Source organism: Pandoraea sp. SD6-2 (assembly GCF_000389825.1).
Lineage (GTDB): Bacteria > Pseudomonadota > Gammaproteobacteria > Burkholderiales > Burkholderiaceae > Pandoraea > Pandoraea communis.
Genome location: NZ_KB944452.1, coordinates 1 through 114,628, shown reverse-complemented (window position 1 = coordinate 114,628; position 114,628 = coordinate 1). Strand labels below are relative to the sequence as shown.

The 114,628-nt window shown below is 63.3% G+C and carries 102 protein-coding genes, 2 tRNA genes and 1 rRNA gene (1 of these 105 cut by a window edge); 49 read left to right on the top strand and 56 right to left on the bottom strand.

Annotation, left to right across the window (positions count from 1 at the left end):
- Window positions 1-512 carry the 5' portion of a tRNA glutamyl-Q(34) synthetase GluQRS gene (gene gluQRS, locus C266_RS15540; protein ID WP_036663227.1) on the bottom strand. 427 nt of this gene lie to the left of the window's left edge, so only the first 512 of its 939 coding nucleotides appear in the window; its start codon is at window positions 510-512; the stop codon falls past the left edge of the window.
- A gap of 8 nt (window positions 513-520) precedes the next feature.
- Entirely contained in the window at window positions 521-1,402 is an 882-nt protein-coding gene (locus tag C266_RS15535; RefSeq protein ID WP_051126361.1) for a sulfurtransferase, read from the bottom strand.
- Between the two features lie 217 nt (window positions 1,403-1,619).
- On the opposite strand from C266_RS15535, the gene dnaE reads away from it, so the two are divergent.
- Window positions 1,620-5,213, top strand: a complete 3,594-nt coding sequence (dnaE, locus tag C266_RS15530) for a DNA polymerase III subunit alpha (protein ID WP_036663278.1) — start codon at window positions 1,620-1,622, stop codon at window positions 5,211-5,213.
- A 76-nt stretch (window positions 5,214-5,289) separates the two neighbouring features.
- Window positions 5,290-6,141 carry a glycosyltransferase family 2 protein gene (locus tag C266_RS15525; RefSeq protein ID WP_010807027.1) on the top strand — a complete coding sequence of 284 codons (852 nt, stop codon included), beginning with the start codon at window positions 5,290-5,292 and terminating at the stop codon, window positions 6,139-6,141.
- Between the two features lie 80 nt (window positions 6,142-6,221).
- Here the strand turns inward: C266_RS15525 and C266_RS15520 are convergent, their stop codons facing one another.
- Window positions 6,222-7,004: a glycosyltransferase family 2 protein gene (locus C266_RS15520; RefSeq protein ID WP_010807026.1), complete on the bottom strand. Its 783-nt coding sequence runs from the start codon at window positions 7,002-7,004 to the stop codon at window positions 6,222-6,224.
- Between the two features lie 62 nt (window positions 7,005-7,066).
- The gene (gene recQ / locus C266_RS15515) at window positions 7,067-8,875 is read right to left on the bottom strand and encodes a DNA helicase RecQ (protein ID WP_010807025.1); all 1,809 of its coding nucleotides are present in this window, start codon (window positions 8,873-8,875) and stop codon (window positions 7,067-7,069) included.
- A 163-nt stretch (window positions 8,876-9,038) separates the two neighbouring features.
- On the opposite strand from recQ, the gene msbA reads away from it, so the two are divergent.
- From msbA to rfbC, 5 genes are all read left to right on the top strand, one after another.
- Entirely contained in the window at window positions 9,039-10,787 is a 1,749-nt protein-coding gene (gene msbA / locus C266_RS15510) for a lipid A export permease/ATP-binding protein MsbA (protein ID WP_010807024.1), read from the top strand.
- Between the two features lie 75 nt (window positions 10,788-10,862).
- Window positions 10,863-11,444 (top strand): peroxidase-related enzyme, encoded by a 582-nt coding sequence (locus tag C266_RS15505; RefSeq protein ID WP_010807023.1) that lies wholly within the window; start codon window positions 10,863-10,865, stop codon window positions 11,442-11,444.
- A 32-nt stretch (window positions 11,445-11,476) separates the two neighbouring features.
- On the top strand, window positions 11,477-12,541 hold the full coding sequence (rfbB, locus tag C266_RS15500) for a dTDP-glucose 4,6-dehydratase (protein ID WP_010807022.1): 1,065 nt from the start codon (window positions 11,477-11,479) through the stop codon (window positions 12,539-12,541).
- 7 nt (window positions 12,542-12,548) lie between these two features.
- Window positions 12,549-13,436 (top strand): glucose-1-phosphate thymidylyltransferase RfbA, encoded by an 888-nt coding sequence (rfbA, locus tag C266_RS15495; protein WP_010807021.1) that lies wholly within the window; start codon window positions 12,549-12,551, stop codon window positions 13,434-13,436.
- 26 nt (window positions 13,437-13,462) lie between these two features.
- Window positions 13,463-14,011 (top strand): dTDP-4-dehydrorhamnose 3,5-epimerase, encoded by a 549-nt coding sequence (gene rfbC, locus C266_RS15490; RefSeq protein WP_010807020.1) that lies wholly within the window; start codon window positions 13,463-13,465, stop codon window positions 14,009-14,011.
- 57 nt (window positions 14,012-14,068) lie between these two features.
- On the opposite strand, the gene C266_RS15485 is transcribed toward rfbC, so the two are convergent.
- From C266_RS15485 to C266_RS15415, 15 genes are all read right to left on the bottom strand, one after another.
- Entirely contained in the window at window positions 14,069-15,352 is a 1,284-nt protein-coding gene (locus C266_RS15485; RefSeq protein WP_010807019.1) for a cation diffusion facilitator family transporter, read from the bottom strand.
- Window positions 15,353-15,380: 28 nt separating this feature from the next.
- Window positions 15,381-16,850 carry a ribonuclease G gene (rng, locus tag C266_RS15480; RefSeq protein ID WP_010807018.1) on the bottom strand — a complete coding sequence of 490 codons (1,470 nt, stop codon included), beginning with the start codon at window positions 16,848-16,850 and terminating at the stop codon, window positions 15,381-15,383.
- A 42-nt stretch (window positions 16,851-16,892) separates the two neighbouring features.
- Window positions 16,893-17,492: a nucleoside triphosphate pyrophosphatase gene (locus C266_RS15475; RefSeq protein WP_010807017.1), complete on the bottom strand. Its 600-nt coding sequence runs from the start codon at window positions 17,490-17,492 to the stop codon at window positions 16,893-16,895.
- A gap of 192 nt (window positions 17,493-17,684) precedes the next feature.
- Window positions 17,685-18,464, bottom strand: coding sequence for a glycerophosphodiester phosphodiesterase (gene ugpQ / locus C266_RS15470; RefSeq protein WP_010807016.1), 780 nt, complete (start codon window positions 18,462-18,464; stop codon window positions 17,685-17,687).
- Complete coding sequence (locus C266_RS15465; protein ID WP_010807015.1) at window positions 18,461-19,558, bottom strand: sn-glycerol-3-phosphate import ATP-binding protein UgpC; 1,098 nt, start codon at window positions 19,556-19,558, stop codon at window positions 18,461-18,463. The genes ugpQ and C266_RS15465 overlap by 4 nt, the downstream gene beginning before the upstream one ends.
- A 2-nt stretch (window positions 19,559-19,560) precedes the next feature.
- Window positions 19,561-20,406 carry a sn-glycerol-3-phosphate ABC transporter permease UgpE gene (gene ugpE, locus C266_RS15460; RefSeq protein ID WP_010807014.1) on the bottom strand — a complete coding sequence of 282 codons (846 nt, stop codon included), beginning with the start codon at window positions 20,404-20,406 and terminating at the stop codon, window positions 19,561-19,563.
- A complete protein-coding gene (gene ugpA / locus C266_RS15455; protein ID WP_010807013.1) occupies window positions 20,403-21,299 on the bottom strand; it encodes a sn-glycerol-3-phosphate ABC transporter permease UgpA in 897 nt (298 codons plus the stop codon). The genes ugpE and ugpA overlap by 4 nt, the downstream gene beginning before the upstream one ends.
- A 137-nt stretch (window positions 21,300-21,436) precedes the next feature.
- The gene (ugpB, locus tag C266_RS15450; protein WP_010807012.1) at window positions 21,437-22,768 is read right to left on the bottom strand and encodes a sn-glycerol-3-phosphate ABC transporter substrate-binding protein UgpB; all 1,332 of its coding nucleotides are present in this window, start codon (window positions 22,766-22,768) and stop codon (window positions 21,437-21,439) included.
- Window positions 22,769-23,038: 270 nt separating this feature from the next.
- Window positions 23,039-23,509, bottom strand: coding sequence for a 23S rRNA (pseudouridine(1915)-N(3))-methyltransferase RlmH (rlmH, locus tag C266_RS15445; RefSeq protein ID WP_010807011.1), 471 nt, complete (start codon window positions 23,507-23,509; stop codon window positions 23,039-23,041).
- 24 nt (window positions 23,510-23,533) lie between these two features.
- Window positions 23,534-23,974 (bottom strand): ribosome silencing factor, encoded by a 441-nt coding sequence (rsfS, locus tag C266_RS15440; protein ID WP_010807010.1) that lies wholly within the window; start codon window positions 23,972-23,974, stop codon window positions 23,534-23,536.
- A gap of 55 nt (window positions 23,975-24,029) precedes the next feature.
- The gene (locus C266_RS15435; RefSeq protein ID WP_036663224.1) at window positions 24,030-24,761 is read right to left on the bottom strand and encodes a nicotinate-nucleotide adenylyltransferase; all 732 of its coding nucleotides are present in this window, start codon (window positions 24,759-24,761) and stop codon (window positions 24,030-24,032) included.
- Between the two features lie 13 nt (window positions 24,762-24,774).
- A complete protein-coding gene (gene hemF, locus C266_RS15430) occupies window positions 24,775-25,710 on the bottom strand; it encodes an oxygen-dependent coproporphyrinogen oxidase (protein ID WP_010807008.1) in 936 nt (311 codons plus the stop codon).
- Between the two features lie 125 nt (window positions 25,711-25,835).
- Window positions 25,836-26,726 (bottom strand): mechanosensitive ion channel family protein, encoded by an 891-nt coding sequence (locus C266_RS15425; RefSeq protein WP_010807007.1) that lies wholly within the window; start codon window positions 26,724-26,726, stop codon window positions 25,836-25,838.
- Window positions 26,727-27,004: 278 nt separating this feature from the next.
- Window positions 27,005-28,282: a phosphoribosylamine--glycine ligase gene (gene purD / locus C266_RS15420; RefSeq protein WP_010807006.1), complete on the bottom strand. Its 1,278-nt coding sequence runs from the start codon at window positions 28,280-28,282 to the stop codon at window positions 27,005-27,007.
- A 1-nt stretch (window position 28,283) separates the two neighbouring features.
- The gene (locus tag C266_RS15415) at window positions 28,284-29,009 is read right to left on the bottom strand and encodes a YebC/PmpR family DNA-binding transcriptional regulator (RefSeq protein WP_010807005.1); all 726 of its coding nucleotides are present in this window, start codon (window positions 29,007-29,009) and stop codon (window positions 28,284-28,286) included.
- Window positions 29,010-29,468: 459 nt separating this feature from the next.
- Between C266_RS15415 and C266_RS15410 the strand changes: the two genes are divergently transcribed.
- Both C266_RS15410 and C266_RS15405 read left to right on the top strand, forming a co-directional pair.
- Window positions 29,469-30,926 carry a helicase HerA-like domain-containing protein gene (locus C266_RS15410; RefSeq protein ID WP_051126359.1) on the top strand — a complete coding sequence of 486 codons (1,458 nt, stop codon included), beginning with the start codon at window positions 29,469-29,471 and terminating at the stop codon, window positions 30,924-30,926.
- A gap of 118 nt (window positions 30,927-31,044) precedes the next feature.
- Window positions 31,045-31,965: a DMT family transporter gene (locus C266_RS15405; protein ID WP_010807003.1), complete on the top strand. Its 921-nt coding sequence runs from the start codon at window positions 31,045-31,047 to the stop codon at window positions 31,963-31,965.
- Between the two features lie 62 nt (window positions 31,966-32,027).
- On the opposite strand, the gene upp is transcribed toward C266_RS15405, so the two are convergent.
- Window positions 32,028-32,678: a uracil phosphoribosyltransferase gene (gene upp, locus C266_RS15400; RefSeq protein ID WP_010807002.1), complete on the bottom strand. Its 651-nt coding sequence runs from the start codon at window positions 32,676-32,678 to the stop codon at window positions 32,028-32,030.
- 217 nt (window positions 32,679-32,895) lie between these two features.
- Between upp and C266_RS15395 the strand changes: the two genes are divergently transcribed.
- From C266_RS15395 to C266_RS15385, 3 genes are read left to right on the top strand one after another with little or no spacing between them, the layout of a single operon-like run.
- A complete protein-coding gene (locus tag C266_RS15395) occupies window positions 32,896-33,675 on the top strand; it encodes an SDR family oxidoreductase (RefSeq protein WP_010807001.1) in 780 nt (259 codons plus the stop codon).
- A gap of 19 nt (window positions 33,676-33,694) precedes the next feature.
- The gene (locus C266_RS15390) at window positions 33,695-34,108 is read left to right on the top strand and encodes a methylglyoxal synthase (RefSeq protein WP_010807000.1); all 414 of its coding nucleotides are present in this window, start codon (window positions 33,695-33,697) and stop codon (window positions 34,106-34,108) included.
- 40 nt (window positions 34,109-34,148) lie between these two features.
- Entirely contained in the window at window positions 34,149-35,123 is a 975-nt protein-coding gene (locus tag C266_RS15385; protein ID WP_010806999.1) for a quinone oxidoreductase, read from the top strand.
- Window positions 35,124-35,205: 82 nt separating this feature from the next.
- Here C266_RS15385 and C266_RS15380 read toward each other — a convergent pair whose 3' ends face one another.
- The gene (locus C266_RS15380; RefSeq protein WP_010806998.1) at window positions 35,206-35,487 is read right to left on the bottom strand and encodes a YkvA family protein; all 282 of its coding nucleotides are present in this window, start codon (window positions 35,485-35,487) and stop codon (window positions 35,206-35,208) included.
- 340 nt (window positions 35,488-35,827) lie between these two features.
- Here C266_RS15380 and C266_RS15375 point away from each other — a divergent pair, with 340 nt between their 5' ends.
- Window positions 35,828-37,204, top strand: a complete 1,377-nt coding sequence (locus tag C266_RS15375) for a gamma-glutamyl-gamma-aminobutyrate hydrolase family protein (RefSeq protein ID WP_010806997.1) — start codon at window positions 35,828-35,830, stop codon at window positions 37,202-37,204.
- A 107-nt stretch (window positions 37,205-37,311) separates the two neighbouring features.
- Here C266_RS15375 and C266_RS15370 read toward each other — a convergent pair whose 3' ends face one another.
- Entirely contained in the window at window positions 37,312-38,475 is a 1,164-nt protein-coding gene (locus C266_RS15370) for a porin (RefSeq protein WP_010806996.1), read from the bottom strand.
- A gap of 819 nt (window positions 38,476-39,294) precedes the next feature.
- Window positions 39,295-40,533 (bottom strand): sigma-54-dependent Fis family transcriptional regulator, encoded by a 1,239-nt coding sequence (locus tag C266_RS15365; protein ID WP_010806995.1) that lies wholly within the window; start codon window positions 40,531-40,533, stop codon window positions 39,295-39,297.
- Window positions 40,534-40,715: 182 nt separating this feature from the next.
- Between C266_RS15365 and C266_RS15360 the strand changes: the two genes are divergently transcribed.
- Window positions 40,716-41,660: a LysR family transcriptional regulator gene (locus C266_RS15360; protein ID WP_010806994.1), complete on the top strand. Its 945-nt coding sequence runs from the start codon at window positions 40,716-40,718 to the stop codon at window positions 41,658-41,660.
- A 104-nt stretch (window positions 41,661-41,764) separates the two neighbouring features.
- Here C266_RS15360 and C266_RS15355 read toward each other — a convergent pair whose 3' ends face one another.
- Window positions 41,765-42,487, bottom strand: coding sequence for a GntR family transcriptional regulator (locus C266_RS15355; RefSeq protein WP_036663219.1), 723 nt, complete (start codon window positions 42,485-42,487; stop codon window positions 41,765-41,767).
- 186 nt (window positions 42,488-42,673) lie between these two features.
- Here C266_RS15355 and C266_RS15350 point away from each other — a divergent pair, with 186 nt between their 5' ends.
- The 4 genes from C266_RS15350 (at window position 42,674) to C266_RS15335 (ending at window position 47,303) form a co-directional block, all read left to right on the top strand.
- The gene (locus C266_RS15350) at window positions 42,674-43,435 is read left to right on the top strand and encodes an alpha/beta fold hydrolase (RefSeq protein ID WP_010806992.1); all 762 of its coding nucleotides are present in this window, start codon (window positions 42,674-42,676) and stop codon (window positions 43,433-43,435) included.
- Window positions 43,432-44,697: an iron-containing alcohol dehydrogenase gene (locus C266_RS15345; RefSeq protein ID WP_010806991.1), complete on the top strand. Its 1,266-nt coding sequence runs from the start codon at window positions 43,432-43,434 to the stop codon at window positions 44,695-44,697. The genes C266_RS15350 and C266_RS15345 overlap by 4 nt, the downstream gene beginning before the upstream one ends.
- A gap of 146 nt (window positions 44,698-44,843) precedes the next feature.
- Window positions 44,844-46,226, top strand: coding sequence for an MFS transporter (locus tag C266_RS15340; protein ID WP_010806990.1), 1,383 nt, complete (start codon window positions 44,844-44,846; stop codon window positions 46,224-46,226).
- A gap of 267 nt (window positions 46,227-46,493) precedes the next feature.
- A complete protein-coding gene (locus C266_RS15335) occupies window positions 46,494-47,303 on the top strand; it encodes a hypothetical protein (protein ID WP_010806989.1) in 810 nt (269 codons plus the stop codon).
- A gap of 109 nt (window positions 47,304-47,412) precedes the next feature.
- On the opposite strand, the gene C266_RS15330 is transcribed toward C266_RS15335, so the two are convergent.
- From C266_RS15330 to C266_RS15320, 3 genes are all read right to left on the bottom strand, one after another.
- The gene (locus C266_RS15330; RefSeq protein WP_010806988.1) at window positions 47,413-48,168 is read right to left on the bottom strand and encodes an SDR family NAD(P)-dependent oxidoreductase; all 756 of its coding nucleotides are present in this window, start codon (window positions 48,166-48,168) and stop codon (window positions 47,413-47,415) included.
- A 102-nt stretch (window positions 48,169-48,270) separates the two neighbouring features.
- Window positions 48,271-50,133, bottom strand: coding sequence for a TRAP transporter large permease subunit (locus C266_RS15325; RefSeq protein ID WP_051126357.1), 1,863 nt, complete (start codon window positions 50,131-50,133; stop codon window positions 48,271-48,273).
- 15 nt (window positions 50,134-50,148) lie between these two features.
- A complete protein-coding gene (locus C266_RS15320) occupies window positions 50,149-51,168 on the bottom strand; it encodes a TRAP transporter substrate-binding protein (RefSeq protein ID WP_010806986.1) in 1,020 nt (339 codons plus the stop codon).
- A gap of 663 nt (window positions 51,169-51,831) precedes the next feature.
- Here C266_RS15320 and C266_RS15310 point away from each other — a divergent pair.
- The 4 genes from C266_RS15310 (at window position 51,832) to C266_RS15295 (ending at window position 55,611) form a co-directional block, all read left to right on the top strand.
- Complete coding sequence (locus C266_RS15310; RefSeq protein WP_010806984.1) at window positions 51,832-52,998, top strand: acetyl-CoA acetyltransferase; 1,167 nt, start codon at window positions 51,832-51,834, stop codon at window positions 52,996-52,998.
- Between the two features lie 62 nt (window positions 52,999-53,060).
- Complete coding sequence (locus tag C266_RS15305; RefSeq protein ID WP_256380706.1) at window positions 53,061-54,668, top strand: acyl-CoA synthetase; 1,608 nt, start codon at window positions 53,061-53,063, stop codon at window positions 54,666-54,668.
- Window positions 54,665-55,201: a hypothetical protein gene (locus tag C266_RS15300; protein WP_010806982.1), complete on the top strand. Its 537-nt coding sequence runs from the start codon at window positions 54,665-54,667 to the stop codon at window positions 55,199-55,201. Before C266_RS15305 ends, C266_RS15300 begins: the two co-directional genes overlap by 4 nt.
- Window positions 55,198-55,611 (top strand): PPC domain-containing DNA-binding protein, encoded by a 414-nt coding sequence (locus tag C266_RS15295; protein ID WP_010806981.1) that lies wholly within the window; start codon window positions 55,198-55,200, stop codon window positions 55,609-55,611. The genes C266_RS15300 and C266_RS15295 overlap by 4 nt, the downstream gene beginning before the upstream one ends.
- A gap of 57 nt (window positions 55,612-55,668) precedes the next feature.
- Here C266_RS15295 and C266_RS15290 read toward each other — a convergent pair whose 3' ends face one another.
- On the bottom strand, window positions 55,669-56,448 hold the full coding sequence (locus C266_RS15290; protein ID WP_010806980.1) for an alpha/beta fold hydrolase: 780 nt from the start codon (window positions 56,446-56,448) through the stop codon (window positions 55,669-55,671).
- A gap of 127 nt (window positions 56,449-56,575) precedes the next feature.
- Between C266_RS15290 and C266_RS15285 the strand changes: the two genes are divergently transcribed.
- The gene (locus C266_RS15285; RefSeq protein ID WP_010806979.1) at window positions 56,576-57,355 is read left to right on the top strand and encodes a helix-turn-helix domain-containing protein; all 780 of its coding nucleotides are present in this window, start codon (window positions 56,576-56,578) and stop codon (window positions 57,353-57,355) included.
- 84 nt (window positions 57,356-57,439) lie between these two features.
- Here the strand turns inward: C266_RS15285 and alaC are convergent, their stop codons facing one another.
- The gene (gene alaC, locus C266_RS15280) at window positions 57,440-58,657 is read right to left on the bottom strand and encodes an alanine transaminase (protein ID WP_010806978.1); all 1,218 of its coding nucleotides are present in this window, start codon (window positions 58,655-58,657) and stop codon (window positions 57,440-57,442) included.
- A 179-nt stretch (window positions 58,658-58,836) separates the two neighbouring features.
- Here alaC and C266_RS15275 point away from each other — a divergent pair, with 179 nt between their 5' ends.
- Entirely contained in the window at window positions 58,837-59,166 is a 330-nt protein-coding gene (locus tag C266_RS15275; protein WP_010806977.1) for a multidrug efflux SMR transporter, read from the top strand.
- A gap of 12 nt (window positions 59,167-59,178) precedes the next feature.
- Here C266_RS15275 and rocD read toward each other — a convergent pair whose 3' ends face one another.
- Entirely contained in the window at window positions 59,179-60,384 is a 1,206-nt protein-coding gene (rocD, locus tag C266_RS15270; RefSeq protein WP_010806976.1) for an ornithine--oxo-acid transaminase, read from the bottom strand.
- 111 nt (window positions 60,385-60,495) lie between these two features.
- Entirely contained in the window at window positions 60,496-60,636 is a 141-nt protein-coding gene (locus C266_RS27785) for a hypothetical protein (protein WP_168162925.1), read from the bottom strand.
- On the opposite strand from C266_RS27785, the gene C266_RS15265 reads away from it, so the two are divergent.
- Window positions 60,609-60,685: transfer RNA gene (locus C266_RS15265), tRNA-Arg, on the top strand. The two genes, C266_RS27785 and C266_RS15265, sit on opposite strands and share 28 nt — an antisense overlap.
- Window positions 60,686-60,849: 164 nt before the next feature.
- Here C266_RS15265 and C266_RS15260 read toward each other — a convergent pair.
- The 7 genes from C266_RS15260 to C266_RS15230 all read right to left on the bottom strand — a co-directional run bounded on the left by C266_RS15260 (window position 60,850) and on the right by C266_RS15230 (window position 68,063).
- Window positions 60,850-62,613: a ClcB-like voltage-gated chloride channel protein gene (locus C266_RS15260; protein WP_010806975.1), complete on the bottom strand. Its 1,764-nt coding sequence runs from the start codon at window positions 62,611-62,613 to the stop codon at window positions 60,850-60,852.
- Window positions 62,614-62,805: 192 nt separating this feature from the next.
- Window positions 62,806-63,939, bottom strand: a complete 1,134-nt coding sequence (locus C266_RS15255; RefSeq protein WP_010806974.1) for a mandelate racemase/muconate lactonizing enzyme family protein — start codon at window positions 63,937-63,939, stop codon at window positions 62,806-62,808.
- 32 nt (window positions 63,940-63,971) lie between these two features.
- Window positions 63,972-64,901, bottom strand: coding sequence for a bifunctional Delta(1)-pyrroline-2-carboxylate/Delta(1)-piperideine-2-carboxylate reductase (gene lhpI, locus C266_RS15250; RefSeq protein ID WP_036663218.1), 930 nt, complete (start codon window positions 64,899-64,901; stop codon window positions 63,972-63,974).
- 103 nt (window positions 64,902-65,004) lie between these two features.
- Window positions 65,005-65,733, bottom strand: a complete 729-nt coding sequence (locus tag C266_RS15245) for an amino acid ABC transporter ATP-binding protein (RefSeq protein WP_010806972.1) — start codon at window positions 65,731-65,733, stop codon at window positions 65,005-65,007.
- Entirely contained in the window at window positions 65,730-66,479 is a 750-nt protein-coding gene (locus C266_RS15240; protein ID WP_010806971.1) for an amino acid ABC transporter permease, read from the bottom strand. The genes C266_RS15245 and C266_RS15240 overlap by 4 nt, the downstream gene beginning before the upstream one ends.
- Before the next feature lie 3 nt (window positions 66,480-66,482).
- Window positions 66,483-67,181 (bottom strand): amino acid ABC transporter permease, encoded by a 699-nt coding sequence (locus tag C266_RS15235; protein ID WP_010806970.1) that lies wholly within the window; start codon window positions 67,179-67,181, stop codon window positions 66,483-66,485.
- Between the two features lie 54 nt (window positions 67,182-67,235).
- The gene (locus C266_RS15230) at window positions 67,236-68,063 is read right to left on the bottom strand and encodes a transporter substrate-binding domain-containing protein (protein ID WP_010806969.1); all 828 of its coding nucleotides are present in this window, start codon (window positions 68,061-68,063) and stop codon (window positions 67,236-67,238) included.
- A 444-nt stretch (window positions 68,064-68,507) separates the two neighbouring features.
- On the opposite strand from C266_RS15230, the gene C266_RS15225 reads away from it, so the two are divergent.
- Complete coding sequence (locus tag C266_RS15225; RefSeq protein ID WP_010806968.1) at window positions 68,508-69,248, top strand: FadR/GntR family transcriptional regulator; 741 nt, start codon at window positions 68,508-68,510, stop codon at window positions 69,246-69,248.
- Window positions 69,249-69,514: 266 nt separating this feature from the next.
- Here the strand turns inward: C266_RS15225 and C266_RS15215 are convergent, their stop codons facing one another.
- Window positions 69,515-71,140, bottom strand: coding sequence for a methyl-accepting chemotaxis protein (locus C266_RS15215; RefSeq protein WP_081636303.1), 1,626 nt, complete (start codon window positions 71,138-71,140; stop codon window positions 69,515-69,517).
- A 520-nt stretch (window positions 71,141-71,660) separates the two neighbouring features.
- Here C266_RS15215 and C266_RS15210 point away from each other — a divergent pair.
- Complete coding sequence (locus C266_RS15210) at window positions 71,661-72,143, top strand: YaiI/YqxD family protein (RefSeq protein WP_010806964.1); 483 nt, start codon at window positions 71,661-71,663, stop codon at window positions 72,141-72,143.
- Here C266_RS15210 and C266_RS26285 read toward each other — a convergent pair.
- The 3 genes from C266_RS26285 to C266_RS15195 form a co-directional block, all read right to left on the bottom strand.
- Window positions 72,121-74,370 carry a hypothetical protein gene (locus tag C266_RS26285; RefSeq protein ID WP_010806963.1) on the bottom strand — a complete coding sequence of 750 codons (2,250 nt, stop codon included), beginning with the start codon at window positions 74,368-74,370 and terminating at the stop codon, window positions 72,121-72,123. The two genes, C266_RS15210 and C266_RS26285, sit on opposite strands and share 23 nt — an antisense overlap.
- Before the next feature lie 116 nt (window positions 74,371-74,486).
- Entirely contained in the window at window positions 74,487-75,554 is a 1,068-nt protein-coding gene (locus C266_RS15200; protein ID WP_010806962.1) for a helix-turn-helix domain-containing protein, read from the bottom strand.
- A 4-nt stretch (window positions 75,555-75,558) separates the two neighbouring features.
- Complete coding sequence (locus C266_RS15195) at window positions 75,559-76,431, bottom strand: LysR family transcriptional regulator (protein WP_010806961.1); 873 nt, start codon at window positions 76,429-76,431, stop codon at window positions 75,559-75,561.
- A gap of 338 nt (window positions 76,432-76,769) precedes the next feature.
- Between C266_RS15195 and C266_RS15190 the strand changes: the two genes are divergently transcribed.
- From C266_RS15190 to C266_RS15180, 3 genes are read left to right on the top strand one after another with little or no spacing between them, the layout of a single operon-like run.
- Window positions 76,770-78,002 carry an efflux RND transporter periplasmic adaptor subunit gene (locus C266_RS15190; protein ID WP_051126352.1) on the top strand — a complete coding sequence of 411 codons (1,233 nt, stop codon included), beginning with the start codon at window positions 76,770-76,772 and terminating at the stop codon, window positions 78,000-78,002.
- 2 nt (window positions 78,003-78,004) lie between these two features.
- Window positions 78,005-81,151 carry a multidrug efflux RND transporter permease subunit gene (locus C266_RS15185; protein WP_010806959.1) on the top strand — a complete coding sequence of 1,049 codons (3,147 nt, stop codon included), beginning with the start codon at window positions 78,005-78,007 and terminating at the stop codon, window positions 81,149-81,151.
- Complete coding sequence (locus C266_RS15180; protein WP_010806958.1) at window positions 81,148-82,611, top strand: efflux transporter outer membrane subunit; 1,464 nt, start codon at window positions 81,148-81,150, stop codon at window positions 82,609-82,611. Before C266_RS15185 ends, C266_RS15180 begins: the two co-directional genes overlap by 4 nt.
- A 112-nt stretch (window positions 82,612-82,723) precedes the next feature.
- Here the strand turns inward: C266_RS15180 and C266_RS15175 are convergent, their stop codons facing one another.
- Complete coding sequence (locus C266_RS15175) at window positions 82,724-83,899, bottom strand: MFS transporter (protein WP_010806957.1); 1,176 nt, start codon at window positions 83,897-83,899, stop codon at window positions 82,724-82,726.
- A 127-nt stretch (window positions 83,900-84,026) separates the two neighbouring features.
- Here C266_RS15175 and C266_RS15170 point away from each other — a divergent pair, with 127 nt between their 5' ends.
- From C266_RS15170 to C266_RS15160, 3 genes are all read left to right on the top strand, one after another.
- Window positions 84,027-84,920, top strand: coding sequence for a LysR family transcriptional regulator (locus C266_RS15170; protein WP_010806956.1), 894 nt, complete (start codon window positions 84,027-84,029; stop codon window positions 84,918-84,920).
- A gap of 147 nt (window positions 84,921-85,067) precedes the next feature.
- Complete coding sequence (locus C266_RS15165; protein WP_010806955.1) at window positions 85,068-85,835, top strand: LuxR family transcriptional regulator; 768 nt, start codon at window positions 85,068-85,070, stop codon at window positions 85,833-85,835.
- A gap of 326 nt (window positions 85,836-86,161) precedes the next feature.
- Window positions 86,162-86,431, top strand: coding sequence for a DUF4148 domain-containing protein (locus C266_RS15160; RefSeq protein ID WP_010806954.1), 270 nt, complete (start codon window positions 86,162-86,164; stop codon window positions 86,429-86,431).
- Window positions 86,432-86,654: 223 nt separating this feature from the next.
- Here C266_RS15160 and C266_RS15155 read toward each other — a convergent pair whose 3' ends face one another.
- The 6 genes from C266_RS15155 to C266_RS15130 form a co-directional block, all read right to left on the bottom strand.
- Window positions 86,655-88,154, bottom strand: a complete 1,500-nt coding sequence (locus C266_RS15155; RefSeq protein ID WP_010806953.1) for an efflux transporter outer membrane subunit — start codon at window positions 88,152-88,154, stop codon at window positions 86,655-86,657.
- Window positions 88,155-88,171: 17 nt separating this feature from the next.
- Window positions 88,172-89,134, bottom strand: coding sequence for an HlyD family secretion protein (locus C266_RS15150; protein ID WP_010806952.1), 963 nt, complete (start codon window positions 89,132-89,134; stop codon window positions 88,172-88,174).
- The gene (locus tag C266_RS15145; RefSeq protein ID WP_010806951.1) at window positions 89,131-89,340 is read right to left on the bottom strand and encodes a DUF1656 domain-containing protein; all 210 of its coding nucleotides are present in this window, start codon (window positions 89,338-89,340) and stop codon (window positions 89,131-89,133) included. The genes C266_RS15150 and C266_RS15145 overlap by 4 nt, the downstream gene beginning before the upstream one ends.
- The gene (locus C266_RS15140; protein WP_010806950.1) at window positions 89,337-91,346 is read right to left on the bottom strand and encodes an FUSC family protein; all 2,010 of its coding nucleotides are present in this window, start codon (window positions 91,344-91,346) and stop codon (window positions 89,337-89,339) included. Before C266_RS15140 ends, C266_RS15145 begins: the two co-directional genes overlap by 4 nt.
- 3 nt (window positions 91,347-91,349) lie before the next feature.
- On the bottom strand, window positions 91,350-91,823 hold the full coding sequence (locus C266_RS15135) for a MarR family winged helix-turn-helix transcriptional regulator (protein ID WP_010806949.1): 474 nt from the start codon (window positions 91,821-91,823) through the stop codon (window positions 91,350-91,352).
- Window positions 91,824-92,018: 195 nt separating this feature from the next.
- The gene (locus C266_RS15130; RefSeq protein ID WP_036663215.1) at window positions 92,019-92,555 is read right to left on the bottom strand and encodes a MarR family transcriptional regulator; all 537 of its coding nucleotides are present in this window, start codon (window positions 92,553-92,555) and stop codon (window positions 92,019-92,021) included.
- 145 nt (window positions 92,556-92,700) lie between these two features.
- On the opposite strand from C266_RS15130, the gene badH reads away from it, so the two are divergent.
- The 11 genes from badH (at window position 92,701) to C266_RS15075 (ending at window position 107,142) form a co-directional block, all read left to right on the top strand.
- Window positions 92,701-93,468 carry a 2-hydroxycyclohexanecarboxyl-CoA dehydrogenase gene (gene badH / locus C266_RS15125; RefSeq protein WP_010806947.1) on the top strand — a complete coding sequence of 256 codons (768 nt, stop codon included), beginning with the start codon at window positions 92,701-92,703 and terminating at the stop codon, window positions 93,466-93,468.
- A gap of 67 nt (window positions 93,469-93,535) precedes the next feature.
- A complete protein-coding gene (badI, locus tag C266_RS15120; RefSeq protein ID WP_010806946.1) occupies window positions 93,536-94,318 on the top strand; it encodes a 2-ketocyclohexanecarboxyl-CoA hydrolase in 783 nt (260 codons plus the stop codon).
- A 15-nt stretch (window positions 94,319-94,333) separates the two neighbouring features.
- Entirely contained in the window at window positions 94,334-95,488 is a 1,155-nt protein-coding gene (gene aliB / locus C266_RS15115; protein ID WP_010806945.1) for a cyclohexanecarboxyl-CoA dehydrogenase, read from the top strand.
- A gap of 74 nt (window positions 95,489-95,562) precedes the next feature.
- Window positions 95,563-97,233 (top strand): cyclohexanecarboxylate-CoA ligase, encoded by a 1,671-nt coding sequence (gene aliA / locus C266_RS15110; RefSeq protein WP_010806944.1) that lies wholly within the window; start codon window positions 95,563-95,565, stop codon window positions 97,231-97,233.
- A gap of 13 nt (window positions 97,234-97,246) precedes the next feature.
- Window positions 97,247-98,416, top strand: a complete 1,170-nt coding sequence (locus C266_RS15105) for an acyl-CoA dehydrogenase family protein (protein ID WP_010806943.1) — start codon at window positions 97,247-97,249, stop codon at window positions 98,414-98,416.
- A 393-nt stretch (window positions 98,417-98,809) separates the two neighbouring features.
- The gene (nirB, locus tag C266_RS15100) at window positions 98,810-101,260 is read left to right on the top strand and encodes a nitrite reductase large subunit NirB (protein ID WP_010806942.1); all 2,451 of its coding nucleotides are present in this window, start codon (window positions 98,810-98,812) and stop codon (window positions 101,258-101,260) included.
- Between the two features lie 10 nt (window positions 101,261-101,270).
- On the top strand, window positions 101,271-101,636 hold the full coding sequence (gene nirD, locus C266_RS15095) for a nitrite reductase small subunit NirD (RefSeq protein WP_010806941.1): 366 nt from the start codon (window positions 101,271-101,273) through the stop codon (window positions 101,634-101,636).
- 25 nt (window positions 101,637-101,661) lie between these two features.
- Window positions 101,662-104,376: a nitrate reductase gene (locus C266_RS15090; protein ID WP_010806940.1), complete on the top strand. Its 2,715-nt coding sequence runs from the start codon at window positions 101,662-101,664 to the stop codon at window positions 104,374-104,376.
- Window positions 104,377-104,466: 90 nt separating this feature from the next.
- Window positions 104,467-105,270: a uroporphyrinogen-III C-methyltransferase gene (cobA, locus tag C266_RS15085; protein ID WP_010806939.1), complete on the top strand. Its 804-nt coding sequence runs from the start codon at window positions 104,467-104,469 to the stop codon at window positions 105,268-105,270.
- Window positions 105,271-105,366: 96 nt separating this feature from the next.
- Window positions 105,367-105,942 carry an ANTAR domain-containing response regulator gene (locus tag C266_RS15080; RefSeq protein ID WP_036663257.1) on the top strand — a complete coding sequence of 192 codons (576 nt, stop codon included), beginning with the start codon at window positions 105,367-105,369 and terminating at the stop codon, window positions 105,940-105,942.
- A 9-nt stretch (window positions 105,943-105,951) separates the two neighbouring features.
- A complete protein-coding gene (locus C266_RS15075; RefSeq protein ID WP_246831195.1) occupies window positions 105,952-107,142 on the top strand; it encodes a CmpA/NrtA family ABC transporter substrate-binding protein in 1,191 nt (396 codons plus the stop codon).
- 102 nt (window positions 107,143-107,244) lie between these two features.
- On the opposite strand, the gene C266_RS15070 is transcribed toward C266_RS15075, so the two are convergent.
- Complete coding sequence (locus C266_RS15070; protein WP_010806936.1) at window positions 107,245-107,586, bottom strand: zinc ribbon domain-containing protein YjdM; 342 nt, start codon at window positions 107,584-107,586, stop codon at window positions 107,245-107,247.
- A 247-nt stretch (window positions 107,587-107,833) separates the two neighbouring features.
- On the opposite strand from C266_RS15070, the gene C266_RS15065 reads away from it, so the two are divergent.
- Complete coding sequence (locus C266_RS15065; protein WP_371257088.1) at window positions 107,834-108,172, top strand: hypothetical protein; 339 nt, start codon at window positions 107,834-107,836, stop codon at window positions 108,170-108,172.
- On the opposite strand, the gene C266_RS27490 is transcribed toward C266_RS15065, so the two are convergent.
- Window positions 108,166-108,408 carry a hypothetical protein gene (locus C266_RS27490; protein WP_144265839.1) on the bottom strand — a complete coding sequence of 81 codons (243 nt, stop codon included), beginning with the start codon at window positions 108,406-108,408 and terminating at the stop codon, window positions 108,166-108,168. The genes C266_RS15065 and C266_RS27490 overlap by 7 nt on opposite strands.
- A 122-nt stretch (window positions 108,409-108,530) precedes the next feature.
- Between C266_RS27490 and C266_RS15055 the strand changes: the two genes are divergently transcribed.
- A complete protein-coding gene (locus tag C266_RS15055) occupies window positions 108,531-109,499 on the top strand; it encodes a helix-turn-helix domain-containing GNAT family N-acetyltransferase (protein ID WP_010806932.1) in 969 nt (322 codons plus the stop codon).
- A gap of 17 nt (window positions 109,500-109,516) precedes the next feature.
- On the opposite strand, the gene C266_RS15050 is transcribed toward C266_RS15055, so the two are convergent.
- From C266_RS15050 to C266_RS15040, 3 genes are all read right to left on the bottom strand, one after another.
- A complete protein-coding gene (locus tag C266_RS15050) occupies window positions 109,517-110,077 on the bottom strand; it encodes an isochorismatase family cysteine hydrolase (RefSeq protein WP_246189888.1) in 561 nt (186 codons plus the stop codon).
- A gap of 202 nt (window positions 110,078-110,279) precedes the next feature.
- The gene (locus C266_RS15045) at window positions 110,280-110,621 is read right to left on the bottom strand and encodes a DHCW motif cupin fold protein (RefSeq protein ID WP_010806930.1); all 342 of its coding nucleotides are present in this window, start codon (window positions 110,619-110,621) and stop codon (window positions 110,280-110,282) included.
- Between the two features lie 361 nt (window positions 110,622-110,982).
- A tRNA-Met gene (locus C266_RS15040) sits at window positions 110,983-111,059 on the bottom strand.
- A 91-nt stretch (window positions 111,060-111,150) separates the two neighbouring features.
- Between C266_RS15040 and C266_RS15035 the strand changes: the two genes are divergently transcribed.
- A complete protein-coding gene (locus C266_RS15035) occupies window positions 111,151-111,387 on the top strand; it encodes a hypothetical protein (protein WP_010806929.1) in 237 nt (78 codons plus the stop codon).
- Window positions 111,388-111,454: 67 nt separating this feature from the next.
- On the opposite strand, the gene C266_RS15030 is transcribed toward C266_RS15035, so the two are convergent.
- Entirely contained in the window at window positions 111,455-112,183 is a 729-nt protein-coding gene (locus C266_RS15030; protein ID WP_010806928.1) for a transporter, read from the bottom strand.
- Window positions 112,184-112,453: 270 nt separating this feature from the next.
- Between C266_RS15030 and C266_RS15025 the strand changes: the two genes are divergently transcribed.
- Window positions 112,454-112,912 carry a metal-dependent hydrolase gene (locus tag C266_RS15025; protein ID WP_051126350.1) on the top strand — a complete coding sequence of 153 codons (459 nt, stop codon included), beginning with the start codon at window positions 112,454-112,456 and terminating at the stop codon, window positions 112,910-112,912.
- 15 nt (window positions 112,913-112,927) lie between these two features.
- On the opposite strand, the gene C266_RS15020 is transcribed toward C266_RS15025, so the two are convergent.
- On the bottom strand, window positions 112,928-113,947 hold the full coding sequence (locus tag C266_RS15020) for a serine/threonine protein kinase (RefSeq protein WP_010806926.1): 1,020 nt from the start codon (window positions 113,945-113,947) through the stop codon (window positions 112,928-112,930).
- Between the two features lie 605 nt (window positions 113,948-114,552).
- On the opposite strand from C266_RS15020, the gene C266_RS15015 reads away from it, so the two are divergent.
- Window positions 114,553-114,628 (top strand): 16S ribosomal RNA (locus C266_RS15015); the annotation flags it as partial.

Below are 114,628 nucleotides of genomic sequence, written 5' to 3'. Positions count from 1 at the left end.
CGATCTTCGAAGCGCATGCGGGCCGCGTCGCCGTCCGGCACCCGCAGACGCCACGCGCGTGCCGTCTTGCCGTGCAGGCCGTCGCGGCAGGTGCCAGGATAGGCGAGCGTGCTGTGACGGGCATGCACGCGCGTGAGCGAGTCGGCGATTTCGCGTCGCGTGCAACCGCAGGGATATACCAGTCCGAGAGCCGTGAGCGAGGCGAGCGCCTGTTCATACAGGCCGTGCCGCTGGCTTTGCCAGACGACGGGCTCATCCGAATGCAGGCCCAGGCGCGTCAGGGTGGCGAGAATGTCTTCGGCCGCGCCTGGCACACATCTCGGTTCGTCCAGGTCTTCCATGCGGACGATCCAGACACCGTCATGCGCTCGGGCGTCCAGCCAACTGGCCAGCGCGGTAACGAGCGAGCCGCGATGCAGCGGCCCGGTCGGCGAGGGCGCGAAACGCCCTCGATAACGGGGGGCAGGGTCGGCGGCGGGCGGCGTGGCGTCGTGCGCCGAAGCGTGGGCCACCGGCGTGCTCAGGCGGACGTGGTGGCGGTGACGGTGCTTTCCGGCGCGTTGGCGGCGGGCCGGCTGCCGACGCACGCGGGGCAATGCTCGCCTTCGACGTAATCGGGGCTTTGCTGATCCGCAGCTGTCACCACGGCACGGCAGGCGAAGCACTGCTTGGTCGTCGATGGTGCGAGGTCGGGGGTGAGTGCCGTGCGATAGTCAAACACGAAGCAGTCGCCCTGATAGTGCGCACCGCCCACGTCCTCGAAGTACTTGAGAATGCCGCCGTCGAGCTGATACGTGTGTTCAAGCCCGATATCGCGCATGTAGATCGCCGCCTTCTCGCAACGAATGCCGCCGGTGCAGAAAGACACGATCGTCTTGCCCTCGAAGTCTTCACGGTGTGCGGCGATGACGTCGGGGAATTCCGAGAACTTCGTCAGGCGATAGTCGATGGCATCGTCGAACGTGCCGACATCGATCTCGAAGTCATTACGCGTGTCGAGCATCACGACCGGGCGGCCTTCGTCGTCCTGGCCGGCATCTAGCCAGCGTTTGAGCGTGGCAGGGTCGACACCGGGCGCACGGCCGTCTGCCGGCTTGATGACCGGCATCTTCATCGTGATGATCTCTTTCTTCTGGCGCACCAGCATCCGGCGGAACGGCTGTGTCTCCGAGAGGCTTTCCTTGACCGTGAGATCGGCAAACCGGGCGTCGGCGCGCAAACCGGCGAGGAAGGCGTCGATCGCCTCGCGCGAACCCGCCAGAAACAGGTTGATGCCCTCCGGTGCGAGGAGGATGGTGCCCTTCAGGTCGAGCGCCTGACAGCGTTCGAGCAGGGCCGGACGCAGGGTCGCGATGTCGTCGAGCGTGACGAACTTGTACGCAGCGATATTGACGATAGACATGGCAACAAGATTTCGCAAAAGCGTGAAGCAATAAACCGCCATTATCGCCGATTCGGCCCCGAAGCACTTTGATTTGACACCGGATTTCGCCAAATCGGACGGCATCTCAGGTCCGATACGGAAAAATTCCTAGTGCCTGCCCGGAGGTATCCGAAATGCGGGGAAACGCCGGACGTTTCGTGAAGCGAAGCCCGCTATGCGGGGGCGGCGCGTTACAATACCGCCCATGTCAGAACCTCGCTTCGTCCACCTCCGTCTCCATTCCGAATACTCGATCGCCGATGGCATCGTGCGGCTCGACGACGTCGTCAAGGCCGCCGCCAAGGACGGTCAGGGCGCGCTCGCGCTGACCGACCTCGCGAACATGTTCGGCGCCATCCGTTTCTACAAGGAAGCCCGCGGCAAGGGCGTCAAGCCGATCATCGGCTGCGACGCCTGGATCACGAATCCGGCCGATCGCGACAAGCCGTCGCGACTGTTGCTCCTTGCGCGCGACAAGGAAGGCTATCTGAACCTGTGTCAGTTGCTGTCCAAGGCGTGGCTCGGCAATCAGTGGCGCGGTCGGGCGGAGATCGAGCCGTCGTGGCTTCAGGCCGACGGGCTCGCGCGCGGTCTGCTGGCGCTCTCCGGCGCGCAGATGGGCGATATCGGCGCCGCGCTGGCGGCAGGCAATCCCGAGCTGGCGCTGCAATGCGCGAAGCACTGGGCGAGGGTGTTCCCGGGCGGGTTTTATATCGAGTTGCAGCGCACTGGTCAGGCGGGTATGGAGACCTACGTGCAACAGGCGGTGCAGTTGGCGGCGAAAGCCGGGCTGCCCGTCGTTGCCACGCATCCGATCCAGTTCATGACGGCCGACGATTTCACCGCGCACGAAGCACGCGTGTGTATTTCGGAAGGTGAGATGCTGGGCAACGCACGCCGTGTGCGCCGTTTCACGCAGGACCAGAGTTTTCGGACGCAGGACGACATGCTCGCCGCGTTCGAGGATGTGCCCTCCGCGCTGGCCAATACCGTCGAGATCGCCAAGCGCTGCAACCTGACGCTTGAACTCGGCAAGCCGAAGCTGCCGCTCTTTCCCACGCCGGACGGCATGTCGCTCGACGACTACCTCGTGCATCTGTCCAAGGAGGGGCTCGAGACACGTCTCGCGCAGTTGTTCCCCGACGAGGCGGAGCGCGACAAGCAGCGTCCCGATTATTACAAGCGGCTCGACTTCGAGACCGGCACGATCATCAAGATGGGCTTCCCCGGCTACTTCCTGATCGTGGCCGACTTTATTCAGTGGGCGAAGAACAACGGCGTGCCCGTTGGCCCGGGCCGCGGTTCGGGCGCCGGTTCGCTGGTCGCTTACGCGTTGCGCATCACCGACCTCGATCCACTCAAGTACAACCTGCTGTTCGAGCGCTTCCTGAATCCGGAACGCGTCTCGATGCCTGACTTCGATATCGACTTCTGTCAGGATGGGCGCGATCGCGTCATTCAGTACGTTAAGGAAAAGTACGGGGCGGACGCTGTCTCCCAGATCGCGACTTTCGGCTCGATGGCCGCCAAGGCGGCGGTGCGTGACGTCGGTCGTGTGCTCGATCTGGGCTATAACTTCGTCGACGGCATCTCCAAGCTGATTCCGTTCAAACCGGGCAAGCACGTCACCATCGACGATGCCCTCAAGGAGGAGCCGCAACTCGCCGAGCGCTTTCAGACCGAAGACGAAGTCAAGCAATTGATCGAGTTGGCGCAACGCGTCGAGGGTCTCACGCGTAACGTCGGTATGCACGCGGGTGGTGTGTTGATCGCGCCGGGCAAGCTGACGGATTTCTGCCCGCTGTACACCCAGGGCAGCGGCGAAGATGCCAGCGGCGTGGTGAGCCAGTACGACAAGGACGATGTGGAAGCCGTCGGCCTTGTGAAGTTCGACTTCTTGGGGCTGACAACGCTCACGATCCTGAACTGGGCCGAGCGCTACATCAAACGCCTGCACCCGGAGATGGCTGACTGGTCGCTCGATCAGGTCTCGCTCACCGACCCTGCAGCGTTCAGCATCCTCAAGAAAGCCAACACGGTGGCCGTGTTCCAGTTGGAAAGCCGCGGCATGCAGGGCATGTTGAAGGATGCCCAGCCTGACCGGTTCGAGGACATTATTGCGCTGGTGGCGTTGTATCGACCCGGCCCGATGGACCTGATCCCGAGCTTCTGCGCCCGTAAGCACGGCCGCGAGAAGGTGGAATACCCGGATCCGCGCGTCGAGCCGGTGCTCCAGGAGACCTACGGCATCATGGTCTATCAGGAGCAGGTGATGCAGATGGCGCAGATCATCGGCGGTTACTCGCTCGGCGGCGCTGACTTGTTGCGTCGCGCGATGGGTAAGAAGAAGGCCGAGGAGATGGCCGAGCACCGCGAGATTTTCGCGAAGGGGGCGGCCGAAAATGGACTCACCCGTGAAAAGTCGGACGAAATCTTCGACTTGATGGAGAAGTTCGCAGGCTACGGCTTCAACAAGTCGCACGCGGCCGCGTACGCACTGCTCGCGTACTACACCGCCTGGCTCAAGGCGCACCATCCTGCCGAATTCATGGCCGCCAATATGAGCTTGGCCATGGACGACACGGACAAGGTCAAGATTCTCTACGAAGACTGTCTGTCCAGCGTCAACGGGCTGGGCGTATTGCCGCCGGACGTCAACGTTTCCGCTTATCGCTTCGAGCCGGCCGATTCGAAAACCGTGCGCTATGGCCTGGGCGCCATCAAGGGGAGCGGTCAGTCGGCGATCGAAGAAATTCTGCGTGCCCGCGAAGGCAAGCCGTTCACCGATCTGTTCGACTTCTGCGCTCGGATCGACCGCCGCGTGGTGAATCGCCGCACGATCGAGGCGCTGATTCGCGCCGGTGCCTTCGACAGCATTCACGAGAATCGTGCGCAGTTGATGGCCTCGGTGCCGATGGCGATGGAAGCCGCCGAACAAGCGAGTGCTGCGGCCAATCAGGTGAGCCTGTTCGATCTCGGTGATGAAAGTCTGCAAGCGCCGCTGGAGTTGGCCGATGAGCCGGCGTGGACCGACAAGCGCAAGCTGCAGGAAGAGAAGCAGGCGCTCGGCTTCTATCTGTCGGGCCACATGTTCGATTCGTACTCGGACGAAGTGCGCCGCTTCGTGCGCACGCGTATCCGTGATCTCTCCGAGGGGCGCGACAGGCTTGTCGCCGGGGTGATTTCCAGCCTGCGCACGATGATGACCCAGCGCGGCAAGATGCTGATCGTACAACTCGACGATGGCACGGGCACGCTCGAAGTGACGATCTTCAACGAGCAGTTCGAGGCGAACAAGCACCTCTTCAAGGAGGACGAACTGCTGATCGTGCAGGGCAATGCACGGCCCGACAGCTTTACGGGCGGCTTGCGTTTCACCACCGAAAGTCTGATGGACCTCGGCCGTGCGCGTGCGCGCTTCGCTCGCGCACTCAAGCTGTCGTTCAACGGTAATGCAGACTGGACGCGCCTGCGTGCCACCCTGCAACCGCATTGCACGATGTACCGCGTGGCGGCTACCGCGAGTTCGGGGGGGGGCGGCTTCAATGGCGGAGGTGGCTTCAACGGTGGCGGAGGAGGGGGCGGAGGCTTCGGTCGCCGTAATGGCAACGGCAATGGCAGCGGCGACGATGACAAGCAAAGCGGCTTGCCGGTGCACATCGTGTACCGCCGACCGGACGCCGAATGTGAGTCACGCTTGGGCGACGACTGGAAAGTACAGCCGGGCGACGAATTGCTTGGCGAACTTCGCCAGTGGCTGACACCCGACTCGGTACAGATCATCTATTGATAGCGAGCGAAGTGGCCCGGCGTCGCATGACACCGCCCCGATGCTGTCTGCTATTCGGTACAACAAGGAAACCCGGATGTTCTCCATCATCGTTCCGACGTGGAACAACCTCGCGTTGCTGCAGCTATGCGTGCGCAGCATTCGCCAGAATTCGCGCCATCAGCATCAGATCATCGTCCACGTGAACGATGGGTCGGACGGCTCGCTCGAGTGGGTGCGGGCCGAGGGGATCGAGCATACGGCGTCGCCGGACAATATCGGTATTTGCTACGCCGTGAATCAGGCGGCAGCGCTCGCACGCGAGAAGTACATCGTGTATCTGAACGACGACATGTACTGTTGCCCCGGTTGGGACAGTGCGCTGATAGCGCGCGCCGAAGCCATGCCCGACAAGGCTTTCATGCTCTCGGGCACCATGATCGAGCCGGTCGACACCCACAATCCGTGTGTGCTCGTGCACGATTTCGGTCGTGACGTCGATACCTTCGACGAAGCGGGGTTACTTGCTGCGGTGCCGACCTACGCCAAGCCCGACTGGTTGGGCGCTACCTGGCCGCCGACGCTCGTGCATCGCGATTGGTGGTTCCTCGTCGGTGGTTACAGCACTGAGCTGAGCCCCGGCATGAGCAGCGACAACGATTTCTCGATGAAGATGTGGGCCGCAGGGGCACGCCGATTTGTTGGCGTAGGCGCGAGCCTTGTCTACCACTTCCAGTGCAAGAGCACAGGCAAGGTCGTGAAGAACGACGGCCGCACGCAATTCCTGCGCAAGTGGGGCATGACGCAGTCCATCTTTGACCGCTACTACCTGCGTCGCGGCAAGCCGGTGCCGGCAGGCAGCGATGGACGCCTGCCCGAGCCCGTCGATGACGGCAAGCTGCGTTGGGAGCTGTTCCGATCGCGCGTGAAGCGCGCGCTCGCGAAGTAACGTCGAAAGTCGACGTCGAAAAAAACGGACGCCATGTGCGTCCGTTTTGCTTGAAGGGCGTTGCGGCGTTGCTGCCAGCGTCAGACGTCTCCGCGCAGCAGCAGGGCGTACTTGAGGAACGCGCTGCGCGCATTCATTCGCGCAATCGCGGCGCCGGTGGCGCCATCGAGAAACCCACGGCGCAACACGTAGGTACGCACGAACGCCCATCCGCCATTGATCCATGGCTTGAGCGCAGAGACTCGCTTGCCGCGCAATGCCATCTCTTTCGCGCCCGCGCGTGCATAGCGTTGCACCTTGTCCTCGACCTGACGGGTTTCGGTATAGCTGTAGTGCAGCAGATGATGGGCAAGTGTGCCGATCTCGCCGTCGACAATCACGCGCTCGTGCACGAGATTGTCTGAGAAGCGGCCGGCCTCGCGCCGAAACAGCCGCACCACGTAGTCGGGGTACCAGCCGCAGTGCCGCACCCAGTGCCCGAGGAATTGCGACAGGCGGGGCATGCGATACCCCGTGTGAGTGCCTTGTCCAATCGCCGTCGCAATGTCGGCGGCCAACTCGGGCGTGATGCGCTCATCGGCATCGAGCGAAAGCACCCACGGCTGGGTGGCGTGCGACAAGGCACGATTCTTTTGCGGACCGAAGCCGGGCCAATCGGGCGTGACGTGGACTTCGGCACCTGCGGCGCGCGCGATGTCTGCGGTGCCATCCGTGCTGGCGTTATCGACCACGACGATCTGGGAGGCTAACGACTGCACCGACGCGATGCACTCGGCGATGTTGTGGCGCTCGTTGCGTGTGAGGATCGTCACCGTGAGGGGCAGACGCGGCAACGAGGAGGCGAGCGGTGTAGCTTCGATCATGAGCGTTCACGAAATGGCGGCATCGGACCCGCAGGTCGTGGGAGTCGTCTCGCGTCGTCGACTCAGGCGTTGAGCAACTCGACGAGCGCTTCGCCGTAGCGTTCGATCTTGGCTTCACCGAGTCCGGTGATGTCGACGAGACCTTCGCGATGGCGCGGGCGGCGTTGGGCAAGCTCACGCAGCGTCCGGTCGTGCAGGATAACGTATGCGGGCACCTGCTGCGTCTTGGCCATGTCCTGCCGCCAAGCGCGCAGCTTGTCGAACAGTTGCTGATCGGCGGGGTCCAGTTCGACGGCCGGCGACGACGCGTAGCCGGCAAAGCGGCTCTTCTTGCCGACGGCGGGACGCTGGCGCCGCAGCGAGAGCGTGGTTTCCCCCTTGAGCACCGGGCGTGCGGCTGCGTTCAGCGTCAGTGCACCGTACTGGCTGCTGTCAGGCTCGATGATGCCGTGAGCGATCAACTGACGGAACACGGCGCGCCAGCCCTGATCGTCGAGTTCGCCGCCGACACCGAACGTCGGCAGGGCTTCGTGCCCGAATTGTCGAATCTTGTCGGTGCTGCGCCCGCGCAGCAGATCGACCAGATGCCCGGCACCAAAGCGCTGACCCGTGCGCAGAATGGCCGAGAGCGCCTTCTGGGCGGCGATGGTGCCGTCGAAGACTTCCGGCGGATTCAGGCAGACGTCGCAATTGCCACAAGGCTCGCTCGTCTCGCCGAAATACGACAGCAACACGGTACGGCGGCAGCGCGGCGCCTCGCAATAACCGAGCAGGGCGTCGAGCTTCTGGCGTTCGATGCGCTTTTGCAGTTCCGGAGCGTTCGACTCGTCGATGCGGCTGCGATGCACCACGACGTCGTTCAGCCCGTAGGTCATCCAGGCTTCTGCGGGTTCACCGTCACGCCCGGCACGCCCCGTCTCCTGGTAATAGGCTTCGAGGCTCTTGGGCAGATCCAGGTGCGCGACGAAACGCACATCCGGCTTGTCGATGCCCATGCCGAAAGCCACGGTTGCCGACATGACCAGCCCTTCCTCACGCAGAAACCGCTGCTGGTGCGTGCGACGCACCTCAGCATCGAGCCCGGCGTGATAGGGCAGGGCCGGAATACCTTGCGTTTCGAGCCACGCAGCGGTTTCTTCCACTTTTTTGCGCGACAGGCAATAGACGATACCGGCCTCGCCGCGATGCCGTGCGAGAAAGGCCAGCAACTGTTTGCGGGGATTGTCGCGGTCGACGATCTCGTAACGAATGTTCGGCCGGTCGAAGCTCGAGACGAACAAGCGCGCTTCGGTCAGGCCGAGGCGCGTCTGGATCTCGTCGCGTGTCGCGTTGTCCGCCGTGGCGGTCAGCGCGATGCGCGGCACGCGCGGATAGCGTTCGTGCAGCGCCGAGAGCTGAATGTATTCGGGACGGAAGTCATGCCCCCATTGAGAAACGCAATGCGCTTCGTCAATGGCGAACAGCGCCAGTTGTCCGCGTTCGTCGAGCCGGTCGAGCAGATCGAGAAACCGCTCCGTCAGCAGGCGCTCGGGCGCGACGTAGAGCAGATCGAGTTCACCCCGCGCAGCGCGGCGCTCGGTATCGAGTGCTTCATCGAAATTGAGACTGGAATTCAGATAGGCGGCACGCACCCCCGCTTGCAGCAAGGCGTCGACCTGATCCTGCATGAGCGCGATGAGCGGCGAGACGACAATGCCGATGCCGTCGCGCAGTAGCGCCGGGATCTGATAACAAAGAGATTTGCCACCGCCGGTCGGCATCAGGACGAGCGCATCGCCCCCGTCGGCCACATGGTCGACGATGGCGGCTTGATCGCCGCGGAATGCGTTATAGCCGAATACGGTACGGAGGACTTCGAGTGCGCTTGCCATGGGCGGGAGTATACCGGTTCCACCCGGGCTTCGGCGTGCCGGACGCCCCGGATTGCGGGCATCGTAGCGAATTTTGAGGCGGCGTCCGAGTCCGCTCAGGACGTGTCCCGGCGAGACTGGCCGGTACGATAGAATAGCGGTTTTTCCGCCGTCCCCAACCTACATGAGCGCACCCCACAAGCCCACCGGACCGATTTTGCGGCGTCTGCTGGGCTATCTCCAGCCGTATTGGCATATGGGCCTGCTAGCCGTTCTCGCGATGGCGCTCGTAGCCGGGACGGAAGCGGCGATTCCGGCGGTCCTCAAGCCGGTGCTCGACAAGGGCTTCTCGGGGGGCGATCCGTGGACGCTTTGGTACGTACCCGCTGCCGTGATCGGTCTGGCCGTCATCCGCGGGCTGGCGCAGTATTCAGCCAACTACATGCTCTCGTGGGTGTCGAACCGCGTGCTGCTCGACTTGCGCGTGCGCATGTTTGAGCGTTTGCTGCATGCGCCGGCCGCCTTTTACCAGCGCGAGACGACCAGCACGCTCATCAACGCCCTCGTCTACGAAGTCAATCAGGTGCTCGGCGTGCTCACCACGGTGCTCATCACGCTCGTGCGCGATTCGCTGACCGTTGTCGGCCTGCTGGGCTATTTGTTCTACCTGAACTGGCGCCTCACGCTCGTCGTGGCGGTGATTCTGCCGTTCATCGGCTGGCTCGTCGGCAAGATCAATCGGCGTCTGCGCCGCCTGAACCGCGAGCAGCAGACGTTGACCAACGCGCTGTCGTACGTGGTCGAGGAAGCCGTGGGCGGCTACAAGGTGGTGAAGATCCACAACGGCGAAGCGTATGAAAAGTCGCGCTTCGACAAGATGACCAGCACGCTGCGCGGCTACGCCATGCGGGTGACCGTCTCGGGTGGCCTGGCGCAGCCGGTCACGCAGGCCCTGGCCTCTCTGGCGCTGGCCATTGTCATCACGGTGGCCATGATCGAGTCGTCCTCGGGCGAGATGACCGTCGGCGGCTTCACGGCATTCGTCACGGCATTGTTGCTCGTCGTCTCCCCGCTCAAGCATCTGATGGACGTCAATCAGCCGTTGCAGCGCGGCGTGACGGCTGCCGAGCTGATTTTCGAAGTCATGGACGTCGAAGTCGAGCCGCTTGGCGGCGAGCGCAGGCTCGAGCGCGCCAAGGGGCGTGTGACGTTCGATCAGGTGAGCTTCAATTACGGCGCCAGCGAGCGTCCGACACTCGACCGGATCTCGCTCGATGTCGCGCCCGGCGAGATGGTGGCGCTGGTGGGGCCGTCCGGCAGCGGCAAGACGACGCTGGTCAATCTGGTGCCGCGGTTCTTCGACCCGACCGGCGGGCGGATTCTGCTCGACGATATTGCGTTGACCGACCTGCGACTGGCCGATTTGCGTCGCCAGATCGCGTTCGTGAGTCAGGACGTCGTGCTTTTCAACGACACCGTTGCGGCGAACGTGGCCTACGGTCAGGAGATCGATGCCGAACGCGTGCAGGCGGCATTGCGCGCGGCCAATCTGGCCGAAGCGGTGGCGGCCATGCCCGAGGGTGTCGAAACGCTGGTGGGCGACAACGGCATGCGCCTGTCGGGCGGTCAGCGTCAGCGTCTGGCCATCGCGCGGGCGATCTACAAAGACGCGCCGATCCTGATTCTCGACGAAGCGACATCGGCACTCGATTCGGAGTCGGAGCGTTATGTGCAAGCTGCGCTGGAAGTGTTGATGGAGGGGCGTACCACGCTGGTGATCGCGCACCGCCTCTCGACCATCGAGCGCGCGGATCGCATTGTCGTGCTTGAGCACGGCCGTATCGTGGAGCAGGGCTCGCACCAGGCACTGGTGGCGCATAATGGCCTTTACGCGCATCTGCACCGCATTCAATACACGCAGCAGGAAGCCTGACGTCGCGTCGCAATGCGAACGTCGGACCTTATTCGCCCTTATTCGCCCTTATTCGCCCGATTTGAGGAGATCACGATGAGCCAGCCGCCGATCAGTCGTTTCCCAGTGCCCGATCTCGCCGCGCTGCCGGCCGATATCCGGGCGCGTATCGACGAAGTGCAGGAAAAGGCGGGCTTCATCCCGAACGTGTTCCTCACATTGGCGCATCGCCCCGACGAGTTTCGCGCGTTTTTCGCCTATCACGATGCGCTGATGCTCAAAGACGGCAATCTGAGCAAAGGCGAACGCGAAATGATCGTGGTCGCCACGAGCGCCGTGAATCAGTGTCTTTACTGCGTGGTCGCCCATGGTGCGCTGGTGCGCATCTATGAAAAGCAGCCGCTGCTGGCCGATCAGGTGGCCGTCAACTATCTCAAGGCGGACCTCACGCCGCGTCAGAAAGCGATTCTCGCGTTCGCGATGAAGGTTTGCGAGCGCTCCCACGAGGTGGGCGACGACGATTACGCAACGCTGCGCGAACACGGTCTCGACGACGAGGATATTTGGGACATTGCCGCGATCACCGCTTTTTTCGGCATGTCCAACCGCATCGCAAATGCGATTTCGATGCGGCCCAACGACGAATTCTTCTTGATGGGACGCGTGCCGCGCAAATGAGGCCGCGCCTGTAATCCTTTATCTGCAAACCCATGATTTTTGTGACAGGTGGCGCCGGATTCATCGGCGCAAATTTCGTTCTGGACTGGCTCGCGCAGCATGACGAGCCGGTACTGACTATCGACAAGCTCACGTATGCGGGCAATCTGGCCAATCTTGCCAGTCTCGAGCACGACCCGCGACATCGCTTTGCCCAAGTGGACATCTGCGATCGCGCGGCCCTCGATCGCTTGTATGCGGAGCACCGTCCACGCGCCGTGCTGCACTTCGCGGCGGAGAGTCATGTCGATCGCTCGATCCATGGTCCCGCAGACTTTGTGCAGACGAATATCGTCGGCACGTTCACGATGCTCGAAGCGGCCCGTGCTTATTGGGGAACGCTCGATGGCGAAGCTCACGATGCCTTTCGCTTTCTGCACGTCTCGACGGACGAAGTCTACGGCTCGCTGAGCCCGGCCGATCCGGCGTTCACGGAGACCACCCCTTACGCGCCCAACAGCCCGTACTCGGCGTCGAAAGCGGGCTCCGATCATCTCGTACGCGCCTACCATCACACGTACGGCTTGCCGACACTGACGACCAACTGCTCGAACAACTACGGCCCGTACCAATTCCCCGAAAAGCTCATTCCGCTGGTGATCGCGAATGCGCTGGCCGGCAAGCCGCTGCCGATCTATGGCGATGGCAGCAACGTGCGCGACTGGTTGTACGTTGGCGACCACTGTTCCGCGATTCGCGAAGTGCTCGCCAGGGGCGCTTTGGGCGAGGTGTACAACGTCGGCGGGTGGAATGAGCAGAACAACCTGTCCGTGGTGAAGCATCTGTGTATGCTGCTCGACGAACTGTCGCCGCGTAACGATGGCAAGTCGTATGCGGATCAGATCACGTTTGTCACCGACCGTCCCGGACACGATCGGCGCTATGCTATCGACGCGCGCAAGCTTGAGCGCGAACTGGGCTGGCGTCCCGCCGAGACGTTCGAGACCGGCATGCGCAAGACGGTGCAGTGGTATCTCGCCAACGGCGAGTGGGTGCGCCAGGTGCAGTCGGGCGAGTACCAGCGCTGGATCGAAACGCACTATCAAAAGAACGACTGAGGCACGCATGAGCACCAAGCGTAAGGGCATCATTCTCGCCGGCGGCTCCGGCACGCGACTGTATCCGGCGACACTCGCCGTCTCCAAGCAGTTGCTGCCGGTGTACGACAAGCCGATGATCTATTACCCGCTGACCACGCTGATGCTGGCAGGTATCCGGGACATTCTGATCATCTCGACACCGCAGGACACGCCGCGTTTCGAGCAATTGCTTGGCGATGGCAGTCAATGGGGCCTGAGCCTGCAATACGCCGTGCAGCCGTCACCCGACGGTCTGGCGCAAGCGTTCCTGATCGGAGCGGATTTCCTCGGCAACGATCGCTGCGCGCTCGTGCTGGGCGACAACCTGTTCTACGGTCACGACTTCGCGGCATTGTTGGGGGCCGCGAGCGCGCAGACCGATGGGGCGACAGTCTTTGCCTATCCGGTCAACGATCCTGAGCGCTACGGTGTGGTGACGTTCGATGACTCGGGCCGTGCCATCGAGCTGATCGAGAAGCCCACGGCACCGAAGTCCCGATATGCCGTGACCGGCCTCTACTTCTGCGACAACGACGTGGTCGAGATTGCGCGTTCGATCAAACCGTCGGCACGTGGCGAACTGGAAATTACCGACGTCAACAATGAGTATCTGAAGCGCGGCAAGCTTAACGTGCAGATCATGGGGCGCGGTTACGCATGGCTCGATACCGGAACGCATGAGTCGATGCTCGAAGCGAGTACCTTCATCCAGACGATTGAGAGCCGTCAGGGTCTGAAGGTGGCGTGTCCCGAGGAAATCGCATACCGGTGCGGCTGGATCGATGCCGCCGCTATCGAGGCGCTGGCGCAACCTCTTGCCAAAACAGGGTACGGTCAGTATCTGTTGGCGATGCTGCGCGAACGCGTATTCTGATCGACCCGACTACCGGCACCTCCGTCATGCAATTGATTTCTACCGCTATCCCGGCCATCAAGGTCATCGAACCCAAAGTGTTCGGCGATTCGCGAGGCTACTTCTTCGAGAGCTTCAATCAGCGCAACTTCAACGATGCGCTGGGCGAGACGCTCACGTTCGTACAGGACAACCAGTCGCGTTCTGCTCGCGGCGTGCTGCGAGGTCTGCACTATCAGATCAAGCAACCGCAAGGCAAACTTGTACGCGTGCTGCACGGCGAAATCTACGATGTCGCGGTCGATATTCGTGAAGGCTCGCCGACATTCGGCAAGTGGGTTACGGAAGTGCTGAGCGCGGAGAACAAGAAGCAGTTGTGGATTCCGGCCGGCTTCGCGCATGGGTTCGTCGTGACCTCGGAGACGGCTGAAGTGCTGTACAAGACCACAGACTATTGGGCGCCGCAGTTCGAGCGCTGCATCCGCTGGGACGACCCCACGCTGGCCATTCCCTGGCCGCTGGACGGCATTACCCCCGTCGTTTCGGACAAGGATCGGCAAGGCATGTCGTTCTCGGACTACAAGCACGAAGACTAGTCTCGCGCACGGCGCGCGGCGCCGTGCGGATCGTCACCGGCCGCCGTGGCTTTGTCGTCACTCGATGGCAGGACCGGCGGCCGTTGCATTTGCGCGTGCGGCCTCACGATAGGCAGTGCCGGCCTCCCCCGACACTGCCGACGTCTCCCCCGTCACTCGCAGCACCCGGACATATCGCAACGCAAAGCGTGCTGCGAGCGCATCGGCGACGGCCTGCGGTGCGGGCTCCATGCCGTCATCTCCTTCCACGGCCTGAGTGTCTGCGCATGCAGGTTCACGCAGACTTTCGACGATGACGTCGGCCTCCAACCCATTGTTCAGGTAGTGCAGATTGACCTCGTGCAGCGCTAGCCCATTGGCACGGCACAGCGCGTTTGCGGCGCCGACGACCGCTGCGCGCGCAGGCCACTGCTGTAGCGCAGTGCCCTTGGTGTCGCTCTCCGGATCGACGTGCACCAGTACGTCGAGAATTTGCGGCTCGCGCATAACGGCGGTGCGGGCCTGCTCGGCGATGTAGTGCCCCTCGGAGACCGATAGACGTGCGTCGACGAGGATGTGCACGTCGACGACGATCTCGTCGCCCATGCGCCGTGTGCGCAGCATGTCGATGGCGTGCACGCCGGGAGTGGCCAGCAGGTGCTCGCGAATGGTGACGGTCGTGGCGTCGTCAACGCCGCGATCGATGAGGTCCTGCAACGCATTCCAGCCGAACTTCCACCCGGTGCGGCCGATCATCAGGCCCACGAGCGCGGCGGCCAGCGGATCGAGTATGCGATACCCTGCCAGGTTACCCAGAATGCCGCACGCCACGACGAGCGACGACAGTGCGTCGGAGCGCGCATGCCAGGCGTTGGCCACGAGCATGGCGGAGCGTGCGCGTTGGGCCGCACGCAACATGTAGCGGAAGAGCCCTTCCTTGCTGACCAGAACGATCACGGCGACCACGAGCGCCACGATGTGGACTTCCGGAATCTCTTCCGGATGCAGCAGCCGCTCGATGCCGCGCCACAACATTCCCGCGCCAACCACGAGGAGAATGACGCCCAGAAACAGCGATGCCGCGTTTTCATAGCGGCTGTGACCGTAGGGGTGATCGGCATCCGGCGCGCGGGCACTGCTGCGGGCGGCAGCCAGCACGACGAAATCGGAAACGATGTCCGAGAGCGAGTGAATGCCGTCGGCAATCAATGCCTGCGAGCGGGCAAAAATGCCGATGACGATCTGCGCCGCCGTGAGCACGATGTTGACCCAGATACTGACCCAGGTCGAATGGCGTGCGACGGCATGTTTGTCCAGCGCCTCACTCGACGCCGCCAGATTGTCGTAGTTCGTGTAGGGCATGAAGTGGGGCCCGCGTGTTAGGACGGCGTCACATCAGAATGATGTCGTACTGCTCTTGATGGAACGACGATTCGACCTGAAGTGAAATCGGCTTCCCGATGAAGTCGATCAGCATCGCGAGATGTTGCGACTCTTCTTCGAGGAACAGATCGACGACTTCCAGCGAGGCGATCAGGCGGAACTCGCGCGGATTGAACTGGCGCGATTCGCGCAGAATCTCGCGCAGGATGTCGTAGCACAGCGTACGTGGCGTCTTCACCTGTCCCTTGCCCTGACAGACGGCGCACGGCTCGCACAGCACGTGGGCGAGCGATTCGCGCGTGCGTTTGCGAGTCATCTCCACCAGCCCGAGTTGCGAAAAGCCGTTCACGGTGATGCGTGTCCGGTCGCGCGCGAGCGCCTTCTTCAGTTCGGCCAGCACCGAGTCACGGTGCTCGGCGCTTTCCATGTCGATGAAGTCGATGATGATGATCCCGCCCAGATTGCGCAGCCGCAACTGGCGAGCGATCATCAGCGCCGCCTCGAGGTTCGTTTTGAAGATCGTGTCGTCGAAATTGCGCGCACCGACATAGCCGCCGGTGTTCACGTCGATGGTCGTCATTGCTTCGGTCTGATCGATCATCAGATACCCGCCGGACTTCAGATCGACGCGACGCGACAACGCTCGCTCGATTTCCGTCTCCACGTTGTACAGATCGAACAGCGGACGCTCGCCGGTGTAATGCGTGAGCTTGCCGAGCACCGCCGGCGTATACGTCGCGGCAAATTCGGCAAGCTTCTGGAACGTCTCGCGCGAATCGACGAGAATCTTGCCGGTCTCTTCGTGCACGAAGTCGCGCAGCACACGTTGCGCGAGATTCAAATCCTGATACAGCAGCGCGGGAGCGGGCAGGCGCGTGCTTTGCTCGCCGATGGTCTGCCGCGACTTTCGCAAATAGGCGATGTCGTTCGCCAACTCCGCATCGTCCGCATCCTCCGCAATAGTGCGCACGATGAAGCCGCCTTTCTCGTCGGCCGGCACGAGCGCCTGAATCCTGCTGCGCAACGCCTCGCGTTCCGCTTCGCTCTCGATACGCTGCGAGATGCCGATATGCGGCTCTTGCGGCAGATAGACGAGTGTGCGCCCGGCAATGCTGATCTGCGTCGACAGACGTGCGCCCTTGGTGCCGATCGGGTCCTTGATGACCTGGACCATGAGCGTCTGCCCCTCGAAAACGGTCTTCTCGATGGGCGGCTGCGGGTGCGGCGTGGAGGTGTCGTTGTTCGTGCGCGGATGCCAGATATCGGCCACGTGCAGGAATGCCGCGCGCTCCAGTCCGATGTCGATGAAGGCCGATTGCATGCCCGGGAGCACGCGCACGACCTTGCCCAGATAGATGTTGCCGACCAGGCCGCGCGAGAGCGTGCGCTCGATGTGCAATTCCTGCACGGCACCGAGCTGCATGAGCGCCACACGGGTTTCCTGTGGCGTGATGTTGACCAGAATGTCTTCGTTCATATAGTGTCGACCAGACTCGAAATGCTTGGGCATCGGTACGCGTCAGAAGTCGACGCCCGCCTGACGCAATAGCGCGGCAGTCTCGCATAGCGGCAGCCCCATGATGCCTGAGTAGCTGCCATCGATGCGCATGACAAATTCAGCGGCCCTGCCCTGGATGCCGTAAGCGCCCGCTTTACCCCTCGGTTCTCCCGAATCGACGTAGCGCTCGATTTCCTCCCTGCGCAGCGGCCGGAACCAGACATGCGAGATGTTGACCGCCTGATGCATCTGCCCATCCGCGCACACGGCCACGGCCGTCAGCACGCGATGGCGGGTGCCCGACAGGCGGGCGAGCACGGCGCACGCGTCGGCGTCGTCGAAGGGCTTGCCGAGGATGGTGCCGTCCAGACAGACGGTCGTGTCGGCAGCCAGAATGGGGGCGCCGGGCAGACCGGCGCGTGCCAGACGCGTGAGGGCCGCCTCGGCCTTGGCGCGGGTCACGCGCTGCACGTAATCGTCAGGCGGTTCTCCAGGCAGCACGGCTTCGAGCGCTTCGGCGTCTTCGTCGGCCCCTGGCAACAGCAGTTCGAAACGAACACCGAGCTGTTGCAGCAATTCCTGACGGCGGGGGCTTTGCGAAGCGAGATAGATGTACGGCATGGCGGCTTGGCTTGAATTCGTCCAGCCCGGCGCACGGCGTTGCAGGGATTTGCAGCGCGTGTACCGGGCCGCTGGGTGGGCTGGGCGAGGGAACGCCCTATTATGCCGCCTTGCGTCCACGCCCGCCAGCACAGGCGGGGGGCGGGGCGAATCGGGCGGGCGCCGGGTGCGAGGTGCGCCGCAGTGCCGCGCTCAAGCGTCGGCGAGGAAGTCGGCGCCGATCAGGTCGATACGGTCGGTGCAGATGGCGTCCACACCCCACGCGGCCAACTCGCGCGCACGGGCCGGCTCGTTGACCGTGTAGACGAGCATCTGCAAGCCTGCTGCCTTGATCTCGGAAACCTGCGGGCCGTCGAGATGCTTATGGCTCGCGTGCAGCGAGACGGTGCCGAGCTTGCGGGCATCGTCGCGCCAATGTGCCGGTATGGCGTCGTACAGCATCCCGCGCGGCAATTCGGGCGCGGCAGCGGCGGCCGCCTCGAGGGCTTCGTACGAGAACGACGAAAGTAGCGGGGGCTGGGGATGCCCGGCCCACAGCGTCCGGACGGCCTCGGCAACGCGCTTGCCCGTCTCGACCTCGCGGCCCGGACACGGCTTGATCTCGACGTTAGCGGCCAGCCCCAGCGCCAGACAGCGCTCGGCAACCTGAGCGAGGGTCGGCATCACCTGACCGATGAAGCGCTCGTCGAACCAACTGCCGGCGTCGAGCCTGGCGATCTCGTCGTAAGTCATCTGCGCGGCCGCACCATGACCGTTGCTCGTACGATCGACGGTGTCGTCGTGCAGCAAAAAGACGACGTTATCCGCCGAGAGCTTGGCGTCGAACTCGACCATGCGCAGGCCGAGCGAGGCACCCATCTCGAAGGCGGCCAACGTGTTCTCCGGCGCCAGCTTGCCGCCACCGCGATGCGAGACGATGCGCGGATAAGGCCAGTGGCGCCATAGATGGGCAGATGTGGAGGTATCGCTCATGCTTCGACTCGCTTGCCGGACGCCCGATCGAACAGGTGCAGCGTCTTCGCCGAGATGGCCAGCGGTACCACCGTGCCCGCTGCCGGGCGTATCTCGTGAGGCAGACGCACCGTGACGGGCTGATCGCCCCAACGGCCATGCGCCAGATTGTCGGCACCCAGCAGCTCGAGCTGATCGACGAGGAGGCTGGTCTGTGCCGCGAAGGCGCCCAGGCCGTTATGTTGTTCGGCGGGCACCAGATGCTCGGGGCGCACGCCAAGCACCAGTTCGCGGTTGGCATACGCCATGCTGGTGGGCGGCAGACGCAGCGACGGGCCACCGCCGTCCACCTGGAACGTGCGGCCTTCCGAGTCGACACGTCCCTTGAGCAGGTTCATCGCGGGCGAGCCCATGAAGCTCGCGACGAACAGCGACGCGGGGCGCTCGTACACATCGGTCGGCGTGCCGATCTGTTCGGCGTAGCCCTTGTTCATGACGACCACGCGATCGGCCAGGGTCATGGCTTCGACCTGATCGTGCGTGACGTACAGGCTCGTCGTCTTCAGGCGTGCGTGCAGGCGCTGAATTTCCAGGCGCATCTGTACGCGCAGCTTGGCGTCGAGGTTGGAGAGCGGTTCGTCGAACAGGAATACCGCCGGCTCGCGCACGATGGCACGGCCCATGGCCACGCGCTGACGCTGGCCGCCGGAGAGTTCGCGGGGCTTGCGTGCGAGCAGGGGTTCGAGTTCCAGAATGCGCGCGGCGGTGAGCACGCGCTCGTTGATGGTCTTCTTGTCGATACCGCGAATCTTCAGGCCATACGACATGTTCTGACGCACATCCATGTGCGGATAGAGCGCGTAGTTCTGGAAGACCATCGCAATGTTGCGATCCTTGGGTTCCAGTTGATTGACGACCTGCGAGCCGATCAGGATGCTGCCTTCGCTCACCGACTCAAGGCCGGCCACCATGCGAAGCAGCGTCGACTTGCCGCAGCCCGACGGGCCGACGATGACCACGAATTCGCCATCCTGGATGTCGATGTCGACACCATGCAGGATGTAGTTGGTCTGGTCGTAGGTTTTCTTGACGCTATGGAGTTTGAGATTTGCCATGATTACTTTTCCGAATCAACCAGACCGCGCACGAACCAGCGCTGCATGAGCAGGACCACCGCGAGCGGCGGCAGCATGGCGAGCAGCGTGGCACTCATGACGAGTTGCCACTGGGTGGCGGTGTCACCACTGCCGATCATGCTCTTGATGCCCACCACGGCCGTCGTCATCGACGGGGCGTTGGTCACCAGAATCGGCCAAAGGTACTGATTCCAGCCATAGATGAAGGTGATGACGAACAGCGCGGCGATGTTCGTCTTCGACAGCGGCAGCACCACGTCGAAGAAGAATCGCATCGGACCGGCGCCGTCGATGCGCGCGGCTTCGACGAGTTCGTCGGGCAGCGTCATGAAGAACTGCCGGAACAGGAACGTGGCCGTGGCCGAGGCGATGAGCGGCACGGTCAGACCCATATAGCTGTTGATGAGCCCGAGGTTCGAGATCACCTGCACCGTCGGGAAAATCCGCACTTCGACCGGCAGCATCAGCGTGACGAAGATTAGCCAGAAGAACAGATTACGCAACGGGAACCGGAAATACACGATGGCGAAGGCCGACAGAATCGACACCGAGATCTTGCCGATCGTGATGACCAGCGCCATGAACAGGCTGTTGCCGAGCATCAGCCCGAATGGCATGGCCGTATCGCCCGTGCCCTGACCCCACACCGTGGAGAGGTTCTGGAGCAGGTGCGTGCTCGGGACGAGCGACAGAGGGACGGAGAAGATTTCCTGCTCGTTCATGGTGGCGGCGACGAACGCCACGTAGAGCGGGAAAACCACCAGCAACACGCCGACGATCAGCATGACGTGGCAGAAGATATCCAGGCCGCGACGGTTCTCGATCATGCGTATTGCACCTTGCGTTCGATGAATCGGAACTGCACGACCGTGAGCACGATGACGATCGCCATCAGTACCACCGACTGGGCAGCCGAGCTGCCGAGGTCGAGCCCCTTGAAGCCTTCCGAGTAGATCTTGTAGATCAGTGTCATGGTCGACTGGCCCGGACCGCCGCCGGTCGCGGCATCGATCACCGGGAACGTGTCGAAGAACGAGTACACGAGGTTGACCACGAGCAGGAAGAACGTCGTCGGCGAAATCAGCGGCAATACCAGCCCAAAGAAGCGCCGGACCGGACCTGCGCCGTCAATGGCGGCGGCTTCCACGAGTGAGCGCGGAATCGCTTGCAACCCGGCGTAGAAGAACAGGAAGTTGTAGCTGATCTGCTTCCAGATGGAGGCGAGCACGACGAGGAACATGGCCTGACCGCCGTTGAGCGCGTGATTCCACTGGATGCCGAGCTTTGCCAGCCCGTAGGTGACGAGACCGATACTCGGGTTGAACAGGAATGCCCACAGCACGGCCGCAATGGCAGGCGCAACTGCGTAGGGCCAGATGAGTAACGTCTGATAGGCGCGCTTGCCGCGCGTGACGCGGTCGGCCATCGCGGCGAGCAGCAGCGAGATGACCAGCCCGCAGACCGTTACCAGGCCACTGAAGATCATCGTGGTGCGGAACGACGCGAGGTAAAGCGGATCGCGCCACAGCGCACTGAAATTATCGAGTCCGACGAACTCGCTGGACAGCCCGAAGGCGTCTTGTGCCGAAGTCGATTGCCACAGGGCTTCGCCTGCGGGCCATAGGAAGAACACGGCGGTGATGAGGAGCTGCGGCGCGACGAGCGCGTAGGGCAGCCAACTGGTTCCGAAGCGGGGGCGTTCTCTGGAGTTTTGCGCCATAAACGTAGTGACCAAAAAAAAACCAACCCGGCCCGCGTTGACGGCGGGCCGGGTGGTGTCATTGTAACGTCACGATTCGCACTGCGAACACAGGCGATTGGCCCGCGTTGCGCGCGTCACCGTACGTTGGGGGCCGCTTAGCTGCCCTGCTTCTGGAAGCGGCGCAGCAGATCGTCGCCACGGGATGCCGCCTTGTCCAGCGCCGCTTTAGGCGTTTGCTTGCCGCTCCACACGCCTTCGAGTTCCTCGTCGATCACCGTGCGGATCTGCGGCATGTTGCCCAGACGCAGGCCACGCGTGAACGGCAGAGGCGGCTTGTTGAGCATCTGCTTGATGGCCATGTCGGCGCCCGGATTCTTCGCGTAGAAGCCTTGCTTCTCGGTCAGTTCGTAGGCGGCCTTCGTGACCGGCAGGTAGCCGGTGTCCTGATGCCACTTGGCAGCCACGGCCGGCGAAGCGAGGTACTTCAGGAACTTGGCCACGCCCTTGTACTCGGCCGGCGACTTGCCTGCGAGCACCCACAGGCTGGCGCCACCGATGATGGCGTTCTGCGGCGCACCCTTCACGTCGGCGTCGTACGGCATCATGCCCACGCCATAGCTGAACTTGGCGTACTTGGCGATGTTGGCGAGGGCACCCGAGGTGGTCATCGCGATACCGCAGTCGCCGCTGTAGAACTTCGAGGTCACTTCATCCTTACGGCCCACGTACGTGAACGTGCCGTCCTTGGCCATGTCGGCCAGGAACTGGATGTGCTTGATCTGCTGCGGGCCGTTGAAGCTCAGCTTGGCGTCAAGACCGTCGAAGCCGTTGTTCTTCGTGGCGAACGGCAGGGCATGCCATGCGCTGTAGTTCTCGAGCTGCGTCCAGCTTTGCCAGCCCATGGTGAAGCCGCACGACAGACCGGCCGCCTTGAGCTTCTGGGCGTCCGACTTCACGTCGGCCCAGGTCTTCGGCGGGGTGTTCGGATCGAGGCCGGCCTTCTTGAAGGCATCCTTGTTGTAGTACAGCACCGGCGTCGAGCTGTTGAACGGCATCGACACGAGGTGATTGGTTTTGCTGTCGGCGTAGTAGCTCGCCACAGTCGGCACGAAGGCCGACTCCTCGAACGGCTCGCCAGCGTCCTTCATGACTTGCCACACCGGCTTCACGGCCTTCTGGGCCTGCATCATCGTGGCCGTACCGACTTCGTACACCTGAAGAATGGCCGGCGCGTTGCCCGCGCGGAAGGCGGCAATACCCGCCGCCAGACCCTGCTCGTAGTTGCCCTTGTAGATCGGGACAATCTTGTAGTCGCTCTGCGACGCGTTGAAATCGTTGGCGATCTGGTTGACGCGCTCGCCGAGGGCCGATTCCATCGAGTGCCAGAACTGAATCTCGGTAGCGGCCAGGGCCGAGGTGCTCGTGCCGAGCGCCATGACAGCGCCAACGCCGGCCAGGGCGATACTGCGCAGGGAAGGTTGCTTCATGCCAATCTCCGATGGTTCACGAGAAGTCCAGTTGTTCGCGGTGCGAACCGTGTAGCGCCGGGTAGACTATCACGCTGCCATGTTTTTTCCACTCGCGGCGCACAATGCGTGTTGCACGGGAACGTCTGGGGGGATTGACAGCCCTCGGAGATGGACTGTCCGACAAGGCGATACGGGCCATTGCCCGCCGGATACAACGCGGCATTGCACCGCACAAGATGCCTTGACTTACGGATGACTTATTTTCCCGTCACGCGCGCCCGGACGTGCTCAGACGCGGTGATAGGGATGATTGGCGTTGATACTCCACGCGCGGTAGAGCTGCTCGGCAAGCAGCACGCGCACCATGCCGTGGGGCATCGTCAGGCTCGACAAGCGAATGAGGGTATCGGCGCGCGCTTTGAGGGCAGGGTCGAGCCCGTCGGCGCCGCCGATCACGAAGGCCACATCGCGCCCGTCCTGTTGCCAGGCGGTGAGCGATTGGGCCAGGCGCATCGTGGTGAGGTCCTGCCCGCGCTCGTCGAGGCATACCAGGCGACAGCCACGCGGCAGGGCCGCATCGATACGCTGCGCCTCGGCGGCCATCACCGTCTCGGCCGTGCGGGAGTTGGAGCGTTGCTCCGGCTTGATTTCCTTGAGTTCGATGCGCAGCTCGGGCGGCATGCGCTTGGCGTACTCGGCGAAGGCGGTCTCGATCCAACCGGGCATCTTGTGCCCGACGGCAAGAATGAACAGACGCATGACGGCTGAATCGCGTGCTGGGCCTTACTTGGCCTTGCGGCGAGCGGGTGCCGGGGACTCGAGCGTGTCGTCCTCGTCCTCTTCGTCGTCTTGCGCGCTGGCTTTGGCGCCGGCCTTGGTCCCGGCGGCCTTCAGGCGTACCGGCTTCTCGCCCCAGATCTCTTCGAGGTTGTAATACTGGCGCAGGGCCGGTTGCATGATGTGCACGATGGCATCGCCCGTGTCGACGAGCACCCATTCGCCCACATCTTCGCCTTCCATGCTAACGATATCGCCGCCGGCTTCCTTGACCTTGTCGCGTACGCTCGCGGCAAGTGCCTTGGTCTGACGGTTGGAGGTGCCGCTCGCGATGACCACACGGTCGAACAGGGCGGTCAGGTGCGAGGTGTTGAACACCTTGATGTCTTGGGCCTTGACGTCTTCGAGGGCGTCGACGATCAGGCGCTGCAGTTTACGAATATCCATAGTGCGTCTTTTGGGTGAAACAGGGAGTGCGAAGTAGCGGCCCGCGAAGGGGCCGTCAAGCGCGATACAGGTGTTGCGCGCGGATGTACTGCCACACGGGTTCGGGCAGGTTCGCCGGGGGCGTGGCCGTGTCTGGCGCGTGCGCCAGTGTGGCGCGCAACTCGGTGGCGGATATATCGACAGCGAGTGAGTCGTCGATCAGGATACCGCCGCATGGCGTGGATTGTACCCCGAGCGCGGATCTTTCCCGTTCGACGAAGACTTGACGCAGTTCCGGCGAGGCCGTATCGCGGTTGAAACCGGGCCGCGCCGCTGCGCACACGTGGGCGTATTCGAACAACTCGCGCCAGGCGTGCCATGTGTCCAGACGCACCAGTTGATCGGAGCCGATGAGCAGCGACAGCGACGCCTGCGCACCGGCATCGTGGCGAATCTCGCGCAGCGTATCGACGGTGTAGCTCGGCCCCGCGCGCTCGATCTCGCGCGTGCTGACGATCAGTTGCGTGGACGGTTGCGTGCGCGCCAGTTCGGCGGCGAGCGACTCGGCGGCCAGACGCGTCATCGCCAGCCGGTGCCCGGCCGGGGTACTGCCTTGCTTTTGCGGTTGCTGGCCCGCTGGCATCAGGATCAGTTCGTCCAGGGCGAGCGTGCGGGCGAAAAGCGCGCCCAGCGCGAGATGGCCGGTGTGAATGGGATCGAATGTGCCGCCCAGCACGCCAATGCGCCGGATCGAGCCAGAGGGCGGCATATGGGGCGTTCGCGGTGCTGCCGGAGAAGAGTGAGTCATGCGTGGCTGGCCTTCACACCCACTCGCGGCGCACGAGGAAGTCGGTATAGAGCTTCGCTTCCGGCGTGTCCGGCGCGGGCTTCCAGTCGTAGTGCCATTTCACGATCGGCGGCATCGACATCAGGATGGATTCGGTGCGTCCGCCCGATTGCAGGCCGAAGTGCGTGCCGCGATCCCAGACCAGATTGAATTCGACGTAACGGCCGCGGCGGTGTGCCTGAAAATCTCGCTCGCGCTCGCCGTACGGCATGCCGCGGCGGCGCTCGATGATCGGCACATAAGCATCGAGGAAGGCGTCGCCCACGCTTTGCATGACCGCGAAGCCGGTATCGAAGCCGCCCCCGGAGAAGTCGTCGAAGAAGATGCCGCCGATGCCACGCGGCTCCTGGCGGTGCTTCAGATAGAAGTACTCGTCGCACCACGCCTTGAAGCGCGGATACCACGATGTGTCGAACGGATCCAGCGCGTCCTTGCAGGTCTGATGGAAGTGCTGGCAGTCCTCTTCGAACGGATAGTACGGCGTGAGATCCATGCCGCCGCCGAACCAGAACGCAGGCAACTCACCGGGCTTGGTGGCGATCAGGATGCGCACGTTGAAGTGAACGGTCGGGCAGTACGGGTTGCGGGGATGCAGCACCAGCGAGACGCCGAGGGCTTCGAAGCCGCGTCCGGCCAGTTCGGGGCGTGACGCGCTGGCCGAGCCCGGCAGCTTGTCGCCGACCACGTGGGAGAAGTTCACACCGCCGCGCTCGAAGAAGTTGCCGTCGTCGAGCACGCGCGTACGGCCGTTACCGCGCAGAGGGCTGTCGGCCGGGCGCTGCCAGTCGTCGGCAAGGAAACGTTTGCCGTCGAGGCGCTCAAGCGTCTCGACAATGCGGTCCTGAAGCCCGAGCAGATAAGTGCGAACCGCGCCGGTATCCGGCGCCGGTGCGGCGTCTTGCGCTGTCATTCTGTGACATCCCCATGCGTGGTAATAACCGCGATTGTACCGGCAGCCACGCGTTCGGGGGCAGGCCGGGGCGGCAAACGGTGTTGCCGGATGCCGCCCGAATGACCTGTATCAAGCCCCGGCGATCAGGGCGTCGGCGCGTTGGGCAGGGGGCTGGCCGGTGCCGCCCCGCCTGCGGCGGACGGGACAGGCATCGCTGCCTTGCCGGCGTCGCCGGGCGGCGGCATGAAGATCTGGCGCGGTGCCGGTACCGGCCAGTGGGCCGTGCCACCCACCTCGGCAATGGCCCGGTTGGTATCGAAATACACCTGCCAGTAATCGCGGTTGTGGCAATACGGACGCACCGCGAGCACCGGCCCGGCCGGTGTGAATTCCAGAATCGCGACGTCGACGGCCGGCGTGCTCATCACATTCGGAATCTGTGCGATGCGCGCCCTCAGGCGTGCAATCGCGTCCTGCACGTCCACCGTGTGGGCAAGCTGCGCGCTCAGATCGACGCGCCGGAACGCGTTGGCGTCGTACACCGTGATGTTGTCGCCGAAGACCTTCGTATTGCCGACGTATACGCGCAGATTGTCGGCCGTCGTGAGCGTGGTGACGAACAGGCCGATCTCGTCGACCACGCCGGTAACACCGCCCGCGCTGATCATGTCGCCCGTCTTGAACGGGCGCAGCACGATGAGGAAAATGCCCGAGGCGAAATTCGACAGCAGTCCGGACCATGCGGCGCCGATGGCGATGCCGGCGGCGGCGAGCAGTGCGGCGAACGATGTCGTCTCGATACCGCAGACGCTGAGGATGGAAATGATGATCGCGATGCGCAAGGCGATGCGCAGCGTCGATTCGGTGTAGCGCACGAGGGTGGGGTCGATGGCCCGGCGGGTCATGGCGCCGCGCACAAGCCGGGCAACCACATTGATGATGATGCCGCCGACAATCCATATGACGATGGCCATCGCGATTTTCAGGCCGAACGGCACCAGATAATCGTTGACCAGTTTGTCGAGATCAAACATGTAAGTCTCCGTCGAGCGAGGGTCTGTCGGGAAAACTGAATGAATTCCGCCAGGGCTGGCCGGATGCTCGTGCCGCATGTGTGGCGCGGCTACGCGGTGCCAGCGTGCCAACTTGCTTCGCGCTTGTCAATCGCGGCGGTGTAGCTCTAGGAGGTGGAGGTAAACCGCACGGCCATCGCTGCGGTGTCCAAACGACAACGGCCCGGGGAACTTGACGTCCCCCGGGCCGTGGCAGATCGGGTTGGCGCTTCAGGGCAAGCCTTCAGGCGCCGCCGGCCTTACTCCGGTTTGCGCGCCAGTGCGCGGTTGCCGATGTCGTGGCGATACTGCATGCCGTCGAAACTGATCTGATTGACGGTCTGATACGCCACGCTTTGCGCACCGCGCACGGTGTCGGACAGGCCGACCACGCACAATACGCGCCCGCCGGTGACCGTGAGCACGCCGTTCTCGAGCTGGGTGCCTGCGTGGAAAGTCACGCAATCGCCGGTCTCGGCCGGCACCTGGGAGATCCGGTCGCCCTTGCGCGGGGTGTCCGGATAACCATGGGCGGCGAGTACCACGCCCAGGGCGTAACGGCGGTCCCAGTCGAGTTCGACCTTGTCGAGCGTGCCGGCAATCGCGTGCTCGACTACCACCGAAAAGTCGCCCTTCAGACGCGCCATGATCGGCTGCGTCTCGGGGTCGCCCATGCGGCAGTTGAACTCGAGCGTCTTGACGTTGCCTTGCGCGTCGATCATCAGACCGGCGTACAGGAAGCCCGTGAAGCGAATGCCGTCGGTTTCCATGCCACGCACGGTCGGCAGAATGATCTCGCGCATCACGCGGGCGTGAATCTGCGGTGTGACGATCGGCGCGGGCGAATAGGCGCCCATGCCGCCCGTATTCGGGCCCTGATCGTTATCGAGCAGACGCTTGTGATCTTGCGACGTGGCGAGCGGCAGCACGTTCTTGCCATCGACCATCACGATGAAGCTCGCTTCCTCGCCTTGCAGGAACTCCTCGATCACGACGCGGGCACCGGCATCGCCGAGCTTGTTGTCCGCGAGCATCATGTCCACGGCCTTGTGCGCCTCTTCGAGCGACATCGCCACGACCACACCCTTGCCTGCGGCGAGACCGTCTGCCTTGATGACGATCGGTGCGCCCTTGGCGTCGATATAGGCGTGGGCGAGTGCGGTGTCGGAGAACGTTTCGTAATCGGCGGTGGGAATGCCGTGGCGCTTCATGAACGCTTTGGCGAAGTCCTTCGACGATTCGAGCTGCGCGGCTTCCTTCGTTGGGCCGAAGATCTTCAGACCACGTGCGCGGAAGATATTGACGATACCGGCGGCAAGCGGCGTTTCCGGGCCGACCACCGTGAGCGCGATGCTTTCGCGCACGGCGAACTCGGCGAGCACGTTCGGATCGCTGATCGGCACATTGCGCAGGCGCTCGTCGAGCGCCGTGCCACCGTTACCCGGTGCGACATAGACCAACTGAATGCGCGGCGATTGGGCAAGCTTCCACGCCAGCGCGTGTTCGCGGCCGCCCGATCCGACAACCAGAATTTTCATCTTATTCCTCGATGACGGCGTTGGTGAACACTTCCTGCACGTCGTCGAGGTTTTCGAGCGCGTCGAGCAGCTTTTGCATTTTCACGGCGTCTTCGCCGGTGAAGACCACTTCCGTTTGCGGCTTCATCGTGACTTCCGCGACTTCGGCCTTCAGACCTGCCGCTTCGAGCTTTTCCTTCACGGCCTGGAGGTCGTTCGGCGGGCACACGACTTCGAAGCTGCCGTCGTCATTGGTGATGACGTCGTCGGCACCGGCGTCGAGCGCCACTTCCATCAGCTTGTCTTCCGGGGTGTCCGGCGAGAACAGGAACTGGCCGCAATGCGTGAAGAGGAAGGCCACCGAACCGTCGGTGCCCATGTTGCCGCCGAACTTCGAGAAGGCGTGACGCACTTCCGCGACGGTGCGCACGCGGTTGTCCGTCATGGTGTCGACGATCACGGCTGCGCCGTTGATGCCATAGCCTTCGTAGCGGATTTCTTCGTAGTTGGCGCCGTCCAGACCGCCAACGCCGCGATCGATCGCGCGCTTGACGTTGTCTTTGGGCATGTTGGCGTCGGCCGCCTTTTCCACGGCCAGACGCAGGCGCGGGTTGCTGTCGGCGTCACCGCCGCCCAGACGTGCGGCCACCGTGATTTCCTTGATCAGGCGTGTCCAGACTTTACCGCGCTTGGCATCTGCCGCAGCTTTCTTGTGTTTGATGTTGGCCCATTTGGAATGACCCGCCATGAATTTCTCCGTCGTGCCGCGCTGTGCGGCGAAGTATGCTCTGCCGGCCCGCGCAGTGCGGCGCGGCCAACCGTTGAAACGGGAGCGCCCGCCACCACCGGGGTCGCGGGCGCCAATTGCCCAATCGCCCCGTGGGTTCCCATGGATCGTGTCGATTCCATCGGTCCCGTCAATCATTTCGGGCCGGGGCAGTCCGAGCGGCAACCTGCCGCTATAATCGGAGGCAATTTTATCATGCCGCCGCACCGTGCCACGGGTGTTTGCTGCGCCGTGTCACGAGCCCCGCCGCGTCCACCGCCGAGGTCTCTCATGCCCCAGAAGCCCGTGCTGCCGCAAGCGTCGCCATCCGCGACCCTTTCCGCCCCCTCTACCGCATCCCCCGCGGGTTCTGCTCACGAACCCGGCGAACGGCTCGTCATCGCGCGCAACGACCAGCATGTTCTCGGCCTGCTGCCGGCGATGGGTAACCGCCACGGCCTGATCACCGGTGCCACGGGCACCGGCAAGACCGTCACGCTGCAAGTCATGGCGCAAGCCTTCTCCGACATTGGCGTGCCGGTGTTTCTGGCCGACGTGAAAGGCGACCTGACCGGCATCACGCAGCCGGGTGTCGAAACGCCCAAGCTCAAGGAGCGTATCGCCAATCTCGGCTTCGATACCCCCGACTGGCACGGCAGCCCGGCCACGCTCTGGGATGTTTTCGGCGAGCAGGGTCACCCGGTGCGTGCGACCGTCTCCGATCTCGGGCCGCTTCTGCTCTCGCGCCTGCTGGGTCTGAACGAGACGCAGACCGGCGTGCTCAACCTGGTCTTCAAGATTGCCGACGACAGCGGTCTTCTCCTGCTCGACAGCAAGGACCTGCGCGCCATGCTCCAGCACGTGGGCGATAACGCATCGACCTTCACCACGCAGTACGGCAACATTTCGGCCGCCTCGGTGGGGGCCATTCAGCGCGGGTTGCTCACCCTCGAGCAACAAGGGGCGGACAAGTTCTTCGGCGAGCCGATGCTCAATATCGAAGACTTCATGCAAACGGACGCGCAAGGGCGCGGCATCGTCAACATTCTCGCCGCAGACAAGCTGCTCGCCGCACCGCGTATCTACGCCACTTTCCTGCTGTGGCTGCTTGCCGAGCTGTTCGAACGGCTGCCGGAAGTGGGCGACCCCGACAAGCCCAAACTCGTCTTCTTCTTCGATGAAGCGCATTTGCTGTTCAACGAGGCGCCCAAGCCGTTGCTTGAACGGATCGAGCAGATGGTGCGGTTGATTCGTTCGAAGGGCGTGGGTGTGTATTTCGTGACGCAGAACCCCATCGACGTGCCGGACACCGTGCTCGGCCAGTTGGGCAATCGTGTGCAGCATGCCTTGCGGGCGTATTCGCCGCGAGATCAGAAGGCGGTGAAGGTGGCGGCACAAACCATGCGCGCCAATCCGGCGCTCGACATCGAAACGGTGATCGGCGAACTGGGGGTGGGCGAAGCGCTGGTGTCGCTGCTTGACGACAAGGGACGGCCAGCGGTGACCGAACGAGCGTACATCACGCCACCGGCCTCGCGGATCGGCCCGATTACGCCGCAGGAGCGCACGGCGCTCATGGCTACGTCGCTCGTGGCGGGGGTGTACGAAAACGCCGTGGACCGCGAGTCGGCATACGAGAAACTCGTTGGGCGCACGCAGACGCGCCAGCCCGACGACCCGCCGGTCCCCGGTGGCACGCCTGCGTCCGGCGGCGGTTTGCTCGATACCGTGAAGGATTCGCTGGGCGGCCTGCTGGGCGGTTCAGGTGGCTCGCGCAGCAAGGACACGGCCGTCGAAGCCATGGTCAAGAGCACGGTGCGCACCATCGGCAGTCAGTTGGGCCGCGAGATCGTGCGCGGCGTGCTGGGCAGCATTCTTGGCGGCAACAAGCGCCGGTGAGCGCGCCCGTCTGCTCCTGCGAAAGAGAACGGGGCCGGCGATCCGCCTTTGACGGTGCGTTTTGCACCGCGCAGCAAGCTGCCGGAACCTTCGCCCCTCACGGATTCTCCGCTAACCCATGTCGCTGAAATCGTCGCTGGACCCGGTGCGCACCGGTGTGGCTCACGACCCGGTGTGGTTGCGCGCCGCACCGCTGATCTTTCTGTTCCTGTGGTCAGTCGGCTTTACCGTGGCGAAGATCGGCTTGACGTACGCAGATCCGCTCACGTTCCTCGCGTTGCGCTATGGCCTGGTGCTCGCCGTGCTGGCGCCGCTGGCGGTCGTCATGCGCCCGCCCTTGCCGAAGACGCCCGCCGCATGGGGGCATCTCGTCGTCATCGGTCTGCTCATTCAGGCGCTGTACTTCAGCATGACGTATCTGGCCCTGCGCCTCGGCGTGTCGGCGGGCAGCGTAGCGTTGATCACCTCGCTGCAACCGATACTCGTGGCACTGGCGGTGCCGCATCTCGTCGGCGAGCGCGTGAGCGGTCTGAACTGGATCGGACTCGGGCTGGGGCTGGCCGGGGCGGCGCTCGTCATCGTGGCGCGATCGGCGGTGGAGGCAACCTCAGCGCTGGGACTGGTGCTGACGTTTGTGGCGCTCGGTGCGATCACCTGCGGCACGTTGTACGAAAAGCGTTTCGGCGTGGGCCAGCACCCTGTCACGTCGAATCTGGTGCAGTACGCCGTGGGCTTTGCCGTCACGCTGCCGCTCGCGGCGTGGCTCGAGCCGATGCACATCGAATGGCATTGGCAACTCGGCTTGTCGCTCGTCTATCTCGTGATCGGGAATTCGATCGTGGCGATCTCGTTGCTGCTGGCGATGATCCGGCGTGGCGAGGCGTCGCGCGTGTCGGCGCTGTTCTTCCTCGTGCCTCCCTCGGCGGCGCTGGCGGCGTGGGTCATGGTCGGAGAGCACATGCCGCCGCTGGCGTGGGGCGGGATGGTGCTGGCGGCGATCGGGGTGGCGATGGCCACGCGGCGCAAGGGCCGGTCTTGATCGAGACCCCGCACCCCGGCGATACCGGGGGCGGGGTGCGTTACCCCATTGCCTGCCGGGCGTCAGTTCTTTGTGCCGAACAGACGATCGCCGGCGTCGCCCAGACCCGGAATGATGTAAGCGTGATCGTCCAGGCGCTCGTCGAGCGAAGCCACATACAGCTTCACGCCCGGATGGGCGTCGTGCAGCACCTTGACCCCTTCCGGCGCGGCCACGAGTGCGAGGAACGCAATGTTCTCTTCGGCCACGCCGCGCTTGCGCAGTACATCCACGGCGTGCACGGCCGAATACCCGGTGGCCACCATCGGGTCGCACAGAATGAAGCGTCGATCGGTCACATCCGGCAGGCGCACCAGATATTCGACCGGGCGATGCTGCTCGTCGCGATACACGCCGATGTGGCCAACGCGCGCCGACGGCACCAGATCGAGCAACCCGTCACTCATGCCCACACCGGCGCGCAGCACCGGCACGATGGCGAGTTTCTTGCCCGCGATGACGGGGGCGTCCATGGCGACCATCGGCGTCTCGATGCGCTCGGTCGTGAGCGGCAGGTCGCGCGTGATCTCGTAGCCCATGAGCAAGGTGATTTCGCGCAGCAGGCCGCGGAACGTCCGGGTCGACGTTTCCTTGTCGCGCATGTGCGAGAGCTTGTGCTGGATCAGCGGGTGATCGCAGATATAGAGATTCGGGAAGCGGGAGTCTTGTTTCATGGCAGCAATCTGAGGCAGGGCCGGTGTGGCCCGCATGGCCGCGATTTTAGCCGATGCGACCGTTGCCGGTCCGGGTTTCGGCTTGGATTGCCGTAAATCCCGGGCCCCGCGTGCCGTGCACGGGACAAAGCAGCATGGGCGCGATTCCCTTAGAATCGCTGCAAGTCGGCGGCACGGCCGCATTTGTCCAATGCTTCACTTGTCTTGAAGGCTGATCATGGATTTGGGAATCAAGGGCCGCACCGCGCTGGTATGCGGCGCGAGCAAAGGGCTGGGACGCGCGTGCGCCCAGGCACTGGCCGAAGCCGGTGCGAACGTCGTCATCGTGGCGCGCACCGCCGATGCGCTCAACGCGGCTGCCGACGAGATTCGCGCCGCGACGGGCGTGAAAGTCACGGCGGTGGCCTGCGATATCACCACGCCGCAGGGGCGCGCGCAGGCACTCGCGGCGTGTGCGCAGCCCGATATTCTCGTGACCAACGCGGGCGGGCCGCCGCCGGGTGACTTCCGGGACTGGCAGCGCGACGACTGGATTCGCGCGCTCGACGCGAACATGCTCACGCCCATCGAACTCATCAAGGCGACCGTAGACGGCATGATCGCGCGCGGCTTCGGGCGCATCGTGAACATCACTTCGTCGGCCGTGAAAGCGCCCATCGACATTCTGGGGTTGTCCAACGGCGCCCGTTCGGGGCTGACCGGTTTTGTCGCCGGGATCTCGCGCACGACCGTCGCTCACAACGTCACCATCAACAATCTGCTGCCGGGCGCCTTCGATACCGATCGCCTCGCGGGCACCATGAAGGCGTGGGCCGACAAGAGCGGGCAGACGCTGGACGAAGCGCGCGCCAAGCGGGCCGCCGCGATTCCCGCCCGCCGCTTCGGACAGCCGGACGAGTTCGGCGCAACGTGCGCGTTTCTGTGCAGCGCGCAAGCGGGCTACATCACCGGCCAGAACGTGCTGATCGACGGCGGCGCCTATCCGGGCACGTTCTGACGCTTCAGGGATCGCTGCAATGACAATCTCGACAGTACCGAAAGTCCGGATTGCGCTCATCGCGCATGACAAGAAGAAAGACGAAATTCTGGCGCTAGCGCGTGACTACGCCGACGTGCTGCGCCAGTGTGACCTGGTGGCGACAGGCACGACGGGCGGGCGCATCGCCACCGAGTTGGGTCTCGATGTCGAGCTCAAGCTCTCCGGGCCCCATGGCGGCGATCTGCAAATCGGGGCGCAGCTGGCCGAGGGGCGCATCGACATGGTGCTGTTCCTGCGCGACCCGATGACACCGCAACCGCACGAGCCCGACATCAACGCGCTCGTGCGCGCCTGCGACGTTCACAACGTGCCGTGTGCGACCAATAGCTCGACGGCGCGCCTGTTACTCGAACAATTGATCGTGCGCCTGAGGGCGCAACCGGCAGCGTGACGCCGGCAATCGGCATATCACCCGAATGGAGGGAGCGAGGATGACCAAAGCAATTCGCATCGAACAGAATGGCGGCCCGGAAGTGATGAAGTACGTGGACGTCGAAGTCGGAGAGCCCGGGCCGGGCGAGGCGCGCGTGCGCCATAACGCGGTCGGTCTGAACTATATCGACGTGTATTTCCGCACCGGTCTGTACCCGCAACCGCTGCCGGCCGGCCTGGGCATGGAGGCTGCCGGTGTGGTCGAGGCGGTGGGCGAGGGCGTGATGCACGTCAAGGCGGGCGACCGCGTGGCGTATGCGAGCCGTCCGTGCGGTGCCTACGCGCAGGCCCGTGTGATGCCGGCTGCGCCGTTGGTACGCCTGCCCGACACCATCAGCGACGACCAGGCCGCGGCGATGATGCTGCAAGGCATGACCGCGCAATACCTGCTGCGCCGCACGTACCCGGTCAAGGCGGGAGACACGATCCTCATTCATGCGGCGGCCGGTGGGGTGGGCCTTATCGTGTGCCAGTGGGCCAAGGCGCTCGGCGCGACGGTGATCGGCACGGTCGGCTCCGACGAGAAGGCGGCGCTCGTGCGCAAGCACGGTTGCGACTTCCCGATCGTCTACACGCGCGAGAATTTTGTCGAACGGGTGAAGGAGATCACGGGCGGCGAAGGGTTGCCGGTCGTCTACGACTCTATCGGCCGCGACACGTTCATCGGCTCGCTCGACTGCCTGCGCCCGCTTGGCATGATGGTGAATTTCGGCAGCGCATCCGGTCCTGTCACGCAGATCAATATGTCGGATCTCGTGTCGCGCGGCTCGCTGTTCTTCACACGCCCGACACTATTCAATTACACGGCCAAGCGCGCCGATCTGGAAGCCACGGCGAACGAGCTGTTCGCCGTAGTGGCCAAGGGCGCGGTGAAGATCGAAGTCAATCAGCGTTACGCGTTGGCCGATGTGGCCCAGGCGCACCGCGATCTCGAAGCGCGCAAGACCACCGGATCGACATTGCTCATGCCCTGAGGGACTGGCGCGGGACAAAAGAAAAAGGACGCCTCGGCGTCCTTTTTTCATGGCTGACGTTGTCGCATCTGGCCGCGCGGGGTCAGGCGCGCTGGGTGAACACATGGGCGCGGGCATCCTCGCGCACATCGGCCGGCAGACGCTTGATGAGCCAATGCACGACCATGCCGATCACAATGACATCGTCGAGCAGGCCGAACACCGGGATGAAGTCCGGAATCAGATCGAACGGGCTGATCAGATACACCACGAGCAGCGCCATGGCGGGCAGCAGCCAGCGCGGACGGCGCGGATCGCGGGCCGCATGCCACAGCACACGGAAATCGTGGCGGGCGATTTGCCACAGACGGAGAAAACGCTTCACTTGCAGGCTCCTGGTACCGGTATGTCCCGCCGGGTATGGCGGGTATTCTCGCTTAATCGGCACAAACGTCGCTCAATATTTGTTGAATATCGCGCAACGTGTTCTGATTATACGCATCGATGGCTTGGCGTGGGCGAACGCACGACGCGTGACAATTACCTTCGACAGGGCTGAGTCGAGACGGTTTCATGGCACGTCCCGATGTGACGGACGCCGGTACGCAGCACACGGCGATTCGTCTGCTTTCCCGGTTGCGGCAGGATCGGGGCGGCGGGATAATTCGCGAGCCGCCGTGGTCAATCCATTTTTCCCCCTTCGCGCACGCCCTCCAAACGCCATCATGACCGACGCTCAAGATCCGAAGTCGCCGCAACAGCCGAACAAGCCCGAGTCCGATACGAGCAGGAGCGCAACGCCTCCACAGACCCCTGCGGCAACCGATGCCGGTGCAGCGCCCGCATCGCCCTCGCCTGCGCCGTCAGACTATGTAGAACCCGGCACGCAGGCGGCGCCACGCCCGACCGGCAAGCCTGTGGCAGGCACGGCCGAAGGGTCGGGCGGCATGCCGCCGAATCCCGACACGCTCACGCGTCCGCCGCATGCCACCGACGCTTCTGCGTCTGCCGACGCGCAGGCCGAGACGCCGCAACCGGCGCATCCAACGGCCTCCGCCGTACACCCGAGCGCAGCGCAGGTAGCATCGGACCGGAATCCCATCGGCGCGCCTGCGCCGAAGTCGATTGAGGACGTCAAAGCGGCCGGCGGCGAGCCGCCGCATCAGCCGACGTTCGGCGCGGGTGCAGCGCGACCGGGCAGTCCGTCGTCGATGGGCGGGCAGCCCTCGTATTTGCAGGCGGGAGATTCCCCGTGGACGGTACTGCGCCGAATCACGTCTGCACGATTCCGCGCCTGGTACGACCGCGCGGGACAGCGCATCACGCAGCGCACGCTGAAGATCGGCATCTCGGCGCGCATTTTCCATCCGGAGCCCGGGTCGAAGGGGCTGCGCAGCAAGACGCTGCAATACCTCGAAGAGTCGATCGCGCACTGGGTGATGTCGCGCGACGTGCTGGTGTTCATGATTCCGACGGTCGACACACAGGGTTTGCTGCATCCGAGCCACATCCGTTTGCACGATTACGCGAAGCATCTCGACGGACTGGTATTGCAGGGCGGGGCAGACGTGTCGCCGCTCACCTATTCGGAAGTGGCGACACGCCACGAATGGCAGGGCGACCGCATGCGCGACATGTACGAACTCGAGTTGCTGCATGAGTTCGTAGAGCAGGGCAAGCCGATTCTCGGCGTTTGCCGGGGCTGCCAACTCATCAACGTGGCGTTTGGCGGCACACTGCATCAGGACATCGCGACCGATCTGCCTGAGGCGATTCCGCACGTCACCGAGACGTACGAACATAACCGCCACACGCTGACGTTCCCCGAAGGCTCGTCGCTCGCGCAGATGTTGGGGCCGGTCGACACGCCGATCGTCAATTCGATCCACCACCAGTCGGTGAGAACGCTGGGACGTGATCTAAGCGTCGAGGCGATGTGTGCGGAGGATGGCGTGGTCGAAGCTATTCGCTATCGCAAGGCACCGTTCGTGATGGGGCTGCAATGGCACCCGGAATTTCACCGCGCGGGCGGGCCGGAGTTTCTCGATTGCACGCCGGTGCTCGACAATTTCCTGCGTGCCGCGCGCGAAACGCGCTTCTGATCTGCGCGCCGCCAACACGGCGGGGCAATAAAAAAGGGCAGCCGCGAGGCTGCCCTTTTTATGTCAGGAGCACCGGGAGACTGCTGCCGGTGCTCACGCCGCTTTGATTAGAAGCGGTGACGGATACCCGTGCCCACAACGGTTTGCGAGCTGGTCGACGACATACCGCCGGCAGCGCCGACACCGGCTTGGAGGCCCGTGCCTTCGTTGTCGGAGATGTGCTGGTACGAACCGGTCAGGTACACATCGGTGCGCTTCGACAGACGGTAGTCAGCTTGCAGCGTAACGGTGTGGAACTTCGGCTTCTTGTCCGTCGAATCTTGCTTGGCCATCGTGTACGTGTACGCGGCCGACAGCGAGACTGCCGGGGTCAGCATGTAGCGACCGTTGACTTCGAAGTTGTCGAACTTCAGGCCGTCGTTGCCGAAGGCAACTGCGGTGCTGTTGAAGTTCAGACCCGACAGGCCTTGCACTTGCGTGTGGGTGTACACCAGGCCGACAGTTGCCGGGCCGAAGGCGTAGTTACCACCGATACCCCAGACGCGTTGCTTCGATGCGTTGAACACCGAGTCACCGCCGTTCGACGTATCCACTGCACCACCGGTGTTGTTGCTACCCGGGTTGCCTTGGCGTTCCAAGTAAGCAGCAGCCACCGTCAGCGGGCCGTTTGCGTAGTTCACGCCGGCGCTGAATGCACGGTTGTTGGCGAAGTCGCCAGCCTTGTTCGAGAAGCCATACAGGCCGCCGAAGGTCAGGCCGTTGTAGTTGGCGCTCGAGTACTTGACCGAGTTGTTCACACGGAACGAGTTGTTCGTGTTGTCGTTATCGTACGGGTGCGCAGCGATCGTGCCGCCGAACGACGAACCGTTCAGGGTCAGCGGAGCCAGGTAATCAACCAGCGAGTCGTATTGACGGCCGATCGTCACAGCGCCGAACTTGTCGTTTTGCAGGCCAACGAAGGCTTGACGACCAAACATGCGGCCGTTTTGGCCCGACTGACCGTTGTTGATCGAGAAACCGTTTTCCAGCACGAAGATGGCCTTGTTACCGCCACCCAGATCTTCCGAGCCTTTCAGGCCCCAACGGCTACCGTTGATCAGGCCGCTCGTTGCGCGGAAGTTCTTCGAGCCCGAAGCACCTGCCGTGGTCGTCGAGTTGCTGGTGTAAGCAATGCCTGCATCGATCAAGCCGTACAGCGTGACGCTGCTTTGTGCGTGCGCGCTCACCGAGAACGCGCCGACGACGGCTGCGGCAAGAAGAGTTTTTTTCATGGTTTAAGCTCCAGTAACGTGACACGAATCGCAGATTCGCGTGAAAACAGAACGCGGCGAAACAGAACATGTCGAGGTGACGGTTTGTCATTCGCGAACCCGATCAGGTATCGGCACTGCTCTGCTGACAGGGGGCAGTGTATGAGTCACCGCTACTCGCGCCTATTTCAGAATCCGCAAGAATCTATTTCAAATACGAAAAGAATCCCTCGAACCTGCCGGAAAGCTTTGTCCAATAAGGGGCTGCGTTGATTAAGGTTAGGCCGGAAATAGAGATGCAAGCGACGTGTGTTGCGCTCGGGACACAGTGTGCCGCACATGCCATCGTGTGCGCGAAGCATTGCCAGCACTGGATTTGCGCGCGACAGGCGTGAAGGAATTTGGTTCCGTTGATGCGAAAACCTGTCGCAAGGTGCCGCGCGCACAAGCGACGCATCGAACGATGGGGCACCACCGCTGTCGTGTGCGATGTGATGCCTGACACGTCACAATGCCGGTTGCCTATATAGATAGCGATCGATGCTTGCGTCAGGTCGCTGCCATGCGCATGTCATCAAGCGACTTTACACGCGCGTGATGAGGGAAATCCGATATGCCGGCAAGCACGAGAGATGTGGTTGCTCAGAAAAGCCCTTTATTTACGGGGTTTTACGGACTATTGCGAGTCGCCAAATAATTCATTGCGCCGAATGATGACAATGATTTCGGGACGCCGACCTATACTACGTTCCGCGAGAAGTAGACTTTTGCGTTGAGTGAAAAGTCTCCAAACCTTGGCGCGGCCTCATTGGCCGCGCTTTTTTTTGTCCGCGCGATTTGCTACGCGAAGTGCCCTGCGCTGAGGGCGTCGCCGCAATCGCGCACGTGGGGAATGCTCAACTGCTTGAGCTTGCGATACAGCGATGCGCGGCAAAAGCCGAGCGTGCGTGCGGCGGCAGAAATGTTCCAGCGATGTTGTGCGAGCGCTTGCAGAATGCGCTCACGTTCACTGTCATGACGGGGCATTTGCGCAATCGTCTCGACGGTCTGGACACGCGGGGCCGATACGACGGCATTACCGATGTCGTGTGAGCGTTGCTCCGCGAACGTATCGTTGCCGGACATCCACGTATGCGAAGAAGACGTAACAAGTTCCGGCGGCAGATCGTCCGCACACAATTGATTGCCGCTCATCACCGCACATGCATAGCGTAGCGCAGCGCGCAGTTGGCGCAGATTCCCCGGCCACGCATGCATGAGCAGACGCGACAGGGCGTCTGGCGACACACGAGCCAGCACCTGATCCTCGTGTAGTTCCGGCCATTCGTCGCATAGCATGCGGGCGATCAGTTCGCGCTTGTCGTCGCGCTCGCGCAATGTGGGTAATGTGAGGATGCCCACGGCAATGCGGTAGTAAAGGTCTTCGCGGAACGTGCCCTGTGCCACGGCGGTTGCGAGATCCTGATGGGTGGCGCAGATCAGTTGTACGTCCACGGGCACCGCATGACTCGCACCCAGCGGCGTCACTTCGCGCTCCGAGAGCACACGCAACAGCCGCGTTTGCAGTGCGTGGGGCATGTCGCCGATTTCATCGAGGAAAAGCGTGCCGCCGTCGGCCTGCTGCAATTTTCCTTTCATGCCGCCGGGCAAGGCACCCGAGAACGCGCCGCGTTGATAACCGAACAGTTCGCTCTCGACGAGGTGCTCAGGCAGCGACGCCGTGTTGATGGCGACAAACGCCTGCGCACGCCGTTCGCTGTACTCGTGCAGCGCCCTGGCCAGAAACTCCTTGCCCGTTCCCGTCTCGCCGAGAATCAACACCGGCAGCCCGCGATCGACGAAGCGCTTGCCGCGCGCGAGCAAATCGCGCATGCGGGCGTCGGTGCCGCACAGGTCATCGATGGCGAGGTAGTCGGGGCGCATCCGGCGCGCAGCGGCGGGGGCGGCCGGCACACGGGCGATGCGCTCGGCAAGGGCTGCGATATTGGCAAAGGCGGTATTGGCGCTGGCTGTGCCGATGGGGCTGGCGTGGCCGACAGGTCGAGCGGGGGCAGGCGCTACAGCAAGGTGAGCGGGCATGACTTGTCTCCTTCTCGTATTGGTACGAAAGGTCGCCGTCGGTGGCTTGTGGCCTGGCGTTCCCTGACGTCTCTTTTATGTCGCAGCCAGCTCGGGTAGCCAACCGCCAATGCAGGATACGACCACATAGTAATAACTTCCAATACAATATTGGTGCGCTATTAATACCCGTGGGGTATCAGATGATCGAACTACGTCATTTCCAGTACTTCGTGGTGCTCGCGGAGACGCTGCACTTTGGCCGTGCGGCTCAGCAGTTGCATATCTCGCAGCCGCCGCTGTCGCGCCAGATTGCGCTGATGGAGGCCGAACTGGGGGTGCTGCTGTTCGAGCGCACGCGCCGCAGTGTGCGTCTCACGCGTGCGGGCGCACGTTTCTATCAGGATGCGGTGGAAATCCTGAACTCTGTCGAGCGGGCGCGTCGCAATGCCGTGGCGGCGAGCCGGGGCGAGGATGGCGCGATCACGGTGGGCTTCATGATGTCCTCGGCGTACAACATCCTGCCCGCGCTGACGCGCACTTACGCCGCCGCGTATTCGCGGGTCGACATGAAACTGGCGGAAACGCTCCCCAACTTACTGGCCGAAGCGGTGCGTGCGGGGCAGACCGACGTGGGCATCATGTACCGCCCCGAAGACCTCACCGGGCTCGATACGGCGACAGTGTTTCGCGAGGAGATGGTGGCCGTACTGCCGCGCACGCACGCGCTCGCCAAGGCGCGCGTGCTCGACGCCTCGCAACTGGCCGAAGAGTCGTTCGTGAGCATTCCGCGCGAGATCGCGCCGCTGGTCTACGATCTGGTCGTCGATCACTGCCGTCGCGCGGGGTTTTCACCTCACATCCGGCTGGAAACCAACTTGCAGCAGACGATTATCAATCTGGTGGGGGAGGGCCTTGGCGTGGCGATGGTGCCAATGTCGATGAGCAGCGCGAGTGCGTCAGGCAGCGCGGTCTTCAAGCCGTTGCGCAACGCGCCGGTGGCGGAGGTGGCGCTGCTTTGGAGTCGCGACAATCACAACCCCTGTGTGGCAACGTTCGTCGAAAACGCGAGAACGGTGTGGCGTGAGATGCAGCGCGCGCCGGGCGCGCGGCTGGTGCCCGACAGACCGGACACCGGTGTGCGATGAGGGCGCGCAGAGGGCTGGTTGATGCGAAGCGGTGATAGCCGGCCAAGCGCAGTCGTCGTCGCAAAGCGCTACGCGGATGGAAATTCCGCGGCTCTGCCGGTCGATTACACTCGGTCGCCCAGCACTGTGGCTCGCGTAAAGGTTTCGATGTTGTCCAGCAATGCATCGAGGGCTTCACCTGCGCGTTTCACGTCGCCGGCAGCAATCGCTTCGGCGACTTCCGCATGTAGTCGCGCCATGGTCGGCAGGTCGGCCGCTTCTTTGTAGTGGTAATACCAGAAGCGGCGTGATAGCCCGTGCATCAGGCGCATCGCCCCTTCGGCGAATTCGTTGCGTGCGGCGACAAGACACAACTCGTTGAACTCGCGGTCGGCACGAATGAACTCCACATCCTTGCCGCTGCGGGCGGAACTTCTGAACTCCTTTGCCAGACGCGCGAAGTGTTCGCGTTGTTCTGCCGTGGCTTTCTTCGCCGCGCTTCTGGCAATCAACCGTTCGACCTCACGTCGCGTTTCCAGCAGACGCAACTGCTTGGAGACGTCCATCGGGGGCACGAGCAGGCCGCGCTGTGGCAACACAATAATCAAATGTTCCCTGGCCAGCCGCTGAACCGCTTCGCGAATCGGGGTGCGGCCAAACCCCGTCATTTCGCTCAACTGCAACTCCGACATTGTTGAACCCGGGGCCAGTCGCAGCGTCACTATCGCTTCTTCGATCCACTCGTACGCCATGTCGACCATTCTGCCGCGAGGGATCACGTCCACTCGTTCATCGAGCGCCGCGGCTTCCGATTTTCCCGTCCGTCGGGTCGCTTTCTTTGTCGCCATTTGGTCAATGCCCAGAGCAAATGTTAATTGTATATCACCTGCTTCTGGCGATAGCGGTGACATGTCCCGGCCCTTAACACGCCCCATACCTCGGGCTTTCCCGGTATGCGCATCGCTTGTCTTGATAGTCTGATGTGCTATTATTAATCAACTAATATATTACATGGATGTGTGGGAGGAACGGCGATGGACATCACGAGGGTGGGGAGGCCGGATGGTTTCCCGGTGGTTGCCTTGCACGGCATTCAGGGAACGAGCGACTCATGGACTCCGCTTGCAACGGCGCTCGGCGATACGTTTCGTTTTATCTTGCCCAACATGCCGGGACGCGGCGACGCAGGCCCCCCGCTTTCCGCACGAGCGTGCAATGCCTGCGAGTTCGCGCGCGTCACCAGCGAGATCATCGAACAAGAGGTCGGCCATCACGCCTACGTCCTGGCCGGCTGGAGCATGGGTGTCTCCGTGATCCTCGAGTTCATGGGGCATCTGGCAGACGGCACGGCGCGGCATTCTCCGCCGGTCGCCGTTGTCCTCATGTCGGGCACCGCACAGTTGAACGAGGTGAACTGGTTTGCGTCTGCCGACGAGACTGCACTCCTCACCGAGATCAGGCAGCGCGAGGCGCGTCTGAGGCTAAAGCGGGCAGCCGACCCGCGTGTCGTGGCCTGGACCTGGAGCGCGCTAAAGCCAGTCTCGCATCTGTCGAATCTGGCTCATGTCGGCGTGCCTGCCCTCATCGTCCACGGCAGCGACGACGAAGACTGCCCACTCGATCACGCACGTCGCATGCGCGAAGGAATCCGTCGCGCATCACTGCATGTGATTCCCGGTGGGCGTCACTCGATTCTGACGGAGAACACCTGGGAGGTCGGCATCGCCATGCGAGATTTCCTGGCGCTGCACTGCGCGGAGCCAGGGCCACTAATCAACCAACAGGAGAATTCATGAGGATCGACGATTGCGTCCACTTTTGTGCGCCCTCCCGGCTCATCATCGAGCTGGGTTATCGCCACAAGCTCCCCAGCCTTCTTCAGGCCCTTGGCTACCGGCGCGGGCTGCTCGTCACAGACAGCTTCTTTGCCGAGAAAACACGCTGGGTGAAGGAGTACGTGACGGCGTGCGAACACCAGGGGGTGCATGTGGACGTCTATGCCGGCGGTCAGCCCGACCCGACCACGGATCTGTGCGATCGCGCGACGGACGAACTGCGTATCGCGCAGGGCGGCCAGTTGCCGGATCACATCGTCTCGCTAGGAGGCGGCAGCAACATCGATCTGGCCAAGGCGTTGTGCGTCACGCTTCCGGCGGGCCGCCCCATTCGCGACTTCGGAAGCGGCGTGGCAAGCGATGCGCCCGTCATCGACCACATCGCTGTGCCAACGACCGCCGGCACGGGGTCGGAACTCACCCCCGGAACCATTCTGTTCGATCCGCCGACCGGCATCAAAACCGCCGTGATGGACAATCGGCTACGTCCGGTCGTCGCTGCTATCGACCCCGAACTCACATTCACATGCCCGCCCAAGGTCACGGCCGAGTCTGGCATCGACGCTTTGACCCACGCGCTCGAATCGTTCGTCACGCTCGACTCCGATCGGTTCGATCGAAACGGCTCCTTCGACCCCGGCTACAGCGGTCGCAGCGGTCTGACCATGATCTTTGCGCGTGAGTCGATCCGGCTAGCCACCGCCTATCTACTTCGTTGTTACGAAGATGGTAACGACGTGGAGGCGCGCGTCGGTATGTGCTACGCGAGCGTCTACGCCGCAATGTCATATGGGAGCGCCGGACTCAATGCGGTTCATGGCATTGCGTATGGCGTCGCGGCGCTGACGCACAAGTCCCACGGCGCCACGAATGCGGTTGTCCTGCCATATGTCATCGATGCGTTGCGCGAGTCGCGCCACGCTGAACTCCTCGAAGTGGCCCGAATGTTCGGCATCAAGGTCGACGACGAAGTGCAGGCCGTTCGCGAGTTGCCCCACAAATTGCGCGAGCTTGTTGGCAAGCTCGGCATCCCCACTGATCTCAATGCCTTCGGCATTTCCCAGGGATCGCTGAGGGATCTGCTCATCGATTCACTTGGCGTGACTCGGTTGGCCAAAGCATTCCCGGTCGGGAATATCGAAGAGTGCTACGCGGAAATCATCGACAACGCGTGGCGTGGAGGTCTTCGAGACGAGAAGACTGAGAGACGGTCGGCAGCCTGATCAACGCGATTCCCATCGATTCGACAGGTCGCTGTCGCCGCGCAAAGACACAATTCACCATTCGGCCGGACACACCGGTCGCTTTGCGTCTCAATGTCTAATATGTTAGATGAATATCAGAAAAATGTAACAAAGGAGACACAAGCATGGATATGTCCGCAGCCGCGTCGCGGCTAGGTGTTGACGTCGTCGCGCGTCTTGAGCGACTACCGATGACGAACTATCAACGAACGCTTTTCTCTATCATCGCCACCGCCTGGTTCTTCGATTCCATGGATCTCGGGTTGATGACGTTCGTTCTCGGTTCGATCAAGGCGGAGTTCGGCCTTTCCGCCTCGCAGGCCGGACTGCTCGCCAGTTCCAGCTTTCTCGGCATGTTCGTGGGTGCCGCCACCGCGGGGCTTCTTGCGGACAAGTTCGGGCGCAAGCCGGTCTTTCAGGTCAGCATGGTCTTCTGGGGGGCCGGCAGCCTGATGTGCGGCTTTGCTCACAATGTCGAGTCGCTGATGATGTACCGCGTTCTGCTCGGCTTCGGCATGGGCATGGAGTTCCCGATCGGTCTCTCGATGGTTTCAGAGATCGTTCCGGCCAGAAGTCGCGGCAAGTATGTGGCCATCCTCGAAGGTTTCTGGCCCATCGGCTTCATCGCGGCTGGCGCGTTTTCCTACTTCATGCTCCCGGTGATCGGGTGGCGCGGCATCTTCATCGCGTTGGCGATCCCGGCCGTTTTCGTGTTCGTCATCAGGCGAATGGTGCCCGAATCGCCTCGTTGGCTGGAAGACACTGGGCGCATGAAAGAAGCGGCGGACGTGATGAACCACATCGAAGCCAAAGTGGAGACGGCCTACGGCCGCAGGTTGCCGGAACCCGTCATCGTGCCGGGCGTGCGGCACCAGCAGACCGGCCGGAAGGCGCTCTTTTCGGAGATTTGGCGCGGCGTGTATGCGAAGCGAACGGTCATGTTGTGGACCACCTGGTTCTTCGCGCTGCTGGGCTACTACGGGCTGACAACATGGTTGGGGGCGTTGCTGCAGCAGGCCGGATACGAGATCACCAAATCCGTGCTCTACACCGTCTATATCTCGCTGGCAGGCATCCCCGGCTTCCTTTTCTCAGCCTGGTTGCTGGAGAAATGGGGACGCAAGCCGACCTGCGCATTGATGCTGCTTGGCAGTGCGCTCGCCGCCTATCTATACGGTCAGGCGGCAGGCAACAAGGCGCCGATTGAGCAGTTGATTGCCACAGGGCTACTGATGCAGTTCTTTCTCTTCGGCATGTGGTCTGTGCTGTACGCCTACACACCGGAACTTTACCCGACCCGCATCCGTGCAACGGGCTCGGGTTTTGCCTCCTCCATCGGACGCGTCGGCTCTCTCGCCGGCCCTTTCGCCATTGGTGTGCTGCTCCCGACCTGGGGACAAACGGGCGTGTTCACCATGGGGGCTCTGTCCTTCGTGATTGCCGCGCTGGCCGTACTGTTGCTTGGCGTCGAGACGAAGGGCCGCTCGCTGGAGGACGTTTCGCACTGACCCGTTGCAAGAGATTTACCCGTTCTTGACCCGGCGGGGCGCGGTCCCCGCCGCGCGGAACTGCGGCGGGGACCGCGCCTGACGCCAGTGGGGCCGGTCGGACGCACTTTCTCCGGCACCAACGGCACGAACGTCCATCCCGAATCATTTCATCGCTTCCACTTCACAAAACAGTGAACGCCATTCCGATGATTCTTGTTTTTGCACAACTAATATGTTAGTTGTTTATTTTGCAATTCGCGTTGATTCAGACACAGGAGACAAGTCATGATTACAGAGCGTCAGTTGAAGTTCAGGGAACAATACAAGTCCGACATAAGCCCGATGTACAACGGCATGCTGCATATCATCGTGATGTATGTCGTGGCGATTGGCGCGGTATGGTATGCCGTCAGCCGTTTGCAGAATCCGACTTGGGAATGGTTCCTGATCGTTCCGGTTTTTCTGGCGGGCAACTTCGTCGAGTGGTTCATGCATCGATTCGTCATGCACCGTCGGGTGGATGTGTGGGGCCTGCGCGAGATCTACAACCGGCATACACGCCAGCATCATCAGTACTTCACCGACCAGTTGTCGACGATCGACACGACGCGTGAGTTCCGGATCGTGTTCTTCCCATGGCGTGTGCTGATGACGCTTGGTATTGGCGGCGGGGTCATCGGTTATGCGACTTCATGGATACTGAACGCCAACGCTGGCTGGATGGTGTTCCTGACCATGGTCGGTCAGTACGTCATTTATGAAACCTTCCACTACTGTTGCCACTGTCACGAGAACTGGTTCGTGCGCAACATGCCGTTCATCAACACCATTCGGCGCCATCACACCGCCCACCACAACATGGGCATCATGATGAAATACAACATGAATCTGACGTTTCCGATTGCCGACTGGTATATGGGAAGCAGCGATTTGCGTCGGGGCCTGATTGGCCATCTCTTCAATGGCTACAGCGAAAAGCATATCAAGAGCGAGTTGAAGCCGATCATTGCAAAGTTCAAGGACGATCACTCGCAAGTCACGCTGGACGGCCCGATCCTCACCGACGAGGAACGCAGGGCAATGACGGCCCTCTGACCGGTATGCGTACTATGCGCGAGCGGCTGTCGCGCGTCGGGGCCACCGCGATAGACAGGACTCGCCCTGTGTCTATCGCGGTCATGCGGAAAGATTGGACGGCGCCGCCTCAGATCTCCAGAATCCCGGCTGCCACAAAGCCGCCGTCGACCGGCAGGATGTGACCTGTCACGTAAGACGCGTCGTCCGATGCCAGAAAGCTCACCGCGCCAGCGATCTCACTGGGCTGCCCGTAGCGGCCGAGGGGCGTCGTCTCCGTATAGTGGCGGCGTGAGACGTCGGAGTGCAGCACCTGCGTGAGCGGCGTGTCGATGGGGCCGGGGGCGACGCCGTTGGCGGTAATGCCGAAGGGCGCGAGTTCAATGGCCATCTGGCGCGTGAGGCCGATGACGGCGGCTTTCGACGTTCCGTAGGCCGTGCGTCCTGCGCTGGCCAGAATGCCCGCCACGGACGCCAGATTGATGATCCGTCCCCAGCGCTGTTCGCGCATGAGTCGCGCGGCGTGCTGCCCGCACAGCAGCGTGCCCGTGAGGTTCACGTTCATCACCTGATGCCAGTGATCGAGTGGATAGTCGAGAAACGGGAATGTCTTGGCGATCCCCGCGTTGTTCACGAGCACATCGCAACGCCCATACCGTTGCGCGATCTGTGCGAAGCCATCGGCAATCGATGCGGCGTCGCCCACATTCATCCCCAGCGCCCACGCCTTGCCACCCGCCGCGTTCAGCTTCGCCGCCGTCTCACCCGCCGCGCCTTCGTTCAGATCGGCGACAACGACCGTCATGCCGTCATTCACCAACCGTTCGCAGATAGCGGCGCCGATACCCATGCCGCCGCCCGTGACAACTGCTACTCTCTCCATCATGCTATGGACTCCTAAATTTATTGACTTCTACAGCACGGGCTCCGCCGCCAGCAGCGCGGCGGAGCCCGTCGGTAATATCGAGAAACCGTTAGTGGGAGTGTCTTACTTCAGAAAGCCGATCGAGATCCAGGGGATGAAGACCACGATAAGCAGTGCGATGAGCAGCGCGCCCATGTAGGTCCACATCCGGTTGAACACCTTGTCCGGCGACGTCTTGCCGATGGCGCACGCGGCGTAGAAACCGACGCCGAGCGGCGGTGCGAACAGGCCCATGCCCATCGACAGGATCACGACCATCGCGTAGTGCACATCGTGAATGCCCAGCGAGCGGGCGACCGGAAAGAGCAGCGGCCCGAACAGCACGATGGCCGGAATGCCTTCCAGCACGCTGCCCAGCACGATGAACACGACCATCGAGATGAGCAGGAAGCCGATCTGTCCGCCCGGTACGCCATGCATCAGCCCGACGAGCTTGGCGGAGAAGCCCGACTGCGTGAGCGCCCAGGCCATGGCGGTGGCCATGCCGATGATGAGCAGGATGGCGCCGGAAAGTGCCGCCGTTTCCGTGAGCAGCGGATACAGGCGCTTGAAGTTCAGGTGCTTCTTGAAGGCATGGACGAGCAGGCCGATCACGATCGTGTAGGCGATACCGATCGTGGACACTTCCGTTGCCGTAGCGGCGCCTTCGATGACGGCCGTGCGGATCAGAATCGGCAGAGCGAGTGCCGGCAACGCCACGATGAACGTCTTGCCGATCACGCTCCACGGCGCGCGGCGCGCCGCACTGGGAGCCTCTTTGCGCGAGCGCGTGAAGCACACCACGACGATGGCCAGCGTGGCGATGACGGCAGGCAGCAGGCCGCCAACAAAGAGCGCCGTGATGGACACACCGCACACCGCACCGATGGTGATGAGCACGAGGCTGGGCGGAATCGTCTCCGTCATGGCGCCGGTCGACGAGAGCAGTGCGACGAGGTCTTCCGGTTTCGATCCGCGTCGCTGCATTTCGGGGAAGAGGGCTGGCGCCACGGCTGCCATGTCGGCAGCCTTCGACCCGGAAATACCTGAGACCAGGAACATCGCACCGAGCAGCACGTATTGCAGGCCGCCGCGCACATGGCCGAGCAGCGAGGCCATGAATTCGATCAGGCTGCGAGCAAGCCCGCTCATCTCGATCAGCGCGCCGAGCAGCACGAACAGCGGCACCGACAGCAGGATGAGGCCCGACATGCCCTCGTCCATGCGACTGACGACAATCTGAAGCGGCGCGTCGGTCACGAGTGCCAGATAGGCCAGCGTTGCCGTGCCGAAGGCAAAGGCGATCGGAATACCGCCTGCCACGCATGCACCGACGATCAGTACGAAGAACACCAGCAGGTTGTAGTTGCCCATCGCGATGAGTGCGGGGCGGCCGAGCCAGAGTGCGGTGCCGAGCGCGGCAACGACCAACACGCCAAGACCGAACTGGCGCAGGGTCGAGCACCGCGCCATGCGCGAGATGGCCGCGACGAGCATCAGCGCTGCGCCGACCGGCAGGGCGGCGGCGCGCAACCCGTCGGGGATTTCGAGCGCGGGCGTGGTGATGTCCATCTGTTCGATGGCATGCGTGTACGCGGGCATGATGATGAGCGCGACGAACACGCAGACCGTGAGCGCAGCCATGGTCTGGAACCAGTCGCGCCATGCCGCCGGGAGTTTGTTGACGATGGCGGACAGGCGCATGTGTTCGCCCCGGTCGAGCGCCAGAACCGCACCGAGCATCGATAGCCAGATGAACAGGATCTGCGCCAGTTCGTCAGACCAGGTGATCGGATTGTCGAACCCGTAACGCGAGATCACGCCCGCGAGCAGGATGAGAGTTTCCGCCACCACCAGCAGCACGGCAGCCGCTTCGGTGACTTTCATCACCGCGCGGTTGACGTGGCAGAAGAGGCGGGCGAGCGCGTGCGTCGGCTCGGCCGTCATCGTCAACGTGTCCATTTACGCGAGCTTCCCGGTGTACTTTTCCAACGTGGTCCACGCTTCGTCACCAAACTTCTTGTGCCATTCGGCATAGAAGCCGGCGGCGCGAAGCTTCTCGCGGAATTGCTCGTTGTTCGGTGCGTTGAACACGAGACCCTTCTGCTTGAGTTCGGCCATGACGCCGTCGTTGAGCTTGCGCACGTCGTCGCGTTGCGCCATCGCCGCGGCGTTCACGTTGGCGGTGACGATTGCCTGCAAGTCCTTGGGCAGCTTGTCCCATTTCTGCTTGTTGGCGAGGAACCAGAAGCCGTCCCACATGTGGTTCGTCATCGACACGTACTTCTGCACTTCATACAGCTTGGCCGTGGTCAGCAGCGCGAGCGGATTCTCCTGCGCTTCGACGATGTGCGTCTGCAAGGCCGAATACACTTCGGCGAAGTTGATCGATGTCGGCGACGAGTCGAAGGCACGGAACATCGACGTCCATAGCGGGCTCGTCGGCACCCGGATCTTCAGGCCCTTGAGGTCGGCCGGCGAGTTGATCGGGCGGCTGCTCGTGGTGATCTGGCGGTAACCGTTTTCCCAGATCTTGTCGAAGGCGAACACCGATGTCTTGGCGATCTGGCCGCGCACATGCGCCCCGAGGTCGCCGTCCATCGCCGCCCACACCTGACCGTAATCCTTGAACGCGAAGCCCACGCCCGAAATCTGCGCCGAGGGCACCAGCGTGCCGAGAATCAGCGGCGAGAGCGTGAAGTAATCGATGGCGCCCGAACGGATCTGGCTCAGCATGTCGCTATCGGTGCCGAGCTGGTTGTTCGGGTAAATCTGGAAGTCGATACGGCCCTTCGATTGCTCTGCGATTTTCTGCGCCATCTCTTTGGCGCGAATGTTCATCGGATGGCTGATGGGCAGGTTGTTGGCGAACTTCAGCGTGAATTCTGCGGCGCGGGCCTGCGTCTGATACAACCCCGTGGCGGCAGCGGCCGAAGTGGCGGCCACAACCTTGATGAAGTGGCGGCGGTCCATATTGCTCATACTGCATGTCTCCTGATTATTGGTTTGGTGACTGCGTCTGATGCGCGAGGCGTGCTGTCGTGTTGCCCTGCAATGCCCCGGCCAACTCCTAATGCAAGCGTGAAGCGACTCGCAAGTGGCTTGGCTATCTTACGCAAGTCGAATGCCAGATCGCAGCCCAGGCGGGAAAACCCTTATCTTGTTAAGCACTCATGAAGTCCCGCGCGTGTCGGGTTGCCTCGCTGCGCTTCCTTTTATCTGGCGGAACCCGCCGTGGCGGTACGTCGGCGCCGCGAGCGCCGTTTGCTGCATCTGCGAGCGGAGTCCGATCGGCACCCGGATGCGGTGCGACACCTGTCGCATTTGCCGCCCGCCTTGCGACACCTGTCGCATGTGATCGACGACAGCGATGCGACAGGTGTCGCATGCCGCCGTGCCCGGCCGGTTGTGTTGCAGCACAGCAAATACATTTCGTTTGGTGTGCATCCGAATTCACTTGATGCCGTAGTGGATGCGGCTTTACGCTTACGTCAATTGCGAAAGCGCCACAAGCGCGAGCATCGCAATCGAGCTGCAATGCGCCGTGGATGCCGTTAGCGCGTCATCGGCGTGGGGAGGTGCCCATGTCTGGCATCGAAATTGCTCACCGGAGTCTGGATGACCCCATTTTTCCGGAGACACTTCATGGTTGCTGCATGCCTTACCGGCTGGGCCCACTCCCAGTTCGGAAAACTCGACAACGTCGATGCCGAAGTCTTGCTGGCCGATGTCGCACAAGCTGCGCTCGACGACGCGGGCCTCGCGCCCGAACAGATCGATTCCATTCACGTCGGCACTTTCAATGGCGGTTTCCTGTATCAGGACTTCCCGTCGTCGCTCGTTTTCAACCGAATTCCCGGCCTGCGCTTCAAACCGGCCACGCGCTACGAGAATGCGTGCGCGACGGGGTCGGCCGCCGTGTATGGCGGACTGCAATCCATCGAAGCGGGCAAAGCCACGCACGTGCTCGTGATCGGCTTCGAGAAGATGACCGAACTGGCGACGCCGCAGGTCGGCGAGGTGTTGCTCAAATGTTCCTACGCACGCGAAGAGGCCGACATTCCGGGCGGTTTTGCGGGCGTGTTCGGCACCATTGCGCAAGCGTACTTCGACCGCTATGGCGACCAGTCCGACGCCCTCGCACGCATTGCGGCGAAGAACCATCGCAACGGTTCGGTCAATCCCTACGCACACATGCGTCGGGACTTCGGTTACGACTTCTGCCGCAATGTCTCCGAGAAGAATCCGTTCGTGGCCGGGCCGCTCAAGCGTACCGATTGCTCGATGGTGTCGGACGGAGCTGCCGCGCTCGTGATCTCGTCTGCCGACGTGGCGCGCACGATGCCCAAGGCCGTCGGCTTTCGCGCGGCGGTGCAGGTCAACGACTACTTGCCGCTCTCGCGTCGTGACCCGCTGGCGTTTGAAGGCGGACAGCACGCCTGGCGTCAGGCACTGGGCGTTGCCGGCGTCTCGCTCAAAGACCTGTCGCTGGTCGAGACACATGACTGTTTCACCATCGCCGAACTCATCGAGTACGAGGCGATGGGGCTCGCCAAGCCGGGGCAGGGTGCAAACGTGGTGGCCGAGGGGTTGACCGAAAAGAACGGTCTGCTGCCGGTCAATCCGTCGGGCGGGTTGAAGGCAAAGGGGCACCCGGTCGGGGCGACAGGCGTCTCCATGCACGTCATGGCCGCCATGCAACTGACAGGGTCTGCGGGTGAGATGCAGATCCCGAACGCGAAGCTCGCGGGCGTCTTCAACATGGGCGGGGCGGCAGTGGCGAACTACGTGAGCATTCTCGAAGCGCGCTGATACGTTGCACGACAGTGTCAGGCAGGTTGCCCGGCGTTGGCCGGGCAAGACAGACAGCAAGACTGAGAAAGAAGAAAGAGGAGACGAGCGAAATGCTCAAGAAGGTCATGAATCTCGGCCGGCTGCTGGCCGACGTTGCCCGGCGTCATCCTGACGAACCCGGCGTGATCATCGGTGAGAAGGTCAGCACGTGGGGCGAGATCGACGCCCGCGTGAACGCCGCCGTCGATGCCTTGCGCAAGCTGGGTGTGCGCCGTGGCGACAAGCTGCTGGTGCATTCGCGCAACAACCTGCCCATCTTCGAGAGCGCGTGGATCGCCTTTCGGCTGGGCGCGGTCTGGGTGCCGACGAACTTCCGTATCACCCCACCGGAAGCCGCATATCTGGGGCAATCAAGCGGCGCCTGCGTGATGATCTACGACGCGGGCTTCGAGGGGCATGTCGACGCTGTGCGTGCCGCCTCGCCGGCGTTGCGCCATGTCATTGCGCTGGGCGCGCCGCGCGCGGGTGAGATGCACTACGAGACACTGGTGGCCGAACACCTCGGCGCCCCCGGCTATGAAGCGGAAGTCGAGTACGAAGACCCGTTGTGGTTCTTCTACACATCGGGCACGACCGGCCATCCGAAGGCGGGTGTGCTCTCGCATGGGCAGATGGCTTTCGTCGTCACCAATCATTTGGCCGATCTGATGCCCGGCATCACTTACCGCAGCCGCTCGATGGTGGTGGCGCCGCTCTCGCACGGGGCGGGCATTCACGCCATCGTGAATACGGCACGCGGGGCGGCCAGCGTGCTGCTGCCGGGCGAGAAGATGGACGCGGAGCAGGTCTGGCAGGCCATCGAGCGTTATCGCGTCGACAACATGTTCACGGTGCCGACCATCGTCAAGATGCTGGTCGAAGACCCGGCGGTGGATCGCTACGACCATAGCTCGTTGCGCTTTGTGATCTATGCCGGGGCGCCGATGTATCGCGCGGATCAGAAATACGCGCTGCAAAAGCTGGGCCGAGTGCTGGTGCAGTACTACGGTCTGGGCGAGGTGACGGGCAACATCACGGTACTGCCGCCGTGGCTGCACAGCGACGACGACAACGCGCCCGACGCGCGCATCGGCACTTGCGGTGTGCCGCGCACAGGCATGGAGGTGGCGATTCTCGACGAGCATGGCGAGCGTCAGCCACCGTTCGCCTCAGGCGAGATCTGTGTGCGCGGGCCGGCGGTCTTCATGGGGTATCACAACAATCCGGACGCGAACGCCAAGGCGTTCAAGGACGACTGGTTCCACACCGGCGATCTCGGGCATGTGGATGCGCAGGGTTTCCTGTACATCACGGGACGCGCCTCGGACATGTACATCTCGGGGGGCTCGAACGTCTACCCGCGCGAGATCGAGGAAGCGTTGCTCACGCACCCGGCCGTGTCGGAGTGCGCGGTGCTTGGCGTGCCCGACCCCAAGTGGGGCGAGAGCGGGCTCGCAGTGGTGGTCGCACGGGAGGGCATGGCCGCTCAGGCCGACGAACTGCTCGGACATCTCGAAGCGCGCATCGCCCGCTACAAGTGGCCGCGTCGCTTCATTTTCTGGAATGCCATGCCCAAGTCGGGCTACGGCAAGATCGTGAAGAAGCAAATCAAGACGATGCTCGAAGAGCAAGGAGACTATCGACTATGAAACCTGCGCTTTCACGGATCTATCGGCATGCAGGCGCCCCCACGTTACCCCGTGTGGAAGACTGCGTGTTGAGCGGGCAGCACGAACTGCGCGTGACGATCCGGTCTGGTGCGAATCTCGGAGAGGCCTTACGCGCGGCGTTATCCCGCTATGCGTATGGCGGCGGCGTCGGCCGCTTCTGCGCGGGCACCGCGCGAGGTCTGCGGTATCACATGATAGAGAACACCGCTGACACGGAGCGCCCCTTCGGCTATGGGGCGCCGGTCGACGAAACCCGGGAGGTGGATCTGATCGGCGGTGCGATCACGGTCGGCCGTACGGCCGACGGTGCCACGCTGTTGCATTGCCATGCGGGGTTTTCCGACCCGTGTGGCGAATTGCATGGCGGTCATCTGATTCTCGATCACACCTGGGCCGGAGACGAGCCTGTGGTGATTCGCCTGTGTCTGTTCGAGCACGGCGGCTACGTGACCGCCGATGACGACGAGACGCGCTTTCACCTGCTCCATCCCGTCGCCGGAGGCCTCTCATGAGTACAGCGCTGGATGTTCCGGTGGCCATCGAGAACGGCACGCTGGGCAGGTTGGTCGTGGCACGTCTCAAACCGAATCAGGACCTGACGGAGAGCATCGAGGCGCTGTGCGCGGAGCATGGCATCTCGCGGGCCATCGTGCGCGGCGCGGTGGGGAGTCTGATTGACGCACGTCTGGCATTTCGCGCGGGTGACGGCTGGCGTGAGCAACTGGTGAGCGGCCCCGGCGTGGAAATCCTCAATGTGTTCGGCGAGGTGGATGTCCGGCCCGATGCCGCGCACACGCTGCCCATGCTGCATGGCATGGTGGCGGACACAGAGGGACGCATGTTCGCAGGACGCTTCGTGCGTGGCGGCAATCTGTCGTTCATCACGATCGAAGTGACGTTGCAGGAGTGGTTGCCCGCGTAGTCGCCGCCAGCGACGTGCCGCGTGAGGCGAATGGGGAGTCTGGGGACTCCCCATTTTTCAATGAGGTTGAGCGGCGGTTTCGCTGTCGCTTCGCAAGAAGGATTCGATCGCGGCGACCAGCGCGAGAGGCGTCTCGTTCATCGGGTAGTGGCCGGCGTTGCCGAGAACTTCGACGCTGGCGTGCACATAGCGTTGCAAGTACGTCTGCGTCATGAGTGCGGTGTTGAACGTCGGATCGTTTTCGCCAATCAGCACCTTGACCGGCAGCGTGCTTTGAAGCGCATCGCTGAAGTCAGTGTCGGCCCAGGCGCGGAAATAGGCCGCGAATGCCTGTGCGGACGAATGCGCCGCCGAGTATTGCGCCTTCCATGCAATCCATGACGGCGGCAGACGCAGGCCCGTACTGCGCGCGATGATCGTCTTGCGATGGTCCAGCGATGTTGCCGCGTCTTCGAACAGCGCGCGCCGGGTGGCGTCGAACGGTACGCCGCCGCAGGGCACCGGGGCGACGGGCACGAGTTTGCGTATGCGGTGAGGGGCGAGGGCCGCGACCTTCTCGATGGCCATGCCGCCCATCGAATGGCCGATCAGGCTGAAGGTGGACAGACCGAGGGTATCGGCCAGATCGATGGTGTCCTGCGCGATCTCGGCGATCGTATAGGCGCCGGGGGTGTCGCGCATGCCGCCGTAGCCGCGGTAGTCCATAAAGACGTAACTGAACTCGTCATGTGACAACCACGGTTCGCACTCATGAAATGAACGAGCGTCGCCGAACCAGCCATGCAGCACGATGACGGCATGCGGGCCGTGACCGGCGCGGTGATAGGTATTGGGCATTTTGACTCCGGGAGCGGGTGTTGAGACATCCGGCGCACGCAATGGCGGCCGGATAACGACGCTAATCGTAGTGACCCTGCGGCGTGCCCGCTGCCGATGCTGGGTCATTGTCTGTAGAATCCGGGCCATGCGAAATACGCTGATCGATCCCTACGAACATTTGCCGCGAAGTGTGGTGGTCACGGCCAACGACTACCCGGCGGGACTCACATTTCCAGAGCATGCCCACGCGCGCGGGCAATTCGCGTTCGCGTCGCGAGGCTTGATTACGGTGTCGACGCCGCAGGGCCGGTGGTTCGTGCCGCCGCAACGTGCTTGCTGGGTACCCGCCGGTGTCTCGCACGCCATGACGATGAGCGGCCCGGTGACCATGCTCAATACCTTCGTGACGCCGCATGCCTCGGGGGCCGCCGGTTTGCCGGATCGCTGCTGCGTGTATGGGGTTTCGCCATTGCTCAGGCAGTTGCTGGAAGACGCCGTCGATCTGCCGCCGATGTATGACGAAGACGCGCGCGACGGCAAACTCATGGCGTTGCTGATTGCCGAGATGGCCGCGATGCCGCGTCTGTCGTTACATGCGCCGCTGCCTGACGATGCGCAACTCGCAAGCGTTTGCCGGGCGGTATTCGCCGCGCCCTCGATGACGACCGGTCTCGACGAGGCGGCGGCCATGGCATCGATGAGCCGTCGCACATTCACGCGCCGGTTTCGTGAGCAGACGGGCGTGAGTTTTGCCGAATGGCGTCAACAGGTCTGTTTGCTGGCCGCGATTGCGCGGCTGAACGACGGGCAATCCGTGACGCGTGTCGCGCTCGATCTGGGGTATGGGAGTCCGAGCGCGTTCACGGCGGCGTTTCGCCATGTGCTGGGTGCGGTGCCCAGCCGGTATCTCGCGGGGTCGGATTGAGCGCTTGCGATCTGTGAGATTCATCGGGGCGCTTCGGATGAGTGCGCCCCGATGGGTTTGTGCTGTCGCGTGTGAGGTCTCGGATCAGGGAACCGTAGGCTGCACCAGTCCGTCTTCACGGAACATGTGTTTGATGCCGCGTACCGCCTGACGAATGCGCGACTCGTTCTCGATCAACGCGAAGCGCACATATTCGTCTCCGTACTCTCCGAAGCCGATACCCGGCGAGACCGAGACCTTGGCCTGCGCAAGCAGCTTCTTTGCGAATTCGAGCGAGCCGAGCGCGCGGTACGGTTCCGGAATGCGCGCCCAGATGTACATCGACGCGCGCGGCAGATCGACCGCCCAGCCGGCTTCCGTCAATCCTTTGTAGAGCACATCGCGGCGGCGCTGATACTGGGCGCGAATCTCTTCGACGCACTGCTGATCGCCCTCGAGTGCGGCGATGGCCGCGACCTGCAAGGGCGTGAACGTGCCGTAGTCGTGATAGCTCTTGATGCGGGCGAGGGCAGAGACCAGATCGGCATTGCCGACCATGAAGCCGATGCGCCAGCCGGCCATGTTGTAGCTCTTCGAGAGCGTGAAAAATTCGACGGCCACGTCCTTCGCGCCAGGCACCTGCATGATCGAGGGCGCTTTGTAGCCGTCGTAGACGATATCGGCGTAGGCCAGATCGTGCACCACGAGAATGTCGTGTTTGCGGGCCAGATCGACCACGCGCTCGAAGAATTCGAGTTCGACGCACTGTGCCGTGGGGTTCGACGGGAAGCCGAGAATCACCATCTTCGGCTTCGGATGGCTCTCGCGAATGCCGCGCTCGAGTTCGGTGAAGAAGTCGATGCCGGGTGTCATCGGCACGGAGCGGATGTTCGCCCCCGCGATGACCGCGCCGTAGATGTGGATCGGATACGATGGATTCGGCACGAGCACCGTGTCGCCCTGATCCAGCGTGGCGAGCATCAGGTGGGCGAGACCTTCCTTCGATCCGATGGTAACGATGGCTTCGCGCTCGGGATCGAGATCCACGTCATAGCGATCCTTGTACCAGCGCGTGATCGCGCGGCGCAGACGTGGAATGCCGCGCGAGGTCGAATAACCGTGCGTGTCGGGGCGTTGTGCGACTTCGACGAGCTTGCTGACGATATGCGGCGGGGTCGCGCCATCGGGATTGCCCATCGACAGATCGATGATGTCCTCGCCACGGCGGCGTGCCGCCATCTTCAGCTCGGCGGTGATGTTGAAAACGTAGGGGGGAAGGCGATTGATGCGCGTAAAGCTGCGCGAGCTCTGGGAGCTGGACATGGCAATCCTGGAACGTAAGCGCCCGGAACCGTCCGAGCGACGCCGGTGTGCTGGCCACACCGTGACGGCGACTTTAGCGCGGCGCGGCCCCCTTAGGCAAGCGTTTTTTTGCGCGACGCGGCGCGGAATCCGTCGGTTATGATGGGCGCCTCTTGAGTTCGCGCATACGAGGAATTTCGATGGCGTATCTGTACCTGCTGGTGGCGATCGTGGCGGAGGTGATTGCGACGTCGGCGCTCAAGGCATCGGAGGGATTCACGCGGGGCGGGCCGGTGGCGCTGGTCGTCGTGGGTTACGGCGTGGCGTTCTACATGCTCTCGCTCACGCTGCGCACGATCCCCGTGGGCATCGCCTACGCGATGTGGTCGGGGCTGGGCATTGTGCTCATTTCGATAGCGTCGCGCGTGCTCTTCGGACAGAAGCTTGACGCGCCCGCCATGGTCGGCATGGCGCTCATCGTCGCGGGTGTTCTGGTGATGAATCTCTGGTCGAAATCGTCCGCACATTGACGGGCGTTGCCGTTACACGTCTGTCTCGGCCTCGGCCAGCACGGCCTTGAGCGCAGAGATGCAGGTGTCGATCTCGGCACGTTCGATGACGAGTGGCGGTGCGAGACGCAACACCGTCGCACGCGTTTCCTTCGCCAGTACGCGACGGCGCAGCATGCGCAGTGAGAGGTCGTGCGCATCGGCGCGTGCCGGATCGATTTCGATGCCGGCCCAGAGGCCGCGTCCTCGCACTTCGCGAATGAGGGGCGAGTGTATTGCGTGCAGTCGCGAGAGCAGGTATTCGCCCATTTCGGCACTTCTTCCCGGCAGGTCTTCGTCGGCCATGACGTCGAGCGCTTCCAGCGCGACGGTGGCGGCCAGTGCGTTGCCGCCGAAGGTCGAGCCGTGGCTGCCGGGCTCGAACAGGTCGATGATGTCGCGTCGTGCGACGAAGGCAGACACGGGCAGCAGGCCGCCGCCGAGGGCTTTGCCGAGCATGACGCCGTCGGGCACGATGTTCTCGTGTTGATAGGCGAACCAGCGGCCGGTGCGCCCGAGTCCCGATTGGATTTCGTCGAGCAGCATGAGCACGTTTTGTTCGGTGCATAGCTGGCGCAGGGCACGCAGGAAACCGTCGGGCGGCAGCACGATGCCGCTTTCGCCCTGAATCGTCTCGAAGAGTACGGCGCAGGTGTAGGGCGTGATGGCGGCGCGCACCGCCTCGATATCTCCGAAGGGAACGCGGACAAATCCGGGAGCGAAGGGGCCGAAGTCGGCGCGATAGGCGGGTTCGGAGGAGAAGCCGACGATGGTGGTGGTGCGTCCGTGGAAGTTGCCGTCGGCGACGATGATTTCCGCCTGATCTGCGGGGATGTGTTTGACGCTGTAGCCCCAGCGACGGGCGGCCTTGATTGCCGTTTCGACGGCTTCCGCACCGGTGTTCATGGGTAGCGCGCCGCCGAGTGTCGTGAGGTCGCACAGACGTTCGAGAAAGGCGCCAAGCCGGTCGGTGTAAAAGGCACGGGAGACGACGGCGAGGCGTTGTGCCTGAGCGGTGAGCGCGGCGACCAGACGCGGATGCGCGTGGCCGTGGCTGACGGCGGAGTAGGCGCTCATCATGTCGAGATAGCGATTGCCGTCGACATCCCAGACCCAGACGCCTTTGGCGTGAGAAAGCACCACAGGAAGCGGTGCGTAGTTATGGGCGCCAAAGCGTTGTTCGCGTTCGATTTCGTTCATGACGCGCTCCTCCACGCAAGTAGTCTAGATGCGAACGGGATGGAGCGCAAAGGGGGCATATCCCGAAGTGGCGCCAATGAAATTGGCATGCGTGTGCGCTATAATTGCGGATTACTCGAATGTGATGCGCAAATGGCAGCGCGGGCAATTGCGATTCAGGCGCTTCACGACCTTCATCACATCGAGACCCGCCGGCAGCGACGCTCGGTCGCCGCCATCACGCACTGCCCATAGCTCAGTTGGATAGAGCATCGGCCTTCTAAGCCGACGGTCGGGGGTTCGAATCCCTCTGGGCAGGCCAGCAACGTCAAGGGCTTACGTTCGGCCGCTTCCATCGAGTCGCGTGTTCATCACACTTTCATCACAGTGAGGACGCATGGCGACTATCCGAAAGCTCGGCGCGAAATGGCAATGCCAAGTGCGAGAAAAGGGACACCGTGCCTCTGCGTGAGGCTGGAACGTGTCTTAATTCCGGCAGCAGTCCAATTCGCTCAATTGCACACAGGCGTCGAGCAGGGTGGACTTGTGAACCACGCCGAGCAACTGGCGGGTGTCGCCATCGACGGCGGGAAGACGCTCGCCCTGATGCTGCATGAAGCGCTGGAGCGCGTCGGTCAGCGACATGTCCGGTGTGATGACTTGCAGGAATTCCTCGCGCAAGACGTTGCGCGCGGTACGTCCTGTCATGTCGTTGCCCTTGTGCATCGCCGACGCGATGTCTTGCAACGCCACGACGCCAAGATACGTGCCGACGGCATCCACGATATAAACGTACCTGACCGGATATTCCAGGAACACCTTGGAGATATCGTCGAACGTGGCGTCGAGCGTCAACACCGTTTCTGCTGGCCGGATCAGCTCACGCATACGGATGCCGCGCAGCCGCAGACGAGCGCCTGCGTCGCGATGACGCTTGATGGTCACCTCGTACATCGACGCCTCGCCGCGCGAGCGCGCCACGAAATATGCCACTACGCATGCCAGCATCAGCGGCAGTACCGCCTGATAGCTCAGCGTCATCTCGAAGATCATCAGGATTGCCATCAACGGGGCGCTCGTCGAGGCCGCCAGGAACGCCCCCATGCCGACCATCACATACGCAAACGGGCCGGATGTTGCCCCCGGCCACAACGTGTGGACCAGTGCTCCGACGAGATAGCCGATGGCCGCGCCCACGAACAGCGTCGGCGTGAAGACGCCGCCGACCGCCCCGGAGCCGGTCGTCAGCGCGGTCGCGATCACCTTGAATACGAGAATCGTCAGAACCGTGCTCCACGCCCATTGGTCGTGCAACAACGCGTTGACCACGCTATAGCCGTTGCCCCACACCTGCGGCACCCAGATCGACAGCAAGCCGACGCCGAGGCCACCCAGCGCCAGACGTAGCGGTAACGGAATCGACAGCCGCTGGAAGCCGCGCTTCGACACGTTCAGCAATCTCAGGAAGGGCGGGGACAGCGCACCGCACAGCAGGCCCAGCGCCAGGAAGCACAGCACTTCGATGCCATAGATCGGCGGGAACGCCGGCATTTCGTACGCCGGCTTATAACCCGGTAGCTCCCGCATGGCGATGTTGGCCACGACGGACGCCACCAGAATCGGCCCGAAACTGCCCATGGCGATCGAGCCGATGACGATTTCGGTGACGAAGAAGGCACCCGCGATCGGGGCGTTGTAAGCACTCGTCAGACCCGCTGCGGCGCCGCAGGCCACGAGAATGCGCAGGCGCGCAGGCTCGAAGTGAATGGCACGGCCCACCAGCGAAGACGCCAGCGCGGCGAGCTGCACCATCGAGCCTTCCCGGCCGATCGATCCGCCGGAGGCAATCGTGAACAGCGACGAGATGCTGCGCAGCAGGCTCTGACGCACGGGCAGGCGTCCCTCGCCGAGCGTGACCGCTTCCATGTAGTCCGACGAGGCGCCTGACGGCACATGCCGGGCCCAGACGAGAAAACCGCCGGCGATCAGGCCGCCAACGGTCGGGAAGGCGACGCGCAGGTACCAGGGAAGGCCCTCGGCCATCTCGACGAGCGACCCGCTGGTGTTGCCGGTCAGCCACCATTGCAGCCCGTGAATGCTCTCGCGAAACGCCAGCGTGGCCAGCGCGCCAAGCACGCCGCAAATGGCGGCCCACAGCAGCAGGGTGTGGTCTTCGGACGGGCGTAGCCAGCGTGTGGCGCGCAGCCGCCCGCGCAACAGCGTGACAAGTTTGTGATGCGAATGCGACATGGCCCTTTGCGGATTGATGCGGCGTGTGGCGCGAGCCACGGCCCGGTTGTCTCCCCATGCCCCCGTGTCGACGCATGGACGCTATTGTCGTCCGCGAGCAGAACCCGCGTTCCTCGCGCGACGCATTCGCCCGATCTGAATAGCGAGACAGTCGCTGTCGGTGCGGCTCGCCGCGTGCGTCGTTGGCGGCGCTTACGCGTTGTACTGCGCCACGCGGGTCAGCATGCTGCCGTCGTCCTGTACGCCGGCGGCTGGAATACGCACGCCCAGGCCGTCACCCCGGCCGGCGCTCGCCAGTCCGTCGTGCACGGCGCCCAGATCCTGCTCGGCCAGCGACTTCAGATGGTCATGAAATCCGTGGTACTCGGCGCTGACCACGTTGCGACGCGCGGCGGCGAAATGCAGCGTGACGGCTTGCGCCACGATGGTCGAAAAGCACTGTGGCGTGGACGTTACGCCTGCGGCCTGCGCTATTTCGTCGAGCGCGAGCCCCCCACTCACTCCGCCGCACAGTGTCAGGCAATACTGGATATGGGAGATCGCCTGGGCCTGGAGCAGCGCTTTGAACTCGGCAAGGCGATGGGCCGCCTCGCACGCAATCACGGGCAGCGACGCATTGATTCGGCGCATACCGTCGATGTCGTCGAACGGCACAGGCGACTGGATGGCCGCCACGTTGACGCAGCGCAGATCGGCGATCCAGTCGTCGCTCGTCGCGCTGTCGAGCTGATTGACGCCGTCGACCCACAGCAGGCCGTCCGGGCCAAGGGCATTGCGCACCGTGGCGATGCGGGCCAGATCGTCCGCCCACGCCACGCCGCCGATCTTCATCTTGACGTGACGAAAGCCGCGCGAGCGGTACCCTGCGATTTCGTCGTGCAGCGCGGTGAGCGGATAGTCGTCCCGATACAGGGCACCGCTGGCGTAGGCCGGGGCGTCGGCGCTCTCGCCGCCAAGGGCTTGCCACAGCGGCATCTGCTGCGTACGGGCCCACGCGTCCCAGAGGGCTATGTCAAGGGCGCTGGCGGCCGCAGCGCGCGCCCAGCCGTCGTCGGCGGGCAGCGCGGCGCACAGGCCAGCGGCCGCATCGCGCGGATGCGCGATCTCGCAGCCCGCCGCTAGCGGGGCCACCACCCGACTCAGTTCGTCGAGCACCGAACGGCAGTCCGTATAGCGCGACCAGCCTTCGCCGATGCCCTGCACGCCGTCGGCGGTCTCGACGACAACCAGCGGCGCCTGACGCTCGCGCCAGCGGAATGCCGGATTCCAGGCCCGTCCGTCGAGCTGACGATGAAACGCCAGCACCGTCACACGTACGATCTTCATGTTTGCCTGCCCTCCATCGCCGCTGCGCCGCGTCAGCCTGCGGCGCGCATCAGATTGGCCACGGCCACGCGGCTCGCCGCCAGATCCCACGCGGCCGTGCCGACACTCTTCACGACGATCGGACGTGAGAAGTCCGGCGTCTGACCGAACGCCGTCGCCAGCGGGATCACCGTGTTCCAGTCGACGCCGGCGCGCATCAGGTCGCCGGCCTCGACCGACACGCCAACCGGATCGTCGACGTAGATCGTGCTGGCATCCAGCGTAGCCTTGCCGATTTCGGCCATCTCCGGCTTGAAGGCGCCCACGCCCACCACCACACGACCCGGCCGGCCCACCTCGTCGTAGACCGGTTCGAGGCTGGTCGTCACCGTGATCACAGCATCTACGGTTTCGGGGATGCGTAGCGGATCGGCCGGGACGGCATTGGGGAAGGTTTCGCGCATCTCATTGCAGAACGCCTCGGCGATCGCGAGGCTCGTGCCTCGGACCAGTAGCCGGGCATCCGGGAAGATGGCCGCGATGGCCCGAACGTGATGGCGGGCCTGCGTGCCCGTGCCGTACATCAGAATCTCGCGCGGCGCATGCGGCAGGCAGGTACGAATGCCCAGCATCGTGACGGCGGCTGTGCGGCGGCCGGTCACTTCGGGGCCGTCGAGCAGGGCCAGCGTCCTGCCCGTGACGGCATCCAGCACGGTGACCTGACCGTTGATGGTCGGCAGGCCGCGCCCGGTATTGGCTGGCACCACGGTGATCAGCTTGTGGGCGACAAGATCGTCGGCCACGGCCGGCATGCTGAGCATCACACCCTGCTGCATCGGCACGACCAGCCGCTCGGGACTGGCGATCTTGCCGGCCGTGTACTCGATCATGGCGTCGCGCACCGCGTCGAGCAGGGTGGGGTAGTCGAGCAGACGGGCGGTCTGTGCCTGATCGCAGACGGCGAGGGTTTCAGTAGCGGACATGGGGCGGGGCTGGGCTTTGTCGGTGTATGGCGTCTCGCCATCCATTGCGGGGCCGGCGCGTGTGCTTGTGGTGCACACGGGGCGCGGCCGCCTGCAACAGACGTCAGTGGCTGCGAATGTCGGAGAGAAACGCCTGCGCGCGCGGGTGTTTCGGGGCGGTAAAGAACGTTTGCGGATCGGCGCGCTCGAGTAGCGTGCCGCCGTCCATGAACCAGATGGTGTCGGCCACGTCGCGCGCGAACTTCATCTCGTGGGTGACGCAGACCATCGTCATGCCTTCGCGCGCGAGATCCTTCATGACGGCCAGCACTTCGCCGACCATCTCCGGATCGAGCGCACTGGTCGGCTCGTCGAACAGCATCACCGGCGGCTTCATCGCCAGCGCGCGGGCAATCGCCACGCGTTGTTGCTGGCCGCCCGAGAGTTGGCCGGGATGCGCATCGGCCTTGTGGGCCATGTTCACGCGCTCGAGAATCGCGTGCGCTTCGTCAATGGCGGTCTTGCGGTCGATGTTACCGACCCACAGCGGCGCGGCAACGACGTTCTCGATCACCGACAGGTGGGGAAACAGGTTGAACTGCTGGAACACGAAGCCGACGTGGCTGCGGAAGCGGTTCAGATCGAGGCCGCGGGCATGGATGTCCTGACCGTCGACGCTGATCTGGCCGTTGTCGATCTCTTCGAGACGGTTGATGGTGCGGATCATCGTCGACTTGCCGGAGCCCGACGGGCCACACACCACCACGACTTCACCGCGACGGACTTCGGCGTCGATGTCGCGCAGCGCATGGTAGTCGCCGTACCATTTATTGACCTTGGAGAAGCGGATCATGAAGGAACTCCCTGGCGGCGCGCGCTGCGTGCTCGCACGGATGACGGCTTACGGGCGCCGGCCGCCGAACGTCGCGCGGCGATGCGCGCTTCGAGCCGGCGGGCAAACTGGGTAATCGAGAAGCACAGCACGAAGTACACGATGGAAAGCAGGAAGTAGACCTTGAACGGCTCCGTGAGCAGCGCGTTGTTGACCTGGCTGGCCGCATACGTCAGTTCTTGCACACCGATGATGAAGCCGAGCGAGGTGTCCTTGAGCGCCGTGACGAACTGGCCGACCATACTCGGCAGCATGTTGTAGAGCGCTTGCGGCAGCACTATGCGACGCATGCGAACGTGGTAGCTCATGCCGAGGGCCTGAGCCGCTTCGGTCTGCCCCTTGGGCAGAGCCTCGATGCCGGCGCGCACGATCTCGGCGAGATACACCGCCTCGAAGATCACCAGTGTGCAGGCCATCGTGGTGAAGCCCGCCACCGGGCGGCCGACGATCGCCGGCAACACGAAGTACGCGCCAAAGACCAGCATCACCAGCGGAATGCTGCGCACCAGATACCGGAAGCCGATGGCCGGCCGGCGGATCCAGGCGAACGGACTCAACTGGGCCAGCGCCAGCACGATGCTCAGCGGAAACGCCAGGCCGATGCCGATGATCGACAGCAGTACGGTGGCGGCGAGGCCGCCCAGCGGGCCGTTCGGATACGCGCCGATGAGCAGCAGCACGCCGTAGTCGCGCAAGATGTCGAGCATGGCTTACCTCCCCGGCAGGCGCGTGCGGCGCGCAACGACCGCACCCAGCCACATCAACGACAGGGCGATCACGACGTAGATGGCCGTACTGATGCCGAACACGTCGAACGTCAGGAACGTGCGGTTGGCGATGTCCTTGGTCACATATGTGAGTTCGACCACGCCGATCACCATCGCCAGGCTCGTCGTCTTGACCAGCAGGATGCTGCCCGAGACGAGCGGCGGAATGGCATGACGCATCGCCTGCGGCAGCACCACGCGGCGCATCGAGCCGAGATAGCTCAGACCGATGGCGCGGGCGGCTTCGTGCTGGCCCCACGGCACGCTGCGCAAACCGCTGCGGATGTCTTCGGAAATGTAGGCGCCGTAGTACAGCGCGATGGCCACGACCGACAGGTAAAACTCGCCATGGTTGGCGTTGAGCCAGTCCTGCACGACATCGGGCAGCAACTGCGGCACACCGAAGTACCACAGGAAAATGTGGACCAGCGGCGGCACGTTGCGCTGGTATTCGACGAACACAACCACCAGCCATTCGAGCACACGCACACGCGTCATGCGTAGCGTGGCGAGCACAATGCCCACGAGGAACGCCGTCGCCCAACTGGCGATCGCGAGCACCAGGGTGCCCGCGACGCCTTGCAGCAGCAAATGCCCGTTCTCGCCGGTGAGGATCGTTTGAAACGCGGACAGGGTGCTCACGGGATACGCCGCTGAAGAGCACTCAGATGGGGCGGTCGGACCATGGCCGTCACGTCAGCCCTTGATCGGCTGGATCGTGAACGTGCGCTGCAGCTTGTACTGCGAGCCGTTGCCGAGCCACTTGTCGAAAATCTGGCGCGCTTCTCCCGACGTTTCCAAGCCGTGTAACGCATCGTTGACGGCTTTGAGCATGCCCGGCTCGGTCTTGCGCACGCCGATGCCCCACACTTCCTGGCCCACCGGCGGCTCCACCGTCTTGAACTTGTCGGCATTGGCGCCGAGCTTACTGATCAGACGGCGCGAGACCACTTCCGACACGCTGAACGCATCGACCTTGCCCTGCACTAGCGCCATGAAGGCCGTTGGCGTGTCTTCGAAACCGACCAGCGTTGCCTGCGGCACCGTCTTGCGAACGAAGCCCTCGGTGATGCCACCCTTGGTGAAGCTCACGCGCTTGCCGTTCAGGTCGGTGGCGCTTTTGTAGCCCTTGTCGGCACGTACCACCAGCTTGTGCTCGCTCACGTAATAGCCGTCGCTGAACGCGACCTGTTCGGCACGCTGCGGCGAGTAGCCCAGGCCGGCGACCAGCAGGTCGAGACGGCCTTGCTGCAATTCGGGAATGCGGGCTTCGATGGCCACCGGACGCACTTCCGCCTTCACGCCAAGCTGTTTGGCAACGGCATTGCACATGTCGACGTCGTAGCCGACCACCTCCCGGTTCGGGGCCGTATAACCATAGGGCTCGAACGTGGCGAGCACGCCGCACGTCAGCGTGCCGCGCGCCTTCACGTCAGACAACTGATCGGCCGAGGCGGCGCTACTCGCGCTCAAGAAGCCGCACGCACCGAGTACTGCTACCAGTAAACGCGTCTTGAACTGCATGTTCTTTCTCCAGATGGGTCGCTGTCGCGCTTTTTTGGTTCGTTAAGGGAACCAAAATGCTGAAAGGTGGAAGGAATTTCAGTCGATGCGAGGTATCTGGATTGGATGCTAGACCAAATTGGACTTGTAATCAACCAGTCAAAAATAAAAACACTCTCTCGAGAGCGGTAACCGGAAATCGGTGAAATATGGCGGATTGGGCAAAGATAGTGCAATAGTGACGAGTTTCTGGCTGTGTGCGAAATGCGGTGATAGGCGTGCGGTGGGTCCTGTTACACCGTGCGGGCTCTTGGAATTGGTCGAATTTGGGCTATTATTCTGACCAGATTGGTAATGTGGTGTGGCGAGCGTTCGCCATGGGTCGGGCGGACTGGCGGCCCGCCGGATCGGCCTCGGCTGCGCGAGCGCGCCTCGCAGGCAGATCAATAGATGAAGGGGGGAGTTATGACGTCAGCACGTCCCGAACTGGACGGCGAGTTTCGGCCGTTGCAGATCTATCAGCAAGTGTCGGAAAAGATTCGCGCAGAGATTCGCGCTGGCCGGTTTGCGCCCGAGGCGCGTCTGCCGTCCGAGCGTGAGTTGGCTTCCCGGTTCGGTGTCGGCCGACCCGCGGTGCGCGAAGCGATCGGTGCGCTCCAGAACGAAGGGCTGGTCGTTACGCGTCGCAACTCGGGCACTTACGTCGTGCCGGGCGCAGCGCAGATCCTTGCTACAAGCCCGGCGAGCGGCTCGGCGTATGACGTGGACGCGGATTTCAGCCCGACATCGACGCTCGATGCCCGCCTGATCCTGGAGCCGGCGATCGCCCGCAAGGCCGCAAGCCAAGGTAAGCGAGACCGCATGGCCGAGCAGTTCCTCGATCAGATGGAAACCATTCAGGACATCAGCGACCCGGAGCAACGTGCGCTGTGGAACAACAGCGACCGGCTGTTCCATCGGCAACTCGCGATCATGACCGGCGACGCCCTGCTCGTGCGCATTGCCGAAGAAGTGGCAAAAACGATGGATCAGGCACTGTGGAAGCGGATCAAGGACGACGGCATTTACGATGCCAATCGCATCCATCTCTATGCGGCGGAGCATCGCATGATCTACGAGGCGATTGTGCAACGCGATGCCGAGAGCGCGGGGTTCTATGTCGAGCAGCATATTCAGCGAGTGCGTCGCGATATTGCGCCGAAGTGAGCGTCGGAAGCTGGGGGGCGAGTTTCTCGAAATGGTGTGTGGAGCCGGTGTCAAGCTCGAAAAAATGCACCTCAGAGGTGTGAAAGCGGGTTTCGATCAGGTCTCCGGCGACGCCGAATCCCGACGGCGGTGTGCGCAAGAATTGATTCGCGACCAGGGTGACCTGAATTTCCTCGCGGCGCAGCAAAAAAAGCCCGCCGATTGGCGGGCTTTTTTCGTGTGTCGCCGCAGACGAACGGCCGACTAAAGCACGGAGTGCCGTGTGCTCAGGCCACCAACCTCAACGCGTTGTCTTGTGCCAGCGCCGGTTCGTCCTGGCGCGGCCCCGTACTGCGCGCGCCGATGCCATCGGCACGTAACCTGAAGAACGCGGCCGTGCTGGCCAGCGCTTGCGCCTGTTCCTGAAGCGCCCGGGCCGCAGCGGCCGACTGCTCGACAAGCGCCGCGTTCTGTTGCAGCCCCTGATCCATTTCATTGACGGCGATGCTGACCTGCCCCACGCCCTGGCTCTGCTCCCGCGAAGCTGCAGTGATCTCGTCCATGATGGCGCGCACGCGGCTCACTGCATCGATGATCTCGCTCATCGTCGCACCGGCCTGCTGCACCTGCCCGGCACCCGTGGCGATGCGCTGCGTCGAGTTTTCGATCAGTTCCTTGATTTCCTTGGCTGCCGCCGACGAGCGCTGTGCAAGCGTGCGCACTTCGCCAGCCACCACGGCGAAACCGCGGCCCTGCTCGCCTGCACGTGCCGCCTCGACGGCCGCGTTCAGCGCCAGGATGTTGGTCTGGAACGCAATGCCCTCGATCATCGACGTAATCTCCGAAATCGCCGCCGAGCCTTTGCTGATCTCGTCCATCGTACTGACCACCGACGACACCACGTCATGCCCCTTGCGCGCAATGCCCGAAGCGGACGACGACAGTTCGCTCGCCCGCTCAGCGTTCTCCGCATTCTGACGTACCGTGCTGGCCAACTCCTCCGCACTCGACGCGGTCTCTTCCACCGAGGCCGCCTGCCCTTCGGTGCGTGCCGACAGGTCGGCATTGCCCGCTGCAACTTCACGCGTGGCGTTGGCAATGGCAACGCTGCCGTCGCGAATCGACTCGACGGTGTGCGTCAGGCTTGCCTGCATCGCCACCAATCCTTGCAGCATGCGGCCCATCTCGTCTTGCGAGCGTACCTGGATGTCGTGGGTCAGGTCACCATGCGCAATGGCTTCGAAGTGCCCGATCGCTTCATTGACAGGCCCCAGGATTGCGCGGCGGAGCATCAGCCAGCTAAGAGCCGCCGCGAGCACACCGATCAGGATCGCAACGATGCTGCCAGCGCGAAACAATTGATAGTGGCTCTGTGCGGCGTCGAAGGTCTCCTTCGCCTGATTCAATTGATAGGTCTTGAGCGCCTGCGCAGCCGTCTGCATACGGGTGTAGATGGTGCCGACGTTCACCATCAGCTTGAGGATCTCGTCACGATCTCCACGCACGGTCGCTTCGCGGAACTGCGTCAGCACGTCTTCAGTGGCACGATACTGCGTGGTTACCTCAGCGGCCAGCTTGTCTTCGCCGGCGTCGCGCGGCAAGCTCAGGTAGCGGGCCCAAGCCTCTTCTGCGCCGGTGGCCACTTCTTTTTCCTTCGTATACATGAGCTTCGCATCGTCCGAACCCGGATTGATTGCCGCCCGGTCCAGCGACGTGCGCTGGCGGCCAACCAGGATCGTCATCTCTCCCACAGCAATGGACTTGGGCATTTGTTCAGCGTAAGTAACGCGATTGGCGTCGTTACTGTCGTGCATACCGACGAGGCCGAAAGCACCGATGGCGATCAGCAGTACGCCGAGAAATGCCATCGAAGCGGCCAGGCGGCCGTTTATTGAAAGACGGGAGAACCGCATGGTGTGTCCTTGCACTTTCCCGAACGTAGGGACGTCCGGAGGATTGGAGGATATCTGCAGCGCAGGGGCATTCGTTCGAAACCACCTGCATTCGAGGGTTTACGGCGATATATTAAATATATTTAGGAACGCCCTGACGAAATCCATTTCCGCACCTCTGCGGTGCATTTTCCGGCTTGACACTGACCCCACGCACCATTTCGAGCAAGTCGAGCCCCCAGCTTTCGACGCAGATGGCAAAGGTGGTCGTCTTTTGGGCTTTAACCACGCGGCTCCATTGTGGGAGTGCTAAGAGATGCTGGCGTTGTCCGTCAACGACTTATTTTGTCAACCTGCGGGTGTGTACTTCGGGGCGACGGCAAGCGTGAATGTGGGGAGCCTGGTGGCGGCCGCGCACGGCATTGCGGACGGCGACCTGCTTTTTTGCAAACGGGGGCGTGCCGAAGCGTAAATTCCCGGCGCTGCGGAAGATCAACGATGGCTTATGATGACTTCTCCAACGCTTTCGAAGTCACCCAAAATGCAAGTTTTCGTCGACGCCGACGCCTGTCCCGCCGTCATCAAGGAAATTCTGTTTCGCGCGGCGCGCCGCGAGGAAATTCAGGTCACCCTGGTCGCGAATCAATTCTTGCGTACACCGCCGTCGCCATTCATCAAGACGATTCAGGTGCCGTCGGGATTCGACGTCGCCGACGCGCGCATCGTCGAATTGGTCACTGCCGGAGACCTGGTGATTACCGGGGATATCCCGCTCGCGGCGGCGGTGCTCGACAAGGGCGGGAATGCGCTCGATCCGCGAGGGAGCTGGTTCTCGCCAGACAATATCCGGGAACGTTTGTCCGTTCGCGACATGATGGATCAACTTCGCATCGCCGGCATCGACACGGGCGGACCCGCGCCCTTCAGCCCCCGCGACGGCAAAGCGTTTGCGGGGGAGTTCGATCGCTTCCTCACTCGTTATCGCGCATCGGGCAACGCCATCAAAAGAACATCTCAAGATTGAGCCCGACGTGGGTGCGTGCCCCGACGTCGGCGCCGGCCACACCGTTGACGAACGCCGAAACCTTTGCCTTTCGATTCACCCGGTAGCCTACCCGGGCGCCATACTCCACCCAATTGAGGCGGTTCGACACTTGCGGCGAGAGTGCACCCACGCCGCCGACGTTCAACTGTGAGCCGTCACGGTAGCTGAAGCCATGCGCCCACGCGCCCCAGATCGCGGCGTCGATGGTCGAGGTGAAAGCATGCACCCACTTCTCGCGGAGTTTGAGCACGTTCATCGTGGACGACGCCGCCGGCATGCTCGCCTCGAACGGGTTGGCCGGTGACAGCACCTCGCTGTACGACCCCGTATGCAATACCTGGCGTCCGATTTCAAGGGATTGCGTCAGTTGATCGTTCGCCGTCACGTTGATCAGCATGCCGAGACGCGCAAATCCATAGGCTTGTCTGCCCGACGCACTGCCGCTGCCCGTCGCGGTGCCCGAGCCGTTTGCATAGTTGCGGGAGAAGCGGTAATTGCTGTCGGGCGAGTAGAAGCCGCCAGCTTCGCCGAACCACCCGATCCGGTCGTCGAGCATATAGGCGTAGCGCAGCTTGGCCGCTGCCGTAAAGGCCCCCTTCATCTCCGTATCCGAATAGCTCTCCGACGCATAGCCAAGGCCCGCGACAAGTTCGAACGGCGCCAGATTCAAATGCCCCGTGATCCCCGCAGCCAGCGAGCCGACCGAGCCGAACGCCGACACCCCGCTCGGCGCGCCCGACGGCGCGCCTTCCCCCAGCATCTGGTCGGTGAAGCCGTGCATCTGCCCCATGACGCTTTGACGCCTCTTGCCGACCTGATTGGCCGAGGCTTGCACCGACGCCGGCGTGGTGACACCCGCGATCACGGGAAGCACAGGGGCGGCTGGCGAGGGCGATCCGGGGCTCGGCGTGCTTGCCGCAGGGTTCTGCGGGGCGGCAGGCTCCGTTGCGGGAGGCGGCAACACCGTCGCATCGATATACCGGATGAGATAAGCCTGGCCGATGCCGTTTGTCGCCGGCCCGCTGCCGCTTCCAACGATGTACTGCCCGTTCGATGACAGGCCCGATACGCTGTTCAGGGTGATACCGGACATGCGCACCCCGGCATTCGCCAGCAGCGTTTGCAGATCCTGCATCCCCGTGGCGCTGGTCCAGCGAAAAACACGAAGGTCGCTGTTGGACGTTTGCGCGAGCCCCACGATCACAGACCCGCTGGCGTTGACGGCGCTCGCCAAGGACTGGGGGCCGCCCAGCGTTCCCAGATCGGCCATGCCCGTCGCGCCAGTCCAGCGAAAGGCGTGGACGGCGGTGTTGCCCGGCATCGCGGCAGCGCCGACGAAAACGGAACCATCGGCACTCATGCCGTAGAAGTAGGCGGTGTCCCCGCCAAATGTGCCGATATCTTTCATGCCCGTGGCGCTTGTCCAGCGAAACACCCGCGTTGCGTTGCTTATCGTGTTCGCCTTACCTGCCACGACGGCACCGTCGGCACTGACCGCCGACGCACTCGAGCTTCCGCCGTCGAGCGCCCCCAGATCCTGCATCGCTGTGGAGGCCGTCCATCGGAAAGCGCGTAACACATTGCCGCTAGTCAAGGCCTCGCCTACGACGACGCCGCCGTCGGCACTCACGGCAGATGCCGAGGAATTGTTGCCGCCCAGCGTACCCAGATCCGCCATGCCGCCGGCGGCTGTCCAGCGAAAGGCGTGCGTGTTGCCGATGGCTGCCGGATACGAACTGCCTACGATGACAGCGCCATCGGCACTGACGGCCGTTGCGTCGGAGGACACGCCGCCAAGGGTGCCGAGACTCTGCATCCCTGCGGCGGTTGTCCAGCGAAAGGCGACCACACTGCCATTGGACGCGGTCGTGGAGCGGCCGACGACGACGTTACCGTCGGCACTGACCGAAGTCACGTCGGAAAAGCGGCCGCCGAGCGTGCCGAGGTTCTGCATACCCGTGGCGGTTGTCCAGCGAAAGGCCTGTGTGTCGGTGAGAACCGTCGCTGTCCCGATCACGGCGGAACCGTCGGCGCTGATGCCTGTGGCACTCGACGCGCTGCCGCTACTTGGTCCGAGGAAAATGGGGGCGTCTGCGATCACGACGCCGGCCGCGAATGCTGCCGGGGTGAATAGCGCACCGATCGATAGGGCAACGAGCGAAATACGCGGGTGAGCGCTTCGACGGGACGAGAGGATGGGGTTCATCGTTGAGGACCGCAAAAAAACACGATCTTCCTCGAATCGAAAATCTCATACCCGGCCCCACGTCCCGGAAAACTTGACCGCCGATCCCACTGCTGACGTTGACCTGCCCGTCTGGCTCAGGACGATGCCGCCGTGCGCGTCGGCGGTGTGCGTTGAATGCCTTCGAGCCACCCTCGCACGGTGGCCTCATCACCCGGCGATGCCGGTTCGACGGGCTTGCGATCCGTGGTCTGTCTCGCGCTGGCGCGCACTTCGCGCGGACTGACACCGAATCGCCGGCGGAAGGCGCGGCTGAACACGCTCTCGCTCGAGAAACCGTAGCGAAAAGCAATCTCGATAATGCTGATGCGATTGCCTGTGGATAGCAGCAATTCGTCAAAGCACCTGTCGAGCCTGCGCGCCTGAATATAGGCCTGTACTCCGCCATCCGCCTGAAACAATCGATACAGGCCGGACCGTGAAATGCCCATTGCCGCGGAGATTTGCTCCGGAGACAGCGCATCGGTCGTCAGATAGCGATCGATGTGATCTCGAATCAGCCGCTTGACGCCATCCCGGATGACCTGCTGCGCGTCGCCCGCGTTGTCTAGCAGCTTCGACTGCGCACCGCCGAGCAGAATCAGACCGGCATTCACGGAGGCCGCCATTTCTTCGCTTGTCAGCGTCGGGGCGCTTTTCAACAACTCAGTCAGATGCGATGCCAGCAAGCGGGTTGCGCCTAATTCAGGGGCGAGCACCGCGCCATGCAGCTTCTGGTCGCGTAGCGACGTTGGGAGACGGTCGCGCGGTACGGTGAGCGTGATGGTCGAGAACGACGTGGTGCGGCTGTTGACCGTCTGCCCCAGATCCAGCACGCCGATCGCCCCCGCCGCTGCATTGACCGCGCGCTTGCCGTATTCGCCCTGAACGCCTCCCGAGGTGAAAAGCTGAATCAGCAGATGATCCACGTGGCTTCGCCGGATATCCATCGCGTTGCGCCGATGATCCATCGTGGCAGAGCAGGCGCTGCGGCTGATTAGGCAATCTCCCAGATGCGTGCCGCTCATCTCGCCCATGAAGCCGTGCGGACTTGCCTCGATTCGCACGTCGACATACGGACGCACCAACGCACGCCAAACCTCCGGCGCTTCCGGAAGCGCCCGGCTGTCGAACCGGGCGACGAACTGCCGTGACGCTTCGCGCATTGGCTCAGGCCTCCTCTGAAATCACCCGTAACAACTCGGCAAACCGCGCATCGCACCAGCGCATCACGTCGTTGGGTTCTCGCCCAAAACGCCAGAGCATACGCACGGGCAACTGCGGCAGACCGAGATCGTCGCAGCGCAATTCGTGAAGGTCTTCGTACTCCGCAATATCGATAGGGAGAACGGCCCAGCCGAGTTTGTCGACGACCATGCTGGCAATCACGTGGGAACTGTCTGCCCGCCAGATCGCCGGGCTGAGCTGCAATGGGGTGAAGTCGTCCATCTGCAACAGAATCTGCCGGTACTTCGCCAAATCGCCGCGTGTCACCTGATCGCGATAGGCCAGCGGATGATCGCCTGCGACGAATACGCCCTGCACAGCCGATCCGACGTATTTGTGTCCCAGCGCGGACGAAATCGCGCCGCGATCCACGTGAAAGCCCATGTCCGCTCGCTGCTTCTCGACATACTCCGCAACTTCCGTCGACGTGCCGTAGAGCAGCGTCAACTCAAGGTAGGCGAACTGGTGAGCGAGATCCCGCACCAGTTCGCTCACCGCCTGATACGGCAGCGCCTCATCGAGTGCCAGCGACAACTGCGGCTGCTCGCCGAACGCCAAGGCATTCGCGCGATGGTTCAGGCCCTCGGCCTGCCGCAGCAGTTCCTTGGCCTCGAGCAGCATCACCTCACCCTGATCGGTGAGTCTCGCATTGCGGCGACTCCGGTCGAATAGTTCAAATCCCAAATCGGCTTCGAGCAGCGAAATCGCCGTACTCACCGCCGACTGGGCTTTGCCGAGCCGGCGGGCGGCAGCCGATATCGAGCCTTCTTCCGAAGCCGCCACAAAATAGCGCAATTGTTCTATTGTCCAGTTCATTCATCCATTTTATAGATAGGTTCCAACTTTTTCTAACAGTAATTTCGAGGCAGAATCGTGCTTCTCCAATGTAAAACGCCAGATTGAAACGCCAGCATAGGCGAGGCGGCAGACGACCGGATCTCCCGGTCCGGTGGTCTCAGGTAAAGACCTCCTTCGCGCAACGCGCACCTGCCACCCACGGCGCTCCTGGAGAGACGTGGGCCCCCGGTTCCCCACCACTGGCTTCGCCACTGGTTGACGTCGCGCACCGAACGCGGCATCGACACCCTGACCGGATGTCGTAAATCCAATGCTCTTACATGTCACCGAAAATCGATAACCGAACCCGTTTCGGAATGCTAACTGGCGTGTCCGCCAGCCTGATCGCCAGTGTTCTCTTGCTCGCCGCCTGCTCGGATCGCGGCAAGAAAGACGCCGCCGATGCTACGCCCGAAGCCGTCGTGCGCACGGTCGAGCGTCGCGCCGAACCGCTGACGACCCAACAACCGGGCCGCCTGGAGGCCTACCGCAGCGCCGACGTGCGCGCTCGTGCGGGCGGTGTCGTCATCGAGCGCCGTTATCAGGAAGGTCAGAAAGTCGCCAAGGGCGACGTGCTGTTCCGCATCGACCCGCAACCGCTGTCTGCTGCGCTCGATGCCGCTCGCGGTGCGCTCGCCAAGGCGCAGGCCGAACACGATTCGGCACGCGACAAGATCGAGCGCTATCGCGGCTTGCTCGAAGAGCGCGCTATCAGCGCCCGCGAAGACGCCGAGTCACGTGCGGCTGAAGCCCGCGCGCGCGCAGACGTGCTTGCGGCCCGCGCAGAAGTCCGCAAGGCGGAACTCAACCTCGGCTATACGAGTGTTGTCTCGCCCATCGCGGGGCGCGTGCGTCGAGCCGAAGTGACCGAAGGCGCTCTCGTCGGACTCGACTCGGCCACGTTGCTCACACGCGTGGAGCAGATCGATCCGATCTACGTGAACTTCTCGCAACCGGCCGCGGAGGTCTACGCCATGACGCGTGATCTGCGCGCGGGCAAGCTGCAACACGGCAGCGAGTCGGCTGCGCCGCAGGTGCATGTGACGTTGCCCGATGGGCGAGAGTACACGTTGCCCGGCAAGCTGCTCTTCACCGATCTGGCCGTCGACCCCGGCACGGACACTATCGCCATGCGCGCCTTGCTGCCGAACCCGGACGGCGTGCTGCTACCCGGCGCGTTCGTGAAGGTGAGCATGCAAGGGGCCGTCAACCCGAACGTCGTACGTGTGCCCCGCGAATCGCTCACGCGCACGGTCGATGGCGCCGTGGTGCGCGTGGTCGATGCGCAAGGCGAGGTGCGCGATACGAAGGTGCATGCCGAAGCGATCGACGGCCGCGACTGGCTGGTGACGGACGGCCTCAAGGGCGGCGAGAAGGTCATCGTGCACAACGTCGCGCAGTTCTCCGACGGCATGCAAGTCAAGCTCAAGGCCGACACCACGGAAAGTGCCGCCAAGCCGGAAGCCCCCCGTGATGCGAAGCCGCAAGACAACGCCAAACCGGTAGCGCCCGCGCGCGCCGGTCCGGCCTCCAAAGCGGAGACGCAATAACCATGGCTCGTTTCTTTATCGATCGCCCGGTCTTTGCCTGGGTGATTTCCCTGTTGATAACGCTGGTGGGTGTGCTCGCGATCCGGGCGCTGCCCGTCGCGCAGTACCCTGACATCGCGCCGCCGACGGTCAGCGTGTGGAGCAGCTATCCGGGCGCGTCGGCGAAAGTGGTCGAAGACTCCGTAACGGCGCTCATCGAGCGCCAGATGAACGGCGCACCGGGGCTGATGTACACGTCGGCGTCCAGCGGTAACGGCCGCTCGTCGGTCAACCTCACCTTCCGCCAGGGCACCAGTCTCGATCTGGCTGCGGTGGAGGTACAGAATCGTCTGAAGACCATCGAATCGCGTTTGCCTGAAGTCGTGCGTCGCGATGGTGTCGTCGTGGAGCGTGCTGCGGACAATATTCACATGGTGGTTACGCTGGCGTCGGCCAATCCGGCGATCAGCGAGTTCGACCTTGGGGAGATTGCGTCGGCACAGGTCGTCAATCAGCTAAGGCGTGTGCCGGGTGTCGGGCAGGTGCAGGTTTGGGGCACCGAAAAGGCCATTCGCATCTGGCCGGATCCGGCGAAGCTTGTCGCACTCGACCTGACTGCGCCGGACGTTGTCTCGAAGGTTCGCGCCTACAACGCACGCGTGACGGTCGGCGATATCGGTGCAGGCGGAACGCCTGCGTCAGCCCCGATCAATGCCAACGTGGTGTCGGACAGTGCATTGTCGACGCCGGAAGCGTTTGCCGACATTCCGCTGCGCGTGCGCGCCGATGGCTCGGCGATCCGCCTTGGCGATGTCGCGCGCGTGGAACTGGGCGCCGCCGATTACAGCTATTCGTCGCGTGTGGACGGCATGCCGGCAACGGCGATGGGCATCAAACTGGCGGCGGGTTCGAACGCCGTGGATGTGATGAAGGCGGTGCGTAAGGTCATGGACGAACAATCGGCACTGTTTCCGGCCGGCGTCTCATATCAGATTCCCTACGAAACCGCGTCGTTCGTGAAGGTCTCGATCCAGAAGGTCGTCATGACGCTGCTCGAGGCCGTGGTGCTGGTGTTTCTCGTGATGTATCTGTTCATGCAGAACCTGCGCGCCACGCTGATCCCGACGCTTGTCGTGCCGGTGGCCTTGTTGGGTACCTTCGGCGTGCTGCTGGGACTCGGGTACTCGATCAACACGCTCACCATGTTCGGCATGGTGCTGGCCATCGGCATTCTGGTCGACGATGCCATCGTCGTGGTCGAAAACACCGAGCGGATCATGGTCGAGGAGGGCCTCTCGCCCTATGCGGCTACGGTCAAGGCGATGTCGCAGATCAGCGGGGCCATCGTAGGGATCACGGTGGTGCTGGTCACGGTGTTCGTGCCAATGGCGTTTTTCTCGGGTGCGGTGGGTAACATCTACCGGCAGTTCGCGCTCACGCTGGCGGTGTCGATCGGGTTCTCGGCGTTCCTCGCACTGTCGCTCACGCCTGCACTTTGTGCCACGCTGCTGCGTCCGATTGCGGCCGATCACCATCAGAAGCGCGGCTTCTTCGGCTGGTTCAACCGTACGTTCGCCCTCGGCACCGAGCGCTACACGCGCACGGTCAGCAAGACGCTGCACCGTCCGTGGCGTGCGTACTTGGTCTATGGCATCGTGCTGATCGCCGTGCCGTTGGCGTTCATGCGTCTGCCGTCGGCGTTCATTCCCGAGGAAGACACGGGTAGCTTCATGGTGATGGCGTCTGAGCCGCAGGGAGCAACACTGCCCGAAGCGATGACCGCGCTCAAGCGCATCGAGAGCTATCTGATGAAGGACGAGCCGGTCAAGCACGTCTTTGTGCTGGGCGGATGGAATGAGTTTGGTTCGGGGCCGGGCGGCGGGATGCTGTACGTCACGCTCAAGGACTGGCATGAGCGCACGTCGAAGCACGACAGCGTGCAGGCCGTCGTTGACCGCGTCAACGAGAAGTTCGCCGGTCAGCCCGATCGGATGATGATGGCGATGAACAGCCCGGCGCTGCCGGAACTTGGGTCGTCGAACGGCTTCAATCTGCGTTTGCAGGACCGCGCGGGCGTTGGCAAGGAAACGTTCATTGCCGCGCGCGACGAACTACTGCACAAGGCCGCGCAAGACCCGGTGCTCAAGAACGTGATCTTCGCCGGTCAGGGCGACGTGCCGCAGATTGACGTCACCATCGACCGGCGCAAGATGGAAGCGCTCAAGGTCAACATGGACGACGTCAACACGACGCTGGCCACCATGTTTGGCTCAGACTACGTGGGCGATTTCATGCTGGGTGCGGAAAATCGCAGGGTGATCGTGCAGGCGGACGGCAAACAACGCGTCTCGCCGGAGGACATCGGCAATCTGCGCGTGCGCAACGCCAACGGTGAGATGGCGCCGCTCTCGGCATTCGTCTCGCTCAAGTGGAAGCTCGGCTCGCCGCAGCTCAGACGCTACAACAGCTATCCGTCGTTCACGATTCAGGGCGAAGCCGCTCCCGGCAAGAGCAGCGGTGAAGCGATGGCGCGCATGGAGCAACTGATGGCCGAACTGCCCAAGGGCATTGGTTATGAGTGGAGCGGGCAGTCGCTCGAAGAGCGCATTTCGGGAGCGCAGGCGCCGATGTTGTTCGCCTTGTCGGTGCTGATCGTGTTCCTCGCGCTCGCTGCGCTGTATGAAAGCTGGGCCATTCCGGCGGCCGTGATCATGGTGGTGCCGCTCGGGGTGATTGGCGCGCTTGGTGCCGTAAGCCTGATGGGCATGCCCAACGACATCTACTTCAAGGTGGGGCTGATCGCCACCATCGGTCTGTCGGCGAAGAACGCGATTCTGATCGTGGAAGTCGCCAACGATCTGGCGAAGCAGGGCATGACCTGGCTCGATGCGGCGGTGGAGGCGGCGCGCTTGCGTCTGCGCCCGATCGTGATGACGTCGCTCGCGTTCGGTTTCGGCGTGGTGCCCCTGGCAATCGCCTCGGGCCCGGCGTCGGGAGCGCAACGTGCCATCGGTGTGGCGGTGCTCGGCGGGATCGTGACGGCCACGGTGCTGGCGATCTTCCTGGTGCCGCTGTTTTTCCTGTTGGTCGGCCGCTTTGTGCGCCGGCCGGAGACAGAGAGTACGGACGCGTCGCGCGATGGCGCGCCGGCCGTCGAGGGGAAGGTATGACGACGTTTCGACCCCGCTTGCGCGGGATATCCGCCGCGGGTGTGTGTCTGCTCGCGTTACTGGGCGGATGCACGCTGGCGCCTACGTATGAGCGCCCGGCAGCCCCGATGCCCACGACCTACGAAGCGGCCCCGTCGGGCAGTGACGTGCGGCTGGCGCTGGCCAGCCCACTCGCGGCCGATGCGGACTGGGCCGACGTGTTCACCGATCCGGGCTTGCGCACGCTGATTCGCCGAGCGCTCGACCAGAATCGCGACCTGCGTCTGGCGTCGCTGCGTGTGCAGGAAGCGCGCGCGCTTTACGGCATCGAAGCCGCTAATCTGCTGCCGAGCGTGAAGGCCGGCGGCACGTTCTCCCGTCAGCGCTATTCCGGTTCGACGGGCTCGCTCAATGGCGGCAACAACACCGCGGGCGGCTATGTGGCCAACGACCTGCGCGCGACGGCGGGCGTGAGCGCGTTCGAACTCGACTTCTTCGGACGTGTTCGCAGCCTGAGCGATGCCGCTCTGCAAGAGTATCTGGCGAGCGAAGAAGCCCAACGTGCGGCGCAGGTGAGTCTCGTGGCGGAAGTGGCCACGTCCTACATCGGGCTCGTGGCCATCAACGAACAGATCGCTTACGCGCGTGAGGTGCTGACGGCTCGGGAAGAAGGCATTCGCGTCATTCGTCTGCGTGCCGAACGCGGACTGGTCGACGATCTCGATCTGAACACCGAGACCACACAGGTCGAAGTGGCGCGGGCGGCGCTGGCCGAGCGCGAGCGTCAGCGCAGCGAGATCGTGCACGCGTTGCAGGTGCTCACCGGCGATGTCGGTGCAAAGCCGGTGGCCGCCGCCACGCTCGACGACACCTTCGTGGTGCCTGTCGCGGCCGGGCTGCCGTCGTCGTTGTTGATGCGTCGTCCGGACATTCGCCAGGCGGAAGCGCGACTGCGCGCCGCCAACGCGAATATCGGTGCAGCGCGCGCCGCGTTCTTTCCGTCGATCAAGCTGACGACGGACATTGGTACGGCCAGTTCGCGCTTTGCGGATCTGTTCAGTGCGGGCACCGGCGTGTGGACGTTCATGCCGCAGATTACCGTGCCGATCTTCGAAGGCGGTCGCAACATGCAGGGGCTGAATCTGGCGAACGTGCGCAAGGAGATGGCCGTCGTGTCGTACGAGCGTGCGATACAGACGGCGTTCGCCGAAGTGGACGATGCGCTTGCTGCACAGCAACTGCTGACGCGCCAGTTTCAGGCACAAAGGCGGGTGTCGGACGGCGAGCGCGAACGACTTCGTCTGGCCAAGCGCCGCTATGTCAACGGGGTAGCGAGCTACCTCGAACTGCTCGACGCGCAACGCAGCGAGTTTCAGGCCGCGCAACAGTTGATCGACGTGAAGCAGCGGGTGCTGGTCAATCAAGTGGCGCTGTATCGCGCATTGGGCGGTGGTTGGCAGCCGGAGACGGGCGAGTCCTGACGCGGCACCGTTCGTCCGCGATAATGAAAACCCCCGCCGGGTCTCACGATCCGGCGGGGTTTTGCTATGGGGTGACGCGATCGATGCCCGCGCTGGCCCATCGACGTCAAGGTCAAGACGTGGATCGCGTTTCCGCAAGCCTTTGTGGAACGGGCGTTGGCGGCGCCAGACGCCGCAGCGTTAGTGCCGCCCCCGCGATCAGCAAACCGATAACGAGCGACACCCAGAGAATGGCCGCATCGCCCCAATGCTCGCGCGCCACGGCATACCCCCAAGGCGCCACGGCCGACAGGGCGAACGCCGGCGTGAGCAGGGTGCCCAGCGCACGCGCGTAGGCGTCGTGCGCGAAGAGTTCGAGCGGCAGGCCGGCGCGCAGCAGCGTGGCCAGACCGTTCAAGGCCCCGTACGTGAAAATGAAGACCCCTGCGGCGTACATCGACGACATGCCCGCAAGTCCCAGCGCGAAGCACAGCGGCAGTCCGCAGCCGACCACGAGGTTGAGTCTGACCGCGCTCGTCTGACGCGGCGTAAGCCATTCGAGTGTGCGCGCGCACACCTGTCCCAATCCCCACAAGGCGGCGAGTCCGACCGGCAGGCCGTGAGCACCGAGCAGGGACGTCAGATGGGCTGCCAGCCCCGACGACAGAATCGACACCAGCGCCATGACGGCACAGTAAAGCAGGGCGGGCGCCCAGGGCAGCGGCGAGCGTGGCTGGCGGGCCGCATGGGCGGCCGGCATCCGGGAGGGTGTCGGCGGCAAGCTGCGCAGCAATGCCCAGGCGAGCAGGCCGATGAGGCCATAGACCAGCACTCCCGTGCGCCATCCCCACGTATCGCCCAGCCAGTTGCCCAGCGGCCAGAAGACGGTCGTCGCCAGTCCCCCCATGAGCGTGATCTGTGTCATCGGCCGGCGTGCAGCAGACCCGTAGCACGCGGCGAGGGTGGCGAACGCGGCGTCGTACAGCGAGAGACGCATGCCGACGCCGAGCAGGCACCACGCCGCATAGAACTGAACGAGGGTTGTGCTCGTGGCAAGCGTTGCGCAGCCCGCCGAGCAGACGAGCGTGCCGGTGCACATGACGCGGCGCCCCCCCATCCGTTCGAGCCAGCGGCCCGATAGCGGCGAGACGGCGGCCATCACCAGCATGGCAAGCGATGGACCGGCAAACACCCAGGTTTGCGGCCAGCCGGTCGTTTGTGCGATACGCCATGCGAAGGCGCCGGGCAGGTAGAAGCTCACGCCCCAGTTGATCAACTGCGCGAGACCGAGGGTGATGGTGGTGGGCATGTGGCAGGGAACAAAGGCGGCAGTGAAGCCGCTGGAGCGGTTGGCGAAGACACGCCTGCATGGTGCGCCAACACCATCTCTTGGTAAAGTCTTGGCATCTTATCCGGCTCATAAGGAAAACTTTGAGATGCGCCGCCTGAATCTGGATCAACTTCACACGTTTTCCGAAGTCGTCGATGCCGGGAGCTTTTCTGCGGCTGCCGCCCGTCTCGATCTTTCGCAACCTGCCGTCAGCCTTCAGGTTCGCCAACTGGAGCAAAGGCTGAATGTCCGGCTGATCGAGCGAGTCGGCAAGCGGCTCAAGCCGACGTCCGCCGGACTCACGTTGCTCGAGCACGCTCGCCGCATCGACAGCGCCGTCGAAGACGCCATGCAGGCGCTGACGAGCCACGCGAGCGACGTGGCGGGAGAAGTGGCGATCGGGACCGGGGCGACGGCCTGCATTCATCTGTTGCCGCCGATTCTGCGCGCGATGCGCAAACGCCATCCGATGCTCGACATTCGCGTGAGTACCGGCAACACCGACGACGTGGTGGCCGCCGTGACGGAGAACCGGCTGGATATCGGACTCGTCACGTTGCCTGCCGCAGGGCGCAGCCTTCACATCACGCCGGTGTTACGCGACGAGTTCGTTGCCATCGCTCCCGCCGGCGATCAGGGTTCGGCGGCAGAGGTCACGCCGCAAAGGCTCGCGGCAGCACCGATGGTCGCTTTCGCCTCGGGGAGCAGCACGCGGTTGTTGATCGACGAGTGGTTCCTGCAAGCCGGATGGCGAGTGCGTCCGGTCATGGCGCTGGGCAGCATCGAAGCGATCAAGGAAATGGTGGCGGCGGGATTGGGTTACAGCATCGTGCCGCGCATGTCGGTAGGGGCGGCACATTACCGCCGTGGCTTACGCATTTCGACGCTCACTCCCGAACTATCGAGAACGCTTGCGATTGTCGTGCGTCAGGACAAACCGCTTGCCCCGGGGCTGCGAAAGGTCATGTCGGCGTTGGAGGCGTTGAGCCACGCCGCATGATTTGGATGGGGAAATGATTGGCACTCCACTTCAAATGGACTTGTCGTTTCACAGGGACAAATTACTGCCCGCAATCGACAAGGCTGGGACTACAATGCGCGAATATCGGCAATTCGCCGGCAATCGTCAAGAAACGTGCAACTTGCAATGCATCATAATCTTTACCGGTATGAGGGGCTGCTCGGTGCCCGCTCGGTCGAGGCACTCGACGCAGAGTTTCAGAATCTGAGGCACACGCTCGGATATGACGCGCTGTTTTACGCGCCGCTCCTGCCGCGTCGGGAACGAGAGGCCGCAGCATTTCAGATTGAAGATCAGTGGATTTCGGCGCAGGGTATGCCGAGCCGGCATATTTTTACGACATTTCCAGCGTCGTGGATCGAGCGTTATCAAGTCGCACGCTATGCTGAAGTCGATCCGATTCTGATTGCGGCCAATTTATCGCCGCTCCCGATTCTTTGGCGGATTTTTCTTGCTCAGAAGCGGCCGCATCCGATTTTCGCGGATGCCCGCGAGCATGGTCTCGCGTCCGGGGTGTCGATTCCAATCTACGGTGCCGCCGGTGAGCGCGCAATCTTTAGCGCCGCGACGGCAAAGTCGCCTGAAGAATCGGCCGAGCATGAAGCCCGCATGATCGGAGAGATTTATCTGACCGCGGTGTACTTTCATCAGGCGATTCAACAACTCGACATGCAATGGGTGGCGAGTCGCAGCGTTGGAAAGCTCAGTCCGCGCGAAATCGAGAGTCTGCTGTGGGCGGCGCGCGGTAAAACGGCGTGGGAGATCGGCTTGATTTTGAAGATCTCCGAACACACCGTGACGTTTCATATCAATAACGCCAAGCGCAAGCTCGGTGCCGTCAATCGACATCAGGCGATTGCCGCAGCAATCAGCGGCGGTTTGATTTCACCCTGATTCTTCCTCGATTGACCCCGGCTCGTGAGTGATTTTTACAGTCGCTCACGAGGCGACTTTCATCCGGCCTTCTTGCCCGGCGGCTTCAGCCACTTTCCATTCAGTGAAATAACACGATCTTCGAGCGATCGGCGTTATTTCATTTCGATTTCCCCGCAATTTCGGCGTTGAATTTGGCCGAATTCACACTATTTCCGAAATAGTGTGTTGTGGTTTTAGGGCTGGTTCATTGGTAAGGGAAAACTATAATTTATTCATGGCGAAAACTGATTGATTGGCGGTTTTCGTGTCCATGAGCGTCATATGAACGATAAAAGGAGTTTTCCATGAAAAAGAACCTGTTGACTGCGGTCGCGCTCGTTGGCCTGACGATGGCGGCTGGCTCGGTATTTGCGGCAGATCAGAGCCAAACGGGCGGCGTGACCCGTGCCCATGTGCGCGCTGAGTTGCAAGCTGCGCGTGAACTTGGTCTTTCGCCGGTGACGGAATTCAATTTCCCGTACACCTACGAGCAGTCGGTTCAGTTGCAGAAGCTGACGGCAAAGATTGAAGCGCAAAACCAAGTCGACGCACCGAAAGCGCCGTCCGCCAACTGAACAGCGCTCGGATAAGCGCTGCGATTATCGATAGCAGTTCCGGATTCGCCGACGGCCCGCCCGACTCACCATCGAGTCCTGTCCGCGCCGCGCGATTCCACTCACCGACGCCGATGTGCGTCACCTGCCACAGCCCCGCACGAGGATTCGTTCCCGACGGGGCTTGTGTGTTTCTGGAGGGGCGGCGTCAAGAAGACGCCACTTCCCCTCACATCTCAATCGGTCAATGGGTAGACAGTGCCGGTGAGGCGGGTGTGCCGCCACCTGCCGGCGTCGAACGGGATTGGGCCAGCGACGTCTTGTCGTTCGCCGCGCTCGATTGCCAGCCCCCGCCTAGTGCCAGGAACAGATTGACCTGATCCATGGCAACCAGCGTTTCGGAGGCGACCAGTGCTGCCTCGGCGTTGGCGTGGGTGCGTTCGGCGTCGAGGCTGGTCAGAAACGGCGCGCGACCAGCCTGATAGAGCTTGTGATTCTGCTCGGCAGCGGCGCGCGACTTGTCGCGAGCGTCGCGCAGGGCGTCGCCGCGTTGCAGCTCGCGAGTGTAAGCGGAGAGGGTCGTCTGCGTTTCCTGTAATGCCTTCAACACCACGCCATCGAAATGGGCGAGGGCGGCATCGGCACCGGCTTCCATACCTTGGATATGGGCACGCACACCGTTGGTTGGCAGCGACCACGTAATCATCGGTCCCACGGTCCATTGCTCCGTGCGGCCTTGCCCGAAGTGTTCCAGCATCCCGCTCGCGCCGATCGAGGCGCCCAGGCGGATCGACGGATAGAGGTCGGCCGTGGCGACCCCGATCTTCGCCGTGGCCGACGCCAGTTCGCGCTCCGCCTGACGTACGTCGGGGCGGCGCTTGAGCAGCGCCGTGCCGTCGCCGACCGGCAGCGGGTGATTCAACTGAGGAATGCGGCGGCACTGTGAGGCGTTGGCGTTGGCGTCGAGCGTGCCGGGCACCTTGCCGAGCATCACCGCAAGCCGATAGGTTGCGGCTTCATGCTGCGCCTGGAAATGCGGCAGGGCGGCACGCAGTGTGTCGGCCTGCGCCTGAGCGCGCAGCAGATCGGTGGATTGATCGCGACCCGCGTCGACCAACTTGCGCGTTATCGCTACGCTCTTTTCCTGCAATTGCAATTGCTCGTCGGCGATGTCGTACTCTTGATTGGCCGCGCAGCTTTGCACATAGGCGCGCACCGTTTCGGCGGCCACACTCACGCGAGCGACATCCAGCGCTGCCTGACTGGCTTCGGCGGCGGCGAGTGCGGCTTCGTCCGCACGCGCCAGCTTGCCGAAAAAATCGATCTGGTAAGAGATGGACAGCGCCGCTGCGGCCAGATTGATCACGGGCAGCTTGTCTTCCTTCAGGAAACTCTCGCCGGAAAGCTGGGCGCGTCCTCCGTTAGCCTGCACGCCGCCCTGCGGAAAGTTCTCCGACTGGACTTCGTGATACATCGCAATCGCACGCTGCACGTTGGCGAGCGCCACGCGAATGTCCGTGTTCGCGGCAAGCGCCTCTTTGACGAGCGCGTCGAGTTTCGGGTCGTCGTAGAGTTGCCACCAATCGTCGGGCACGGCGCCAATTGACACGGCGCGTTGTGTGGCGTTCGCGATGGGGCCGTTGGCCTCGTGCGAGCGCATCGCCGAGTTTTCCGGCAGATGGTAGTCGGGGCCGACGGTCGTGCATCCCGCGACTAGCGCGGCGGCCGCTGCCACCGCACTCATCAGGCGTAATCGTGTACTCACCGCCGGGCTCCTGCTCGGGCGCCGGTCTCGCGTGCGGCGGCCAGCGTCGTGGGCGCGGCATCCGCCTGTTTCGACTGACTGGCCGTGTCCTGCTGACTTTCCACGACGCTCACCGTCGCGGTGCGGCCGGCGACCAGGCGCATATCTTTGGGCACGTCGTCGAGCGCAATGCGCACCGGAATGCGCTGGGCAAGACGTACCCAGTTGAAGGTGGGGTTGATGTTGGGCAGCATCGATGCGCCGCTCGTGCGATCGCGGTCTTCGATCCCGGCGACGATACTCTGCACATGGCCGTGCAGGACATGTCGCTCGCCCATCAGGCGCACTTCGACTTTGTCGCCGATATGGATGCCGCGCATCTTGGTCTCTTCGAAGTAGCCTTCGACGTGCAGCGAGTTCGCATCGACCATGGAGAGCACCGGGCGGCCGGTGATGACATAGTCGCCCACCCGAGGCAGACGGTCGTTCAGGTAGCCGTCGGCAGGGGCGAGAACGCGTGTACGCTCGAGGTTAAGCTTCGCGAGTTGCACGGCCGTTTCGGCTTGTGCGACGGCCGCTTCGCCGGATTCGACCTTGGCCTGACCGGCCTCTACCACTTCCTTGGCGACGACTTCCGTCAACTGATGGTTGCGGGCGTTTTCGCGGCGGGCCTGAGCGAGCGTGGCGCGCTGCGCGGCGACATTGGCTTCGGCCTGATGCAACGCAAGCGTGTAGCGGTCGCGGTCGATCACGAACAGCAGATCGCCGCGGTGCACCTGCTGGTTGTCCTTGACCTCGACATCGGTGATGAGGCCGGAGACATCGGGCGCGACCTGCACGATGTCGGCGCGAATGCGCCCGTCACGTGTCCATGGCGCGACGGTGTAGTAGTCCCACAAGTGCAGCAGCACGAAGACCGCGACGCAAGATACCGCAAGCGTCAGCACAACGGAGCCGAGAGAGCGAAGTTTCAGTTTCATGGTTGGCAGGCGCGCGCGATGGCGACGATGCCGCCCAGCGCGATGATGTACACAGCAAGGTTGAATAACGAACGATGCCAGACGAGTTTGTAAAAGCCGATGCGCGCGAGCATGAAGCGCAGCGCGCCCGTCAGCACGAAAGCCACGATCATCAGGGCCAGCAGCGTCGGCACGAATACGCCGTAGATATCGATCTCACCGCTCATTGAACACTCACGGGGCGTGTGGCCGGGAACAACGCTACGTGGATGTCCATGAGCGAAGCGCGCGCACTGCGCGAGGCCTGATCGCTATGGGCCACCAGCGAGCGCAGCGCGCCCAGCAGTTTGTCGTGCAGCGGGGTGCCGGGCTCGCTCACCTGCTCGTCGAGTCGCGCTCGATAAAAGCGCGCCACGTCGGTGAGCACGGCCTCGACGGCCTCGCGCTGCGATGGATTCAGATGTGGCAGCTCGCGCTGCAATGCCAGTGCCGAGAGTTCGACGCGCACTTCGGTAAAGCCGTCGCTCGACGTTTCGCTCTCGCTCGCGGCCAGACGCGGTACCAGTTGGCCGAGGCGGTCGAGCAGTCGCGCGCGCAGGCGGTCATGCTCGGCCACCGAGCGGCCGATGGCGTTCTTCGCAATGTCGCGCCAGCTCGCGTGAATCAGGCGGCGCATGGCCACTCGGGTGCCGAACGGCCTTGTTTGTAACGTCCAGATCAGCGCGAACAGCACGCCGGCCAGACCGGCGATATTGTTGTTGAAGAACGCCTGGAAGTCGGCGCTGTAGCCGCCCTGAATGCCGACAAAGCTTGCCGTATTGACCGCAACGGGCATGGCCACCATCGCAAAGCGAGGCTGCGGGATGAACGTGCCGACCAGCAGGTACGGCACGGCAAACATCGCTACGAGCAACCCGAAGTCATGCGCATTCGTCAGGATGAAGAACACATAGATGGCGGCGAGCACCACGCACACGGCCGTCGCCCAGAAAAACGAGCGGATGAACGGTGCGGGCTCATCCGTTGCCGCGAAGAAGCAGCAGGCGACGGCGCAGAGCGAGACACCGGCGGCGCCGTCGTTCCAGCCGGTGTAGATCCACGCCATGCCCATGAGGAACGTGCACAGCGCGGCCGAAACGGTTGAGAACAAGAGCAGCCCGTGGTCGTAGTGGCGTGCGCCACCCAACTCCCAGTGCTGGAAAGCCGGCGTCCATTCATGGCCGCGGTTCTGATCGTCGAGCTGGCCGAAACGGCGTTGCAGCGACGCGCAGTCCTGCCAGAGTTGCACCAGCGAGCGCAGCCGGTCCTCGGTGGCGGCGACCAGCGCGCCATACCAGTCCGAGGCTTCTCCGGCCGATTGCGGCGGACTCAGCAAGTGAGCCGGGGCGGGCGACGGCGCGCCGCGCCGCAGCCATGCGACCACGTCCGCCATCTTCGCTTCGAGCGCTTCGGGCGCGCCGTTCGGGTGCTCGCGTAACGTATGCACGAGCGACGCCACCGTCGAGAGCACCGGCATCATCATGGTCATGCGCCCGCGTAACTCCCGCGCGTCGCGCACGCGCTCCGACGTGTCGGCATCGTACGAAAGCTGGCTGATCAACTGGTCCAGCGCCAGAATGTCGGCCGCCATACGGTGGCGGCTCATGTGGCGCGTTGTCTTGCCTTCCGGGTCGGCCGAGAGCATGTCGGCCGTCCAGCGCGCGGCGTCGGTGAGCCAGCGTGCCGAGCGGTCGTGCAACACCTTGGCCACGCTCGTGGGTAGGATCACGGCGCCGACCACGCTCGCGCAGACGATACCAAGAATGATCTCCTCGGCACGCGCCACCGCGATATCGAAGATGCCGTCGGGCGTACCGACCGCTGGCAAGGCGATCAGCGGCAGCGTGTACGACGCCAGCAGAAACACATAACTGCGCGGCGAACGGTGTAGCAGACAGATGTAGAGCAGGGTGCCGGTCCACAGCCCGACGGCCGCCATCAGCAGCACCGGGTAGTTGACGAGCGCGGGGACCAGGACAACGGACGCGCCCGCGCCGAGCAGCGTGCCGAGCACGCGATACAGCGCCTTGGAGCGTGTGGCGCCGGTGAGCGGGTGCGACACGATGTAGACCGTGGCCATCGCCCAGTACGGGCGCGGCAAGCCGATGGCCTGCGCGATGTAGAGCGCCAGCATCGAGGCGGCGAACGCCTTGATCGAGAAAATCCAGTCGCGTGAGGATGGCCAGTTGAGCACGGTCTACTTCTTCGGGGGCTCCATCTCGAGCACGCCCACATCGGGGCTCGCTACGCTGGAAATGGCTTCGAACACGCGCAACACCGCTTCGAAATCCTCGCGCGGAATGTTTGCGAAAACTCTCGCGCGCAACTGGCTGAGTTCGATTTCGAGCTTCTCGGCGAGCGCTTCGCCGGCCTGCGTGAGCCGCAACGCATTGGCGCGGCGGTCGCTGGCGTCGACTTCACGCAGCACGAGTCCGGCTGCGCACAACTGATCGAGCAACCGAACCAGAGACGCGCCTTCGAGCCCGACGTATTCGGCAAGCTCGACCTGACGCACTCCCTGACCAAGGCGGCGGATGAACAGCAATGGGCCGGCGCTCGCCGCGGAAATTCCATATTCGACGATTGCGCCCTGCGAAATCTGACGCCATTGCTTGCCCGCCAGCAGCAGATGGCTGGTAAAGACGAAGCGGAGCGATTCTAACGAGGTCATGGTGAAAGATTATATGTTAACTAATAATTAGGATGCTAGTTAATGGCTTATTGCATCGGGCGGCGAGATTCGCTGGGAGGCAAGCCCGGCAAGGGCTTGCGGGTCATTCATGGTCACGGCCGGAGATGTTGCGGCGAACGCTTTTCGTCAGTTGCGCTTGTTTTATTTTTTGTCGGACGCCATACGACCTGACTTTCAGGTGCGTGAGGCATCTGCCTTGGCGGTGTCTGTCGTTTCGCTCTCCGATCCGGAGATATCGTCAATCTGCTTCATGTTCTCGAGCAGCTTGAGCAGGTAGTGCAGGGTGTGGGTGATATCGCCCGTCGAGAACTCGTCCAGCGCCCGTTCGTAGTAGTCGTGAATGCGCGGCACGGCCTCACGGTGCCAGACATGGTGACCGTGCTCGGTCATCGTGATGCGGCGTGAGCGCCGGTCGCGTCCGTCAGGTGTGCTGACGATGTGGCCGTCGCGTTCCATGCGGCTGATCAGGCCGGACAGGTTCTGGCGGCTCACCATCAGATAGCGGGCCAGATCGCCCACGCTCATGCCGTCGGGGACTTCCGGCCGGGACAGTGCCCCCAGCACGGCCCACTGTTGCGTCGTCAGACCAAGACTCTCCACCGCTCTCGTGCCGGTTTTGTGCAACATATTTGCGCATTGGTAGAGCCGGAAAAACAACCGGTTAGCCAACTCCATACGCGTAATTTCTGTATTTTTCTTAGGGTTTTCCATGTCGATAACTCCGCATTTGCATGCTTGCGCATCGCCGATCTCGTGTCTAGTATACGTCAATATGTTGACGTAATTTGATCGGCGGGCGAGTCTCTTGCGAGGTCAGCAAGGATACCGCGCCCGCCAGCGACTCTGGAGGCAGGACATGCAGCGGTTCGAAGGCAAGACCGTCATTGTGACGGGGGGCGGGGGCGGGATCGGCGGGGCAACATGCCATCGGCTGGGAGGCGAGGGGGCGGCCGTGGCCGTGTTCGATCGCGACTTGGCAGCGGCACAGCGTGTCGCCGGGGAAATTGTCGAAGCGGGGGGGCAAGCGCAAGCGTTTGCGTGCGACATCACCGTGCGCGAGCAGGTCGACTCGGCGGTCGCCGCCGTCTCGCACGCGTTCGGTCCGGTGAGCGTGCTTGTCAATAACGCCGGCTGGGACATCTTCAAGCCCTTTACCAAGACGGCGCCTGCCGAGTGGGAACGGCTGATTGCCATCAACCTGGTTGGCGCGTTGCACATGCATCACGCGGTGTTACCCGAGATGGTGGCGCGGCGCAGCGGGCGGATCGTCAACATCGCATCCGACGCCGCGCGGGTCGGCTCCTCCGGCGAGGCGGTCTATGCAGCCTGTAAAGGCGGAATCGTGGCGTTCTCGAAAACGATCGCCCGCGAACATGCGCGCCACGGCATCACTGTGAACGTGGTGTGTCCGGGGCCGACCGACACGGCGCTGTTTGCCGATTACAAGGAAGGCGCCGGCAACCCCGAGAAGCTGGTTGAGGCATTCACGAAAGCGATTCCGTTGGGCCGCATCGGCCAGGCGAGCGATCTGCCCGGCGCGATTGCCTTCTTCGCCAGCGACGACGCCGCGTTCGTCACCGGTCAGGTGCTGAGCGTGTCGGGCGGACTCACGATGAACGGCTGACGTTTCCCCATCACGACGATGCCGCACACGGCCGAACGTCAAGCGGCCGGCGGCGAGGATCAAGACAATGAACTACGAAGACATTCTGTATGAAGTGCGTAACGGCGCGGCGTGGATCACGATCAACCGCCCGGACAAGATGAATGCGTTTCGCGGGCGCACCTGCGACGAACTGATTCACGCGATCAACAAAGCGGGTTACGACAGGGAGATCGGCAGCATCGTGCTCGCCGGTGCGGGCGAGAAAGCGTTCTGCACGGGCGGCGACCAGTCGGCGCATGAAGGGCAGTACGACGGACGCGGCACCATCGGTTTGCCGATGGAGGAACTGCACAACGCGATTCGCGACGTCCCCAAACCGGTCATCGCCCGTGTGCAGGGATATGCGATTGGTGGCGGCAACGTCATCTGCACCTTATGCGACTTTACGATCGCGTCGGAAAAGGCGGTATTCGGCCAGGTCGGGCCGAAGGTCGGCTCGGTCGATCCCGGCTTCGGCACCGCGTTTCTGGCGCGCGTGGTCGGCGAGAAGAAGGCTCGCGAAATCTGGTACCTGTGCCGTCGCTATACGGCGGCCGAGGCGCTGACGATGGGGCTGGTGAACACGGTCGTGCCCCACGAGCAGCTCGATGCCGAAGTGCAGAAATGGTGCGACGAGATCATGGAGCGCAGCCCGACGGCGATCGCCATCGCGAAGCGCTCGTTCAACATGGACACCGCACAGCAGGCAGGCATCGCCGGCATGGGCATGTACGCGCTCAAGCTCTATTACGAGACGGAAGAATCGCGCGAGGGTGTGCGCGCGTTTCAGGAAAAGCGCAAGCCCGACTTCCGCAAGTACGCCAAATAAGCGAGGAACACCGCGATGCTCAATCCGTATCTCGATGACGATCTCGCGGCGCTGGCCGAGCACACGCAGCGCTTTGCCCAGGCGCGCATCGCGCCCGGTTTTCAGGCGCGCGACAAAACACGTGTGCTTGACCGTCCGCTCATGCGAGAGATGGGGGAAATGGGGCTGATTGCGCCCGAGCTGCCGGAAGTCTACGGCGGCCAGGGCATGGGGCGTCTTGCCGCCGGGGTGATTCACGAGGCCATCGCGCGCGCGGATCTCAGCATGTCGTACGTCAACCTGCTGGCCTCGCTCAACGGTCAGATTCTGGCCGAGCATGGCAAGCCGGAAGTGGTGACGCCGTGGCTGGAGAAGCTCACGCGCGGCGAGACGCTGCTGGCTATCGCACTGACCGAACCCCGCGGCGGCTCCGATGCCGCGAACCTGCGCATGCGTGCTGACTTTGACGGCACGCATTACGTGCTCAACGGCGAGAAGACATCGATCTCGGCGGCCGATCAGGCAGACGCGGCCGTTGTCTTCGCCCGGACCGGCGAGGTGTCCGAACTCGCGCGCGGCATCTCGGCATTTTTTGTGCCGCTCGACCTGCCGGGCGTCACGCGGCAGCGCTTCGACTGTCATGGGCAGCGGGCCATCGGGCGCGGTTCCTTGTTCTTCGAGAACGTTCGAATTCCCGCCGACCATGTGCTCGGCACGCCCGGCGAGGGCTTCGTGCAGGTGATGCAGGGGTTCGATTTCTCGCGGGCGCTGATCGGCCTGCAGGTGCTGGCCGTTGCAAGAGCGGCGCTGGACGAGACATGGGAATACGTCGCCCAGCGCGAGGCGTTCGGCAAGCCGCTCTCGGCATTTCAGGGCGTGTCGCATCCGCTGGCGGACTTCGATACCCAGGTCGAGGCGGCGAGACTGCTTTGCCTGCAAACGCTGTGGCTCAAGGACCGTGGCTTGCCGCACAGTGCCGAAGCGGCGATGTGCAAATGGTGGGGGCCGAAGCTGGCCTACGACACGATTCACCAGTGCCTGTTGATGTTCGGACACGGCGGTTACGACCGTGGCGTGATGGAGCAACGGCTGCGCGACGTGCTCGGGTTCCAGATCGGCGACGGCACGGCCCAGATCATGAAGACGATCATTGCGCGCACCCGGGCGGGCAGGCAGGCCGTGCCGATCTGAGGGCATTGGCGCGGGCGGTAGTCGCGGCATCACCATAACGATACGAACGACACGACAGCACAGGAGACGATGCAATGGAATTTGACGCGGTGTTGCTTCCCCCAAGGCGCGAGCAGAGCGTGGCACGTGGCTGGTGGCCCGAACGGACGATTAACGATGCACTCGATGCTGCGGTGGCGGCGTCGCCCGGCAAGATCGCACTGACGGCCGTGTCGACAGCCACGGGGCAGACCCAGTGCCTCACCTACGCCGCGCTCGCGGACGGTGCCGAGCGTCTGGCGCTGGGGTTGATGCGGCGTGGCGTAGGCCGTGGCGATGTCGTTGCCTGCCAGTTGCCCAACGGCTGGCAGTTCGCGTTGACTTATCTGGCTTGCGCGCGGATCGGTGCCGTGCTCAATCCGCTGATGCACATCTTTCGTGAGCGGGAGCTGTCGTTCATGTTGCGGCATGGCGAGGCGAAGGTGTTCATCGTGCCCTGCCAGTTTCGGGGGTTCGATCATGCTGCGATGGCGCGAGCCCTGCAGCCGGATTTGCCGGACCTGCGGCACGTCATCGTGGTCGATGGCGAAGGTCTTGGCGACGATAGTTTCGACGCCGTGCTTATGGCGGGCGAACCTGCTGCATCGCGCACCGAGCAGGCCGCCATGCAGGCGGCACGAGCCCATCCGGACGACGTCATGCAGTTGATGTACACCTCGGGGACGACGGGTGAGCCCAAAGGCGTGATGCACAGCGCGAATACCACGTTCTCGAACATTCTCGCCTATGCCGAGCGTATGCGCCTCGGCCGCGACGACGTCATCCTCATGGGCTCGCCCCTCGCGCACCAGACCGGCTTCATGTACGGACTCATGATGCCGGTGATTCTCGGGGCGAGCGCCGTGATGCTCGATATCTGGGACCCGGCCAATGCGGTGCGGCTCATCCGCGAGCATGGCGTGACGTTCACGATGGCTTCGACCCCGTTCCTCTCCGATCTGACGAAAGCGGTGGCGGCCGCCGGCGTGCGCGTGCCTAGCCTGCGTGCATTCCTGTGTGCGGGGGCGCCGATTCCCGGCCCCGTCGTCGAGCAGGCGCGTAGCGTGCTGGGCGCGAAAATCGTCTCGGCATGGGGGATGACGGAGAACGGCGCGGTCACGCTGACGCGTCTCGACGATGACGACGTGCGGGCCTCGACGACCGACGGTTGCCCGCTTCCCGGCGTGGAGTTGCGAGTGGTCGATGCGCAGAACGACGAGTTGCCCGCCGGTGAGACGGGGCGTCTGCTCGTGCGGGCCTGCTCGAATTTCGGTGGCTACCTGAAGCGCGCGCAATGGAACGGCACCGACGATAACGGCTGGTTCGACACCGGCGACATGGCATGGCTCGACGCGACCGGCTACGTGCGTATTGCCGGGCGCAGCAAGGACGTGATCATTCGCGGCGGCGAGAACATCCCCGTCGTCGAAATCGAAGCGCTCCTGTACCGGCATCCGGCGGTCGCCTCGGTGGCTATCGTTGCGTATCCGGACGAGCGTCTTGGCGAGCGCGCCTGCGCGGTCATCGTGCCGCGTGCCGGCGAGTCGATCGACCTCGCGACGGTGACTGATTTCCTCGCGTCGCACAAGGTTGCCCGGCAGTACTGGCCCGAGCGGATCGACGTTCGCGACACGCTCCCGACGACACCCACGGGTAAGATACAAAAATTCAAGCTGCGCGAAATGCTCGACGCATCTCGCGCAGAAACGACTGAACGCACACCTTGAGGACGAGTGGCAAATGACATCGAAGGGACTGGATAGCGAATCGTTCGAGCTGTTGCTCGCGGCGGTGCAACGTTTCATCCGCGAGCGGCTGGTGCCTGCCGAGAACGACGTGGAGGAGCACGACGACGTGCCCGCCGCGATCGTCGACGAAATGAAGGAGATGGGTCTGTTCGGTCTGTCGATCCCCGAGGAATTCGGCGGCATCGGCTTGTCGATGGAACAGGAAGTGCGCGTGGCTTATGAGTTCGGGCAGACGTCGCTGGCGTTTCGCTCGGTGTTCGGCACCAATGTCGGGATCGGCTCCCAGGGCATTCTGATGGACGGCACCGAGGCGCAGAAGCGCGATCTGCTGCCGCGTGTGGCGAGCGGAGATCTGATCATGTCGTTCGCGCTCACGGAGCCCGACGCGGGGTCGGACCCGGCGGCCCTCAAAACGCGCGCCGTGCTCGATGGCGACACGTACGTGCTCGATGGCGTGAAGCGGTTCATTACCAACGCACCGCGCGCGGGGGCTTTCACTTTGATGGCGCGCACCGGCGGCGAAGGGGCGGGCGGCATCTCGGCCTTCATCGTGCCGGCCGACACGCCGGGGCTGTCGCTCGGCAAGCCCGACAAGAAGATGGGCCAGCGCGGTACGAAGACCTGCGACGTTGTGCTGCAAGGTGCACGCGTGCCTGCGGCGAATATCATCGGCGGCGAGGCCGGCAAGGGGTTCAAGACGGCCATGAAGGTGCTCGATCGCGGCCGTCTGCATGTGGCGGCGCTCTCTTGCGGCATGGCGCAGCGGATTCTCGACGAGGCGGTGGCCTACGCGCGCGAACGCAAGCAATTCGGTCAGCGCATCGGCGACTTCCAGCTCGTGCAGGCGATGCTCGCGGACAGTCAGGCGGAACACTATGCGGGATGGTCGATGGTGCAGGACTGCGCCGCGCGCTATGACGCCAAGCCCGCGGGCAAGCGCGACGCCGATGTGAGCATGCGGGCGTCGTGCGCCAAGCTGTTCTGTACGGAGATGGTCGGCCGCGTGGCCGATCGCGGCGTGCAGATACACGGCGGGGCAGGTTACATCAACGAGTACAAGGTCGAGCGCTTCTATCGCGACGTGCGCCTGCTTCGTCTGTATGAAGGCACAACGCAGATTCAGCAACTGATCATCGGCCGCGCGCTCATGCAGGACGACTGACGAGCCGCGACCCGCCGGCATACTCCGCCGGTGTGCTCTGCCGGCGCTACGCGAGGGCGCATCATCCTGGTGCGTGCAAGGCGGGTGCGGTACCGCCTTGCACTGCTGCGGTGCAGCAGTTTTCCCTCTAGCTTCGGACGTTTCCCATAGACATTTCTCCTCTTTCGCCTTACCTGGCAAAGCTCTGCCGATAGTGAGGACATGGCTGGCACGCTTGTTGCGTTAGCGTAAAGGCCAGCGGCAAAGGCGTCGCCGGCAACGAATTCAGGTGCGGCGTCGGGCGAGATGGCCTGCGACGTACCCACAGGACAACGGCGTCCCTCCGTGCTTCGGCACGGACGGACGCCGTTTTGTTTTTCGGGCGCTGCACGCGTTGCAACAGGAGAAGACAGCATGCGCAAACCTCGTCTGGTCGTGATTGGCAATGGCATGGCGGGCATCCGCACGCTCGAAGAATTGCTGGAGATCGCGCCGCATCAGTACGACATCACCGTGTTCGGCGCGGAGCCGCACCCGAACTACAACCGCATCCTGCTCTCGCCGGTGCTTGCGGGAGAACAGGCGTTCGCCGACATCGTGCTCAACCCGCTCGACTGGTATGCGGAAAAGGGCATCACGCTGCATCTGGGCAAGGAAGTCACGCAGATCGACCGGCCGCGCCGTGCGGTGCGCTGTGCCGACGGCACCGAAGCGCCGTACGATCGTCTGCTCATCGCCACCGGCTCCAGCCCGTTCATCCTGCCGGTGCCGGGCAAGGATCTCGACGGGGTCATCAGCTATCGCGACATTCGCGACACCGAGATCATGATCGAGACGGCGCGCCTGAAGCGTCATGCGGTCGTGATCGGTGGCGGCCTGCTCGGCCTGGAAGCGGCCAACGGTCTCAAGTTGCGCGGCATGGACGTGACCGTCGTGCATCTGGCCGATACCTTGCTCGAACGTCAGCTCGACAGCACGGCGGGCAAGCTCCTGCAACGCTCGCTCGAAGCGCGCGGTCTCGCGTTCCGGCTGTCGCATCAAACGTCCGCCATTCTCGACGACGGCAATGGTGCCGTGCGCGCCGTGCAGTTCAGCGACGGCGAAACCGTTGCCGCCGACCTTGTCGTGATGGCAGCCGGCATCCGGCCGAATACGGCGCTGGCCGAAGCGGCCGGGCTGTATTGCTCGCGCGGGATTGTCGTGTCCGACACGCTGCAAACTTACGATCCTCGCATCTACGCCGTGGGCGAGTGCGTGAGCCATCGCGGTGTGGCCTACGGTCTCGTGGCGCCGCTGTTCGAACAGGCCAAGGTCTGCGCGAACCACCTCGCGCTCATGGGCATTGGCAGCTATCGCGGCTCGGTGATGTCGACGAAGCTCAAGGTCACGGGTATCGATCTGTTCTCGGCAGGCGACTTTCTCGGCGGCGAAGGCACCGAAGAAATCGTGCTGTCCGATCCGGCGAGCGGCGTCTACAAAAAACTCGTGATTCGCGACGACAAGCTCGTCGGCGCGTGCCTTTACGGCGACACGGCCGACGGTGCCTGGTACTTCAAGCTGCTGCGCGAAGGGCGCACACTGGGCGAATTGCGCGAGCGCATCATGTTCGGCGAGTCGAGTGTGGGCGACGTCGGCACGCAGGGGCAGAACCGCGCGTCGGCCATGTCCGATAGCGACGAAGTCTGCGGATGCAACGGTGTGTGCAAAGGCACCATCGTCAAGGCGATCACCGAGAAGGGCTTGTTCACGCTGGACGAAGTGAAGAAGCACACCAAGGCCGCCAGTTCCTGCGGCTCGTGCGCCGGGCTGTGCGAACAGATTCTGATGAGCACCCTGGGCTCGACCTACGACGCCGCACCAAAGGAAAAGGCCGTGTGCGGCTGCACGGATCTGTCGCACGCCGACGTGCGCCGCGCGGTGCGCGAGCATCACCTCACTACGCATCGCGCCGCCTTCGACTTCCTCGAATGGCGCACCCCCAACGGCTGCGCGACGTGCCGTCCCGCACTGAACTACTACATGCTGAGCACGTGGCCGAAAGAGGCGGTCGATGATCCGCAAAGCCGCTTCGTCAACGAGCGCGTGCACGCCAACATTCAGAAGGACAACACGTTCTCCGTCATCCCGCAGATGAAGGGCGGTGTGACGAATGCGAGCGAGTTGCGCCGCATCGCTGACGTGGCGGACAAGTATCAGATTCCGATGGTCAAGGTCACGGGCGGTCAGCGTATCGATCTGCTCGGTGTGAAAAAGGAAGACCTCGTGAATGTCTGGCGCGATCTGGGCATGCCGTCGGGACACGCCTACGGCAAGTCGATCCGCACCGTGAAGACGTGCGTGGGCAGCGAGTTCTGCCGCTTCGGCACGCAGAACAGCACGCAGATGGGGATCGATCTCGAGACGATGCTCGCGAACATGTGGTCGCCGCACAAGGTGAAGCTGGCCGTGTCGGGCTGTCCGCGCAACTGTGCCGAAGCGGGGATCAAGGACGTAGGCGTGATCGCCGTCGATTCGGGCTGGGAGCTGTATGTCGGCGGCAACGGCGGCATCAAGACCGAAGTGGCGCAATTCCTCGTCAAGGTGAAGACGGCCGAAGAGGTCAAGGAGTATACGGGAGCCTTCCTGCAGCTCTATCGCGAAGAAGCCTATTACCTCGACCGCACGGTGCATTACCTCGATCGCGTGGGTCTCGACTACGTGAAGCAGCGCGTGGTGAACGACGCGGCCAACCGCCGCGCGCTCTACGAGCGGTTGCTGTTCTCGCTCGACGGCCTGCCCGACCCGTGGCAAGCGCGCATCGAGGGGGCGCAAGCCAACGAATACCGTCCGCTCGCGCCGCTGGGCGTGGCACCTGCGATGGCCTGAGGAGATCACCATGACGCTATCCGAACCGATCTGGCTGCATGTGTGCGACGTCGATGAGATCCCGCGTTTGGGCACGCGCGTGCTGCCCCATCCGACCGGCGCTATCGCCCTGTTTCGCACTGAGAGCGATAACGTTTTCGCACTGCGTGACAAATGCCCGCACAAGGGGGGCGCGCTGTCGCAGGGCATCGTGCACGGCGAGAAGGTGACGTGTCCGCTGCATGCCTGGAACATCGATCTGAACACCGGCGAAGCCTGCGCGCCCGATGTGGGTTGCGCGCAGCGCTTTGCCGTGCGGATCGACGCGGGCGAAGTGTATTTGTCGCTCGACGACGCGACGCGTGCCGAGGCCGCCGAAGCCGCGGCTGGCGCTTGACTCTCTTGCCATTGCCGGAGCCCTTATGACCACCCTCACGCAAACCACCTGCTGCTACTGCGGTGTCGGTTGCGGCATGCTCGTGGAGAGCGACGGCGAGCGCATCGTCGGTGTGCAGGGCGACCCGGCGCATCCGGCGAACTTCGGGCGTCTGTGCAGCAAGGGCATGACCCTGCCGCTCACTGCCCAGTCGCTCGCCGGTCGTGTGCTGATGCCCGAGCTTCGCAGCACGCGCGATGCCGCACGCGCGCCCGCGACATGGAACGATGCGCTGGAAACCGTGGCCTCGCGCTTCGCCGACGTCATCTGCCGTCACGGGCCGGATGCCGTCGCGTTCTATGTGTCGGGACAGTTGCTGACCGAGGACTACTACGTCTTCAACAAGCTGGCCAAGGGGCTGGTGCGTACCAACAACATCGACACGAATTCGCGGCTGTGCATGTCGAGCGCCGTGAGCGGCTACAAGATGGCGTTCGGCGCCGACGGCCCGCCTACGTGCTACGACGATCTCGAAGCGGCCCGCACGGTGCTATTCGCGGGCAGCAATATGGCGTACGCGCACCCGGTGTTGTTCCGGCGGCTCGAAGCGGCGAAGGCGGCCGATCCGTCGATCCGCTGGATCGTCGTGGACCCGCGCCGCACCGACACCGCCGCCATGGCCGATCTGCATCTGGCCATTGTGCCCGGCACCGACGTCGCGCTGTTTCACGGCATGTTGCATCACCTCATCTGGGAAGGGCGCATCGATCGCGGATACATCGACGCGCATACGGAAGGGTTCGACGCCCTCAAGCAGGTGCTGCGGGCCTATCCGCCGCAACTCGTGGCGGATATCTGCGGCATTGAAGCGTCCGCGTTGCGGCAGGCGGCCGACTGGTTTGGCGAAAGCCCGGCGGCGCTCTCGCTTTATTGCATGGGGCTGAATCAGTCGAGTCACGGCACCGAAAAGAACCTCGCCCTCATCCATCTGCATCTGGCCACCGCACAGCTCGGCCGCGCAGGCGCAGGTCCGTTCTCGCTCACGGGACAGCCCAACGCCATGGGGGGACGCGAAGTCGGCGGGATGGCCACGATGCTCGCCGCACATCGGGAGATCGGCAACGCGTCGCATCGTGCGGAAGTCGAGCGGTTGTGGGGCGTGCAGGGGCTCTCGGATAGACCTGGCCTGCCCGCCGTCGAGATGTTCGACGCCGTGCGCGACGGGCGCATCAAGGCGATCTGGATCGCGTGCACGAACCCCGTGCATTCGATGCCCGACAGCGAACGCGTGCGCCAGGCGCTGGCAAAGGCGGAATTCGTCGTGGTACAGGAAGCCTTTCACCAGACAGATACCGTGCCTTATGCCGACGTGTTGCTGCCGGCGTCAAGTTGGGGCGAGAAGGCGGGCACGGTCACGAACTCGGAGCGTCGCATCTCGCGCGTGCGGGCGGCAGTGCCGGCACCGGGCGCAGCGCGGGCAGACTGGTGGATTGCCAGCGAAGTTGCCCGCCGTCTTGCGCCCAAGCTCGATGCATCGCCGGCGCCGTTCGCGTTTTCCTCCATCGAGACGATTTTCGACGAGCACCGTGCGCTGACAGCCGGGCGTGACCTGGACATCGGCGGCATCGATTACACGATGCTCGAATCGCGCGGCCCCCAGCAGTGGCCGTTTCCCGCAGGGGCGTCGCATGGGCAAGCACGCCGGTACGAGGACGGCGTATTCGCCACCGGCGACGGTCGGGCGCGCTTTCACGCGTTCGAATACCGCCCCGTGGCCGAGCCAATCAATGCGCGCCATCCGCTACGTCTGATTACTGGACGCCTGCGCGATCAGTGGCATGGCATGAGCCGTACGGGGCGGGTGGGGCAGGCGTTCGAACATGCGCCGGAACCGGCGCTCACGATGCACCCGGCCGATGCCGCGCGCCGCAGCTTGCGCGCAGGGGATTTCGTGCGGCTGTCGAGCCGTCGCGGCGAACGGGTGCTGACGCTGAGCGTGAGCGACGACGTCGCGTCGGGCACGGTGTTCGTGCCCATGCACTGGAGCGGGCAGTTCCTCGGCGGCGGGGGCGTGAACGATACAACCCTCGGCGCGGTCGACAAATACTCAAAGCAGCCGGAGCTGAAGCACGCTGCGGTGCGTGTCGATCCGCTTACGCTGCCATGGCGCGTGGCGGCGGTGCGTCGCGGCGACGCGTTGCAACTGCATGCGGCGGTGCAGCCGTTGCTGGCCGAGCGGCGCTTCGCGACGGTGCGTCTGGAGGGGGACGACCGGATTGTGGTCGCCGCAGCAGACGACCAGCCCGATGCGGCATGGCTTGAGCGTTTGCACACCGCGCTGGGCCTGCCACGCGACGAGTCGCTGCTGGAGTACCGCGACGCTCGCCGGGCGATGACCAGGCGGGTGGCATGGCGCGAGACATGGATCGACGGCGTGCTGGTCGCCGGCAGCGAGGCGGATGTCGCCGCGTCGGCGTCGCTGCTCGCTCGTGTGCGCGAAACGTCGCCGTGGACGCGCGCGCGTCACGCCGTTTTCGTGGCGGACAGCGGGCCAGCCAGGTCGCGCGATCGCACCGTATGTCAGTGCAAGTCGGTGACGGCGTCGAGCATCGACGCGGCCATCGGCGCCGGGGCGGACCTGACGCAACTCAAAGCGACACTCGGCTGCGGTACGGTTTGCGGCTCGTGCGTGCCGGAGTTGCAGCGCATGTGTGCGACATCGGGCAAGGTGGCGCAGCCGGTGGCGACGAACGCCGCTTGAGCACGGATTTCCGGCGTTCGATCCCGAACGCTATGACAGAACTTGAATTGGGCGACATGCAGGATATCGAGGATTTGAGGGAGAACGATCATGAAGAACGGCAAAGTCACCCTGCTCAGCGCGGGTCCCGGCGCGCTCGATCTGCTCACGTTGCGCGCGGCGCGCGTGCTCGGCGAGGCCGACGTGCTGCTTGTGGACGATCTGGCCAATCCGGAGATCGCCACGCTCGCACCGCAGGCCCGTGTGATTGCCGTGGGCAAGCGCGGCGGCTGCCGGTCGACCCCGCAGGCTTTCATCGAACGGCTGATGTGCCGGTTCGCGCGGGCTGGTGCGCATGTGGTGCGCGTGAAGGGGGGCGACGCGCTCATGTTCGGGCGTGCGGGCGAGGAAATCTCAGCGCTGCGTCGCGCCGGCGTGCCGGTGGAGATCGTCAACGGGGTGTCGGCGGCCTTCGCAGCGGCGGCCGGCCTCGGCATGTCGCTCACGCATCGCGACCACTGCGCGGGCGTGACTTTCGTCACCGCACACCGGCAGGACGGCAGCGCGCCCAACTGGGCGGCGCTCGCCGCGACGGGCACCACGCTGGCGATCTACATGGGAGTGAATCGGGTCGAAGCGCTGGCCGAGACGTTGATGGCACACCTCGATGCGACGACACCGGCAGCGGCTGTGCAGTGGGCCGGCACGCCGCAAGAGCGCCGGCTGGTAACGTCGTTGGGACGTCTGGCGGCCGACGTGCGCGCCGGGCGCTTCGCCAGCCCGGCCATCCTGCTCGTGGGCGGCGCGGTCGGTGAGGCAGCGCTGATGGCCGCGCCCGGCGGGATGGGCGTCGGCGTGGCGGCGGAGACCGCCTGCGATGACGTCGCGCCGGACGTCATCGCACGAGCGGCCTGACGCGTTATATCTTTTATGGCCATGCCTCCCCGCGACCCCCGCAAACCCGTCGTCCCTGTGGACACCCCTGCTGTCGAGACGGCAGGCGTGCAGGGCGTGCTGCGCGTGTTGCTCGTCACCGATACCGACAAGCCGATCGGCGAGTTGCGGGCGGCGCTTGCGCGTCTGGGCTGCGAGATGCTGGCGGAGGTCGCCAAGCCGCAGGCGTTGCCGCGTGTGGTGGAGAGCGAGCGTCCGGATGTGGTCATCATCGACACCGAATCGCCGTCGCGCGACACGCTCGAACAACTTGCCGTGATGAATGCGGCGGCCCCGCGCCCCGTGCTGATGTTCTCGGCCGACGGTAATCAGTCGCTGATTCGCGCGGCCGTGGATGCGGGCGTCACAGCGTACTCCGTCGAAGGACTGGCCGCCGACCGGCTCGCACCGATTCTCGAAGTTGCGCTTGCGCGTTTCGCCCATGAGGAAAAGTTGCGGGCACGGCTGGTCAAAGCCGAGAGCGAACTGGCCGATCGCAAGCTGATCGACCGTGCCAAGCGGCTGCTCATGGATCGACGCAAGATTTCCGAGCAGGAGGCGTATGCCATTCTGCGCAAACGGGCGATGGATCAGGGCGAGAAGCTCGTCGAAGTGGCGCGCCAACTCGTCTCGATTGCCGAATTACTGGGGTAGACACTGCTCATGTCGACGTCATCATGGTTAGCTTCTGACGCGCAATCGCCGGACCTTGTTTCGGACGATATGCCGGAAAAACGGCATCTGCGCGTGGGGTTCGTCGCGTTGTCCGATGCGGCGCCGCTGGTCGTGGCGAAGCGTCTGGAACTGGGGCACGAGCACGGACTGACGCTGGAGTTGAGCCGTGAATCGTCGTGGGCCGCCGTGCGCGACAAGTTGCTCACGGGCGAGCTGGACGCCGCGCATTCGTTGTACGGTCTTGTGTACGGGGTGCAGTTGGGCATTGGCGGGCCGCGCGAGGACATGGCGGTGCTCATGGTGCTCAATCGCAACGGGCAGGCCGTGACGGTGACGCCGTCGCTGGCCGATGCGATGGCGCGCACGGGCGACTTGCGTGAGGCGCTGGTGTCGCTCGGGCGCAAGCCGGTTTTCGCACAGACCTTCCCGACGGGCACGCATGCGATGTTCCTGAACTACTGGTTTGCGGCGCAGGGCATCGATCCGCTCTCGGAGGTGTCGAGCATCGTCATTCCTCCGGCGCACATGGTCGCTGCGATGGAGGAGGGGGGGCTCGACGGCTTTTGCTGCGGCGAGCCGTGGCACGCGGTGGCCCAGGCGCGCGGTCTGGGGCGCACGGTGGCGGTGTCGAGTGACATCTGGCCGAATCACCCTGAAAAGGTGCTCGCCTGCCGCCGGGATTTCGTCGCCCGTTACCCGAAGACGGCACAGGCGCTGGTGCGCACGCTACTCAGTGCGTGCCGCTGGCTGGATATGCCCGGGCATCGGGCGGAAGCGGCAGGATGGCTCGCCGAACCGGCATGGGTCGGCGCGCCGCGCGATCTGATCGCGGCACGTCTGTTGGGGGACTTCGGACGCATGCAGGGGCGGCACGCTTTGCTCGCCGTGAGTTTCTTCGACGAGGGGGCGGTGAATTACCCGCATCCGTCTGACGGGATGTGGTTCATCTCGCAATATCGCCGCTGGGGCATGGTGGGCGCCGAGGCGTTGGCGGGGGCCGTCCGGACGGCGAACGAGGTGAATCAGACCGCGCTGTTCGAGGCGGCGGCACGGGCCGAAGGGGTGCCGGTGGTGTCCTTGCCCGCTAGCGAGGTGCTTTGCGACGGCAGGGTTTGGGACGCCGCAAGTGCGGCCGATCTGGGGGCTTACGTCGACGGATTCGCTATTCGGGCGCGGTGAGCGGCCAAGCGCTCACCGTCGGACGAGTCGGGCAGCAGGGCTGCGCGAGCGCGTCGCCGTCGCCGCCACGCGCCGGGCAGGCGCGCAGTGGCGGGGTTCAGGTCACACTTTCCTGACGAATTCCGACTTCAGGCTCATTGCACCGAAGCCATCGATCTTGCAATCGATATCGTGGTCGCTGTCCACCAGCCGGATGTTCTTCACCTTGGTGCCCATCTTGATCACGCCGGCTGAGCCCTTCAGTTTCAGATCCTTGATGACGGTCACGGTGTCGCCGTTTTGCAGAACGGCGCCGGTGGCATCGCGGAAAACGCGCTCGGTGGCTTCGGCCGGGGCGGCGTCTTGTGCCGACCATTCATGAGCACATTCCGGGCAGATGTAGAGGCCTCCGTCTTCATAAGTGAATTCGGAGTGGCATTTCGGGCAAGGAGGAAGTGCGCTCATATGATGAAGTCCCTGAGGTGTGACAAAAGCAATTAGAGCGCGAGAGTATAACGCTGCCGGTACGCGGACATCCCTAATGGCTGCAAGACGACATAATTGGGATACTTTAGTCGCCGATGATGGACGCTAAGGCAATCGCGGCAATCCCGGCTATCCAATTCCCGTCTTCGACATGCTCGACGAGCCCCTTTTTCCGATTCGTACGGAGTGCCCTCCCGGTGCCTGCACCTGCGAGCGTGAGCGCCTCATGCAGGACCCGAACGGTGATCGCCGGATCTTGCGGTTGACGCAGGCGGAGGAGAAGCGGCTGGTGGGCCATATCGAAAAGCTCGCCACCTACGCCGACTTGCTGCGCGTGGCAGAACGCATGGAGACCCAGCTTGGGGTTCGGCTGCGGATCGCGCCGAGCCTCAACGAAGTCCGCACGGTCCGGGGCATCACGATCCAGTTGGAAGCACAGCCGGGGCTTTGCCGAAAGACGCACGCCGCGATTCCTGCCGCCATCCGCCGTTGTCTCGACCAGCGTCCCGAGATTGCCTACGCGATTCTGGACGCACAGGGTCTCTTCGGTACCGAGGATCAATGACCGTCCGACAGCGGCCGGTGTCGGCGCCTCTCTCGCACTGAAGCGTGAGGGGATCGCGCCCCCTGCGGCTGTTCAGACCGCTTCATCGCCCCTTCGCATAGCAGCCCGCCGTGCACGGTGCCCTGCTGATTGCCGTGAATTTCCACGTGAGTATTCAATTCGACGACGGCCAGCGCCTCGCCGATTTCGACGATTCGAAAGCCCTGCAATTGGGAGATGGCGGTCGGGTAGCGCATATGCGTCTTGTCGTCTTCACGAAGCGTTCCCGCGATTGCGTTTTGGTTACGTCGTCGCGCGTTGCATAAGTTGCGATGTGCAACTATATTGGTTGCAATTCGCAACCTTTATGAGATGGCTCATGGACCTCGTCGATCTTCCTGGTAAGTCTCGCGAAGCGGAGATTCTGGAACTCCGCGACTTCTCTCGCAGATTGGTTCGTGAACTGGGCTTCATGCGAACGACCCTGGCGGATAGCGATCTCGCGCCATCGGCGGTACACGCGATCATCGAAATCGGCGCTGCGCCGGGGATCACGGCCAAGGATCTCGGTAACATCCTCCGGCTGGACAAATCGAACACGAGCCGTCAGGTCGCCAAGCTCGAGGCCGGCGATCTGGTGAGGCGCGTGACGGCAAACGAAGACGCGCGCGTGTCTGAACTCTATCTGACGGATGCGGGACAGAAACTCCGCAAGAAGATCGACCGCTTTGCGACGGACCAGGTGTCGAATGCGCTGCGTCGCATCGTACCGGCCGATCAGGCAGCACTGGTTCGGTCTCTCGCGTTATACGCCGACGCGCTTGCGCAGGACAATGCCGTACAAGCCGTGAATGACGATGAGGTGCCCGCACAAATCGTGCAAGGGTATCAACCGGGCTGCATCGGCGACATTGCCAGCTTGCACGCCCGGTTTTACGCGGAACATTGGGGATTCGGTGCGTTCTTCGAGAGGAAGGTGGCCACGGAGCTTGCCGAGTTCGCGGGGGCGTTGCCGGCCGACGGTAAGGCGTTGTGGTGCTACGTCGAAAATGGCCGGACGCTTGCGTCGCTCGCCATTGATGGAAACATGGCAACCGGCATCGCGCATTTGCGATGGTTCATTGTCGACGATGCATTGCGTGGCTCCGGCGTTGGACGGCAATTGATGTCGCGAGCGATGCGCTTTGTCGACGAACGCTTTCGCGAGACCTACCTGTGGACGTTCAAGGGGCTGGACGCTGCTCGCCATCTGTATGAGTCGTTCGGCTTTCGATTGAGCGACGAATCCGAAGGCGAGCAATGGGGAACCAAGGTGGTCGAGCAGCGGTTTTGGCGTCGCGCCGGGTGAGCGTCGAAATCGGCGGCTTACGCGAGCATTTCCAATGCGCCGGCCAGTGAAAGCACCGTTGTGCGCGAATCGAACGCCGTCGAAAAGAGATGATCGTGCACGACCTGATCGGGGTCGTAGCAACAGTCCTTGACCGTGAACAAACGGAAGTCGGCATCGCTCGCATACGCGATTGACGACAGCATTACGCCGGTAGAGGCAATGCCCACCATGATCAGGGTATCGATTCCCCGTGCCGAGAGCCGGACTTGCAGGTCGGTGCCGAAGAACACGCTGGCGCGATGCGCGACGATGAGTGGCTCATTGGCCCGCTGGCCGAGTTCGGGCGAGATCCGGTCGTCGACGAACAGACCTAGTTGCTTGATGCCTTGCCCATTCCGATTCAGTGGGCTGACTTCCGGATAGCCTGGGCTGAAGTGGATTTTCGCGAAATAGACGTCGACGCCTTTTGTCCGAGCGGCATCGCACAACTGACGTGTGTTGGCGAGCAATGTGGGGGCGACCGACGGGAACAGCGCCATGATGTCGGTTTGGTAGTGCATGACCAGAAGCGCGGTTTTCGCGGGGGAAAGGATCATGCTGAGTGCGCTGGCGGCACTGTCCACGCCCGATTGACGATCTGCCGAATCGGCGGCGGGCTCACGTTCAGCGGTAGGCGGCATAAGGCTACGCGATAGAGAGTGATGGCCGACTCTATCACGGCCGCGCCGGGCTTCGCCTGCCTGAAGGCGGGCAGAGAGTGCCCGCCTCATGCCGTCCCAACGACTGGTATTGCGCGGTTCAGTCAACAATGAAGAGCTTGGCACCTGTCTTGGTATAGGACTGATGCGGTTCAGCGTTGTCGCCAACCTGATAACTCATGCCGGCCGTTAAAACGAACTTCCGCCCGTCTTCGAGGGTCGTTTCCAACTCACCTTCCATGCAGAAGAGAACATGCCCTTTTTGGCACCAATGGTCGGCAAGGTAGCCCGGGGTGTATTCCACCATCCGCACACGGATTTGATTAGGCGCCTCGCCAAAAAATCGCGTGCGCCAATAAGCTACGCCTGTCTCACCTTGGTGCTCTGTCCTTTCGACTTCCGCCCAGTTTGTCGTGCCAAACGCAAATGCGTCCATTTTCATGCCGTCTCTCCCTGGTGATGTTGTTAAGCGATTGCCGAGTCGATTGTCAGCGATCCATGTGGCAATGTCGAACGTCCCTTCGCGACCGTTCAGCGTTCTCGGATCGGCGCGGACATCGCTCACGCATAGATCAATCTGGTGCGGGAATAGCGCCACCTCGTTTCAGAAGCCCGGTCCGGACGCCGATCACCGATTGGGGATCGACCTGCGCCGGGGCGTCTTCAAAGAAAACCGGTTCGCCTTACGTTGCGCCTAGTGGTTGCGGGTGCTGAGCGGCCACGAGTGTAGCTCCCGTGTAGCACCGTCCGGAAAGCAAAAAAGCCCTGATTTCGCTATGAAATCAAGGCTTTTTGCTGAATCTTGGTTGCGGGGACAGGATTTGAACCTGTGACCTTCGGGTTATGAGCCCGACGAGCTGCCAGACTGCTCCACCCCGCGTCTGAAGAAATGAATATTACGGGTATTCTGTGCATCGTGTCAAGCATTTATGAAATTTGTTTTATGGACCCCTGACAAACATGCGCGAGGCGTGCATTTTCTCCGCGTCTTGCGCACGCGCTTCTTGTGGCGGACGCAGGACTTGCTGCTCGATCGCGGCATGATGGGCGACGGCGTCATCGATATTCCCGCTGCTCGGGCACTTGTCGAAGCGCAGGGATACGACGGTATGCACGAAGTGGAGATCTTCTCGTCGCAGGATTGGTGGAAGCGTCCGCCCGACGAGGGGCTGGCGACTCGCAAAGCGCGCCATCTCGCTTGTTGTTGATTCGTGGGAGAGGGCGCTGAGGGGCGGCTGCCGTGTCACGGGGCGGCCGCCCGCCGGGGCGCGACGCTTACCAGCGAACGGTGACGCCGGCCTGCACCGAGTGTGAGATCGACGCGGGATTCAGGCCGCGTTTGTAGCCGACGTCCAGATCGAGATCCTTGGTGGGACTGTAGATCGCGCCGACCAGCGCGTAGGCCGGTTTCGTTTGGGTGGTGGCGTTCGGATTGGTCGCGACGCCGATGTCGGCTACCAGACGCACCGTATCAGTCGCGCTGAAAAGCACGGCCGTGGAGGCGTTCCACAGGCTCTGCCGATTGCCGATGCCGTTGTTGTTCCAGGTGTAACCGGCGTTGGCGAGGAACGTCCAGCGATCGAGGTTGTATTGCATCAGCAGGTTCGCCCCGGTCGTCGCGCGGCCGTTGCCGAGACCTCGTTCCCGGCTGGCTGTCGGCAGTGTGACGAAGGGCTTCAGGCCGAGGCTCCATTGCTCGCCTTCGAGGAAGCGCCATTTGGCTTGCAACTGGAGGTCGGAGAAGCCGTTGGTCCAGCCGTCGCCGTCGGGGCGATTGCGTTGGTAAGGCGCCTGGATCGCAACATCGAGGTTGGGCAGCACGCCGTATGTCAGCGTGTTGCTCCATTGTTGCTGGCGCGACGTCTGCAGCGTGGTCCATTCGCTGTTCAGCTCAAGCTGCCAGTTGCCGGTGTCCTGCGTGCCGGTGTCGTCCGTGACGAGCGGGTTCATGGCCTGTGCGGCAAGTGGCGCCAAGGCGGCGGCGAGGATCAGATACTTCTTCATCAAAAACTCCTGCGGGGCGGGGCGTTCGGTCGCGCGAAAGTCTGAAAATCCGTCGGGCGGATCGGATCGTACGGGGCGGGTATGACACCGTCAATCGAACCGCGTCGAATGTGGCGTAATTGACATTTGTTTGCCCGGAGCGTTGCGCTCTCGCCCGCGGTGTGATCGGCCGATGGCATGAAGGGGCTGCGCCTATTGCCCGCGCGGTGATAGACTTCGGCCCCCTTCCCAGAGGCGCAAGACATTCCCGCGCGTCGCTTCCCGTCTGTCATGCAAGCCAGAAGTCATCTCATATTCGGTATCGGCGCAACGTGGTTGATGCATCGCACCGGGTGGGCCGCTAGCGTTCATGCCTGGCCGCTGACACTCGTCGGTGCGTTGCTCCCCGACATCGATCATCCAAAGAGTTTGCTGGGGCGCCGTGTCGCACCGCTTTCTCTGGCGATCTCCGGTGTGTTCGGGCATCGCGGTATGACGCATTCGCTATTGCTGCCCCTGCTGGCGGTCGTGGCCTGCCTGTATGGATGGGGACGTGTGCCCGCGTGGATGATTGCGCTATGCGCCGGCTATTTGTCTCACCTGCTGGCCGACTGGCTCACACCCTCCGGGGTGCCGCTTTGCTGGCCGCTGCGCACCCGTTTCCGTTCGCCGCTTTACGTGACGACGGGCTCGGCTGCGGAGTGGTGCGTTGCCGCCGCACTCGCGTTCACCATGTGGCGATGGTGGTGAGTGCGGGCGGGCGGATCAGCGCCAGGTCAGCGGCGGTTCATCCATGAGGGCGACTTGTTCGCGCAGTTCAAGGATGCGGTCCTGCCAATAGCGCTGTGTGTTGAACCAGGGGAAGGCGGCAGGGAAGGCGGGGTCGTCCCAGCGGCGCGCCAGCCAAGCGCTGTAATGCAGCAGGCGCAGTGTTCGCAAGGCTTCAGTCAGGTGCAACTCGCGCGGGTTGAAGTCGGCAAAGTCTTCGTAGCCGGAGAGGACTTCGTCGAGCTGGGCGGTCATCTCGGGGCGCGTGCCTGAGAGCAGCATCCACAGATCCTGCATTGCCGGGGCCATGCAGGTGTCGTCGAAATCGACGAAGTGCGGGCCGGCGTCGGTCCACAAGATGTTGCCGGCGTGGCAGTCGCCGTGCACGCGCAGCAGCGTTACGTCCCCTGCACGCTCGTAGGCGCGGGCAATGCCGGCGAGCGCCAGATCGACGATGCTGCGCCAGGCATCGCGCAGATCGGCCGGGATGAAGTCGTTCGTCCAAAGATAGTCGACGGGGGCATGCCCGTAGCTGTCGATATTCAGGGTGAGGCGGTGCTGGAACGGCTGGGTGGCGCCGAGCGCGTGGATGCGCCCGAGAAAGCGGCCGAGCCAGTTGAGCGTGTCGGGATCTTGTAGTTCGGGGGCGCGGCCGCCGCGCCGAGGGAAGAGCGCAAAGCGGAAGCCCTCGAAGTGATGCAGGGTCTTGCCCTGAATCTCCAGAGGAGCGACGACGGGGATCTCGCGCTCTGCGAGCGCTTGCGTGAAGGCATGCTCTTCCAGAATGGCGTCGTCGGTCCAGCGTCCGGGGCGGTAGAACTTGGCGATCAGGGGCGGGCCGTCTTCCATCCCCACCTGATAGACGCGGTTCTCGTAACTGTTGAGTGCGAGCAGACGTCCGTCGCTGTAGCTCCCTAATTGCTCGACGGCGGAGATGACAACGTCGGGCAGGAGCGCGGCGAAGGGATGCAAGGGATGCGTGTGCCCGGGGGCGTCGGGGGAAAGATCGGTATTCATGCCCGCTATTGTGCCAAAGGCGTTGGGGCTGACGCTGGTTCGGCCGGCCGTCTCGTCTCTATATATGGACGGAGACAGAGTGCTGCGGCGCGAAATGCAGGAATTTGCCGGTTTTTCAAAATAATTTCACAAAGGGCTTGCGCAGTTTGGCGAAGGTGACTAATATCTCGTCTCTCGCAACGACGGCGACGCAGCGAAAGCGGCGAAGCGGATTGGGGCGACGGGCTGGAAAGCCCGGTGGTCAGAGGGTTTGGCGCTGGTGAGTTGCTACGGCGACGAGCGAAGAAAGCGAAAAAAACTGTTGACGACGACGAGAAGCTGCGACATAATCTCACTTCTCTGCTGCTGATGCAGCGACGCAGAAAACGAAGCGACGGCGCGGTAAGTGTGCGACGAAGCGAAGTTAGAAGCGATTGATCTTTAAAAATTAAACAACCGATAAGTGTGGGCACTCGATGAATGGTGCGTCTGCTACGGCAGATTAGCTTTAAATTTATTGAGGCTCACATAGTAATAGGTAAGTTAAGTAATTAACTTGTCAGCATACTTTGAGAGCGACCGGTTCGAGTGATTTATCACGAAAAACCGAAAACAGTAACAGGTTTAAACTGAAGAGTTTGATCCTGGCTCAGATTGAACGCTGGCGGCATGCCTTACACATGCAAGTCGAACGGCAGCACG

Excerpts from the sequence above, each read along its gene's own strand:
- C266_RS15065 (WP_371257088.1), top strand. The coding sequence starts at position 107,834 with ATGCAGGACCCGAACGGTGATCGCCGGATCTTGCGGTTGACGCAGGCG.
- badI (WP_010806946.1), top strand. The coding sequence starts at position 93,536 with ATGAACTACGAAGACATTCTGTATGAAGTGCGTAACGGCGCGGCGTGG.
- recQ (WP_010807025.1), bottom strand. The coding sequence starts at position 8,875 with ATGGCAAGCGCACTCGAAGTCCTCCGTACCGTATTCGGCTATAACGCA.
- ugpE (WP_010807014.1), bottom strand. The coding sequence starts at position 20,406 with ATGATCGAGAACCGTCGCGGCCTGGATATCTTCTGCCACGTCATGCTG.
- C266_RS15295 (WP_010806981.1), top strand. The coding sequence starts at position 55,198 with ATGAGTACAGCGCTGGATGTTCCGGTGGCCATCGAGAACGGCACGCTG.
- C266_RS27490 (WP_144265839.1), bottom strand. The coding sequence starts at position 108,408 with ATGCGCTACCCGACCGCCATCTCCCAATTGCAGGGCTTTCGAATCGTC.
- C266_RS15210 (WP_010806964.1), top strand. The coding sequence starts at position 71,661 with ATGCAAGTTTTCGTCGACGCCGACGCCTGTCCCGCCGTCATCAAGGAA.
- C266_RS15475 (WP_010807017.1), bottom strand. The coding sequence starts at position 17,492 with ATGCCGTACATCTATCTCGCTTCGCAAAGCCCCCGCCGTCAGGAATTG.
- C266_RS15285 (WP_010806979.1), top strand. The coding sequence starts at position 56,576 with ATGCGAAATACGCTGATCGATCCCTACGAACATTTGCCGCGAAGTGTG.
- C266_RS15365 (WP_010806995.1), bottom strand. The coding sequence starts at position 40,533 with ATGCCCGCTCACCTTGCTGTAGCGCCTGCCCCCGCTCGACCTGTCGGC.
- C266_RS15330 (WP_010806988.1), bottom strand. The coding sequence starts at position 48,168 with ATGATGGAGAGAGTAGCAGTTGTCACGGGCGGCGGCATGGGTATCGGC.
- ugpB (WP_010807012.1), bottom strand. The coding sequence starts at position 22,768 with ATGAAGCAACCTTCCCTGCGCAGTATCGCCCTGGCCGGCGTTGGCGCT.
- C266_RS15105 (WP_010806943.1), top strand. The coding sequence starts at position 97,247 with ATGACATCGAAGGGACTGGATAGCGAATCGTTCGAGCTGTTGCTCGCG.
- C266_RS15525 (WP_010807027.1), top strand. The coding sequence starts at position 5,290 with ATGTTCTCCATCATCGTTCCGACGTGGAACAACCTCGCGTTGCTGCAG.
- alaC (WP_010806978.1), bottom strand. The coding sequence starts at position 58,657 with ATGTCCAGCTCCCAGAGCTCGCGCAGCTTTACGCGCATCAATCGCCTT.
- C266_RS15130 (WP_036663215.1), bottom strand. The coding sequence starts at position 92,555 with ATGGAAAACCCTAAGAAAAATACAGAAATTACGCGTATGGAGTTGGCT.
- C266_RS26285 (WP_010806963.1), bottom strand. The coding sequence starts at position 74,370 with ATGAACCCCATCCTCTCGTCCCGTCGAAGCGCTCACCCGCGTATTTCG.
- C266_RS15030 (WP_010806928.1), bottom strand. The coding sequence starts at position 112,183 with ATGAAGAAGTATCTGATCCTCGCCGCCGCCTTGGCGCCACTTGCCGCA.
- C266_RS15425 (WP_010807007.1), bottom strand. The coding sequence starts at position 26,726 with ATGTTTGATCTCGACAAACTGGTCAACGATTATCTGGTGCCGTTCGGC.
- C266_RS15150 (WP_010806952.1), bottom strand. The coding sequence starts at position 89,134 with ATGAAACTGAAACTTCGCTCTCTCGGCTCCGTTGTGCTGACGCTTGCG.
- C266_RS15345 (WP_010806991.1), top strand. The coding sequence starts at position 43,432 with ATGAGGATCGACGATTGCGTCCACTTTTGTGCGCCCTCCCGGCTCATC.
- C266_RS15360 (WP_010806994.1), top strand. The coding sequence starts at position 40,716 with ATGATCGAACTACGTCATTTCCAGTACTTCGTGGTGCTCGCGGAGACG.
- msbA (WP_010807024.1), top strand. The coding sequence starts at position 9,039 with ATGAGCGCACCCCACAAGCCCACCGGACCGATTTTGCGGCGTCTGCTG.
- C266_RS15335 (WP_010806989.1), top strand. The coding sequence starts at position 46,494 with ATGATTACAGAGCGTCAGTTGAAGTTCAGGGAACAATACAAGTCCGAC.
- C266_RS15175 (WP_010806957.1), bottom strand. The coding sequence starts at position 83,899 with ATGCCCACCACCATCACCCTCGGTCTCGCGCAGTTGATCAACTGGGGC.
- C266_RS15255 (WP_010806974.1), bottom strand. The coding sequence starts at position 63,939 with ATGAAGATCGTACGTGTGACGGTGCTGGCGTTTCATCGTCAGCTCGAC.
- C266_RS15355 (WP_036663219.1), bottom strand. The coding sequence starts at position 42,487 with ATGGCGACAAAGAAAGCGACCCGACGGACGGGAAAATCGGAAGCCGCG.
- rng (WP_010807018.1), bottom strand. The coding sequence starts at position 16,850 with ATGAACGAAGACATTCTGGTCAACATCACGCCACAGGAAACCCGTGTG.
- C266_RS15435 (WP_036663224.1), bottom strand. The coding sequence starts at position 24,761 with ATGACTCACTCTTCTCCGGCAGCACCGCGAACGCCCCATATGCCGCCC.
- cobA (WP_010806939.1), top strand. The coding sequence starts at position 104,467 with ATGAAGAACGGCAAAGTCACCCTGCTCAGCGCGGGTCCCGGCGCGCTC.
- C266_RS15290 (WP_010806980.1), bottom strand. The coding sequence starts at position 56,448 with ATGCCCAATACCTATCACCGCGCCGGTCACGGCCCGCATGCCGTCATC.
- C266_RS15195 (WP_010806961.1), bottom strand. The coding sequence starts at position 76,431 with ATGAACTGGACAATAGAACAATTGCGCTATTTTGTGGCGGCTTCGGAA.
- C266_RS15325 (WP_051126357.1), bottom strand. The coding sequence starts at position 50,133 with ATGACGGCCGAGCCGACGCACGCGCTCGCCCGCCTCTTCTGCCACGTC.
- ugpQ (WP_010807016.1), bottom strand. The coding sequence starts at position 18,464 with ATGAGCGATACCTCCACATCTGCCCATCTATGGCGCCACTGGCCTTAT.
- rfbB (WP_010807022.1), top strand. The coding sequence starts at position 11,477 with ATGATTTTTGTGACAGGTGGCGCCGGATTCATCGGCGCAAATTTCGTT.
- C266_RS15410 (WP_051126359.1), top strand. The coding sequence starts at position 29,469 with ATGGGTAACCGCCACGGCCTGATCACCGGTGCCACGGGCACCGGCAAG.
- C266_RS15320 (WP_010806986.1), bottom strand. The coding sequence starts at position 51,168 with ATGAGCAATATGGACCGCCGCCACTTCATCAAGGTTGTGGCCGCCACT.
- C266_RS15185 (WP_010806959.1), top strand. The coding sequence starts at position 78,005 with ATGGCTCGTTTCTTTATCGATCGCCCGGTCTTTGCCTGGGTGATTTCC.
- C266_RS15275 (WP_010806977.1), top strand. The coding sequence starts at position 58,837 with ATGGCGTATCTGTACCTGCTGGTGGCGATCGTGGCGGAGGTGATTGCG.
- C266_RS15025 (WP_051126350.1), top strand. The coding sequence starts at position 112,454 with ATGCAAGCCAGAAGTCATCTCATATTCGGTATCGGCGCAACGTGGTTG.
- C266_RS15485 (WP_010807019.1), bottom strand. The coding sequence starts at position 15,352 with ATGCCCTACACGAACTACGACAATCTGGCGGCGTCGAGTGAGGCGCTG.
- C266_RS15225 (WP_010806968.1), top strand. The coding sequence starts at position 68,508 with ATGACGTCAGCACGTCCCGAACTGGACGGCGAGTTTCGGCCGTTGCAG.
- C266_RS15520 (WP_010807026.1), bottom strand. The coding sequence starts at position 7,004 with ATGATCGAAGCTACACCGCTCGCCTCCTCGTTGCCGCGTCTGCCCCTC.
- ugpA (WP_010807013.1), bottom strand. The coding sequence starts at position 21,299 with ATGGCGCAAAACTCCAGAGAACGCCCCCGCTTCGGAACCAGTTGGCTG.
- nirB (WP_010806942.1), top strand. The coding sequence starts at position 98,810 with ATGCGCAAACCTCGTCTGGTCGTGATTGGCAATGGCATGGCGGGCATC.
- C266_RS15415 (WP_010807005.1), bottom strand. The coding sequence starts at position 29,009 with ATGGCGGGTCATTCCAAATGGGCCAACATCAAACACAAGAAAGCTGCG.
- C266_RS15310 (WP_010806984.1), top strand. The coding sequence starts at position 51,832 with ATGGTTGCTGCATGCCTTACCGGCTGGGCCCACTCCCAGTTCGGAAAA.
- C266_RS15230 (WP_010806969.1), bottom strand. The coding sequence starts at position 68,063 with ATGCAGTTCAAGACGCGTTTACTGGTAGCAGTACTCGGTGCGTGCGGC.
- C266_RS15155 (WP_010806953.1), bottom strand. The coding sequence starts at position 88,154 with ATGAGTGCGGTGGCAGCGGCCGCCGCGCTAGTCGCGGGATGCACGACC.
- C266_RS15395 (WP_010807001.1), top strand. The coding sequence starts at position 32,896 with ATGGATTTGGGAATCAAGGGCCGCACCGCGCTGGTATGCGGCGCGAGC.
- C266_RS15375 (WP_010806997.1), top strand. The coding sequence starts at position 35,828 with ATGACCGACGCTCAAGATCCGAAGTCGCCGCAACAGCCGAACAAGCCC.
- hemF (WP_010807008.1), bottom strand. The coding sequence starts at position 25,710 with ATGACAGCGCAAGACGCCGCACCGGCGCCGGATACCGGCGCGGTTCGC.
- C266_RS15215 (WP_081636303.1), bottom strand. The coding sequence starts at position 71,140 with ATGCGGTTCTCCCGTCTTTCAATAAACGGCCGCCTGGCCGCTTCGATG.
- C266_RS15055 (WP_010806932.1), top strand. The coding sequence starts at position 108,531 with ATGGACCTCGTCGATCTTCCTGGTAAGTCTCGCGAAGCGGAGATTCTG.
- C266_RS15465 (WP_010807015.1), bottom strand. The coding sequence starts at position 19,558 with ATGGCAAATCTCAAACTCCATAGCGTCAAGAAAACCTACGACCAGACC.
- aliB (WP_010806945.1), top strand. The coding sequence starts at position 94,334 with ATGCTCAATCCGTATCTCGATGACGATCTCGCGGCGCTGGCCGAGCAC.
- C266_RS15385 (WP_010806999.1), top strand. The coding sequence starts at position 34,149 with ATGACCAAAGCAATTCGCATCGAACAGAATGGCGGCCCGGAAGTGATG.
- C266_RS15505 (WP_010807023.1), top strand. The coding sequence starts at position 10,863 with ATGAGCCAGCCGCCGATCAGTCGTTTCCCAGTGCCCGATCTCGCCGCG.
- badH (WP_010806947.1), top strand. The coding sequence starts at position 92,701 with ATGCAGCGGTTCGAAGGCAAGACCGTCATTGTGACGGGGGGCGGGGGC.
- C266_RS15070 (WP_010806936.1), bottom strand. The coding sequence starts at position 107,586 with ATGAGCGCACTTCCTCCTTGCCCGAAATGCCACTCCGAATTCACTTAT.
- C266_RS15340 (WP_010806990.1), top strand. The coding sequence starts at position 44,844 with ATGGATATGTCCGCAGCCGCGTCGCGGCTAGGTGTTGACGTCGTCGCG.
- C266_RS15050 (WP_246189888.1), bottom strand. The coding sequence starts at position 110,077 with ATGATCCTTTCCCCCGCGAAAACCGCGCTTCTGGTCATGCACTACCAA.
- purD (WP_010807006.1), bottom strand. The coding sequence starts at position 28,282 with ATGAAAATTCTGGTTGTCGGATCGGGCGGCCGCGAACACGCGCTGGCG.
- C266_RS15390 (WP_010807000.1), top strand. The coding sequence starts at position 33,695 with ATGACAATCTCGACAGTACCGAAAGTCCGGATTGCGCTCATCGCGCAT.
- upp (WP_010807002.1), bottom strand. The coding sequence starts at position 32,678 with ATGAAACAAGACTCCCGCTTCCCGAATCTCTATATCTGCGATCACCCG.
- C266_RS15260 (WP_010806975.1), bottom strand. The coding sequence starts at position 62,613 with ATGTCGCATTCGCATCACAAACTTGTCACGCTGTTGCGCGGGCGGCTG.
- C266_RS15145 (WP_010806951.1), bottom strand. The coding sequence starts at position 89,340 with ATGAGCGGTGAGATCGATATCTACGGCGTATTCGTGCCGACGCTGCTG.
- rsfS (WP_010807010.1), bottom strand. The coding sequence starts at position 23,974 with ATGGATATTCGTAAACTGCAGCGCCTGATCGTCGACGCCCTCGAAGAC.
- C266_RS15165 (WP_010806955.1), top strand. The coding sequence starts at position 85,068 with ATGCATCATAATCTTTACCGGTATGAGGGGCTGCTCGGTGCCCGCTCG.
- C266_RS15405 (WP_010807003.1), top strand. The coding sequence starts at position 31,045 with ATGTCGCTGAAATCGTCGCTGGACCCGGTGCGCACCGGTGTGGCTCAC.
- C266_RS15245 (WP_010806972.1), bottom strand. The coding sequence starts at position 65,733 with ATGATCCGCTTCTCCAAGGTCAATAAATGGTACGGCGACTACCATGCG.
- rlmH (WP_010807011.1), bottom strand. The coding sequence starts at position 23,509 with ATGCGTCTGTTCATTCTTGCCGTCGGGCACAAGATGCCCGGTTGGATC.
- C266_RS15020 (WP_010806926.1), bottom strand. The coding sequence starts at position 113,947 with ATGAATACCGATCTTTCCCCCGACGCCCCCGGGCACACGCATCCCTTG.
- C266_RS15190 (WP_051126352.1), top strand. The coding sequence starts at position 76,770 with ATGCTAACTGGCGTGTCCGCCAGCCTGATCGCCAGTGTTCTCTTGCTC.
- C266_RS15180 (WP_010806958.1), top strand. The coding sequence starts at position 81,148 with ATGACGACGTTTCGACCCCGCTTGCGCGGGATATCCGCCGCGGGTGTG.
- C266_RS15135 (WP_010806949.1), bottom strand. The coding sequence starts at position 91,823 with ATGACCTCGTTAGAATCGCTCCGCTTCGTCTTTACCAGCCATCTGCTG.
- C266_RS15075 (WP_246831195.1), top strand. The coding sequence starts at position 105,952 with ATGTCGACGTCATCATGGTTAGCTTCTGACGCGCAATCGCCGGACCTT.
- C266_RS15350 (WP_010806992.1), top strand. The coding sequence starts at position 42,674 with ATGGACATCACGAGGGTGGGGAGGCCGGATGGTTTCCCGGTGGTTGCC.
- rfbC (WP_010807020.1), top strand. The coding sequence starts at position 13,463 with ATGCAATTGATTTCTACCGCTATCCCGGCCATCAAGGTCATCGAACCC.
- C266_RS15170 (WP_010806956.1), top strand. The coding sequence starts at position 84,027 with ATGCGCCGCCTGAATCTGGATCAACTTCACACGTTTTCCGAAGTCGTC.
- C266_RS15200 (WP_010806962.1), bottom strand. The coding sequence starts at position 75,554 with ATGCGCGAAGCGTCACGGCAGTTCGTCGCCCGGTTCGACAGCCGGGCG.
- rfbA (WP_010807021.1), top strand. The coding sequence starts at position 12,549 with ATGAGCACCAAGCGTAAGGGCATCATTCTCGCCGGCGGCTCCGGCACG.
- C266_RS15160 (WP_010806954.1), top strand. The coding sequence starts at position 86,162 with ATGAAAAAGAACCTGTTGACTGCGGTCGCGCTCGTTGGCCTGACGATG.
- C266_RS15240 (WP_010806971.1), bottom strand. The coding sequence starts at position 66,479 with ATGCTCGACATCTTGCGCGACTACGGCGTGCTGCTGCTCATCGGCGCG.
- aliA (WP_010806944.1), top strand. The coding sequence starts at position 95,563 with ATGGAATTTGACGCGGTGTTGCTTCCCCCAAGGCGCGAGCAGAGCGTG.
- C266_RS15090 (WP_010806940.1), top strand. The coding sequence starts at position 101,662 with ATGACCACCCTCACGCAAACCACCTGCTGCTACTGCGGTGTCGGTTGC.
- C266_RS27785 (WP_168162925.1), bottom strand. The coding sequence starts at position 60,636 with ATGCTCTATCCAACTGAGCTATGGGCAGTGCGTGATGGCGGCGACCGA.
- lhpI (WP_036663218.1), bottom strand. The coding sequence starts at position 64,901 with ATGTCCGCTACTGAAACCCTCGCCGTCTGCGATCAGGCACAGACCGCC.
- C266_RS15300 (WP_010806982.1), top strand. The coding sequence starts at position 54,665 with ATGAAACCTGCGCTTTCACGGATCTATCGGCATGCAGGCGCCCCCACG.
- C266_RS15045 (WP_010806930.1), bottom strand. The coding sequence starts at position 110,621 with ATGAAAATGGACGCATTTGCGTTTGGCACGACAAACTGGGCGGAAGTC.
- C266_RS15535 (WP_051126361.1), bottom strand. The coding sequence starts at position 1,402 with ATGTCTATCGTCAATATCGCTGCGTACAAGTTCGTCACGCTCGACGAC.
- nirD (WP_010806941.1), top strand. The coding sequence starts at position 101,271 with ATGACGCTATCCGAACCGATCTGGCTGCATGTGTGCGACGTCGATGAG.
- rocD (WP_010806976.1), bottom strand. The coding sequence starts at position 60,384 with ATGAACGAAATCGAACGCGAACAACGCTTTGGCGCCCATAACTACGCA.
- C266_RS15370 (WP_010806996.1), bottom strand. The coding sequence starts at position 38,475 with ATGAAAAAAACTCTTCTTGCCGCAGCCGTCGTCGGCGCGTTCTCGGTG.